The sequence below is a fragment of the Methanobrevibacter sp. genome, assembly GCF_045130115.1.
Classification (GTDB): Archaea; Methanobacteriota; Methanobacteria; order Methanobacteriales; family Methanobacteriaceae; genus Methanocatella.
The window spans coordinates 1-94,738 of the sequence record NZ_JBGUPC010000059.1 but is presented as its reverse complement, the minus strand read 5'-3'; the positions used below and the strand labels follow the sequence as shown (position 1 = coordinate 94,738).

The window sequence follows — 94,738 nt, the reverse complement described above, 5'->3', positions numbered from 1 at the left end:
AGATGACTAATCTCATTACAGTAATGTAGGTGATTAAATGGCACAAGATATTATAGATGGAATTAATCCAACTCGTATGGAATTATTATCCCTTAAAAACAGGACTAAACTGGCTGTTAAAGGTCATGGTTTGCTCAAAGAGAAAAGGGATGCTTTAATCAAAGAGTTTTTTGATATCTTGGATCGTGTCAAAGGTATTCGTGAAAACGCAGAATTAAGTCTTAAAGAAGCAAACGAAGCTTTAGTTGAAGCTCAAATTGCTATGGGTGATTTAGCAGTTAAAAAAGCTGCATTATCCGTTAAAGAATCCATTGATGTTGAAATCACATCAAGGAGCGTTATGGGTGTAGCAGTACCTGTTACCAATGTTAAAATGGAAGAAAGATCCATTATTGACAGAGGTTACGGTTTTGCAGACACAACCATACAATTAGACGAAGCTGCAAAAAAATTCGAGGAATCTCTCAAGTATTTAATCGAACTTGGTGAAGTAGAAAAAACAATTTTCTTGCTTGCTGAGGAGATTGAATCAACCAAACGTAGAGTAAATGCTTTAGAGCATATTATGATTCCAAGATTCCAAAATACTGAAAAGTATATTGATATGAGACTCCAAGAAATGGAAAGAGAAAACTTTGTAAGATTGAAAATGATTAGGTCAACAATGGAGAAAAATGAAAAAGCTGCTGCAGCGGCCGAAGCTGCTAAAAATGCAGAAGCTTAAATTTTTCTTAATACTTCTCATTTTCTTTTATTTTTTATTATTTTTTAAATTTAAGGTTAAATTTTTAATTATTTTTAAAAAGAAGTTATTTTATTGAGTTACTGTAAAAATATTTTTTACTGGAAATGGTGTAATAATGAAAAGAAATCCAATTGACCAATTTATGAAGGACCCAGACAATAAGGCCAAGTTATTTATCTGGATGACCCGTGCAATGATTATTACTACTTTTTTGATAACAATTGGGGTAATAATTTTTATTATGCATCTAGTCGGTTTCTTTTAGCTGACTTATCAACAATTTTACCGCTTAATTCTACTTTTTCATATAATTTTTCAAAATCGGCATCACTATCGATTATTGTCAATAAGGGTTCATCCTTTTCGGTGATGGATCCGATATGGGGCAGGTCATAAATGTTATCCAGGTCCATTTGATGGTATTTCATTCTTGTTGGTGAATAAATTATTTTTTTATAGGTATAACATTGTGCCTTTGGAATTTCCATGACTTCACCCTGGCATGCCATGATGTGTGCTTCCAGCATATTTATTCCAAATGATTTTTCAACACATTCGAATGTACCCTGCAGCCTTGGATTAATTTCTATAACATGCAGTCCTTTTTCATTTAGGATATAGTCCACACCGTTTGATCCGATCAGATGGAATTTATCAATCAAATCTTCACTTGTATTTTTCAGTTCTTCATTGATGCTTTCAATATCCTTTACGTCACTCATTATGGATTTGTCTGTTAAAGGCAAAATGTTTCCAACGTATATGAATGAATTGTCCTCGCCAAAGTCATTCATTGTAAGCAATCTTGAATTTGTAATGGTTTTTGTTTCATTTTCACTGGACAAGACTGATGAGCTTAGGTTGATTCCTGATACATATTCCTGCATGATGAATTCACTATCACCAAATTCAATGTCAATATCATCATTCAACAGGTTGATGTCATAACCTCCACTTCCTTTAAGCGGTTTTAAAATAAATTGAATGTCTTGATGATTTTCATTTATTTCAAATGCTTCACCTATATCACTTAGGTGAAAAGTCATAGGGGTTAAAAATTCATTTTTGATTTTTTTGTAAAATTCGAATTTGTCTTCAACACTTTCTACATCATGATTGCCCAAAATCTTTTTTCTGTCTTTTTTTGAAAAGTCACTTGGTGAGATGCCTGAAATTGGAATGATGTAGTCAACCTCATCAATATAGTCCTGTGACATTTCCAGGATTGACTTGCTGTCAAAATTGTCTTCAAAGATTCCGCAGCTTTCCCCATCGCTTTCCTTTAGAATGATCTTTTGGTTTTTGATGGTGGGAGTGTCGGATGTTGAAAAATAGCTTGTAGAATAAATATCATAATCTAGCTTTAATGCGCTGTTAAGCATACTTCTTGTATCAATTCCAATAAGCAATAGCTTTTCCATAAAATATCAGTAAAAAAAGTTTATAAAAGTAGTCCCGAGCGGAGTCGAACCGCCGTCTCCGGGTCCAAAGCCTAGAAGGATTACCACTACCCTACGGGACTATATCTGTTGTACGGTATACAACATTTAATATATATTTATTAGGTAGTATTTATACCTATCGGTTATTTGGTAATTTTTGATAAAATAAGCATTTTTCGCTCCACTTACAATTAAAACAGATTTTAGATACACTTTCTTTCGTATTGAATATTTCATCAATTTTGTCAAATAGTTCAGTGGAATCATACTCTTTTTTGATGTCCAATTTTTTCAGTACTTCCCGATCCATTGAGATGACCCTTTCGTTTTGTGTTTTATCTTCACAAATGCCATCCATCAAATTCGGACATGAAGCACAGATGTCATCAGCACAGTCGCAAAGTGAAACGGTTGTTTGAGGCAGTTTTCTTTTAGAATTAATAAAAGTCATGTTTTCAACGAAGCTTTCATCATAGCCATATCCCTGAAAACCCTTAAGACATAACAGGTGATGTCCTCTTAATCTAATATTCATTAAAATCAAAAAATAAAAAAAGAAGGTTTTATAAAAACCTTAGTCTTTTGGTAAAAATACTTTGGACACTGAAGCTGCACCTAATATTTTTACAATGTCTCCTGCAATGAATGGAACAAGACCCATCATTAAAAGGTCAACGATTCCGACAGGGGTTCCTTGCATGCTTAAGAACAATGCAAGACCTGCTAAACCAGGAATATAAATCAATGCAAAGTTTGCAATTCCAATTGTCAGAGCCATTTTTTTGAAATTACGTGCATCAGCATACTTTTCAGTAATTAATCCTATAAAGTAAGATGCGATAACGAATCCGATTAAGAATCCTCCGGTTGAACCTAAGAGTATGTCAAGTCCGCCGGTCATTCCTCCAAACCAAGGAATGAATGCAACACCTAAAACGATATAGAGGATTTGGCTTAAACATCCGTATTTTTTACCTAAGAATAAACCAGAACATAACACTGCGAAGGTTTGTGCAGTTATAGGAACTGGAGTCCATGGAAGCGGGATAATGATCTGTGCCATTATACCGGTTAAACATGCCATCATCAAGGACATGAGTAGTTTAGTAGCTACACTAGCGTCCTGGATTCTTTCGAAAACATTTTTTCTAGTGCTGTAGTAACCATCGATATTAATATTCATTTTTTACCTCCAATTTCCGATGTTTAAATTTTATAAGTATGAATTTATTCTTATTTAGTTTATAGTTATTAATTTCACGTTTTGCGGTTTTTTAACGATGTTCATAGATTTGAAAGCAACCAATTTTTTGATTCCTTTTTCAGATGCAACATCGACCAGTCTTTGTGATATTACTCCATCAAATATGACTGTATCGGCGGTTCCTTCAATATTTTTGATTTCTTCGTAAATATTTTCCACTTCAACTTCTTTTGTCATATTCAGTGCTTCATCCAGAATGGCTCCGCATCCGGTTCCTTCGAATTCTTTAAGCATGTCTTTCATTAAGGTGACTTCGTCATCCTCAACTTCAGGTTCTGGCTCTTTTACAACTTTTTGCTTTTCATTGCGGTTGTATTTTTGATTTCTTCTATTGTGTCTGTTGTTGTTTTCTTTTTTATGATTGTTGCTGTTGCCAGAATCATTTAAAATATTGGTTGTAGCTAAAAACTGTGCGGTAGGAACTTTGTCTCTGAGTGCAACAAGGACTTCGTCCTTTTCAAGATCTTCCACTTCTTTTCCTTTTGGCGCACGTGTAATGTAGTCCACTTCACCAATTTGTAAGAGTTCTTTTAATATAAGTTCTCCACCTCTGTCACCGTCAACAAATGCAGTGGTGGTTCTTTTTTTACTTAATTCACCAATGGAACGAGGTACGCTTACTCCTTCAACAGCTACAGTATTTTTGATGCCGTATTTGAGTAAGTTCAATACGTCGCTACGTCCTTCCACGACAATAATTGCATCGGATGTGTGTATGCTTGGACCAGCAGGAAGACGGTCTTCTCCGTATTCAGAGATTTCATGAACTCTCATGGCTTCTCTTACTTCTTCAATCATTCTCATGCTGGTAGGGCCAACGCTTTCAACCATCTTTTTGTAGATTTCTTTTGCACGGTTAACAACTTGTTCCCTTTTGACTGCCCTTACATCTTCAACTTTTGTTGTGTGTATCTCTGCTTCACAAGGACCTACTCTATTGATGGTTTCGAGTGATGCAGCGAGGATGGCGGTTTCAACTCTATCCAAACTGGATGGAATCACGATTTCACCTTTTGCTCTTCCACTGTTGGAGTGGATGTTAACTTGGATTCTTCCTATTCTTCCAGTTCTTTGGAGTTCTCTTAAATCTAAATCATTACTAAGTAAACCTTCAGTTTGCCCAAAGACAGCACCAACAACATCTGGTTTTTCAACGATACCGTTAGCAGTAATTTGAGCATGGATTAAATATTTTGTTGTTGTTAATTCTTCACCTTTTCCCATATTTAAGCCTCCTAAGCTTTTAATCGGGATAATTTATGTAATTGCTAAAAATTTAAATTATTTTTAGGTGAAACTTGCATAAATTACACGATAATCTTGCCTTTCGACCTTTTATACACTAAAAAAGAGCTAATACATTTTTGAGAAATTTACTATTGGGTATTACTTTTTATTTCTTAATTAATTTGGTTATTTGATTTCATAACTTCATCTTAACTTTTAATTTCCCTAATACTAAATTTTCTCCTTTTTTTGATAAATTAATAATAATTAATAATAATGAATAATGTATGTAAACTCTATGAGTATATAAATGATAAGTATTATTAAAATACTACAATTATTATTTAGGTTAAACTCATATATAAAATCTATGAAATCTATTTTAATCATGTCGAATAAATTATTATACAAGTGGTGAATTCATGTCAGTTACTCCAAAAGATTTATTGAATAAAAATAAGAATTTAAAAAAACGTGTTGATGTTAGTGAAATTGATTTAGATGGTGTTTCAATAGGCGATTTGACCTATAACGGTAAAAATTATTATGAATACATCAATTTAATGTCTCTTCTTGAAAATGTTTCTGCCTGTCAGGTTTCCGATGCATATAACGGGATATCAAAAAGGTCCGGCACAATTCAAAATATCAAACCTGTCAACAATCAAAAAGTTTTCGGATCCATATTCACTGCAGAAACTGCCTCTGACGATTGGGGAACATCTGCCCTTGCAATAGACAGTGCTAGTGAAGGGGACATACTATTTTTCAAAGTTGACTCAGAAGATAAGGCTATTTGGGGTGAGTTGGCATCAACTTGTGCTCGTGACAATGGCATCAAGGCAACTGTCATTTATGGTTCTGCAAGAGATCTGGACGCTCTTTTATATATGGATTATCCGATTTTCGCTTCTAATTTTTGTCCAAATGCAGGATCTGCTTTAGGATTGGGCACATTAAATGAAAGTATTGAAGTGGAAGGCACCACCATCCATCCTGGTGACTTTTTCATTGGTGATGAAAGCGGCATTGTAGTTATCCCTAAGGAATTGTTTGCAAAAACAATGCTTGCAACACTTGAAGTCAAGGTCAAGGAATCCAATATTATCGATGCTATTGAAAGTGGAAAAACTTTAGCTGAAATAGTCGGACTCAAATAGAAAAACATTTAAATAGAAATCAATATTTATATATAAATATATCGATAACTTTATATATAACCTATTTCTAATTATATAAATGATACAGATTTGATTTTAAGTTTGATTTTATGAAATTTTTAGGAAACAGTTTGCATATAGCAAACTCTGGAAAATTAATAGCGAGGTCCACCAAAACACCTTCACCCGGTGGAATTGTATTTGACAGCAATAAAAACAAGATTGGTAAGGTAAGTTATGTTTTTGGACCTACAAAAGAACCATATGTCTCTATTAGACTATTCAGATCAGCTGATAGGGACAAAATTGAAAAAAATTGTGGTGAAAAACTATTTGTATCAAAACCAAAATCCAAAAAACCTAGAAGAAGGAGGATGAAAGCACGACACAAAAAGTAAAAGAAGCTCCTGCAAGGGGACGCACAAGAGCCATGGATGACAAAAGAACTGATGTTTATGACGATTCAAAACAAACAGTATGTCCTGAATGTGGTTCTACAGAATTAATTGGTGACTATGAAAGAGCAGAAGTAGTATGTGCTCGCTGTGGGTTAGTCATTGATGAAAATCTTGTTGATATGGGTCCTGAATGGAGAGCATTTGACCACGAACAAAGAGACAAACGTACTAGAGTTGGAGCGCCAATCACTTACACAATTCACGATAAAGGTCTTAGTACAATGATTGACTGGAGAAACAAAGATATCTACGGTCGTGACATTCCTGCAAGAAACAGGGCTCAATGGTATAGGTTAAGGAAATGGCAAAGAAAGATCAGAATTTCCGGAGCTACTGAAAGGAATTTGGCATTTGCTTTAAGTGAACTTGATCGTGATTCCTCAAGGCTTGGACTTCCAAGAAGTGTAAGGGAAGCAGCAAGTGTTGTCTACAGAAGTGCAGTCGACAATAAATTAATCAGAGGAAGAAGTATTGAAGGTGTTGTAGCCGCTTCATTATATGCTGCATGTAGGCGTTGTAACGTACCACGTACCTTAGATGAAATCGCTGAAGTTTCTCGCGTAACCAAAAAAGAAGTTGGAAGAACATACAGGTTTTTAACCCGTGAATTGAATATCAAATTGCCGCCAACTTCTCCAGTAGATTATGTTCCAAGATTTGCATCAGAACTTGGACTTTCTGGTGAAGCACAATCCAAGGCTATTGAAATCATCGAAAAAGCAATGGAAAAAGGATTGACTTCAGGAAGAGGACCTACTGGTGTGGCAGCAGCTGCATTATATATCGCATCAGTTTTACTCGGTGAGAGGAAAACCCAAAGGGATGTGGCTGATATTGCTGGAGTTACTGAAGTGACAATCCGTAACAGGTACAAAGAATTAACTGAACAATTGGAAATGGGCGTAACTTTATAGTTAGCCAGATTAATGAAGTTTTACTTTATTAATCACTCTTTTTTTTATTTTGAGGCTTTACAATGGATAAAAAACTTTCATTCATAATAATCATTGCCGTTATTCTCATTGCTGTTGGAGGATATTTGATTTTCACAAATCCCTCAGGAGGCAGTGCTGAAAATTCAATTGAGGTTCCTTTAAAAACACAGGACTTTAAATTATTTGAAATCGATGTTCCTAATGGTACAGATTTCAAAATTAAAAATGAAGCTGATGGAATGAAATTTTATCAGAATAACGGAAGTTACTCAGGCAATTTTTCAGGAATTATCATTAACAAAGGATTGACTGAAAATTTAATTGGAGACTTCTCATTCAATCTTGCAAATTCCAGTTCAGAACAAATTTATTCATCTGAGTTTAAAAATGAGACTATCTACAAATATGTGTCTAATCATGATGATGATGTTGATGTTATTCTAATCGGTAATGATTTAAATCTTTTAAAAGAGGTTTCAGGCACTATTAAGGTTAAAGATGTTAGCAATCTTTAATTCTAATCTTACCTTTTTGTGTAAAAGAGAATCTATTCTATTTGGAATATTTTTCGATTCTATATATTAGCTCGCGCACTATTCCATCATTGTTTGTCTTTTTAACTTTAGCAAGTCTTTTTTGATATTTTGAAAGCCTTTTTAAAAAGTCATCAACTTTTTTGGCACTTAAATTTTCATGATACTCCCCGTATCCTAATTTTTGAACATAAAATCCGTTTAATGTCTGTTCAAAGTTTCCGATGGCAGGAACGGAGTAAATCGGTTTTTTCAGATGAATTGCTTCTGAAATAAAAGTGAATCCTCCATTGCAAATCACTGCCTTGGATGATGCAAGGTCATCATAAAATTCATCTTCATTGAATTCTTTATAAGTTAAATTATCATCAATTTGATTTTTATTAAATCCGTAGACGATGAATTGTTCATTTTTGAGGGCTTTTAGCCTGCGAACAAGTTTAATGCTTTCTTTGCTTGTTTGATAAACAATAACATGTTTGCCTTCTTTAGGTTCTAGTTTGAGAATATCCTCACGTATGATTGGAGGATAAATGACTGCGTTCTTTCTAGGCTTAATTCTTGGATAGAAAAAACTGGTAAGAATATGCACTTTAGGGTTAATCACATATGTCTTGATTACGCTTTTCGCTTTAAGCATTTCTGCTAAATGAGTTTTAGGGTAATCAATTTTTGTTTGTGTTATCATATGGATATTGTCTAGGCTGATTAATGGAATTCCCCTCATCTTAGCAACCATTGTAGCATATATTTCAAAATCGGTCACCATCACATCGGGCCTTAATTGTCTTGCTTTTTTGTATAGATTTTCATATCCCACCTTAATATTTGTCGGATTTCTTCTTAAGGCATCTGCAAATGTCTTTAGGTCATTTACCTTATTGTTAATGTAGACAGTATTAAATCCTCCGATTTCATAAACATTATCGAATTTTGAATTTAGGTATTCGTATGCTCTATCGCTTGAGAATATGTAAACGTCATACTTGTCCTTAATACGGTCAACAATTACTCCAGTCCTAATTGCATGGCCCATTCCTTCACCGCAAACACAATAGAATACTACCTTTTTCTCTCTTCGGCGACGTATGGATTTTATTTCTGATCTAACCTTGTGAATTTTATTGAGTGATTCGTCATATGTTTCCTTTATGTCATTTATTCTTTCAGTATTTTTTTCAATTCTTGACATCTCGGATGCGGTTATCTTTTCTTTTCCATGATCAAAATTATAGTTCAGCTCACTGGCGTCGGTTCTTTTTCCTAAAAAGTCATTAACAGTGCTTTTTCCATATTGCTTAATTAATGTGGTGAGTCCTTCTTCCTCAAGTCTTCTGGTTGAAACACCAATTTTGGCATTTCTAAGTACTCTGAAAGGCTCTTTTTTAGCTAATCTTTCAATATAATCTGTATCCTCTCCAAATGTTAGTGATTCATCAAATCCTTCACATTCGTCATGCAGCGTTTTTTTAGCAATTATTCCATAACATCCTGCCCCATGGGGCTTGATGTTTTCAACACCAATCATAAAGTAATTTGCAAATTCATGGAAAATTTTATCTTGAATCTTATTGGACATAGGGTTCATTTGACTAATTGCTATTCCAAGCTTTTCCTTTCTGAATTCATATAAAACATTTCTCAGATAATCTTCTGTGAGTTGCAAATCGGAATCCAGGAATAGTAAAATCTCACCTTTAGCAACACTGGCACCGTTGTTTCTACCTACTGCTGGAAGCCCTCCATCAACTACAATACAACCATAATCTTCTGCAATTTCTCTTGTTTTATCAGTTGAATTGGCATCAGCCACTATAACTTCATAGTCATCAAAATCCTGCTTTTTGATGCTTTCCAAGAGAATTGGCAGGTATTCCTCTTCATTATAAGTAGGTATGATAATGCTGAAAATCATATGTTTAAATTTATTTTTGAATATAATAAATTTTTGTAATTTTTTGCTTTTTTTGAATTTTAGATTGATTTTAATTGTTTTCTTGAACAAAATATTTTTCCAAGATTGATGAATTTTAACTTAAAAATCAGATTTTTTGAAAATCCGTTTTTTGTAAAATTAAATAATATTATTATTTTAATTTTAAATATTTCATTTTATTTTTTTGAATTTCATTTTCGCTGAATTTTATGGCAGTATTTTTTGTTTTCCGTTAATATTTGTTAATTACTGTATGAGAATTATTTCCTAGTAAGTCAATATTTTTTACACTTTTGTGATTTATCATGATAAGTAATATTTGTTTTATTTTTTCGGGTTTAAAATTAGTTAATTTGCTTAAAAAGCATTAATTTATTATATTTTTTAATTTGAAGCATTTACAGTTGAAATGCACCTCTCTCTGTCATGCTGTTTTTGCATCATTTTGACTTAACACCATCATTGCAACAATGGTCAGTATGAATCCGCAAAACATTAGTGGTGTTGGGGTTTCTGCATATATTAAAAATCCAAAAATAAGTGCTGCAAAGGGTTCTGCACCGGATAGAAATATTGATGATGTTCCGGAATCCATATAATTTAAGCTAATTGTGGATAATATGTACGGCAGGGCAAATGAAAATGTGGAGTGGAGAATTAGGAATATTATCGTTAGCACGGGGTCAATTGAAATAAAGTTTGATATATCTCCAAAATCACTAAATGGTATCAAAGCCAGTGAAATAAATATTATTGAATAAAACAATATTGTAAATGTATGATTTCCATTTTCAATGGACTTTTTGGAAGCCATCAGATAAATGGCCCAGAACAATCCTGCGCCTATGCCTGAAAGGATTCCAAATAATGGAATATCTCCTATATCAGTTTCCAAAACTCCAGTCATCAGTATGCATCCAAAAATAGCCAAAAACATACATATCAATTTTTTTGGGGTAATATTTTCTCCAAATAAGAAATATGCAATGATTAACACATAAATTGGAGCGATTGACAACAGCACAGCTGCCAGAGAAAGTGAAACGGTATTCATCGAATGATTATAGCATAAGTTAAGCCCTATAATGCACAATGAACATACCAAAAATAGAGGAATGTCCTTTAAATCTATTTTAAAGAGATTCCTATCGGTTGCAAGAATCGCTATCAGCAGAGGAATTATGGCTATTGAAAACCTCAGGAACAGTAATGTTGTAGGGTCAATCCCGTTTTGTGTAAGTGTTCTTACAAATATTCCGCTGGATCCAAACATTATTCCTGCAAGTATCGGTAAAATTAAATATATCTTTTTCATCGCATCATTCCAGATAAGAGTATGCATTCCATGTGACGGTATAATATTCACACGAATTGTTCAGGGGAACTTTCAAATCGTTAATCAGCTTCATTTCGTTATAACTCGGGTCAATATGATATGTGGTTTTGTTTGAAGTGGTGTCATGGTTAATGACCTCTACACTGATGTTTCCCAAATCAATGTTTTCACTTGCATTCACTATATCTACTGTGTAGTAGTCAGGTTCGGCACCTGCAAATGCAATTGTAAATCTTAAGAGTATTACTAAAATCACAAAAAAGTAGATTCCAAATCGATTGAATATATATCTTTTTTCAGAAAATCCCCTGTTTCTATAGGCTGGCTGGATTGCTTCGTTTTCTTCAAGCAAGCTTTCATCCCTTAAAACCTTTCCGACAATATAGTTTAGGTAAAAACCGTTTCTGTAAACCAGGAAAAGTCCTAAAATTCCAACATATGATGGTGTTGCAAACATTCCACCATCTATTATTCCAATAAATAAACAGCTTGAAAAGAATGCCATTAGGAAGTTTGTAAACCATGGGCGCTTTTGCATGGATAAAACGATGGTTGCAAATAATACTGGTAAAAGCAAAACCACTATAAATGCAAAACTTGGAAGGTATTGGTATAGGCCCACGCCGGTGTTTATGCCACTTTGAATAAATGGTCCCATTAACTGGGCTAGAACCGCTCCCAAAATGGACTTTAACAGGTGGGTATGCAGAATGCTTGTGGAGCTCATGCCGTTAGTCATAGAGCAGAAAACTGTGTTGAGTCCAATGCCCATTTGAATTCTAAAAATAACCTCCAACAGAATGCCTAAAGTTAATATAACTGTACCCAAAACTATTGAAATTTTCAGATATTTTGTTGTGTCAATGTTCTTTTTAATTATCTGGGATAATATTAGGAAAAGGCCTAAAAGACCAAAGAATATTATGTCTTTTCCTTTGGATGATCCCATTAGGAATAAATATGTAATCGGCCTTATAATCGGATTGAAAATATCTGTTATAAAGATAGCTCCCGCAAGCAAAATAAATATAATTCCAATTAGTATAGTTTTATTAACTTTCATTAACAATAATTTAATTATTAATACTTTATATAAGTGATGCCATGTTTCCAATAGAATATTTCATAGGATTGATATTGATAGGCATTTGTGCAGGTTTTGCATCAGGTCTTTTAGGTGTTGGTGGAGGATTTCTAATAGTTCCACTTCAATACTTTTTGCTTAAATACATTGGTGTCGAACCTGATTTGGCAATTTTAATTTCATTTGGAACCAGCCTGGCCATTATCATCCCGACATCACTTAGCGGAGCTTACAGGCATACCCGAACAATGGACAATATTATAAAACCCGGAATTCGGCTGGGCATTTTTGGGATAATTGGAGGGGCAATTGGAGGTTTTGTCGCATCAGCCTTGCCTTCAAGAGTCTTGGAAATAATCTTTGGCCTTCTATTGCTGTTCATAACAGTCAACAATATTGTCAACATTAACAAGGAGAGAGAAGATGCCAAAATACCATTTAATCTGATTACATCAGGGATCATTGGCCTTTTGGTAGGTTTCTCTTCAGGTCTTTTGGGAGTTGGCGGAGGAATATTCCTAATAGCTATCTTGACGGCGCTTTTGGGTTTTTCAATGATAGAGGCTATTGGAACATCATCTATTTTTATCAGTCTCACCGCTGTTGGGGGATTCTTGTCCTATATGGTTTCAGGTTGGGGCGTAAGCATATTCCCATATTCCATAGGCTATGTTAGCATTATTAACTTTGTTTTGATTGCTTGTTTTTCAGTTCCAATGGCGTCATTAGGGGCTAAATTTGCCCATAAGGTGCCTCAAAAGAAATTAAAGATAATATTTTCGGTATTGGTATTATACATGGCATTGAAGATGTTAGGAATTCTACCATGAGGTGGTTGTATGAGTGAAGAGCGAAAAATCGGAGAAAATTTTGATGAAAAAACTGCAGGAGATATATTCGATAAATTGAGAAATGTTGAAGGTAAACTGAAACCTAAAAAAGATGGAAAATTCAAAAACATTTCTGACTTGATGAATGAAGCGAACTATCTGAAAGGTTTAGGCAAATATGATGAGGCAATTGAATTATATAAACAGGTCATCTTTACCTTGCCGGATTCTCAAAAGGCCTATGAGGCACTAATTGACACATATCAAAAACAAGGTGATATTGACAGTGAAAAAGATATTTTAAAAAAAGCAATTAGCAATTGCAAGGATAATAAAAATTTTAAAGACAGATTAGATGAAATCAATTAGAAAAATAGGGTTAATCGTCCCATTTTTTTCATTTTCCTTCATCTGCTCATCAATTTCAAATTTGTTTAGCTAGGGCATTAAATCACTAATCTTAGTATAACATCAATGATAAATAGGATTATTGCAAAGTATATTATGAAACGTCCGTGTTTTTGGTATAGTGGTGTTTCCTTTTTGAAAAATACTAAAGCCGCTCTATATAGCAAACCAATTATTGGAGAAATTACAGCAATGATATAACCGATGATAGGTATTGCTATTGTTCCTTCATTTTCCATTTTTTCACCTTATTAATGATTATTTTTCAATTAAATTAATTCCCATTCCTGTTGCGGTTATGTGGATGCTATCTCCGCCCATTCCAATTAATCCATATTGGATATATAAATCAAGAATGCAATTTCCTCCGTCTGCCTTAACCTTATCCGCTAAAGTTAGTAGGCATTCGTCCTTTCCTTCTTTTATGTTATTTAAACGTTTTTTCTCTAGTTCATCATCTTTAAGCGGGATTTTAACTTTATTCTCTATGATGATTTCGCTTTGATAAATGCCGAGAAGTTCATGGCTTCGAGTCATATCTGTGCTTGTTATAAAGAAAAAATTCTGTGAATTCAGTCTCTCATTACTTTTGTTTTCGTCAAAAAAGAGATCATACTCAACGGGCTCTTCAGGCCTTTGAGTTTCCCATCGGATGTTGCTTTTAATTTTTTTCAACAGGACCATAATTTTTTTGCCCAGCCATGAGAAATTAGATACAATGCCGCCAATAACAACTAAAAGAATATAGTTTACAACTGTAGGAAATGCCGCTTGTAAAATCACGAAAATGGACCCAGCAGTTATTAGGTTCATTCCTAAAGTGGGATTTTTTAAAATGAAACTATAAAATGTAGTGTCGATAAAAAGGATAAATGCGCTGATGGCACCTAAATTTCTGCCAATGGTTCTGTTGGCAACTACTGTCTCCGCATATCCTGCACCCAATGGCGCAAAAATCAATCCTAAATTCCATCCAAAGATTGCAATATTAAAATATAGGAAAATTGCATAAACTATAAGCCCCGCTGCGGTACCTATAGCTATGGACAGCAATACCTTCCCAATATATTTTAAGTCTATTTCTTTGCCTATAATTTTCATATTATTCGTATTTTATAGCGGTACCATATGCTGTAACAAGGATTGTATTTCCCATGGTTCCGCCTAAGTTATCATATGAAATTTTAAGGCCGATAATAGCATTTGCACCTAAGCTTTCGGCTTTTTCGGTCATACTTTTAAATGCAATTTCACGAGCCTTTTCTAATTCCTCTTCATATTGTGTGGTTCTTCCGCCCACAACATCACGAACACCTGAAAATATGTCCTTATAAATATTGGAACCAATTAAGGATTCGCCTGTAACTAATCCCTTATATTCAATAATTTCCTTATTTTCTAAAGTATTTGATGATGTTAAAATCATGTTATCCCTATTTTACAAAGGTCAATACTGCCCAGATTATTAAAAATATTGCAATTACTACATACAAGATTAATTGGGATCTTTTTCTTTGTTTTAATCTTGCATCCCAGACTTTTTGACAATCCGGTGAGCATACGAGTTCGTTTAAAGGTATTGGGGTTCCACATATTGGGCAATGTTTATGAGGGTCTACTGCCATTTTATCATCTCCTTATATTTTGAAAAATTCTTTTGTATTCTTATTAACTTGATTTGCAAGCTCTTCTGCATCCATTCCCATGCAAAGGGCAATTGTTTTGAGGATGTGAGGTAAATATTTCGGTTCATTCCTGTTCTTTTTAGGTTTTACATCAAAGTTTTTAGGTATTAAAAATGGAGCATCTGTTTCAATCATTAATTTTTCTGGAGGAATAGCACTTACTGCTTCCTGCAGGTCTCTTCCTCTTTTCATGTCACAAATCCATCCTGTAACGCCAATGAAACAACCTAAATCGACATAGTTTTGGGCTTCCTGTTTGGTCCCTGTAAAACAATGGACAACTGATCTTTCAACCACGCTATCATGTCTTTTTAGGATATCATATAAATCTTTATGAGCCTCTCTTTCATGTAAAAATAATGGCATATCGGTTCTTTCAGCAACTTCAATTTGTGCTTCAAACCATTTTCTCTGCAAGTCCTGTGGTGAAAAGTTTCTATTATAATCAAGACCACATTCTCCAATGGCCACTACACATTCTTTCTTGGCTATTTTTTCAAGCTCGAACATTGTATGTCCATTGCAGGTTTTGGCATCATGAGGATGAACTCCTGAGGTTGAAAATAAAGTTCCAGGATAGTTAGATGCATATTCTGCAGCCATATGGCTTGAATGTACATTGGTTCCTGTAATGATGAACTGTTTCACGCCGGCTTCTTTAGCTTCCTCTATGATTTCAACACGGTCTTTTCTAAAAGATTTGTGCATTAAGTTCAAACCGATATCAATAAGATTGTCCACTGAATCACCTATTCGCTAAGTACTCTTGTACCAATTTTTTCTCCATTTACTGCCTTGATTAGGTTTTCAGGTTCAAATCCGTTGGTAATCACTGTTTCCAGGTTGGATCTTTTAATCATTTGTACGGCGGTAGTGTCAAAGAATTCATAAGTTCCTGCCTTAACGTCTTTTCCGCTTAAAAATTCAAGAAGGTCAGTTGCGGTAATTTCAGGAACTAGCTCTGCGTCATCAAATTTGTTTGGATCTTTGGTATACATTCCATCAACAGATGTTAAGTTTATGAGCTTATCTGCTTGAATGTATTCTGCAAGTATTGCTGAAACTGCATCGGTACTGTGTGCAGGTTCTGTTCCGCCCATAACAATTATTTTTCCGCTGGCTGAGAATTCCAAAGCTTCCTGGAAGTTATGAGGAACTCTTTGATAGGCTGCATCGCCGAGTGCGGAAAGCATTAATTTTGCATTGATTCTTGTCACTTCAATTCCAATATCATCGCATTGTGCCTCTCCAGCACCTAAATCACGAACAACTCCAATATATTCTCTTGCAGGTTTTCCTCCACCTACAACAACAAATAATTCATGTTCAGTTGCTAAATCTTTTAAAATAGCACCATATTCTTGGAATTTTTTACTGTCATATTCTTTGAGTAAAATTGATCCTCCAATTGCAACAACAATTTTCATATATTCACCTTATCTATTATTTATCTATTAGATGTTATTTAAATTTTAATAAGGTTGGGGGGTTTTTTTAAAGTTGTTTAAATGAATGGTAAAAAAATAATTAGAAAATATTTAAAAAAAGAAATTTGAGAGGATTAGAAATCCTCTGTAGTTAAGCCTTTGTATAAAAATCCTGCAATTATTGCACCAACAATTGGAGCTAAAAGGAATACCCAAACTTGTTGTAATGCTTGCCCACCAAGGAAAAGAGCTGGTGCTAAACTACGTGCAGGGTTAACAGAAGTACCTGTTAATGGAATGCCCATGATATGTACGAATGCAAGTGTTAAACCGATTACAATACCTGCGACAGCACTATTTTCAGCTTTTTTAGTAACTCCAAGAACTGTGAATACAAATACAAAGGTTAAAATTATTTCAACTATTATTGCTCCCACAACGTCAAGTCCAACACTTGATGCGGAGCCAAATCCGTTCTGACCAAGGCCTGTTGCTGCATATCCTCCAAGGCTTGGCGCGGAGTTTATAATTGCCACCAATAGGGCAATACCTATTATTGCACCAATACATTGGAATACAATATACATTAATAGGTCTTTAGTATCCATTCTTCCATCAATCCACATACCGATTGAAACGGCAGGGTTGATATGACATCCGGAGATGTCTCCAATAACATAAGCCATAGCTACAATAGACAAACCGAATGCAAGTGCAATGCCCAGTGTGCCTAATATGGATCCCGCTATGGCTGCGCTTCCGCAACCAAATAGAACAAGAACCATTGTTCCTATTAATTCTGCAATATACTTTTTCATAAATTTCCCTCAATTAATCTATCTCTCATGTATTAATATCTTCTTATCCTCTTAAATAATAAATATGCTAAGAAAAGCACGAATAATATTAGTATGAATGGGAATATGTGTAATAATATTGAATCGTTAACTTTATCGAAGTGATATTCGCTTTCAAAGCCCATATGTTTTGCATCAGTATGAGTTTGAGTTATCTTTGCAAAGTTGTATAACAAATCATAGTAACTGATGTGTGCCCCTTCATATTCTATGGAATCCGGCGCTCTTCCATTTTCATCCATGTATTCTCTAACTATTCCTCCCATTTTGAAATAGTCATAAATGGAATATGTGTCTTTTACCATAAATGAAACGCCCATTGGGTTTTCAGGTTCTTCAAAGGATTTTGGAATGTCAAGTCCATTTCCATTCAAATAAGAACTGGTTTGATATAGAAGTTGTGGGCCGGTATAATTGCCATATGTTCCTTTCATTTCTTTATCGTTGCTTTTTATTAATTCTTGACTTGCTTTGGCCATTACAGATGGTTTAATGATATTGTTTTTAATTAATCCATCACTTAAAGTTTTTTCATCTTTGTCATGAGTTTTAATAATGTCTACAATTTCCTGTGCTATCTGTTTGTTCATTTCTTCATCGTATCTGGATATTACACCATCTTCAACATTATTTGGGAACTCTTTAGCTGGTTGAACATAGTAGATTCCTGCATTTTTAAGGAATGTGCCCGGATCTTGCATTCCTGCTAATGTTTCATTTGAATAATTGTCGTCCCATGCTCTTCTTAAGAAATTTGTATGATTATCTAAATCATAATTGCCAATATTAACGAATACTATTTGTTTATCTGAATTTACTGTAGAACTGCCTAACTGCAGATAGTTTCCCGCATCAGATGCCGCTAAATCGACACTTACGTCACTTGTCACTTCTATTGACCGCCATCCTTCTCCTGCTGCGGGAGCCTGATTGTCAACAATAACTTGTAATTCTCCTCCACTTAATTCTTCAATATAACTCTTTAAAGAGTTTAACAGTTTTACGTCACTATCATGGTCAATAATATTGTCTGAAGTTATAAAAACGGTTTTTGCTGCACTGACGTCTTGTATAACTGGAGCCAATATTATCAAGGCCATAATTAGTATTGCTATTTGTCTTTTCATGTCTCTTTACCTTGATATTAGTTATATATTTATATTTACCTTATCAATAAAATATTTTTCCCACTAATATTCATATTGACTTTAAAATATTATTTTTCACCATAAAAACAATTTTGCACGCTTTATATAGTTAGTTTTAAATATTAAACAACTTAATAGGTATTTTGAGGATTTAAAAAGATTATCTTTTATTTTAAGGTGAATATTGATAAGATTTAATAAATTTTGATTTTAATTATGGAATTGAAATTAGCATGAAAATTTGGCATATTATTTGTTTGAAAATAATTTGTGATAGGTGGCTATTTAATAATTGACCTATGATTTAATGTTGGTTTTCAAATTCAATATTTTAAATTATTATTTTTAAGTCCAAACTGAAAAATAAAAAGTTAATTGCTAGTTAATAGCTTTTTGTTAATTAATGGTATTTGTAATCGTCCTCAAGTTAGGTGATTTAAAATGTTAAGAAATAATGGAAAGATGATTATTGGAAGAAATTTCCTGTTTTGTCTATGTGTTATTTGTTTAATGTTTACTGCATTTGGAGTGGCTGTTGAAGATTCATTTGCTGTAGATTTAAACGAAACAGATGGTGAAATTGGATTGGAATCCAATGATATAAATGAACTAGAAAATTCTCAAGAAAATAATGTTTTGGAGGTTGATTCTCAAGATTTTGAAAATGAATTGGGGGCAGTACATACTCCAAGCGGAGATAGTTATTCAAACATACAGGAGAAGGTCAATGCAGCTAGAGATGGAGACACTATTTTATTGAAGGGAAATTATCATTCAAATGGTAATGACCGAATCGTAATCGATAAGAAATTAACGATAACTGCTGACAATATGGCAACACTTGATGGAAAACATTTGTCAACTGCATTTTTTGTTAAGGAAAATGGTGCAGGTACGGTATTCAGGAATTTGAAATTCATAAACGGTGAAGGAAACATCGGATCTGCAGTAATCATACATTCAAAAAATGTCCATATAGAAAATTGTATTTTTGAAGACAATCATGCAAACCATGGAGGTGCGGTCAACGGTAGATACGATTTGGATATCGCTTCTGGCGTTATTGTTGATAACTGTCAATTTAGAAGAAATACATGTTATTATCAGGATTTGGAACAACAATCTTCAGCTGCTGCGCTTGCATTGTATAGTCGGGACACTGAAGTTAGAAATTGTATTTTTGAGGATAATTGGGTTAAATCAAAAATAGAGTCATATGGTGGAGCTATTCAGGTCGGTTTGGATGAACCAGGATCAAATGCAAAGGTGATAAATTGTATTTTTAAGAATAATAGTGCAATAAGTACTGAAAGATCTTCTCATGGGGGTGCAGGCTGTGTTAGAGATGGTACCGTTTATACAAAATGTATTTTCATAGATAACTTAGCAGATGAGGGAGGAGCATTGACATTTCATGCATCAGGTGAAATAAATAATTGTACCTTTATAGATAATTCCGCAAACATTTATGGTGGTGCACTTTCAACTGGTTGGATGTATGATTATATGGAATTAACTGTTAATAACTGTAATTTTGATGGAAATGAAGCTCCAAACGGCGGTGCTATCCAGGCAAACGGTTTGAATATTATAATTCAGGATTCAAACTTCAAAAACAATAAAGTAACTGAAAACGGAGGTGCCATTTATGTGAGAGCAGAAGACGTCAGCATTAAGAATTCCATTTTTAATTCAAATAATGCGAATGTGGATGGTGGAGCAGTTTATATTGAGGGTAAAAATACTTTAATTGAGGATTCATCATTCACCGCTAATGAGGCAATCCCTGATGTAACCAAAACTAATGACGGATTGGGAGGTGCCATTTATGTGGACAGTTCACAGGCATTAATTAAAAACAATTCATTCAAGTTCAATACCGCAAGGAACGGAAGTGCGATTTATTATGATGAATCAGGTGAAAAACTCACATTGGAAAATAACGAGTTGTTCCAGAATCAGGCGTGGGTTTATCAATTACCGATTTATGCCGAAGATATTTATTATGGCGATTGCGAACAGGTAAAAGTAGTCCTCTTCGGAGGAAATAACATCGCCGATTTTGACAATTTGGCGGTTTCCAATGCAATATATAATGCCGCTGATAATGTCAATATTGTAATTGACGGTGAATATCCATTATATGGTGCTACAAATACTGGTGAATTATATCAGGATGGCCGTGAGTATAACATCAATGTATTGCTGTCCATTCAGCATGAGGATGGAACTGTAGTTTATAATGAAAGTGGACGTACAAACTATTTGGGAGAAATTGTTGTGGATTTGGAAAATTTAAAACCTGGAAGATATTATGTTTCAGCAAAACATTTCGAGGATACCTATTACAAGCCTATTTCAAATGCAACAACTTTCCTGGTCAGTCCGAAAGTTGACAATGAAGTTAGAAAATCAGTTTCTAAAAGTGTTGCCAATTTTGAGGATGTGGTTACTTGGACTATAACTATTACAAATCATGGTCCAAATGATTCGACAGATGTTAAATTGACTGATGTTTTGCCCGAAGGTTTGATTTTGATAAACACTACTGCCAATGGCAGATATGATCGTGAAACTGGAGTGCTAACAGTCGGCAATTTGAAGGTTAATGAAACATTCACATTTAAGATGATTACAGTCATCAATAAGACTGGAAATATTGTCAATAAAGTGAATGTGACTGCCTATGAATTCGATACAGACATTGAAAATAATCATGATGAAATTAATCTTTTTGTAAGTCCTGCAAGTGATTTGGCAGTGGATAAAAGCGTTTCGAATTCCACCCCTAATTATAAGGACCAAATCACATGGACAATACAGATATCTAACAATGGTCCGGATACTGCTCATGACGTGGTCATGTTTGATGTGCTTCCTAAATCACTGATTTATGTGGATTGCGATGGAGATTATTCATCCAGTTCAGGAATTTGGAATGTTGGAACCTTGCAGAAGGGTCAAAAGGCAACTCTAAATATTCGTTGCATTGTAAATGGCACAGGTTTGATTGAAAACTTTGCATCAGTTAATTCATCTGAGTTTGATTATGATGAAACAAACAATAATGACAGTGAAAGGATACTTGTTAATCCTTCAAGCGATTTGGCTATTGTTAAAACGGTGAATGCAAGTAATGTAAACTATAATGATTTGGTAAAATGGATTTTGACAATTTCAAACAATGGTCCGGATATTGCAAAAAATGTTAGGGTTGAGGATTTGCTGCCTGAAGGCTTTTCATATGTGGATTCTGTTTTATCCAAAGGAATTTACAGTGATGATTTATTTGGCATTGAATCCATTGAAGTCGGCGAAACAGTAACAATTGAAATAGTCACACTGGTTGAAAATACTGGGAAATTTATAAATTATGCAAATGTCACCTCTGATAATCATGACCCTGATTTGACAAATAATGAGGATGAAGAGGGAATTTTTGTCAATCCTGCATCCGATTTGTCAGTTACAAAATCTGTCAGCGATTCAAATCCTAAATTTAATGACATTGTAACATGGACAGTTGAAGTTGTCAACAATGGTCCTGACGTGGCACATAATGTCATCATCAGTGATCTGCTTCCGGATTCCCTGATTTGGATTGGAGATGACAGTTTAGGAGATTATAATCCAATTACAGGAATATTGTTCATTGATGAATTGGATGTTGAGGAATCATTTGAGTTAAACATCGAATGCCGTGTCAATGCAACCGGTCTGATTCAGAATAATGTTTCCGTTAATGCCAGTGAATATGATTACAATCTGACTAACAATGTTGACAATGAAACAATTGATGTTGAAAAGGCTGCCGACGTATCCGTAATTAAATCGGTCGACAATCATTCTCCAAACTACAAGGATATGGTTAGATGGTCATTGGTCATTTCAAATAAGGGTCCTGGTAAGGCAACTGATGTCTATGTGGAAGACAGATTGCCTGAAGGACTGATTTTGATAAATTACACTGCCACTAAAGGAATCTATGACAACGGTGTTTGGGTAATGTGCTGCTTAGAGAATGGTGAATCAGAAACACTTGAAATAATCTGCAGAGTCAACAGAACAGGTAAAATTATGAATTTGGCAACAATCCATGCCAATGAATATGATTGTGATGAAAGCAACAATGCAGACAATGAAAGCATTGATGTTCCGTTGGCGGTTGATTTGCAGGTATTGATGGAAGTTAACAATAATAATCCACAATTCGGTGAGGAGGTTATCTGGAAAATTAGCGTGAAGAATAACGGTCCGGATAATGCAACAGGAGTAACTTTGGATGATATCTTGCCTAGGGGATTGGTATTTACAGGATATGAATCAAGTACTGGAATTTATGAGGATGGCATTTGGGATATTGGTTCATTGAATGTGGATGATGTGGTTTATCTTAATATAACTACAATTTCCGATGAGCTGGGTGAAATAACTAATGATGCTAAAGTAAACTCTAGGGAATATGACTGGAATATGGACAATAACTATGCAGATGACTTTATTGATGTCATGCCTATTGCAGACGTATCCATTGAAAAATTTGTTGACAATGATTATCCAAAATATGGCGAAACCGTTAAATGGAAATTAGTTGTATCAAACAATGGTCCGAATGTGGCACACAATTTGGTTGTCAGGGACATTCTCCCAAAAGGATTGCAGTTTATCAAATCAAATGCGGATTACTCAAACAACAGCTGGAGAATTGGAAGTTTGGATGTTGCGGAGATTAAATCAATTGAAATAATCTGCAGGGTTATATCAACCGGTAATTTCAACAACCGTGCTGAGGTTTGGGCGGATGAATTGGATCTTGATGAATCTAACAACCATGCACACAGGTCAATTCATGTCAATCCCGCTAGCGATTTATCAATAACCAAATCGGTTTCTAAAAAACATTACCGTGTTGGTGATGTGATTGAATATGTTATTGAAGTGTTTAACAATGGTCCTGATACTGCACAAAATGTTAAAGTAAGTGAAATATTGGATGATTTATTAAAATTAAAATCATTTAAGGTTACACAAGGTAAATTCAATAAATTTACTAATGTTTGGACAATAAACCGTCTTGGTAATGGTCAATCAGCAAAATTGGTTATTAAGGTTGTTGCAATTGGTGAAGGAATTATCAAAAACACCGTTAGAGTGACCAGCGATACATTTGACTATGATAATTCCAATAATATGGATTCTGCAATCGTCAATGTAACAGAAGAGCCTTCACATAATCAGGATAATCCTAATCTTCAGGATGATTCAAATGAGGTTTTACAAAGCAATCTTGAAATCCATCCTACTGCCAATCCGATTGTGATGTTGATGCTTTGTCTGATATTTCCACTAATATTTTGGGGAAACGGTATTTCAAAGAAAAATTAATTTAAAGTAGCAATTTTGCTACTATTTTTATTTTTTTTAAAACGATTTTTCAAAATTTTTCAAGTATCAAAATTATTAATTTCACGATTAATTATTTTATAAGTTGGTGAAAAAAACACCCAAATAATCGTCCATTTCTTTAAAATAATCAAAACCTTTATATAAAACTTCCAATAAATATTTATTTAGATATTGATGTAATTATAATTTTTTTGAAAAGTTCGTAATTAACTCAATATTTTTAATTAATCAAAAGAGGTGTAATTATGGCTGAAGAAGAAAATTTTGATGAAACTGAAGCAGTTCTCGAAGAAGATATTGATGAAAAATTACCTTTCGCTAAAGCTGAAGTTGTACGTTTGATGAAAGAAAACCTTGATGATGACAAGATGATTCGTGAAAGGGTAAAAGTGGAAATGAACATCTTCCTCGGTGAAGTGTTAAAAAACGTATGTAAACAATTGAATGAGTATCCATACACTACAATTGAATACGAAATGCTTAAAGAATCAATTTATCCATACACCAACATCGAAAGAATCAATCAAGAAAAAGAAAGAATTTTATTACATTTAGAAGCTATTAAAGCAGATTGTAATGCATTAGCTATGGATGTTCAAAGAACATTAAAATTAAAAGATGTAGCTGAAGAAGACAGCTTCGTTAATTTTTCAATAAATGATGAAGAAGATGAAGAAGAATAAACTTCTTCTTTTTAATTTTCTTCAATATGACTAAAACCTGTTTTTAAATCATGCAATTCCTCATCGGGAATTTCTAAAATTTCGACATTTTCACTGACAATATTGCTTTGTCCGAATGGATCAAGTATGATTAGTGTAGCTGTGCCGTTTCCTTTTTTAAGCTCTTGAATTTTATTTAATGTATTTTTTGCGTTTTTTTGAGATTCCTCATTATCAAACAGCATCAGAGCTTTTTTAACAGCACTTTCAAAACGGGTGAGTACACCTTCCACATTGGTTACGTATCCTTCTGATTTTGGGCCAGGTTCCACTTTCACGCCGATTTCTGGAATAATGACGGTAGCGGATTGTGATCTGACAACCCTAATGGATAAGTTATTCTTATTTATTTCAAGAACATATTTTGCAGGGTCATTCTGTTCTAATGCAATAATGTCTGAGTGTTTAAATCCGCATGATGGGCATTGGATGGTTGTTTCCATTACATTGCCAAAATGAGGTATTTCTATTTCCTTCATTATTGATTTTGCAACGCCTTCAACTCCACATGCAGGACATTTGATTATCATTTCATTAATACTTTCATCATTCATTTAACACATATCCTTTTTCGTTTAATTCTTTAACTATTTTATCTAACTTCTCTTGATTGGAAGCGCAAATCACTGTACTTCTATATTCAGATAACTTATACAATTCATTCAGGTATTCTTTTTTGCTTTTGTCTTCCTTTATATTTTTTATGAATTTGTTTGCGGATTCGATATCTGAAACAGTAACATTTCTGACTAAAGGCTCTTTGAATCCTTTAATGTCATAGGTAATTTTTTCAATGCTTCCATTATTCTGATTTATGATGATGTCTATGACATCTTCCAGCTCATCTACACTATTTATCAGGTTTACTGTGGTGCAGGATTTATTTATTACAGACAATATCCTTTCTAAGGTTTTGTCAATTGACTCTGTATTGATTATGTTGACATCATGCTCCTTGGCCTGTCTTAATAGGTGATCATGAATAATTCTATTTTCTCTAAAGAAATCTAGTTGTTTTCCTCCCCGGTGTATTTGAACGGCTCTTTTGACAAACCTTTCCTTGTGGGATTCCTCATCTGAACTCAGGACGAAAAAATAAATGTTTGCATACTCTTTAAACTGCTCAATGTCAATCAGTCCCGGAACCAGGTGAACTCCTTCAATTATGATGTCATCAAAATCGGTAATTGCCCTTTGAATGACTTTTTCCAGTGCAGGAATCACATAGGATGCATGGTCATCAAAACCCGCTGCCACCAGGTCATCATAGCTTGTGTATCTGCTTTTATTTCTAATGCTTTTATATGCATCATAGGATGAACTGTGTAGTGCTGGCGCATATTCTTTACCAATTATCCCCCTAACCACTGCTCTTATGAAATCACTTTCGATTAAATGCTTGATATTCAATGATCTTGCAAGTTCTGCTGCAATAGTGGACTTTCCAATCCCTGATGCACTTCCAATTAATATAACATAAGGCTTTCTCATGTTAGTGTTCTCCTAAAAAGTTTTTAATAATTAATATAATATATGTAATTTTCACTTAAAAAACATTATACTTTATTAATGAAAAAAATTATAATTAATAGTAATAACATTTTTTTAAAAAATTTATCAAAAATTATGATAATAAATTGAATTATTAGTTATAAGTTATAAATTATAGGTAGGGGTGAAGTTTTTGTATTCAGTAAAATCAGTAAAGGATATTCAAGATTTAAATCCATTCATTGTCGTTGGTTGTGGAGGTGGAGGAGAAAAATTCTCCAATCTCGAAGGTATTGAAACCGTGGGATATATTGATGACAATGTTAAAAAGCAAGGAAAACAGTTTTGTGGGAAAATCGTATCAGGTAGTTTGGAAGAATGTTTAAAAGGAGCTCCTGATGCAAAATCACTTGTTATAATGCTTCCAATTGGTGCTGAAGGTGCAGCATTGAAATATGCCGTTCAGGCAATTGATGCAGGATTAAATGTGATTACTTCATTTAGATCATTGTCCATTGCTGAGAATTTATCATTAAAGAGATTTGCTGATTCAAAGAACCTTGTTATCAAAGAAATAGGTCCTAGACTTGATGTTGTCGAAAAAATTGCCGGCATTGCCCCTAAAAAATCATGTGAAGTTTTACCTAAGATATCTTACACTCCTAAAGCGCCGGTTATTTTTGTTGGAGGAACATCACAGGAATGTGGAAAAAGGACAACTACCAAAATGCTTGGTATAGCAAGTAAAGAAAGAGGATTGAACCCTGCAATTATTTCCACTGATGAAATGGGATTAGAAGAACCTACTGATTTTAACTTTAGAGCAGGAAGTTTATCTGCCATGGATGTGCCATCAGCAGTATTGTCTTCCATAAAGTATGTTGAAGAAACTAAACAACCAGATATTATTTTTATTGAAGGCCAATCCAGTTTGACTGAAAATGGAAATCCTCATCCAAGAGGTTTGTCAGCAGCAATTTTAATTGGAGCTGCTCCGGATGCGGTTATTGTTGGACATAGGCCAAATCACCCGTACAGGGAACCAAAAGGAATTGAAGAGGAAATTAAAGCTATTGAAGCGGTAGAGCCAACAAAAGTTGTTGGACTATCAATCAATCTTAAGAACGCCAGTCTGGATATGTGTCCTGAATACTTTGAGGATACATACAATTTGCCTGCGGAAGATGTTTACAATAATGGGGCTTCTAAATTATTAGATGCTATATTTGAATATTTAGAGGAGTAATTTAAATGAGTTTTACAGATGATTTAAAAAGAAGTTTAGGATTTGAAGAAACAGATTCAAGTAGCAAATGGAAAGATGAGGTTTCAAACATTTTTGATTCTGTCCGTGATGCAATTAAACCTAAAGAAAATCATAATGCTCCGCAAGGACGTCCTCAACAACAATATAGGCCAACCCCTAAAGTGCCACAGGACCCTACTGCTCCTCATCCAAGACCTACTCCTGTCTATGATGATTATGATGATTTTGTGATTGTTCCGGAACAGTCCTATTATGAAATCGTTTTAATCAGGCCTAAATCAATCGATGACATTAACTATATTGTTGATCAGGTTCTTGAAGAGAAAAATCCGGTCATTGTTGATCTGTCATTTTTAGAAAGGGAAAGTTCTCCTAACTTTAAATTGGCTAGAGATAAGATTAATCAAATGAGATTAAAATACGGCGCTCAAGTGCTATTGCTTGCACGCAGCGAAGATAAGAATTTAATCATTATATCTCCTAAGAAAGTTAAAGTGCTTAATAAAGGATAAGTAGAGGAATCTCTACTTCTCAACTATTTTTTAAAAACACTACATATTTGATTAGCACATAAACCACCAAAACCGTTGCTGTCACTGTTTCAAAAATCAGAATGTCATTTAGCAGTATATTTGAACTTATTTTTCCAATTATTCCTTTTGTTGCAAGCGCACTTATCACGAATGGAAACGTGAATGCTGAAAAGCTTGGATAGAACTCTAAGTTTCTATAGCTAATGAGCTTATAGAATGAGAATATGTAGAATAGGCAGGCTATTGCATACAGGGCTAAAACAAATTCATTTGAAATGTGCTGGGCGGAATTAAGGTATCCGAAAATCAATATGCTGAACAATGCAGTGAATATGCATGTCAATGGTTTGTTAGGGTCGGGAATTTGCTTATAGATGAATTCTTTGTACATCACAAGGGGGAGGGTAGCCAGCATGCCAATAAAACCGATAATGAAGAACAGGAAGTCTATTTCATGAATTCCGTGATAGTGTGCAGTGATTGCACCCATGGTTATTCCAACATAGACTATCCAGTAGCTTGGGTAGACTGTCGAAATATCAAATTTACATATGACGAAATGATATGTAAAGTAAATAACTAGTAGAATATGGAGGGCAATTCCAATAATCCAAATGGCATATGCAATACTTGGCATAAATGGTATGATATATGTAGATAAAATCATTAAACTCATCGAAAAGGTACCTGAACTGCTGACAATGACAGGATTTTTGAAGTCCTCCCTGATGCTTTGGGGGTACAGGACGATTTTCAATATCATTAAGATTAAAATAATGGCACCTATTGTTCCGAATGCATATCTTAAATAGGGATGGATGTCCTGAAGCAGATTGCCTAGGGATAGCGTTGCAAGAATCAGTCCTGAAATTGGAATGGGGAGTTTTTTAATGATGTTCATTATATCTTAAAGAATTCTTTTGCATTTTTGCTTGAAACTTTTTCGATTTCACTTTTTTTATAGCCCTGTCTTTCAAGTTCGCGAACGGTTTTCGGAACTGAAAGAGGATCTGACGGTTTGTTGCTTATGTCGCTGTTCAACAGGAATCTGTCAAAACCGTATTCTTCTAAAATGGAAATTGCATCAAATTTATCCATCTTTTGAGGCTGCACAGTCAGACCCAACATGCAGCTGCTGTCGATAACATCGCCAATGACCTGCGGGTTTATGTGGTCAATTACGGCTTGGCTTTCATCAAGGTGTTGTGGGATAATGTCTAAAATTACTTTCAGCACTTCAGATTTGTTTTTTCTTGGTGTATGGACAATTACCTTTGATTTGGTTTCATCTGCGATATCCAACTGTCTTTTAAAGATGTCAATTTCGCTATCCGTCAAATCCTCAAGGCCTATCTCTCCAATGGCTATAATTTGTTTTGCTTCAATCCATTCGTATAAACTTTCAAAGATTGTTTCAGGATTGACATTGGAATTGGTGGGATGGATTCCCAATGCAACTTTCAAATCAAGTCCGTATTCTGAAGCCCTTTTTGTATCCAATTCAAGAATTCTGTTTAAATGGTTTAATAGTACAATGTCTTGTGGTATCTTATATGGGTAATAACTGCATGTTATTCCACAGTCGATTCCGGCCAAATACATTTCTCTAAAATCTTCTCCACTTCTTGCATCAGCATGCATGTGTGTATCTATCATTTTCATCCCTATGTGTATATTTATTTAGTTTTATTTTATTTTTCATAATTTAAAAAAATATCTAAAATTCTTTTCATTTTTAAAGTTTTTGTAAGTGTGATTTTTCATTTCTGTTCACTTAAAGAGATTTTATATTTCAGAGTAATAAAAAATAGTGTTGTAAGTAATACTTAATAGGTGATTATCTTGAGTGAAAATAAAAACTATCTGAAATACTATAATCTTGTGTCTGAAGATGTTAAATTCGCAGCAAACTCCATTATTAGATTAAGAATATTGGCCGCTCTTTTTGAAAAACCTCAAAACATGAAGGGTTTGACAGATTTAACCAAACTAAGCTACAGCTCTATTTCAAGCACTATCCATGGATTGGAACTAGAGGAATTTGTATACCGTGAATCTAACAAATATTATTTATCTAACTCTTTAAAGATGATAATGGTGCATGTTTTGGAACTTAAAGATGTTGTAAATTTATTAAACAGATTTTTTAACATGTTTGAGGGTCATGTGGTGCGTGTGATTCCAAACAAATCTGTTGTTGAATTGAACATGATTTGCAATTCCGATTTATTGGAATCTGGTGGCATTGATGCATATAAAATTTATAATTTTATAGAAGATGCTTTGATTGATGCAAATAAAGTGCGCTGCATACTGCCTTTTTATCACCTTGATTTAAACAAACAGTTAAATTGCCTTGTAAATAAGGACAAATATGTCGAAATCATAGTTTCTCATGAAATCTTTGAAATTTATGAAGAAAGATCAGAATCAAAATATCTATCTTCATTCAAAGGTAAAAACAACTTTTTGTTGATTGTCACTGATAAGATGATGATTTTAGGTTTATTTAAGGAAAATGGGCATTTTGACCAAAATAGGCTTTTGACTTCAAAAAATAGTGATGCAATAAGATGGGCAAATAATCTATTTAAAAACTTTAAAAAGAAAAATAAATGAGTTTAAACTCATTTATAATATTTTTCCAGGTAATCTTTTAAATCGGCAATTGGTATTCTTTCCTGAGCTTCGGTGTCCCTGTCCCTTACAGTAACCTGATTGTCTTCCAGGGTATCAAAATCTACTGTAACAGCAAGAGGAACTCCAATTTCATCAGCTCTTGCGTATCTTTTACCAATTGTTCCGGTAGCGTCATATTCAACAGTGAAACCTGCCATTCTTAGGGTTTCTGTTAATTCCTGAGCTATTTCACGAGGGCCTTCCTTGTTGACAAGAGGGAATATTCCCAGTTGAACCGGAGCCACTGACTTGTCAAACTTGAAGTAGTCCTTTTCTTCTGTTTCAGCAAATGAATGCAATAAAACTGAATAGGTTATACGGTCAATACCGAATGAAGGTTCGATGACGTGTGGAACTATTTTCTCTCCGGTTATTTCCTCTTCGACATCCTCGAAGATAAGCAGGTCTTCTGTAACCTCATAGACTTTATCCAGCTCCACGCTAAACTTGCCGTCTTTTTCAAGGGCTTCCTTGATTTCATCAACATCGGCTTCTTCTATTGCCTGTTTGACTTTTGGAGAATCTCCTTTAAATATTGGTCCAAATTTGGATAGGTTAGGTTTAACAACTGTTTTTTGGACTTTTTTAGGTTCATCATATTCGACGAACACGTTTAAATCGTCGTTACTGTATTGTGAGTGTGATGACAGGTCGTAATCGCCTCTGTCTGCAATTCCGATGATTTCAACCCAACCGTATTTGTCGGTTAGGACTTCAACGTCCCAGCAGTCAAGTGCATAGTGAGCCATTTCTCCTTTCAGGTGTTGTCTGAATCTTAAGACATCTTCAGGAATTCCGATTTCAGTAAGGAATTTGCGGGCTAGATATAATTGGTAAATCAGCATTTCATTGGCTACAATGCCTTTGTCCAATGCTTCTTTTGCAGTTATTTCCAAAGGCTCAAGGTCTTTTTCCTGAACTTCCTGTGAATTCAGGCGTAAAACTACGTCTTCAATCTGTGAGAATTTAGGATGTGTCTTATCTTTAGGGTTTAAAAAGATTTCTGCTTCCGCTTGTGTGAATTCTCTGAGTCTGATTACTCCTTGCCTTGGTGAAATTTCATTTCTGTATGCTTTTCCAAGCTGCACTGCGCCGAATGGCAATTTTCCTCTGAAGAATCTTTCCAGACGTTTGAATAAGATGAATATTCCTTGTGCTGTTTCAGGTCTCATGTAACCTACTTTGTCCCCTTTGGCACCAATTTCAGTTTTAAACATTAAATTGTAATTCCAGATGTTTGACAGTTTGCCTCCGCACTCAGGACAGACGATGTCATTGTCAATTACGATTTGATCAAGCTCTTCGTTTTCAAGGCTTTCCACATCTTCGCCTATTACCTCTTCAATGATGTGGTCTGCTCTGAATACTTCTCCACAACTTTCACATTTACACATTGGGTCGGTAAAGTTATCGACGTGTCCTGATGCTTTTAAAACTTCTTTAGGCATTACGGTAGGACCTTCGATTTCGTAAAATCCTTCACCTGAAACGTATTGCTTTCTCCATTTTTGCATGATGTTGTTTTTTAGGCTTGCTCCAAGAGGGCCGTAGTCAGTAAATCCTGATACTCCTGAGTATATCTCAAAAGATGGCCATAAAAATCCTCTTTTTGCACTGACATTAGACATTTTATCATGATTCATAAATATTAACTCCTATTCTTTTTTCAATTCATAATCTTGTTTAATTCTACTGCTTTCAGGGCGTGTCTGGCCCATATATTTACTATTTCTGTCAGGGTGTCCATAAGGCAATTCTGAAGGGGTGGTCATTGTTTCAAAAACAATTTGGCATACCCTTTGACCGGGATATAATGCCACTGGCATTGCACCGATGTTGGATATTTCCAAAGTGATTCTTCCCTCAAATCCTGGGTCAATAAATCCTGCGGTAACGTGCATTGTAACGCCTAATCTTCCCATACTTGAACGCCCTTCCACTCTTGCAACAAGGTCATCAGGCACTTTAACGTACTCTAATGTAGTGGCAAGGGCAAATTCATTCGGATGTATTATGAATGCTTCACCTTCAGGCACAATCATTGATTCCATATAGGATGCAATGTCCTCTTCATCTTCAGGATCGATATATGGTTGTCTAATCACTTTAAATACTTTAAATTCATCCCCCAATCTCATATCAACAGAAGATGGCTGTATCTGTTTTTCATCTTGAAGGGGTTCAAATCCAATTTTACCTTCTTTTAAATATTCCTTTATAGTCTTATCACTTAAAATTGCCATATTTTCACACAAGTAATTCAATAAATATTATTCTCTTATTTCAAGCAAATTGTCCATTCTATTGACTACATTGTCAATGGTTTCATCCGTGTAGTCGATTGTAATGGCATCGAATTTGCATGCATGTGTACAAAGGCCGCAGCCTTTGCAATTTTCTTTATCAATGGTTATCTTATTGTCTTTTAGGCTTATGGCCTGGAACATGCAAACTTCATCTAAACATTTCTTACATAATCTGCATTTGTCTTCATGGAGTGTTACCTCAACGCCATCGAGTTTTTCCAATTTATCGCTGATGTCTGAATCTAAATTAGGATACACTTTCCACAAACAGCAGCAAGGACAACAATGACAAATGGTCAGCAATCCTTTTCCAGGGCGAACATTCATCCATACGGTATCGATCTTATTTCTGCCGATAATATGACTTAAACCAGCAGCGTCGGCTTCGTCAACCTGAGCCAATGCCTCTTCGACTGTAGCAGTGCGGCCGATATTTCTTGGAATCTTTCGGGTTGTTGGTCCGAGGAAAATGCAGCCTATGTCTTGAGGATAGTCCTCACAGTTGTTTGATGTCCTGCACAGGCATGAATTCATGATGACAATATCGTCGCTGCGCTTAATTACCTCTTTTATCACGTCAGTAGGGAGAAATTCAGAACCTTCGGACTCTATTTTCTGATTGATATTGATGGTATTTGGTATAACAAGTATTTCATCGTCTTCAAACAGCATTTTATCAACGACTTTTTTGTAAATCTTTGATTTTTTGGTAATCTCTGCTATCCAAAATCTCCAATTGAATATGTATTTTAGTGTAAATATGCTAATATCTGCAAATCTAGGTCGTCTCATTGTTCACCAATCTTGTTTTTTAATCGTCTCAATATACCTTTAAGGGTATGTATTTCTCGTCCGGTAATAAATGCTCTTGAAACAATGTTGTTGAATGTTTTAAGCCCATTCCTCTTCTTATGGTCTGGAATGTCCAAGCAGTCAATCAGCTCTTCCATGTCCTTTACCAGGTATTTTTTCTCCAGTTCGCCGCTTTCGTTAAGGCCTTCGACTCCGTAATCATGCTTGTTTTTAAACAGCTCATAAAATATGATTGCTGCTGCATGGGATATGTTCATGATAGGATAAGTCGGGTCGGTTGGAATTGATACGCAAATGTCGCAATCCCCAATTTCCTTATTTGAAAGTCCGTCCCCTTCCCTTCCAAATAATATTGCTATCTTATTTGAAACATTCAGGGATTTTCCAAGCTCTTCGGGTCTTATAGGAATTCTTGATAGATTATAACTTCCTCCGGCCATTCCAGTTGAAGCGACTTTAAAATCAATTCTTCGGGACTGATAAAAGTCATCCAGACTAGGATAAATCTTTGCATTTTCAACAATGTATTTTCCATGTGTAGCCTGATAGTATGCTTCATTTGTCAATTTTGGAGGATTAATCAATACTAAATTCTTTAATCCAAAGTTTGCCATGGTTCTTGCAAGAAAACCGATGTTTCCAGGAGTTTCACACTCTACAAAAACAATATAGATATTTTCCTTAAAAAGGCTGATTTCTTCATCTTCCTTTTCTCTTATGAGCTTTGCACGTGCACTTCCTCTGGATTGGCTTCTTGATTTTGATTTTTTTGTTGAAGTTGACTCTTTTTCGGTTTTGCTTTCTTCTTTACTTTCAGGTGAAGACATTGTTGTAGTCTCAACCACTTTCTCTTCACTTACAGCAGCATCTCCTATTTTAATCAACTCCAAGTTTAATTATTCGTAAGCTTTATCTAATAATTCAAGTAAATGCATTGTTTTGACATCGTCACATCCTATGTCATCCAGACCGTCCTGCAGGTTCCTCTTACAGAATGGGCAGATTGTAACCACAGCCTCAGCGCCGGTGTCCTTAATCATTTCAGCTTTTGATCTTGACAGTTCCATTGCAATTTCAGGTTTTCCGGATTTGATTCCTCCGCCTGCACCGCAGCATTGGCAAGGATATTTCATCTCTTCAAGTTCAACGCCAGGAATCATTTCAATGATTTCCCTTGGCTGGTCTTTAATGCCCTGGCCTCTTCCAAGGTGGCATGGGTCATGGTATGTGACTTTCATGTCCAGTTCCTTCAATTTGGAGGTGTCGAGCTTATCAACCAAGAATTCGCTGATGTCCATCACATTCAATTTTGAACCGAATTCAGGGTGGTTGTTCTTCAATGTCGCTCCACAGCCTGAACAAATTGTAATGACAGTATCATAATCCTTGAAGACCTCTTTGTTTTTGTCAACAAGGTCCTGCACTATATCGGTTTGGCCGGTTCTTAAAAGGGGTGAACCGCAGCATACCTGTCCTTCAGGCACATCAATGTCGATTCCATTTTCCTTAAGAATCTTAACCAGCTTATGGCCGGTTTCAGGGAATTTGTAGTCAACCATACAACCTGTAAAGAATGCGATTTTTGAGCCGGTCTTGTTTTCGGCCTCTTCGATAAATGGGGTTTTGTCTGTTGTAACTGACCTTCCGCTTTTCATGATGTTTTCCTTGAATGCAACATGCTCCGGAAGTGGTCCTGAACCGTTTGCAACTGCAATTGCCCTCATCTTTTCGATTGCATCACCAAATGTGTTGATGTTTTTAGGGCATACTGCCAGACATTTGCCGCAGCTGGTACAATTGTACAGCCCATCATCCAATGCTTCTTTTAATCTGTCAAAGTTATCTCTAGGGTCTGCATCAAATTTTCTGATGTATCTCATGAGATAAGGTCCACCAAACTCTTCTGTTGCAATATTGACGACCGGACAGGTTGAATAGCAGGAATAGCATTCAATGCAACTTCTGACCTTTTTGGTTTCTGCTGAATCTTGTTTGGTAATGCTGTTATTCAATTCTTCGCATTTATGGTCACATTGAATAGATAATTCTAAATCTTTAACTTTAGCTTCAATACTTGACTTGTCCACAATCAGATCTTTAATAACTGGGAAATTAAGAGGTTCTATAATTGCGCCGTCCTTAATTTCTTTTTGACAGGCCAAAGCTCCGTTTCCTTTAAACAGTATTCCGCAAGATCCGCATTGCCCTGCTCTGCAGGAACTTTGAAAACTGATGTCTGCATCATATTTGTCATTAATTGCTTGCAGGGCATCCAGAACTTTCATGTGGGGTGTCTGTTCTATTTCATAGCACTCCAAATGTGGTTCTGTGTCAGTTTCTCTATTGAATCTTGAAACATAAACCTTAATCATTTTATCCCTCTAAAGCTTGTAAGCTTATAAAATATTATAATATAATATTTGTGTCTTATCGAATATATTATACTTACTATTTTTGAAGGGTCTATTTTTTGAAAATATTAAATCTCTTTTGATTTTTTCTGAAATTTTTGCAAAAGAGTTTTTAATAATTTAAATCAAATATTATTTATGTCAAACATTGATAGGTTTAAAATTGAAAACGAGGATTTGGACTTTCCATTCTACAACAACAATCCCCATGTTCCTAAATGGGGTTGGATTGTTTTGTTCTTTGCAATGATTATGGGATTAATTTTATCCATTAGTTCCAGTCTTATAGTCCTTATTTTATCATGTGCAGTGATTATTGTTCCTGTATTATACTTTTTGAAATGGGATTATACGGTAATATTTAAAAAACTTTCCGCTAGAGATGTTGCTCTTGCGATAGCTCTTTTTGTAGGATATATTGTTTATGCCCTTGCAATGGATTTTGTTTTAGGGAATTTTGGTATAGTTGGAGGAGATCTTGTTGGAAGTAATCCTACCTGGATGGATATTCCCCCATTGTTCTTCTCATTAATGGTTGAAGAGTTTCTTAAATTCATTCCGTTCATGTTCTTTTTACGGGTGGCATTTAAATTTTCGAATAATCGTAAGTTATCAGTTATTTTATCAATGGCTTTGGTAATGCTGTTCTTTGCATCTTTGCATGCATATAACTGGAACATGTTTGTTTATGCAATTTTCATACAGGGCTTTGGTTCAATATTTGAGTTTATTGGATATATAAAGACCAAAAATATTTTAGTTTCCTACATTACCCATATGGCTACAGATATTTTGGGATTTTCTGTGGCAATAATGGGATTATAATATAATTTCAATTGAAATCCTCTAAAATTGAGGATTCAACTTTATTTTTTAATTTGATTTTTGAAAATATACTTATACTTTGAAGTATTAAATTAATTATGTATTAACGATAATTTTGAGGAAATCATAATGAATTTAAAAGAATTAGTTACAGGAGAATCCGGCGAAAAACAGTTTTTGCTTGGAAATGAGGCTGCCGTTAGAGGTGTAATAGAGGCAGGCGTTTCCATTGCAGCTACCTATCCTGGAACTCCTTCATCAGAAATTGGAAATGTATTGTCAGTATTGGCTAAGGATGCCAATATTTATTTTGAGTTTTCCACCAATGAAAAAGTTGCCATGGAGGTTGCGGCCACCGCAGCGGCTTCAGGATTGAGGTCTTTCACTTTCATGAAGCATGTGGGTATGAATGTTGCGGCAGACTCATTCATGACTACAGCATACTCTGGGGTAACCGGTGGAATGGTAATTCTGTCTGCAGATGACCCTTCACTCTTTTCATCTCAAAACGAACAGGATACACGTAACTATGCAAGAATTGCTAATGTGCCTGTTTTGGAACCGTCAAACTGTCAGGAAGTAAAGGACATGGTCAAATATGCATTTGACTTATCAGAACAGTTCGGTTTGCCTGTAATAGTCAGAACCACTACCCGTGTTTCACATATGAGGGGAGTAGTCGAGTTTGGAGATGTTAATGATAACTCATCAAACAATGATAACCACTGGAAGAGAGGTCACTTCAACAAGGATCCGTCAAAATATGTTCCGGTTCCCGCATTTGCAGGAGACATGCATGTCAGATTATGGGATAAAATCAAAAAAATTGAAGGAATCTCTAATAAAAGCGAATTCAACCATGAAATCAATTTTTCCGATGAAAAAGTTTATGGATTGATTGCTTCAAGCAGTGCATATAACTATGCTCACGATATTGTAAAATTCAATGATTTGGATGTCAACATATTGAAATTAGGATTTTCATATCCTTTCCCACAGGATAGGGTTGTGGAATTCCTGGAGGATTTGGATGAAGTATTCATAGTTGAAGAGGTTGACCCGATTATTGAAAGGGATGTGCTTGCCGCAATCGGAGCCAAAAACCTTGATGTCATTGTCCATGGTAAGTTGGATGGAACTTTCCCTCTTTATCATGAGTTCAACTCAGACATCGTTGCAGAAGGATTGGACAAGGTTTTAAACTTCGATGAAAAAGGAACAGTCACTTATTCTTCAAGTCTGGAGGAACTGCAGGAAAATATCCCTTCAAGAGCTCCTGTATTATGTGCAGGATGTCCTCACAGGGCAATGTATTATGGAATAAACCTTGCAATTGAAGAGCTTGGCCTAAAACCTGAAGATGTTATTTTCGCATCAGACATTGGATGTTATACATTGGGAATCAACCCTCCATACAATGCTGCCGATTACCTGTTGTCAATGGGTTCAAGCGTAGGGGACGGTTGCGGATTTTCAGTTTCAACCGACCAGAAGGTGGCAAGCTTCATTGGAGACTCCACATTTTTCCACAGTGGTGTTTCACCTCTAATCAATGCAGTGCACAACAAGCACAATTTTGTTCTGACAGTTCTTGACAACAGGATTACTGCAATGACAGGCGGTCAACCTAACCCGGGAATTCCTGTTGACGGAATGGGTGATGAGGCTCCTGAAGTATCAATACGCAAGCTTGCATTGGCTTGCGGATGCGATTATGTGCGCGTAATAAACCCATTTAATCTCGAACAGGTTGTTAAAACTTATAAAGAGGCATTTGAAAGAAACGATACTGCTGTAATCATATCAAAAGCTCCATGTACATTAATCAAAGGATTGACCAAAAAACCACCGGTCAACTTTGTTGAAGGAAACTGCAATTACTGCGACAAATGTGTAAGCGAATTGGCCTGTCCGGCCATATCCAAAGTTGATGGTAAGATTACAATAGATAAGGCACAATGTGACGGATGTAATGTATGTATACAGGTCTGTAAGTATGGTGCTCTAGAGGCAGGTAGGTGATATTATGGATAATCATTATTGTATTTATATTTGCGGTGTAGGAGGTCAGGGAATCATCAAGACCTCAACAATCATTGGTGAAGCTGCAATGAACCAAGGTTTGGACGTTGTCATGAGTGAAATTCACGGAATGTCTCAAAGGGGAGGTTCTGTTTCAACAGAGCTGAAGATTGGAGGATACAATTCATCAATCATACCTAATCAGGCTGCTGACATGCTGCTTTCCTTTGAACCTATTGAAACAATAAGGGGACTTGACAAGGTAAACTCAGAAACTAAAATAGTTTATAATACCCATCCGATTATTCCTTCTTCAACAGACAAGGCTTATCCAAGCGTTGATGCGATAACAAAAACTCTAAATGAAAACTTTAAGCATGTGCTTCCGATTGATGGAACAAGATTGGCTATTGAAGCGGGAAGTGTTTTGTCATTGAATATGGTTCTTTTAGGAGCAGTCACTGCGGATGATAAGTTTCCACTTACAAAAGAATCAGTCATTGATGCAATGAAAAATAACTTGAAACCTAAATTCCATGAAATGAATTTAAAAGCAATTGAAAGTGGGTATCAATCCATCAAAGGTTAAATTTTAAATAGTATTTATACTAAATTATTAACTATATAAACAGTTGTGGTATTATGGCTTACAAAATTGACAATGCTATTGTAAAAAAAGATAGAAACGGTAGAATAACATTAATCGATCCAGAAAACGTTTTTAAAGATGAAGATGCATTCATTGCAATTAAAAGTGATGATTTAATCACAATCCAGCTTTTAATCAATGGAATCATGAAAAATGATTTCCAAAACTGGAGAGAATTAGGAACCATTCCAGAAAAAGAGCCATTAAAAGGTCTTTTCGTACGTTTGGGTTATTCAAAAGAAGATATATCTAACTTATTAAAAGAATTTTAGATATTCTTTCTTAACTATTTTTTTTTAAAAAAATAAGAGTAGAAAAGAAGTTAATCTTTTCTATAAATCTTTGATGTCTTCAGCATCCAGTATTTTAACGTTGCTTTCATTTAAGGCATCAACTGCTTTTTCCATATTTTCTAATCTCATAACGACAATTGCCTCGTCGGTTTTGCTACTTACAAAAGCGTAAAGGTATTCCAGATTAATTCCTTTTTCGTCAAAAACAGCCAGAGTTGAGTTTAATCCATTAGGTTCATCAGGCACTGCCAAAATGATGACTTCATTTTCTTTCACGATAAATCCGTCTTTTTCAAGAGCAGCTATTGCCTTTTCATTATCAGAAACGATTAATCTTAAAATTCCGTATTTTGTTGTATCTGCTATTGATAATGCACGAATGTTAATGTTTTCTTTTGCTAATGTGTCAATAGCTTTTTTAATTCTTCCTTCTTTGTTTTCGACAAAAATTGATACTTGTTTAACTACCATTTTATCACCTATCTAAATTCCTTTCATCAATTACACGAACAGCTTTACCTTCACTTCTTGGAAGTGATTCAGGTTCGACAATACTTACATCTACTCTAATTCCAGTTTCTGATCTGATGGATGCCTGTATCTGTTTTTCGACTCTTTCCATTTCTTTCATTTCATCTGAGAACAATTCTTTTGTAGCTTCAACTTTAACTTCCACTTCATCTAAAATATCAGGTCTTGTTACATGGATCATGTAGTTAGGGCTTGCTCCTGATACTTTAAGCAATGCCTTTTCGATTTGTGATGGGAAAACCATGACTCCTTTGATTTTAAGCATATCGTCACTTCTGCCGGTGATTCTTGTCATTCTTACGGTTGTTCTTCCACATTCACATTTATCGGCAATAAGTGAAGTGAGATCTTTTGTTCTGAATCTTAAGATAGGCATTCCAGTTTTGGTTAAGGAAGTCAATACCAATTCTCCTTTTTCACCGTAATCCAGGGTTTCACCAGTTTCTGAATTGATGATTTCAGGGTAGAAATGGTCATCTTGGATATGCATTCCGTTTTGGCAGTCACATTCCTGAGCAACGCCAGGACCCATAACTTCTGTTAGGCCGTAGATGTTGTGGGTTTTGATTCCAAGGGATCCTTCAATTCTTTTTCTCATTTCATCGGTCCACATTTCGGCCCCGTGGATTCCTGCTTTTAGATTGATGTCTTCTAATGCGATTCCTGCCTTTTCTCTTGATTCTCCAAGATACATTGCATATGAGGGGGTGCATGTCAATATGTCACTTTGGAAATCAACCATTGTGTCAAGTTGCCTTTGGGTGTTTCCAGCGGAAATAGGAATTGTAATTGCCCCCATTCTGTTTCCACCATGGTGGATACCAAATCCTCCTGTGAATAATCCGTATCCGTATGCATTTTGAATAATGTATTCCTTTTCTGCACCAGCCATTTTAAGTCCACGTGCAATGCATTCTCCCCAAATGTCCAAGTCATTTTGAGTGTATGCGGTAACTGTTGGTTTTCCGGTTGTTCCTGAAGATGCATGAACCTCTACAATTTCCTCACGAGGAACTGCAAGCAATCCTAACGGATAAGCTTCCCTTAAATCACTCTTGGTTGTAAATGGGATTTTTTCAATGTCCTTCAATGTTTTGATGTCTTCCGGTTTCAATCCGATTTCGTCGAATCGTTTCTTATAGAACTCTACATTTTCATATGCGAGCTTTACGGTCTTTTGCAGTCTTTCTAATTGAATCTTTTCTTTTTTTTCTTTTTCCATACATTCGGCTTTTTCATCCCAAAACATGATATCCCTGTTTGATTAATTTTTCTAATGTGTTTAATTATGTAACTTATTGAATATATAATTTTAGACAACTGTTTAATTTTTCGATTTTAATCTTAATTAATTTTAACGATGTTAATTAAAAATTGATTTGTACTCGTTAAATTATAAATTGGCTTCAATTTTTACTTTATTTTGTCTGCCAAGTATTTATACAAGTTTTCTATAAGTTTTACATGGTGATTAATTTGAATTCACAAATCGAAAAGGCTAAAAAAGAGTATGATGAGAAAAATTATGAAAATGCATTGGAAATATTGGACGGCATCGAAGTTGAAGGGGAGTATCAAAAGCTTATAGTCTTCATTAAAATAGCCTGTTTGATGGCATTAAGACGTTATGATGAATCTTTAAGCATCATTGATTCAAATATTGAAAAATTTCCTTATAGTGATTTTCTATGGTCCAGAAAGGTTGAATGCCATTACTTCAATGGGGATGAGGAGGAAGCAGCAAAATCCCTTGAGGAGCTTGAACGCATTGTCAATAAGGATGATAAGTATTGTCTTGTTTTTCTTGCCGAGGAGTTTGAGATGATTGGCAATCACGAAAAGGCTTTGAAATATTGTGATATGGCGCTGGATATCGATGAGGATTTTGTTGATGCGGTTCGCCAAAAGTCGATGTCTGCAAGCGCTTTAAAGGATTATGATATGATGAACGAGTGTGCAGACAGGCTTTTGGAACTTTATAAGGATGATTTTGAGAAATTGATTCCATTCACGTTAAAATTATTCTCCAGGAGATATAGGGATGCATTGGATATTGTTGAGGGAATGGATATCCTTGATAAAGTGCAGGAGGAGATGATGAAGGGGGCCATATATAATTCCATGGTTGAAGACTTAAGCATTGAAATCAGGACCTCCGCACCAATTGACATGACTGCTGATGAGGTTTTGAACCTTTTCTTCATGTATCATTATGATGGGATCCGGCATGGTGAAATCAAGGGTGCCAAGTATTTAATCACAAAGCAACAATAATGTACAAAAAAGTACATCAATGTATTTTAGTAAGCTTTATAAACATGGAACATAATAAATTAAAGTGAATATTAAGTTATTTAATATTTTTTAGAGGTAATTAATTATGGACGTAATGATTTTAACAATAGTGTTTATAATCTACATATTCGCGCTGGTTTTTGTAGGTTATTACGCATACAAAAAGACTAATTCCTCTGAAGACTTCATGATTGCTGGTAAGGATACACATCCATTCATCATGGCAATGAGTTATGGAGCTACTTTTATTTCGACAGCAGCTATTGTTGGTTTTGGAGGGGTTGCTAGTGAATATGGTATGAGTGTTTTATGGTTGGCATTCTTAAACATTATCATTGGTGTATTTATCGCATTTGTATTTTTAGGAAAGAGAACACGTAGAATGGGGCATGCTTTGGAATCCTTGACATTCCCTGAGTTTTTGGGAAAACGTTTCGACTCCAAATTCATCCATTACTTCTCAGGATTGATAATCTTCTGTGCAATGCCTTTATATGCAGCAGTTGTATTGATCGGTGCTGCAAGATTTCTGGAATCTTCATTAATGATTAATTTCAGCATAGCATTGATGATTCTATCAATCATTATCACATTCTATGTGCTGTTCGGTGGAATCCGTGGTGTAATGTATACTGACGCACTTCAGGGAACCATCATGGTAGTCGCAATGGTATTCCTTTTAGTATTTATCTACTGGCTGCTTGGAGGAGTCAGCACAGCAAACACAGCATTGACAAATATGGTTAATCTGTATCCTGCCGATGCGCTTGCAACGGGAGGTACGGGCTGGACGGCCTTCCCAGAGTTTGGAACACCGTTCTGGTGGTCACTTGTATCATCCACATTAATCGGTGTAGGTATCGGGGTTCTCGCACAGCCTTCACTGATTGTAAGGTTCATGACAGTCAAATCAGACAAAGAATTAAACAGATCCGTTTTGATTGGGGGCATATTCATTGCAATCATGCCTACAACAGCATATATCGTAGGATCACTTTCAAATGTATACTTCTATGACAAGTTTGGAAAAATCGCTGTTGATGTGGTTGGAGGAAACATCGACAAGGTCATTCCGACATTCATCACAATGGCACTTCCTGAATGGTTCGTGTACATCTTCCTTCTGTCCCTGATTGCGGCTGCAATGTCAACAATATCTTCACAACTGCACACACAGGGAACCGCATTTGGTGTGGATATATACGGTACAATAAGGGAAAAATCAAAACAGAAACTCGACCAGGTATCTATTTCAAGGGTAGGTATCCTGATAGCTATCATTCTGGCTTTGGTAATGGCATATGCACTTCCTGGAAGTGTAGTTGCACTCGGTACAAGTCTCTTCTTTGAAATCTGTGCAGCAGCATTCCTGCCTGTATTTTTAGGAGCGCTTTACTGGAGAGGAATCACAAGACCTGGAGCTATTGCTGGAATTGTTTCCGGAACATTCGTCAGTCTGTTCTGGTTAACATTCGTATTCAAAAAAACTGCAGTAGGTCTTGGAATATGTAAATTCTTATTAGGTATGGAAACATTGATTCCTGCAGCACCATGGCCTTTCATTGATGTAATGCTGATAGCGGTGCCAGTTTCTGCAATATTTACAATTGTAGTAAGTTTACTTACCAAACCTCCGGCACAGGAGGTTGTCGATAAGGCATTTGAAAACATAGGTTCAAAAGGGAGTGATGCATAATGGGAATTTTAGGAATTGAAGACCCATGGATTTGGGGAGTATACCTTGGAATTATCCTGTCCACACTTCTATGTGTTGGCTATGGTATTGTAAACTGGAACAAGGGAGATTAAATTCTCCTACCTTATCTTTTTTTATATAATTAATTACAAATTCATTAACGATGAACGCTGATGAATCTGATAAAATTTTTACCAAATCATTTTTTCTGATTTTTGGAGCGTTGCTGTTTACGGCTCTTGTGATGTATGCACTGATGTCAACGGTGACCGAATATGCAACAACTATGGGCTCCACTGCAACGATTGCGGGACTGGTTTCAGGAATATACATTTTCGGAGGACTGTGCTCAAGGATATATTCAGGTGATGCGCTTGAGAGAATCGGCTGGCGAAAAATAGCGCTTGTTTTTATGGGAATCCATTTTTTTGCATGTCTTCTGTATTTTGTAGTGGACAACATTACCCTCCTTATCATAGTCAGATTCATACACGGTATCGGTTTCGGGGCATCAGCCAATGCGATAGTGACAATAGCAACGGCAATATTGCCCAAAAGGAGATTTTCCGAAGCCTTTGGATATTTTATGCTTGGAACAACCATAGCTGTTGGTCTTGGACCATTCATCGGAGGATTCTTGTATGATTCATTCGGCTCTATGGGATGCTTTGCTGCAGCTTCAGTCTTCTCATTTTTGGCTTTGATATTCATAATTCTCATTGATGTTGATAAATATGACACAAAGGATAAAGCTTCCGGTGATAAGTCATATTCCGGAATTGAAAAGGTAATAGAGTTCGGTGCCGTGCCTGTTTCACTTTTCACGGCTCTCACAAGTCTCGGTTATGTGTCAATACTTTCATTTTACAGGCTGTATGCAGTTGAGGTGAACCTGACTGAGGTATTTTCATGGTTTTTCATCATATACTCAATCTGTCTTGTTGCCACAAGGCCGCTGGCCGGCAGAATCCAGGACAACGGAGGAGACAGGATAGTTTGTGTGGTTGGAATCATCGCACAGTCAATAGGTCTGATGCTGATTGCACTTTACCCGTCCAACATTACGGTCATAATCTGTGCAATATGTGCAGCTCTGGGATTCGGAACACTTAATTCGGCCAGTACAGCAATCATAACAAGAAAAGTATCAGAACACCGCAGATCATATGCAATATCAACATTTTTCATATTCTGTGATGCGACAATGGGCTTTGGACCTGCACTTTTGGGGTCATTCGTATCCGCAAGTACAGGATATGCTCCGGTCTATTTCATTTCATCAATAATTACCATTTTGGCATTGCCGATTTGTTTGTACTCCTTGAAATCGTAATTTAATATATAAATGGAACGTATCTTAGGATACAAATCATACGTAAGTGATTTGGATTGTTCTAATTTTTTTCATATTAGGATTATGTGACCATTTGTGAGTTTATATGGTGAAGTAAATTTTACGAAGTTAAAGCAATATTTCACGTTTAAAACAATTTTTAGGTCTTTATTAATAGATGTGTTTCAATGTCTATCTGTTCCAACATGTGAAAACATGTTGTAGACATTGAATTTCAACTTTAACTTGTTTTTTAATGAACCGGCTAATTTTTAATGATTAAATTTCAATCTATTTATCTCTTTTTTTTAAAATATGTTTTTTTAGGAATTTGATTGTGAAATAAAAGTTTAAAAAGGTCTGAATATAAGTTCATTATAGAATTTTTAGTGAATGGGTTTAAGCATAGAAAATATCGGGAATTCAGTACGGAATTACGTACTTTTTCCGATAACTTTTTTATATCTATTTTTCAAATTATTTTTCATGAAAGATTTATTTGACAATTTCACAAGAATCAAGAAAAATGACCCTGAATTTCATGAAATATTTAAAAACTTCGCATTTGATGAAGTGTATGAATACTCAACATTATCTCAAAAAGAAGCCGTTTTGGCGACATTGGCATCATTGATAGCCTGCCAGTCACCAAAGGCATTCAAAAAGATATTGCTTTCAGCGGTAAATGAATACATCACTCCCGAAGAGGTGAAGGAACTGCTCTATCAGTCCGTTCCCTATGTCGGCTTTGGCCGTGCCCATAACTTCTTTGGAGTCGTAATCAAGGTATTTGACAAAAAGGGAATTGAGATGCCTTCAGCTCCAAGGTCAAACACAACCTCTGAAAACAGACGCAAAAAAGGCCGTGAAATCCAGGACAGGTACTTTGGAGCTGAAATGATTCAGGCCATGAATGACAATGCTCCGGAAGGCCAAAAGCACTTCAACGCTTTCCTTGAAGGATACTGCTTCGGGGACTTCTACACCCGTGACGGATTGAACGACAGCGAAAGGGAACTCATCACTTTTGTGTTCATTGCAACATTAGGGGGGTGTGAAAACCAGTTAAGAGGCCATGTTCAGGGCAATTTGAGTGTAGGCAACGATAAGGAGAAATTGGTTTCAGCCATTACGGTTATTTTGCCATATATTGGCTTTCCAAGGTCATTGAATGCATTGGCTATCGTTAATGAGATTTGTCGGTAAATATTCTCTTTCATTTTTTTTTAGCGTTACATATTTTTTCATGATGCGATATGAACCTATTTACATCGATATGTAAATATTTATATATCACTTGTTATTAAAAATATTATTGCCAATCATGATAAATGAAGTGCAATTAATGATTTTTGAATAAGTTAAGGTGAAGAATAACTTACATCGAATAAAAAGGTTATTCATCTTGCTTTTAATAATTCATCTGAATTATTGCATTTAATTGTCTGGTTTGTATTATTTATATGGGAGAATAGTTATGAAATCTAATAAAATCGCAATTATTGCTATTATAGCTATTGTCATTGCAGTTGTTTCAATTGGTTCCTGTTCTGCAGGTTTGTTTGATTTTTTAGGCGGAAGCAATTCTACTGATGATAGTTTAAATGGACAAGAGGTTAACTTAGCTGCTGCAGCTAGTTTAAAAAACGCTTTTGATGAAAAGTTAATTCCAATGTTTGAACAAAAATATCCTGGTGTAAAAGTTACACCTACCTACGCTTCAAGTGGGGATTTACAAACTCAAATTGAAAACGGTTTAAAAGCAGACGTATTCATGTCCGCTTCTAATAAACAGATGAACGCTTTAATTGATGAAGATTTAGTTGACAATAATACCAATCTTCAATTCTTAGAAAACAAAGTTGTTTTAATTGTACCAAAAGACTCAAACGCTAATATCTCTTCATTTGATGATTTGAAAAATGTAAACGGTACCATTGCTATTGGTGATCCTGAATCAGTACCTGCTGGTCAATACGCTAAAGAAGCATTGAACAACACTGGCATTTGGAATGATGTTGAATCTAAATTATCTTTAGGTAAAGATGTAACTGAAGTATTAAACCAAGTAGCTCAAGGATCTGCTGACTGTGGTATTGTATACGCTACTGACGCTAAATCAACTGATGATGTTAAAGTAGTTTGCGAAGCTCCTGATGACGCTTTAAAAACTCCAGTTATTTATCCTGTAGCTTCACTTAAAAATTCAACTGATTCAAACGCTACAAAAGCATTCATGGACTTCTTGCAAACCCAAGAAGCTAAAGACGTATTCGTTGAATACGGTTTCACTCTCCACGAATAGTTAAGGGGAGATTCTAAATGGAAATCAGTGCAAGAAACCAGTTAAAGGGCAAAGTTACTGATGTTGAGCTTGGTGCTGTAATGGCAAATATTAAAATTGAAATTACAGAACCTAATGTCATCACTGCAGTCATTACAAAGGAATCTGCTGAAAAATTAGGTTTAACCGAAGGCGACGATGTATGCGCCATTATCAAATCAACTGAAGTAATTGTAGGAAAATAAAAACGAGTGGGCAAAACTCCCACTTTCACTTTTTTTTTAAAAACCGACATGAAAAATTATATATGTCTTGAAAAGACATAAGATTAACAAGAATTATAAAGGATTTGCTGACATGATGGATTGGTCTACTGTTCTCATCTCAATGAAAACTGCAAGCTTATCGATTTTCATAACCTTTTTTTTAGGCTTGTTTGCCGCTTGGGCTATCGTTAAGATGAAAAATGAACCAATTAAGATGTTTCTGGATGGAGTTTTCACACTCCCGCTTGTATTGCCGCCTACTGTAGTAGGGTTCTTTTTATTATTTATTTTTGGTGTCAGGGGTCCTATAGGTAAGTTTTTCATTGATTTTTTTGCTTTTAAGATAGCCTTTTCATGGCCTGCAACCGTTATTGCTGCGATAGTCATGTCTTTTCCATTGATGTATCGTTCCGTTCGAGGTGCATTTGAACAGGTGGATTATAACCTATTGGATGCCGGCCGTACTTTGGGTATGTCCGAATGGAAAATTTTCTGGAAAGTTTTATTTGCAAATTCATTGCCGGGAATAATTAGCGGGGGAATCCTTGCTTATGCCCGTGGTTTAGGTGAATTCGGTGCTACAGCAATGCTTGCAGGTAATATTGCCGGTCAAACCAGAACTCTTCCATTGGCAGTTTATTCTGAAGTAGCTGCAGGTAATATGGGGGAGGCCTTTAATTATGTTCTCGTCATTGTTTTCATTGCATTCATTGCAATCTTCATTATGGATTATATTTCCATAAGAAAGGAAAAACAGTGGAGATAATTGCTTATTTTTATATTTTGAGATGATAGATTATGCACAATAAATTGTTAAAAGTAGATATCCAAATGGAACTCAGCGAATTTGACCTGGACGTTAGTTTTGAATTGAAGAATAGGCGTTTAGGCATTCTTGGACCATCTGGATGTGGTAAAAGCATGACACTGAAGTCAATTGCAGGTATCGTAACACCGGATAAGGGTGTTGTGAGCTTAACCAGCGGTGAGGAAACCGTCTATTTTGATTCCGATAAAAAAATCAACCTGAAGCCTCAAAAAAGAAATGTTGGATACCTGTTTCAGAATTACGCTTTATTTCCCAATATGACTGTTGAAGAAAATATCGCCGTTGGCCTGTCCAAGGATGATGATGGCAAAACAGTTCCTGAAATGATCAGGCGTTTTCAGCTGGACGGGTTGGAAAAAAGATATCCTCGACAATTGTCCGGGGGCCAGCAGCAGAGGGTGGCCCTGGCCAGAATATCCGCCTATGGTCCTGACGTCATATTGTTGGATGAGCCGTTCAGTGCTATGGATACTTTTTTAAAGGAGCAATTGCGTATTGAACTTCTGAATTCACTGAAAGATTTTGACGGATTTTCCATTATGGTCACTCATGACCGTGATGAGGCATTCCAGTTTTGTGATGAACTTATCGTGTTGGATAAGGGAAAAATTATAGCAAAAGGAAATACCTATGATGTATTTGAAAATCCAAGGAGAGTTCAAGTTGCAAGGCTTACCGGATGTAAAAATATCTCCAGAGTTGAAATTGTGGATGATTATCACATTAAATCAATTGATTGGGGAGTTACATTTGAAACATCCGAAAAAGTTTCGTCAGACATTACTCATATTGGAATAAGGGCGCATGATTTTGTGCCTGCTGAAAAGGATGATGTTAATACATTTGACACTTTAAATTCAACCGTATTGGAAAAGCCTTTTGAATGGGAAATCACATTGGCAAATGGTTTGTGGTGGAAAGCCGATAAACTGATTGATGAGCATGATTTTGTGATTCCGGAGTACTTAAAGATAGAACCTAAGAATATTATCCTGTTGGAAGACTAGGCAATATTCTTCAATACTCCTTTTTAAATGTCTAAATTTAAATATTTAGATGTTATAACTCTTTTTTTCGTTATTATATTAAATTCACTTCGTATAATTGATGTTAAATCAAGTAAATCTATTTAAATAATGAAATTTAAAATTTTAATTAGATTTTTTGATTTTTTTCAAATTATTTTTTCAGATGTTAGGGGCAGTTTATGAGCGACAAATCATTAAAGGTCAATATCCAAAAGAAACTTAAGGAATTTAATTTGGAAGTTGATTTTGAGTTGAAAAAAGGGTGTTTGGGTATTCTTGGCCCTTCCGGCTGCGGAAAGAGCATGACATTGAAATCCGTTGCAGGCATTGTGGATCCGGATAATGGTATTGTGAGCTTGACCACAGATGAGGAGTACATCTATTTTGATTCTACAAAAAAGATTAATTTGAAGCCTCAAAAAAGGAAAGTGGGTTACCTTTTTCAAAACTATGCACTGTTTCCTAACATGACCGTTGAGGAAAACGTTGCGGCAGGCCTATCAAAGGATGATGATAAGAAAAGGGTCTCAGAAATGATAAGGCGATTCCATCTGGAGGGGCTTGAAAAAAGATACCCTCGACAGCTGTCCGGAGGCCAGCAGCAAAGGGTGGCTCTGGCACGTATTTTGGCATACGGTCCTGATGTGATATTGCTCGATGAGCCGTTCAGTGCAATGGATGCATTCCTGAAGGAACAGCTGCGTTTGGAACTTGTCAGGCTGCTTGAGGATTTTGACGGATTTTCCATTCTGGTGACCCACGACCGTGATGAGGTATTCCAGTTCTGTGATGACATTATAATACTGGACAAGGGCAAGGTCATTGCACAGGGCCCTACCCATGAGGTGTTTGAAAATCCGGGAAAGGTTCAGGTTGCAAGGCTTACAGGATGCAAGAACATCTCCAGAATCGAGATTATAGATGACTATCATGTCAAATCCCTTGATTGGGGCGTTGAATTCGAGGTTTCTGAGAAAATTTCACCTGAAATCACCCATATCGGAATAAGGGCGCATGATTTTTCAGCTGCAGGCAAAGATGACGTGAACGTATTTGGCACAAATGATTCAAGCAAGCTGGAAAAGCCTTTTGAATGGGAAATAACCCTGGCAAACGGTTTGTGGTGGAAAGTCGACAAGAAGATTCATGAGCATGATTTTATCATTCCAGAGTATTTGAAGGTTGATCCTGAAAACATAATCCTGCTTGAGGAATAAATGATTTGACTTTAAAAAATTGCTTTCACTTCGTAATATTGTTCTTATTTTGTAAAATTGCTTTCTAATCAAAGGAAAATAATTTAAATGATTAAAATCAATAGTATTTTGACCGATATTATTCAAGTAAACTATTTTGAAAGGATGTGTTAAAATGGCTAAACCGATTAGACCAACACCTGAATTAGAAGGCAAGGATGCAATTGAATTTCTTGAATGGATGGAAGAACCTCCTACTGAAAAGGATAAAGAGTTTTGGAAAGAAGTTTATTCACAACGAAGGGTCTTATTCTAGAGCATTAAATTGAGGAGTATTAAAATGGCTAAACCTATTAGTCTATCATCTGTAATTGAAGGTGAGGATGCAATTAAAATTGTTAAAAAGATGTATAAATCACCAAGTGGCGAATATAAAGAATTAGCTAAAGAAATCAGGTCTCAAAGATTTGTCCCTTTTTAAATATAATTTTATAGATTTTTTCTTTAAATCTAATTATTGCAATGGATTCGCAGTTCAATATTTAAAGCAACATTCCTGATGATTGTCAATCACGCCAATGGATTCAAGATAGGAATATATTATTGTCGGGCCGACAAACTTCATGCCTCTCTTTTTCAGGTCCTTTGAAATGTGTCTGGACAATTCGGATTCTGTTAAAAACTCGGCTTTAATGATTTCACCATCTGTAAATCCCCAGATGTATTCGTCAAAGCTTCCGAATTCATCCTGTATTTCAATGAACACCTGCGCATTGTTGATGGCTGCATTGATTTTTCCCTTATGGCGGATTATCCCTTCGTTTGAACGTAATTCTTCAACCTTTTCCTCATCATAATCGGCCACTTTCCTAACGTCAAACTCATCAAAGGCTCTTTTGAAGTTTTCACGCTTTTTAAGGATGGTGATCCATGACAGTCCTGCCTGAAAGGACTCCAAAACAAGCATTTCAAACAGTTCTATGTCATCATGTGTTGGAACTCCCCATTCCTCATCATGATATCTTATATAAACTTCATCGTTTCCTGCCCATGTGCATCTCTTATTGGTCATAAAAATACTTATTATCTGCTTGATTTAAATATATTATTATGAAAATTTCTCCCAAGCGCATTTTATACTTGGATGAGGTACGGTCCTTGGCAATTATTCTGGTGGTTTTGGGCCATCTGATTCGCCAGTTCTCCCATGATTTTGCAAGCTGGCAGATCTGTTCAGGTGTTTTTTCACTGACACGCATAGGGGTCCCATTATTCTTCACAGTAAGCGGGGCATTGCTTTTGACAAGAAAGCACGATATAAAATCGTTTTTGGAAAAGAGATTTAAGCGCGTTTTTTTGCCTTTTGCATTCTGGATAATTGTTTACGTTATTTTGGGAGTTGTAATATGGGGGTATAAGCTGTCCTTTAAGTACGTTTTTGATATAGCGTTTGGAGCTCATCAGTTATCTGATCCGTTCTGGTTCATATGGTCCCTTATTGGAATTTATTTATTGATTCCTCTTTTAAGCAGTTTTATTCGTGAATATGGTGATTTCGGTTCAAAATATCTGATTTTAATCACTGTAATTTTGTCTTTACTTTGTTCGGTAGGATTCTTCACTGACCAGCAGATCAAACAGGATTTCAGGGTAATATACAACTTTTTCTCAGTTTTAGGTTACTTCATTTTGGGTTCCTATATTCAGAATCATGAATTCAGGTATTCTAAAAATAAGATGTTTTTAATTGGAGCAGCGATGTTCATTATAGGCATTGTGGGCCATTTCATAAAGATTTATTATAAGGGACTTGGAGGATTTGGTCTGGCCGCAGTTGATTTCTTTGACATTGTTGTTGTAATGGAAACCATGGGATTATTCATTGCATTTAAATATGCAGATGTCAAAATGATTTCAGATAAAATTAAACCTCTTAAGGAGCAGACTCTTGGCAAGATTATCGTAACATTCAGTTCCTGCAGTTTCGGAATCTATTTATCTCATTATATCATTATACTGTACCTTTTCGGTCCGGGATTCATGCGCTGGTGGGGCTACAAAAATCTGTTTGTCTTCTTCCCTCTCTCTGCAGTAATACTTATTGGAATCTCCTGGGCATTGATTTTTACCATGAGCAAGGTTCCGGTTTTAAAAATAGGCAGCGGCGTAAAATGATGAATTTTTTTCGTCTTTAAACTAATTGTTGAACAAACTATTCAAATAAATTAATATGTCTGTAAGAATATAGATATTATAGAGATGGTATTATGACTAAGTTAGGTTTTGGAATGATGAGACTTCCACTTTTGGATGAAAATGACCAGACAAGCATTGATATTGAACAAGTAAATAAAATGGTAGATTCATACATGGATGCCGGATTCAACTATTTTGACACTGCATTCGTTTATCACGAAGGAGCAGGCGAACCGGCCTTCAAAAAAACCGTTGTTGACAGATATCCTCGTGATTCATTTAAAATAGCTACAAAACTTCCGTTGTTTGTTATCACAGAGGAGTCCCAACTGGAACCTCTGTTTGCACAGCAACTGGAAAACTGTGGCGTAGATTATTTTGATTATTACATGCTTCATAACGTGAGCGGATTTACTGAAACCGCCTGGAAAAATGTTGATTTATACTCTTTTATAGAAAATAAAAAGAAGGAAGGCAAAATCAAGCACATCGGATTGTCCACTCATGGAAATGCTGAATTTTTAGAGGAAATCCTATTCGAACATCCTGAACTCGAATTCGTTCTGCTTCAGATAAACTATCTTGACTGGGAAGATGAAAACATCGAAGCGAAGAAATGTCTGGAAGTCGCCAAAAAATATGACAAGCAGGTAATGATTATGGAACCTTATAAGGGCGGCTTTTTGGCCGATGTTCCTGAAGAGGCTGAAAAACTGATGAAAGATCATAATCCGGATAGGTCAGTTGTATCATGGGCAATGAGATTCGTGGCCAATCTTGATGCATGTGTTGTCCTTACTGGTGCAAGCAATCTGGAACAGCTTGAAAGCAACATCGAGGAATTCAAGAATGCGGATCCTTTGGATGATAAGGAATTGGAAATCCTTGATGAGGTTTCTGAAATCATCAACAGCAACATCACCGTTGACTGTACAAAATGCAGATACTGTGTTGAGTCATGTTCTGAGGAAATCGACATCGCAAGACTCTTTGATTTGTATAATAAGCATAAGATGCTTGAACAGGACGATTGGACACAGTTCGGAAATGCCTATCTCAACTATTCCAAGCTTGACGGCGTAGGAATAGCTTCCGATTGCATTGAATGTGAAGTATGTATAGAAGAATGTCCTCAGGCAATCAATATTCCTGAAGTTTTAAAGGATGTCGCAAAAACCTTCGAAACTGAAATCTACGGATTCGAAAATTAAGTAACTTTTAATAATATTAAACCATATATTTATAAATAGTTAGTTTATATGAGGATTTTATTATGATACCTGGCATGAACAAAAAACAGATGAAGCAGATGGAAAGACAAATGAAAAAGATGGGCATGAAAATGGAAGACCTTCCAGGAGCCCTTGAAGTCATAATCCGTTTTGAAGATAAGGAATTAGTCATCGATAATCCTAGTGTTAGTCTAATGAATGTAATGGGACAGGAAACCTATCAAATCGAAGGTAAGGCCCGTGAAGTGGAATTGGAATATGAAGTAGAGATTCCTGATGAAGATGTGGAAATGGTGGCTAACAGCGCTGGCGTCAGTGAAGATGAGGCAAGACAGGCTTTAGAAGAATGTAAAGGTGATCTTGCAGAAGCTATCATGAAATTGAATCAATAGATAACATGACTTTGATTGCACATATTTCTGATTTGCACATATCAGATTCAACCTTTGATGAGGAAATGTTCATAAAGGCTGTGGATGAAATAAACAATTTGCAGCCGGACATGATAATCTTAACCGGCGATTTGACTGAACACGGTTATTATGTGGAGTTTGAAAAGGCAACAAAATATTTGGAAATGTTTGAAACTCCATTATTTGCCGTTCCAGGAAATCATGATGCCCGTAATCTGGGTTATCAGACATTTGAAGAGTTGGTCGGTGAAAAAAGCTGGAAATTAACAATGGATGGTAATTTCACAGTAATGGGACTTGACAGCAGCTCACCTGATGAGGATAAGGGGCATGTCGGAACTCCTCAGCACATGTGGCTGGAACATCAGTTGGATGAATGTGTAATCAATGAAAATTTTTCCATTGTTGCTCTGCACCATCATGTTGTGTCCATACCTCAAACAGGTCGTGAACGTAATGTCCTATCTGATGCGGGGGATATTTTAAAGACTCTGACAACTCATGAAGTCGATTTGGTCTTGTCAGGACATAAGCATGTTCCGAATATCTGGAAAATTAATGAAACTCTCATTGTCAATGCAGGGTCTCTCTGTTCTTTAAAACTTAGGGGCAAAAATAAAAACTCATATAATGTTTATAATATCTCAGATAATGAGATTGAAATCTATTTAAATGTAGTAAATGGCGAAAAATTTTTATTTGGAAAATATCCAAGAAATAAATTATAAATTAAATTTAAATATAAGATAAAATATATACTAATAAACTGAATTGAATTTTTAGGTGATATTATGAAAGTGGTCGTAGATGCTTCTAATGTAGCTCATCATGTTAAAAATCAGAATGGACAACCTCAAATGTCCAATATTCTTGCCGCTGTTAAAGCATTGGAAGAAAGTGAAGATGAATTTGTAATTATTGCTGATGCATCACTTCGTCATGATATTGATGATAAGGAGAAGTTTGCTAAATTGCTGGAAAATGATAACGTGGAGGAAGTTCCGGCGGGAAATGATGCAGATCATTTTATATTGGATATTGCAACTCGCGAAAAAGCTAAAATCTTATCAAATGATAAATTCAGAGATTATGCTGCTGAATTCAGAAACATTGCTTCTATGAGAATACCATTCATAATCGATAATGGCAGACTCACATTTGGAAAGCCAAAAAAACCTAAAAAAGATAAGAATATTCTACAACATATTTGTGATGAAATTATCAAGGAATTGACCTTTAAAAAATGGGAAATCTACACTGGTAAGGAAGGTTTGGAAATTTCCCCATTAAATATAGCTAAACAGGCTATAATACGTATCGACAATGAAAATAACGCAGAATCTAGGTTAGAAAACATTTTCGCCAAAATACCTATGTTCAATAAGATTGTAGAAATGGTGGATGATGTTGAAATCGCCGCTCCATATGTTATTTTCGTATTGGTACATCCTAAAGATTATAAGATTGCTGTGAAAAATGCAGGTAACATTTCCGTTACTGTTGCAGATAGGTTAGGTCTTGAGAAAAAACCATTAATCGCAGTAAGAAATGATTTATTTACAAAACCTGGCACTTTTGAACTGAACATATTGCTTGCAGATGAAGTTACCGAAACTGCACCGTATAACATTCTAGTGCGTGTAAGCGAACATGATGAAGTGTTCATTAAGAGAAACTCAAGAAATATTGCAAGTACCATTGCCGGAAGGCTAGGATCTTGGAAATTCCCATTCGTATCCGTAAAACCGGATATGCTTTTGGAAAAACCTGGAGATTTTGAAATAGAGCTGGAAAAAGGAGGAGGTATGGATGGTTAGTAGCTTAACCAAGTTTTTCATCCGTCTCACCACTAAGCTCAATCCAATTGCGGTGGGAACTAAATTTTTTCCGACAAACTCATTAGAAACTGAGTATGTGGAGTTATTCAACTACACTCAAACCATTCTGTTTGAGCTTGAAAAGGCCGAAATCACATCGGACACTATTTTGGAAAACCTTATTCGGGATGTAGGTGCTGAAAACCTTCCGAAGGATTATACTTTCCATGAATTGAAGCCGGCAGAAAATAAAATTGAAGAGTATGCATTGGTAAGCAACATCATCATGGGTAGTGACCGTTATTTTTACATAGAGCTTCCGCATCCTTCCCGTTTGATTGATATTTTTGTCAAAATCATTCAGAATGAAAAGGGGGAAATTGTGGAAAAAACAGCAACAGAACTTGTTGCCAAAATGTTGAGTAAAAACGATGCTATCCGTGTAGCCATTGAATTGATTGGAATTGGTTTGTCCGAAGGAATTCAAGTTATTTCTGCCGTTGGAATGACCGGTGCCGCTTCAATTGAAAGGGCGATCCATTATACTCAAAGTGTTGGAAGCTTTCCAGGTATTGCATTCACTAAATTAGGTGGAGAATATGCATTGGTATTTGATTCACCATTCCTGCTTCAGGAATCCAGACCTGTTGACTTGGAAAATTATTTATTCATTGATTTAATTGATTCCACTAAATTCATCAATAAAAACGGAAGGAATCAACTTGTGGAGTTAATGACCGGCATTAAAAATTTCATCGAAAGGGAATGTGACGGTGAACTTGAAGGCTACCGGGAAGGCGGTGACGATTTCATTGCAAGATTCCCATCAAAGGACTTGGCAATCCGTGCAGGTCTTGATGCGGCATGGTTTGCATTGGACAATGGTGCAAAAATCAGGGCAGGTGTTGGAAGAAGCAGGCGTGAGGCAGGTGAAAGAGCCCAACTTGTGGATGATTTAGATTCATCTTCTCCATTGTCATTAGTTGTTTTCGAATTGGCTAACGGTTTATATGCTTATAATATTCCATCAGAATTCACAAGGACTCTCATTAATTTGGTGGAAAATGAAAAACCAAAATTAATTGGAGTATTTGTATTTGTATTCTTATTTGCTTATGTCATGTCAATTTTAGGGCTTGGAATGTTTAGTTTTATTGGAGTAATTTTAGCCCTTGTTTATGCAGTCATTACATAATGAATTAACACGAGAAAAACAATGAGACGAAAAAAAGACAATAAAAGAGTTTTAAGATCAGGAAACGGTCGCCAAAATAATTCCAAAAGAAAATTTGGAAGAAATAAAAATAAGTTCAATACTCGTCCAGCTAGTCCTCGAAATCCAAGGAATAGAAGGCCTAAAAAACAGAGGAAAAGCAGCGGAACTCTCATGTTCATTGTGATAATTGCATTGGTGGCATTTGTCATAGGTGCTGGAATAGGGGTTTCCCTAAGTTTTGATGATGGAAATGATGGTCAACCTCATTATGAAAATGTAACTAAAGAAATGACTAAAAATGTTAACCAGAGTGAGGTTGTTTTTGATAAGGAAGTTGACGGTATAGACTATAATGAAAATACGTCCTCTTCACAACTTAATACACAGTATCTTAAGACTTATGAAGATTAATTTTTGTGATTTTTATGAATTTTATTAAAGAACTTGATGGAGGATTTTCAGTTATTGAAAATCTTAAAGTATCAGGGGCTCGTGAAGGAAAATATGGTGTTACAATAATTGTTTCACCGAACAGCACTGCTTCAGCAGTATTCACTTCAAATAAAGTGGTTGCAGCTCCGGTCAAATACACTCAGAATGTTTTAAAAAAGGGTATAATTTCAGCTGTCTTTGTCAACAGTGGAAATGCCAATTGTTTCACTGGCCAACAAGGATTTAAAGACTGCGAAACCTTAGTTGAATTGCTATCCAAGGACTTGAAAATACCTAAAGATGAGATAGCCATTTCATCAACAGGGGTCATTGGCCGTGAAATGCCTATAGATATCATTTCCAAGGTTGCTTACGAATCTTTGTCAAAGCTCGGAAACGATCCTGAAAACTCACTTGCTGCAGCTAAGGCAATCATGACTACCGATACATTTCCGAAGGAATGTGCGTTGGAAGTCACATTGACTTCCGGTGAGACTGTAAAAATTGCAGGAATCACAAAAGGAAGCGGAATGATTGCTCCGAATATGGGTACAATGCTGTCGTTCATCGTAACCGATGCTGTAATTCCAGCAGGTGAAATCAAAAAGGCGCTCAAGGTATCAGCGGATATCAGTTTCAACATGATTGTTGTCGACGGTGATGAAAGTACCAACGATACCTGTCTTATGATGGCAAATGGTGCATCAGGTGTTGAAGTCGTGAAGGATGGTGAAATGGATTCAAACTTCCAGGAAGCATTGAATTATCTATGTATAGACCTTGCTAAAAAAATGGCCAGAGATGGTGAAGGGGCAACAAAATTCCTTGAAGCCAATGTATGTAACGCCAGAAATGATGAGGATGCAAGGCTGGCGGCAAAATCAATCATCTCTTCAAGTTTATTCAAATCCGCTGTATTTGGCGGTGACCCTAATTGGGGAAGAATTGTCTCAGCAATCGGATACTCAGGGTGTGACCTAAATCCGGATATTGTAACAATATCCATTGCAGATGACACAGATGAGGTTGATTTGGTTAAAAACGGTGAAATTTTAGCATTTGAAGACACTCCTTATCTTGAAAGAGCAGAAAAGATAATGCAGTCAAAAAACATCACTGTCAATATTGACATGGATCTGGGTGACGGTGAAGCTACTGCTTGGGGTTGTGATTTAACATATGACTATGTTAAAATTAATGCGGAATACACCACTTAAAGAAAACCTTTAAATATCTTGAAAACAAATATTTTTTTGTTATAGATTTAATTCTAATTTTGTAATGATAAAATTTAAGGAGGGGAAAATATGGCAAAAGTTAAAGGAACTAACAGAAGAACCAGACAAAAAAGAAGTTATACTAAACCTGGTAGTAAAAGAGGAAGAGGACTAAAACAAACCTGGAAAAAATAATCCTCTTATAACTTTTTTTTCTTATTTTAACTAATTTTTAATTGTTATTTACAAACTTTCACATTGACAATAATTATATACTATTTTTTAAATATTATTACTTAGGTGATAATATGATGATGCCTGAAAACGGACACAGAGCTCATGGATTCTCAAGCGCATTTTTCTTGGATTCCGATGAGATTATTCAAGAGCTAAATTTAAAAGGAAATGAGACAATTATGGATGCCGGTTGTGGTGATGGCCATAATGCAATCAAAATTCTTGAAGATTATAATCATAAGGGAACAGTTTATGCAGTTGATGTCTATGATGCTTCAATTGAGGATATGGAAAAATATAAAAGCGAAAACAATGTTGAAAACCTGATTAATATAGAAGCGGACATTACCGAAGGAATCCCTGGAGTTGATGACGAATCTGTCGATGTCGTTTTGATGGTCAATGTTTTCCATGGTTTCAAAGCGTCAAGAAGGATTGATGAAGCGATTACTGAACTTTCAAGAATAATCAAAAATGATGGAAAAATTGCAATCATGGACTATAAGGCTTGGGATGTTCCAAAAGGCCCTCCAACACCTGTGAGATCCTCACCTGAAGAGTTGGAAGAGTTATTTAATAAACATGGCCTTAAAATGACCTATTTAAATGAGGATATAGGTGAAGATATTCCTGAAGGAAAATCCCACTATTTAATCATGTTTGAAAAGGAATAACTTTTTTTAATTGGGAGTTTAAAACTCTCCTAAACTTTTTTTGAAAATTTTAAATACTATTTTTTAAAGATTATTATTAAGGTGTAAATATGGAGCATAGACATCACGGAAAATCAAGTGCAAATTTCTTAGATTCTGATGAAATATTAAATGAGTTAAATCTCAAAGGCGATGAAACTTTTTTGGATGCAGGATGCGGTGACGGTTACATTTCTAAAAAAGCCATAGAAAAATATCTTCCGGAAGGCAAGGTTTTTGCAGTTGATGCTTATGCGGAATCCATCAAAGAGTTGCAGGAATACGTTGATGAAAACGATATTGAAAATCTGATTCCTATAGAAGCGGACATTACCAAATGCATTCCGGGTGTCGATGATGAATCCGTTGATGTTGTTCTGATGTTAAATGTTTTCCATGGATTTAGGGAATCCGACCAAAAGGAAGATGTCATAAACGAATTGAAAAGGATTGTCAAATCAGACGGCAGAATTGCCATAATGGATTTTAAACCTATTGAAATGACTAAAGGTCCTCCTTTGGACATTAGGATTTCACATGTTGAGATGGAAAAAATATTTAATGATTATGGCCTTAAAAGGGATTATTTGACAGTTGATATTGGTGAAGAGAATCCCCAAGGCAAATCCCATTATTTAATCATATTTAAAAAGGAGTAAATTCACATGATTTTTGCAGCGATACTTGCAGGAGGAATAGGTTCCAGAATGGGAGGTACGGACACTCCCAAACAATTTTTGACTTTAGGCAACAAGCCTGTCATTATTCATACTATTGAAAAATTTGTAATCAATGAAAGCATTGACAAAACAATTGTTTTGATTCCAAAAAACTTTATAAATCATACTAATAATCTGATTAATGAATATATTGGTGAAAATGAAGATATAATTGTCATTGAAGGTGGTGAAACCAGAAATGACACAATTTTAAACAGTATCAAATATATTGAAGACAATTTCGGTATCGATGATGACTCAATTATCATTACCCATGACTCCGTGCGCCCATTTGTAACTCACAGAATCATCAGGGACAATATCGATGCAGCAAGAAAATATGGTGCCTGTGATACAGTCATTCCGGCTACGGATACCATTGTTGAAAGCGTCAATGGTGAAACCATTGAAAGCATCCCTGTGAGGGATTATTATTACCAAGGCCAAACGCCACAGAGCTTCAATATAAAGAAACTTTTCAACTTAATCAATAGTTTAACAGAAGCTGAAACCAATATACTGACAGATGCATGCAAAATATTCACACTTAAGGATGAAGATGTACATCTAGTTGATGGTGAAGTGACAAATATCAAGATTACATACCCTTATGACTTGAAATTAGCAAATACAATACTTGAGGATGGAAATGATTAACATTGTTTATAGGCTTAAATCTCCCAAATTTTTTGAGGAATCGATTGATGAGGTGGAACTTGACGGAGTGGTCGTAAGGCCGACCTATCTTTCAATCTGTCAGGCCGACCAAAGATACTATCAGGGTTCCAGACCTGCAGAGGTTCTTGAAGAGAAATTGCCGATGGCATTGATTCATGAAGGAATTGGTGAAGTGATATATGACAAATCCGGTGAATTTAAAGCTGGAGATAATGTTGTAATGATTCCAAACACTCCTATGGGAGAAGACGTCTGCAGAGCCAATTATTCATACAAATCCAAATTCAGAGGAAGTGGCTTTGACGGTTTTACCTCAGATCTGATAAGGCTTGATTCAAGTCGTGTAGTCAAAATTCCTGATGATTTCGATCCGAGGGTTTCAGCATTCATAGAATTAATTACTGTTGCCTATCAGGGCATTTCCAAATTTTCAGAGATTGCAACAACTCCAAAGGATTCATTGGGAGTTTGGGGTGATGGAAACCTGGGTTTCATAACTGCTCTCCTTTTAAAGGATAAGTTTCCGGAATCAAAAGTCATAGTTTTCGGAAAGCACCTGGAAAATCTGAACCTGTTTTCATTTGCTGATGAAATCTATCAGATACACAATGTTCCTGATGATTTTGCAATTGACCATGGATTTGAATGTGTAGGGTCAAGCGCATCCCAATCAGCAATCGAACAGATTATTGATTTGATTAATCCGCAGGGAACAATAAACCTCTTTGGTGTAAGCGAATATCCGATACCAATCAACACAAGAATGGTTTTGGAAAAGGGTTTGACTATACAGGGAAACAGCAGGTCTGAAAGGGAAGACTTTGTTGGAGTGGTTGAGACTCTCAAACAAAATCCTCAGCTGTTTGAATATCTGGAAAAGCTTGTTTCAAACATATGTGAAATAAATACCTTAACAGACTTGAAGGATGCATTTGATAAGGATTACATTTCAAACTTCGGTAAAACCATCCTTAAATGGAACAAATAATCAATTAAAAACTCTATTCATTATTTTTATGGATTCAACCCTGAAATAATTTCTGTCGTTTCTGTTGCACATTACCGGAAGCATTTCAACGGCATTGATGTCATCGCAGTCAAGAATCATATCGTTTTTAAGCTTGTTTTTTATGTGGTTTAAAATCAGATGGCAGATGTCGTCTTGTGAGCATGCAAGCTTAATTGTGAAATCGGCATCTGATTTCAAGGGACATTCCCTGACATTAACATTGATGTTTTTGGGGCATAGGATATAGACTGATACCTTTTTTTGATGTTTTTCATAGAGATTTTCGGCAAATTCAACATATTTTGCAAGTTCTTCTGCGTCAAAGTCTTTTAATTGGGTTTCAAAATCAATGAATTCTCCATCTTCAGTTTTAAAGATGTCACCACCAGGATGGACTCCTTCATCAAGCATTATTTCATGTTTTGGGGCAATGCATATTTTTCTTGTGTCGCTGAAGACCTCTCTGATTGTTCTGCTTTTATAATCGAATTCTGTTTTATTCATTTTTTTAACCTCTAAAATTTTTGTGTGTGTTCTATGTTAGTTTTCATCGCTTATAAATTGTTAAGTTTCAAATTAAAGCAATTTAAAGAGGTTAAATCAATTTTTAGATATAAACACAATTTTTTTGGATGGAAAAAATGATGGTTTAAAAGATTTGGTGAGGAATGGTGATGGGGGTAATTTTGGAAATGTTAATTTCCGAATTTTTCTCTTGTTCTTTTGATTTCGTATCTTGCAAATGCATAGTTGAGTATGCTGGCTATTGCCCTTCCTATACATAATCCCAACCAGATTCCGACTAAATCCATGTTTAGAATGAATACAAACACGTAAATCAATGGAACAACAAAGAGAATTTCCCTAAGTATTGTAAACATCAGGCTGTATATTCCCTTTCCGATTCCCTGATAGAAGAAGCTTGAAGGTATTCCTATTCCTGTTAAAATCAGACATGGACATACCAGCTGAAGGTATTGTGCAATTCCAGGAACCAGATTTGCAGTTTCGGGAGTGTATGCAAATATTGTAGCTAGAGGGGTTGCAAATATCACAAGTATTAATGTAATTGCAGTACCTAAAGCCAAACCGAACTTTGCACCAAACTTATGGGCTCTTGAAAGGTAGTCTCCGTTTCGGGCACCATATGCACTTCCGGATACTGCGATAACTGCTGATCCGATAGCTGTAAGGGGCATTATTGCAAAGAGGTATAACCTTTGTCCTGATGTGAATGTGGCTATTCCATAGTCTCCTCCGACCAAGGATATCACAATCAGATAGATTGACATTGCAATCGCCATAATAAGCATGTCCAGTGCAGATGGAATTCCAACCTTCAAAATGTCTCTTGCCAGTTTTGAGTTGAACTTGAAATTCTTAAGGGTAACGTCAATGTATGTGTCCTTTTTAATCAGAATCCAGTATAAAATTATTATCGCTGAAATTGCTGAGCTTACGATTGTTGCAAGTGATGCTCCGGCTGAGCCTAAACCGCATGTGTAGATGAATATCGGATCAAGGCTTGCATTTAGGATGACTGTGGCAACTACGACATACATTGCACGTTTCATGTCCCCTTCGCCACGAAGGATTCCACTGCATCCGTTTCCAAACATCAGGGCAACAAGGCCTAAAAACAATGGTGTAGCATAGGCAATAGCTTCTTTTAGTGTTTGTCCTGTTGCACCGTAGCTTTTAAGCAATGGTTCCTGTATTATGAGGAAAATGATTGTTAAAGCGATTGATGCTATCAGAAATATGAATAGTGACTGTGTTGCGGATTCGGTTGCCATTTTCTTGTTTTTTGCTCCAATGAATCTTGAAATGCTGCTTGTAGCACCGTTTCCTAGTCCGACGCTTGCTCCATTCAGGATCATGAAAATGGGTGTTACGAATCCTATTCCTGCAATTGCAGTCGGTCCGAGGCCTGCCACCCATATTCCATCAACGATATTGTATAATGCGGTTAAAATCATTGATATCATTATTGGAATAGCAAGTTTCTTAACTGCCCTTTCCGGTTCTCCCCTCATCAACTCAACATTCTTATTTGCCATATCAATCACTGTCCCTCAAAATATCTTCACTTTTTCTAGCTATGTTCCTTAACTGGTCTTTTGTTCTTTCGTCCAGTTCATCGATTCCAACATTCTTTTCCCATTCTTCCAAATCGTTTTTTAGTTGGATAGCCAGTTCTTCTCCTTTTTCTGTTGCTTTCAAAATGTATTTTCTTCTGTTGTTTTCATCAACACTTCGTTCAACATAACCCTTGTCTTCAAATTTCTTTAATGCCTTTGCTATGGTTCCTTTGCTTTGGCCAAATGTGTTTGCCAAATCGTCTTGTGATAGACCACTTCTTTTGTGTATTTCCAGTAGGTAGCGACCTTCATGAATCATGTCTATTTGATTCGGATTTTTGAGAGAGTATTTCAGTCTGTTTTTAGAAATGTGTTCAATTAATGCAATAAAAGGCATTGAATCAAATTTATTGGTATTATTTTCATCTGTCATGTTTTCAACTATCATTTTTATGTAAGATTTTTCAGTCTTCAAAATTATTTTGTGGAAGATGATATATAAATGTTTCCTCGGAAACTGTTCATCGATAAACAATAGTGAAATGCTTATAAATGATTATGTTGAAATTTTTAATTGGTGATGCAGTGGATTATGAATCAATTATTAAAGAGAAATTTCCAAATTGCAATGTTGAAGTGATTCAGCCTGACTTTTTGGAGATGGATATGCTAATTGAATATATTACCGATGATATAATAGTGTATAGGCCCCATTCCATCATGGTTTATCGGCATATGATTCGTTTTTTGATGAATGTTGGCGAAAGGGGAAAAATCTATTATCTTGAAGGCTTTTCGGATGAGGATTTAAAGTCAATCCATGCCGGCCTTTTGAAATTCACATACGGAAGGGATATCAGTATCAATCTGTTCAAAAATGCAAATCCTGACAGGGATGTCTTAGGGTTATAGCTGGAAGAATTCGTCGCAATTCTCACAATAGTAGTTATACTCGCTTTCACAGCAGTTTCCAAGTATTACCTCTCCGTTCAGTGATTCTATTGCCATTTCATCGCTTGCGCCATGAAATACTTTTTTCAGTTTTCTCTCACATTTCGGACACTTCATGTGGATTATTATATTAATTATTAATTTTAAATATTAGTGTAGGTGTTAAAATGATGATTAATCTCGGTGCCGAATTCGGCACTCATTTGGAATCCAGTGACGATGCGATAGAACTGATTGATATTTTAAATAAAATCCCTAAGGATGATTTTATAATCGATTTCAAGGAAGTAATGTTTGTTACAATGAATTTTGCACAGGCATACTACACCGCCAAGCTGGAATCCGATAAAAAAATATCCGAAATAAACTTGTCCGATGAAGTTAAAGTTGTTATGGGTGCGGCTGACGAGGCTTGCAATCCCTAATTTTTTTATTTTTTTTTTCGATTGTCTTTTTTTAATTAGTATAGTTTTTTGTTATCCTTTTACATTTAATAAGATTAGTAACAAATGTGATACTATGGAAATAGTTAAAAAGCCTGTTGAACTGATAGAGTTGTTCTACGATTTGATATTTGTATATGCAATATCACAGCTGACAGGCCTTATAAACGAACCTATTGATGGAATCATTCCTCCATATAACTTTTTTGCTTATTTGATTACCTGCTTTGTAATATTGCAGGCATGGCTATACTTCACCAATTACGTTAACCGATATGGCCGATGGGAATGGCAGGATTACCTGATAGTTGCCATTAACATGATTGCCGTAATTTTCATGGCAAATACGATTTCCCTGAATTGGGCAAAGATGTATTTTGCATTTGATGTGTCCATGCTGATAATCCTTTTGACAATAGTTCTCCTATATTCAGTCCATGCAAGACGTGAAAATTCGCTTAAGGGTGCTGCGGGCAATTCCATTACGATTCTGAGCATTGTCTGCACAATTTATATCATAGCTATTCTATGCTCAGTTTTCAATTTCACTGAGTATGTTCTTTGGATTAATGTTTTGGCGGTTCTCGCAGGAGCTTTCCTGCCGTTTTTCATAAGGGGGCGTTTCGACAAGAGCATCATTAATTTCCCCCATCTGGTTGAGAGGTTTGAACTTCTGACAATCATCACATTCGGCGAAGCTATTGTGGGCCTTACCCACTTCTTTGATGTGTCCAACTTCAATTTGGTTCCAATCCTATTGTTTTTGATAATCTTGACAATGTTTGGGTCATATGTCATTCAGATTCATCGTATGATGGATCACCATAGGGTTGAAAGGTCATTGAGATTGATGTTCAGCCATTATTTCATTGTAATCAGCATTAACCTTGTTACCGTTTCATTGGAGCTCATTCATTCAGGTGAAGTAAATCCTGCCTTTGCAAGCGGACTTATGATTGTCTCACTGATTGTATTTTATGTTTCAATCATGGTCAACAAGGAGTATTATAAGCAAAACATTAAATTAACTAAAAAAGATATATTAAAGATGATAATAGTTTTTGTGTTTGGAATAGCTATTATTCTGATATTTATTTCAAATTTATATGCTTTCCTGATTGGAAGCTTAATCATAACATTTGGCAATTTTTCAATATTGCAAATGAAGTATAAAAGGTGTTTAAGTGAGTGAACAGAAATTAGAAATATTCAATGTATTGAATTTTTTAGATAGAGGTTATGAATTGGAGACTATTTTAAATGAAGGCGAATTCGGAACTTTCTCATCAGCTGAGGAATGCATCAGCTATTTGGTTGATGAAGGCTATCTTGAAGGGGATGTGGAAGTAACAGCAGATGTGGAAATAACTGCCGAATACATTTCCAAAAAATATATTGTCTCCGAGCTTAAGGATATCCTGAGGGAAAACGGCTTGAAAGTTTCTGGCAAAAAACAGGAACTCGTAGAAAGGGTTTTGCCTTTATTGAAAGAAGCAAAGGATAAAAGCAATTTGAATGTGTCCGCCAGTGCCAACAAGTCATTTGAAAATATGGAGTTGACTGATAAGGCACATGAGTTTTTAAAGGAAAACCAGTGGATAGACCTGTACATGTTTGCTCTTGTACAGTTCAGATTTGAGGATTTCGAGACTTATGTTGGAGGATCATCCGTTGGAATGATTGAAACAGGATTGAATTTCTGTGATGAAATTATCTCAAGGGCATTGGTGAACAATCAGTTTGAAGTCTTCAGACTTGCATTGTCCGCAAAGGCTCATGTTTATGCATATGACGGCGATTATGAATCTTTCATTGACTATGATTTGCAGCATTTTATTTTAGGACTGAATCCGATTTCCCTTGATGTTCAGACTTATGCCACATATGAAATCATCAACGAAGCCAATGTGGTTAACTTAAGGAACGTTCTGATAGAACTCAAGATGGGCAGCCTAAAGAAAAGATTTGATAAGATATGGAACAAATCCCATATTAAACATGTCACTGTGCCTAAAAAGACCTGCTATAAGACCTTGCTTAAAGCCCTTGGCGGTGCAGACATTGAAGAGCTGAACTTTGAGATGAGAGAAAAATTCTTCAATAAGAAATTCGGTATCCAATGATGAAGTCCAAAGTTGCCGGAATTGCCCTTATAGTAGGTAGTTTGTACTATATTGTAGCGGAAGCTGTTTCTGCAACTTTTTTCAATGCTTCATTTTTCAATACTTATGTTTTTCATGCCATTTCTGAATTGGGGATTCCAAATCTGAATTCCCCCTTGTTTTGGCTGATGAATTCAGCTTTCATACTGGTAGGCTTAACGCTTATATTTGGATATTTCTACAGGTTAAAAGATCTTATTGTTAAAAATAAGGCCGTTAATTCTATTTTTACATTAATTACAGGTTTGGGAGTCATCATTGTAGGTTTGATTCATGGCGGAAACCCTCTGACTTCCGGATATCATACCTTGGGTGCCGTGATGGCGATTTTAGGCGGCAATATTCTATTAGTTCTGATTTCAAAATCAATGGATGATTTTGGAGCTTATCAAAAAATGACCCTCATTTTGGGAATATTGGGTTTGATTGCTTTTTGGATAATGTTTTTCATCTTGAAAAACCCTTACATGCCTGTTTTTGAGAGACTTTCAGTTTACACCCTGATTATCTGGAGTTTTCTAACCGGATGGTTTTTGGCAAAATCTTAAGCCACACTTTCCTTGATTTTTCTGTTAATTATTTTTCATGATGGCAATTGGCTTATCATTATTTTGGTTGAAATTTTAATTATTTTTCATGGTTGGGTAAAAACAGTTGCATTGATTCGTTAGATATGCATCAGGCGGTGTTTTTAAAATGAATAATGTAGTGATAAGCCCATACATTATTCGGTTTCTTCTTTTTCTTTTAGCTTTTCTTTCAGGTTTTCAATCCCAATGATCATGTTTTACCTCCAAGTTTTGGTTCTTGTAAATTTGTATATTATTCATTACATATAAATATTTAGGTATGCCTAAATTTTTAAGGAAAAGTTTAAATACTAATTCGATTAACTTAAATTAAAGGTGATATTATGACAAACCTTGACAAATCTGTTGAAGAAGAAATTTTAGCTATTGTTGAAAAATACCAAAAAGAGGACACAAAACTTTTAAACTACCTTATAACCGATGATGAGATTACATTCTTCTCTCCATTGGCAAACGGTAAGGCAATAACAGCAGAAGACTTGCAAAAAGTCGCAGACATTTTAAAAGGTTCCTTCATTGGAATGGAAATAGTAAATCAGGAATACAGATTTAAATTCAAATGCGGATTATAGGAGTTCCATCAAACTCCTAATATTTTTTTTAACAATTTTTCAAATTATTTTATTCTTTTTCCTATTTTAACTAATTATTTTGTTATTTTTTGTAATTTTAAACATTATTTTCCGTTAATAGGCACATATAAATATTCCTTGATAAAAATTAGAGTTTATTCCAAATTTTAAGCTGAACAGCAATGTTTTTTAACAGTTTATTTGAACTGTAGAAAAATTGCAATATTTGGAATATTGGAGATAGATGTTATGAAAAGGAAAATTCTAATTTGCACATTAATCCTCGTGGCATTATTCAGTGTAGCTACAACCAAAGCACTAAAAAAGTAAAAATAACAGTTAAGTAGATGATTTAATCATCTACACCTTTTTTTTTTAACGATTCAAATACTCTTGAGTTAGCTTACACTCGCTCATGCATTTAGTACAGCCAAGCCCTGCCTTATACTGGCCGATAATGTACTCTCCACAGGCTTCAATATCGATAATGTCTGAACGGTTCAGTCTGTCATTCCATTTTTGTGGGTTTATCGCATCAACAGGACAGGCATCCTGGCAGTTTGTGCAGTCATCGCATTCCGAATCAGTAATTGGTGTGCCGAACTCCAAAGGCATGTCAGTCAATATTCCTCCAAGTGCAACTGCTGAGCCGTATTCAGGGGTCACGAATAATGCAGATCTTCCAATCCATCCAAGCCCTGCTTTGGTGGCAATTGTCTTGTATGGAAGGATGCTTAGCAATTTTTCCATGTCGCATTCATTCCGTTTCATTGTGAGAGCAAATGCATCATATCCGAGATTTTTGATGTATCTCTCTCCCTTGTGGGAGATTTTTGTAAGCTTTCCTATTTCCCTGTGGAATGCCTTCCAGTACTTTTCATACTCCTCCTCTTTGACTAACTGTATGGTTTCTTTAGGAATTTTCAAAACAAGGCTTATTCCATTTGGAAAATCAATGAATTGGCTGGCCAAACCATTCACATCAGCAAAACCGACTTTGCTGGCACCTGACTTTATCAAGTATTCTTTAAGTTCACTCATCTCAGACATAATATTTCATATATTTTCAAAACATATAAATGGTAGTGTAACTAATCTTTAACTTTAACACTTATTAATAATTAAATTAAATATTAAATGTAGTGATTAGATGAAAGATATAGATGTTTTAATTGAAGCTTTACCATATATTAAAAAGTTTCATGGTGAAAAAATATTAATCAAGTATGGTGGGCATGCTATGGTGGATGATGAAGCAAAGTCCTCCACAGCTCGTGATACAGTATTACTCAAATATGTTGGAATGAAACCGTTGATTGTACACGGTGGAGGTCCTGAAATCTCAAGATCAATGGAAAAATTAGGCAAGGAATCCAAATTCATCAAGGGTTTAAGGGTGACTGATGAGGAGACCATGGAAATCATTGAAATGGTTTTGGTCGGTAAAATTTCAACCGAAATCGTATCAGAACTCATAAAACATGACGGTCAGGCAATAAGCCTGTCTGGAAAGGACTCAAGCTTGATTTTTGCTCATAAGAAGGAAGCCAAAAAGATCGATGAGGAACTTGTTGACTTGGGACTTGTCGGTGAAGTTGACTGCATAAACACCGAACTGCTTGACATGTTCCTGGACAATAATTATATTCCTGTAATATCTCCAGTCGGAATTGCAAAGGACGGAACCAGCTTAAACCTCAATGCGGATACTGCTGCCGGTGAAGTTGCAAGTGCAGTCGGTGCTGAAAAACTGATTATTTTAACCGATGTTCCAGGTGTTTTAAGGGACCCTTCCGATCCAGATTCATTAATTCAAAAAATCAGAATTTCAGAGGTTCCTGGTTTAATTGAAGAGGGAATTATTTCAGGCGGAATGATTCCAAAAATAGAGACCTGCGTACAGGCCATTGAAGATGGTGTCAAATCATGCCATATTATCGATGGACGTAAAAAACACTCATTACTTTTAGAAATCTTTACAGACGAAGGCATCGGAACCATGATTTTTAAATAATCATGGTTATTTCACTTTTTTTTTAAAAACTTATTCTCATTCTTTAAACATTTCCCGTAATTCTCTTCTGAGCAGTTTCCAGCCGTTTACTCTTGGAAGCTCATCAAGCGGGAATATTTTTCTTGGAACCTTATATCTTGACAGGTTTTCACGGGCAAAAGCAATTAATCCCTCGTCGTCTGCTTCATTTTCCCAGACAACTGCTGCAACAGGGATTTCTCCTCTGTGACAGTCATTTATGCTGAAAATGGCTATTTCCTTGACTTCAGGATATTTTATCAATACCTCTTCCACTTCTGTTGGATAGATTTTCCATCCGCTCATTACAATCATGTCCTTTTTGCGGTCTGTAATGAATAGGCGGTTGTCTTCATCGAGATATCCGATATCTCCTGTCAGGAACCATCCGTCTTCTAAAAATGATGCTTTGGTTTTTTCTTCGTTTCCCCAGTATCCTTTTGCAACAGCAGGTCCTCTAAGTGCAATCTCGCCCTGTTCATATTGTGGCAAGATTTTGGATGAATCGTCTTCATCAACGATTTTGACTTCTGAAAAGCAAACGGGATGGCCAACGCTTTCAAACCTGTCAGCTTCACGGTAATCTTCAGGTCTGATGACTGTACCGGTTCCAATCACAATTGTTTCGGATAGTCCATAGGCATTAATGATTGGTATTGCATAGGTTTCATGGAAATCCTTCCATATCTTTTTATGCAATGGTCCTCCACCTGAAACAATCTCCCTGACTGTTTTAAGCTCTTCACGTTTGTCCATTGTGGTAAGGGAATGTATTACTGGAGGCATTCCAGTCAGAACAGTGACTTTTTCTTTTTGGCATAATTCCAGATATTCATCAATGTTGAACTGTTCTATTAAAATGTAATATGCTGCAGACCTTAATGCTGAAATTGACCATGAAAGGCCAACGTGTGCCATCGGATAGATTCCCAAATAAATGTCATCCTGCTTTAAGGTCAATACGTCACATTCGTTGTGAATTGCAGTGAAATAATTTCCATGGGTAAGCATGGCTCCTTTCGGCTTGCCTGTTGTTCCTGATGTATATTGAAGCTGGCATAAGTCGTCCCAGTCGGTATTTTCAGCTTCCAAAACGTCACTGTCTTTAAATTTGGAAATGTCTTTTGGGACATATGTTTCAATATCAATCAGGTCTTTGGCATCATCATCGGTAATCATCAGCTTTGCCTTGGAGTCGCTCACGATATATTCCAGTTCATTGGCAGTAAAAATTCTGTTTCCAGGAATGGCTATTGCGCCGATTCTCCAGATTGCAAATAATGAAAATAGATACTCTTCGGAATTGTTTAAATAGATTAATACTCTGTCGCCCTTGACTATTCCTAATTCTTTTAGGTCACGTCCGATTCCAGAGATTATTGATAGGATTTCACCTGAGTTGTATTTGTTTCCGGTTGTCGGATTGTACAATACGTTCTTGTCTAGTCTTTTTGAGTTTGCGTCTAAAAAAGTAGTGATGTTTAACATTTAAATTAACTCCCTTACGATGGCTTTGGTCACGTCCATGGTTGTGGCATCTCCGCCTAAATCAGGGGTTCTAATTTTACAGTCTGCCATTACCTTTTCGACCGCATTTTTTATGTCATTTGATGTTTCCCATTCGCCCAAATAGTCCAGCATCATTGCAGCGGACAGTATCATTGAACATGGATTTGCAATGTATTTTCCTGCAATGTCAGGTGCTGATCCATGTACTGGTTCAAACAGTCCGTTGTGGTCTCCTATATTTCCGGATGGTGCAAGGCCAAGTCCTCCTACGAGTCCTGCGCTTTCATCGGATAATATGTCTCCAAAAAGGTTGCTTGAAACAATAACGTCAAAATTTTGTGGCTGTGTAACCAGATACATCGCCATAGCATCGACATAGTAATCTTCAGTTTTGATTTGCGGATAATCCTGGGCTATCTTATAGAATGATTCTTTGAAAACGCCGTCGGTCTTTTTTAGGACATTGCTTTTGTGAACGCATGTTACTTTGCTTTGTTCCCTTTTGATGCAGAGATTGAATGCAGCTTTTGAAATTCTCTCGGATGCGCTTCTGGTAATGTGTCTTTCTGCAATCATCTTTTCTTCGTCGCCGTATTCCACTTGTGAATAAAGCCCTTCGGTGTTTTCCCTAACTATTACAAAATCAATATCGTCACGAATGCAGTTTACTCCCCGGTATGATTTGATGGGGCGGATATTTGCATATACATTCAATGCTTTTCTTAAGTTAATGATTGGACTAGGCTGGCCTGGTGTTGAAGTTGATGCTCCAAACAGTACTGCATCACTTTTGTTTGCTATTTTGACAGTTTCTTCAGGCAATGTTGTTCCATTTTTATTGAAACAGTCAAAACCTGCTTCACCATAGTCAAAACTAAATTCAAGGTCTAGTTTATCGAGCAAATACTCACAGGAATCCATTACTTCCTGACCTATTCCATCTCCACTAATTATTGCAATATTATACATTATTTCACTTAAAACAATTTGTTCGTATATTAATAATATTGATGTCATATTATATAATTTTAATTTTGTTCGTATGTTATCGAAATACTTTTATACTACCCGATATATAAATGATATTAATTACATAGTAATAGTAGTTAAACGCCTTTAATTTAAAAGAGGGATTAAAATGGAAAGAAGTATCGACGAATTGATTGAATTATTAAACGATAAAGATGACTTTGTTGTTGAAGATGCTATTGGAGAGTTAGAATTAAGAGCTGATGAAGCAGTTGACCCATTAATTGATGCTTTATCCAGCAGAAAAAAACAAATCAGATTACATGCCGCTACCTTATTGGGAGCAATCAATGACCCTAAAGCAATTCCTGCTTTAATCGACACTTTAAAAGACAACAACAAATTAGTTAGAAGGGAAGCATCAACTGCACTTTCACGTATGGGCGAACCTGCTGTCGATCCTTTAATTGAAACATTAAATGATGAGGATTGGAAAGTAAGAGGAGCAGCCGCATGGGCTCTTGGAAACATCGGTGATGAAAAGGCAATTCCTGAACTTGAAAAATTGCTTGATGATGAAAGCGGATTTGTAAAACAAGGTGCACAAAGTGCCATAAACTCAATTAAGAAATAATCCTATTTCTTAACTTTTTTTCTTTTTGCATATTTCTTATTGTAATTTCAATTTTTTTTTTAGTAGCCATAATATTTTTTTAATTGATAGTCCATAATCTTAAATATGGATTTGAAAAAAATCAGTAGGTATCTAATTTACTTACTTTCCTTATTTATCATTTCATTGGGGGCTTCACTATCAATCAAGGCCAATTTGGGAACTTCTCCATTAATATGCCTTCCTTACGTTTCCAGTCTGATTGTTAAGTTGAGCGTTGGAGAGGTAATGTTTGTATTCACCATTATTTTCATTCTGATTCAGGTTGCGCTGCTTAGGGGAGGATTTGAAAAAAGGCAATATCTGCAGCTGGTTATCGGAACCATCTTTTCAGTTTTCGTAGATTTTTCCATGATGTTGGTAAATGGAATTAATCCTGTCGGATACATTAGTCAAATGATATTGCTTTTGTTCAGCTGTGTTGTGGTGGCATTTGGGGTGCTGTTGGAAATTCAAACAGAAATCGTCTATCTTCCTGCTGATGGAGTGATTGTTGCTATTTCAAAGGTCTTAAAAAAGGAGTTTTCATATGTAAAGCCATTTGTTGACTCATCAATGGTTATTTTGGCTGCTGTATTGTCCATTATATTCTTGGGTTATCTTGCAGGAGTTCGCGAGGGCACAATTATTTCGGCGGTTATCATTGGACCTATTGTTAAGGTTTTAAAGAATTATTTGGATTCATATATTGAAAGAATGATTGAATAATCTTTCGAATTTCACTTCAATACAACTGTTTTGTCAATCATTCCAATCAGAATTTTGTTGATAGGATTTTTCAGGGATAATGGATGTTCTTTTTGATACATGTCACTGAAGGGAAGCACTCTGAAACTGGACATGCACTGGTCGGTTGAGCGAAGTGCAAAATATGCCCTGTAATCTCCGTCAATAATGTTGATGATCAATCCAACGTCTTCTATCCGTTCATGACCGGCAATGCCTTCCTCTGCATATACCCTAAACTTTTTGATGTCATCAGCGGTAATCAAAACATATTCCATCATATATTCGTATTCGTCTTCATCAAGGTCATAATCATCATATTCTATAATCTCTGAACATTTCTCGTCGGGAATAGTCAGATTGGTGGCGCAGTATCCAAGAGAGATGTAAATGCCCTCATGGTCCAGTGCCTTGGAGATTATGTCGAAGTAGAGGTTGTCCAATTTCATGGATTTGTGTATGTCTCCGAAAATTTCAGGCACCATATGGGTAAGCCCGCCCTCTTCAATCACTGTACAGTAGAAGTGTTCTTCACCAAGATAACCTGCAGTTGAGGCCTTTTCGATTGTTTGCTTAATGTCAATGTCATTTGCGTCTTCCATTCTTTGAGCTATCTTCAAAACTTCTTCATCACTTATCATCCGCTGCACCTTCTTTCAGATTCTTCAGATTGCTTTTCAATATTCTGTAGATATTTTCAGCACCAATGATTTCGTCACTGCCGATATCCCAATCTGAGGGGTATAGAATAAACGGTTCTGATTGGCTTCCTCCTGCTCCGCCATGGCTTCCCACCAGTTCTTCAAAAGCGCATACCTCATCGTTTTCAGCGTCATAAAAACTGTTGACAAGAATATCCGGTGTGTATGTGAAGGATACGTTTCTTTTGATGTGCCTTACGATGTTTTCACCAAATACTTCAAGCGGATTTTCACCTTCAATTTTATCACTATCTAAATAATATGTTCCATTTTTTCCAATAGCTAAATTTCCATGTTCTGAGGACTTGACAACAATGAAACCGATGTATTCATTGTTTATGATTCCAGGAATCAGTTCAGGGAGAAACTCATTTATTTCTTCATAGGTTAATCTGTGACTCCATTGGGTCAAATAAATCATTGCAAGGTTGCCTGATGCAAGTACAATAACTTCAGAATCACCCAATTCTTCCATTTCATTTTCATCAATCAAATCGTCATTGTTTTTTGTAAATGGAATGAATGATTCTGCATAGTGGTCTTCATTGGATGACATTTTGGCAAACATCTTCATATCTTTTGGAAGTAGAGATTTGACAAAATCCTCAAAGGATTCGCCGTATCTTTGCAGGAATGTGGCTCCATTTGTCTGCCCGTGGTCTGATTGGATGACGAACTGATACTCTCTAGGAGTGTATTTTGTTGCATTAACCAGGCGTCTGATTTGCTTGTCCATTCCCTTAAGCGCAAACCATGAATCCTCGTCACGGACTCCTGAGTGATGTGCTATCTCATCATATCCCAAATATGTTGAGTATGCAACGTCAATATCTCCAACTAATATGTCCCCAACCAGTGTTGAGGTGTTTATTTCCCTCATGAACACATTTGTTGCGGCCCTTACCACAATATATATTATTCCACGTTTGACTCTAGGTTTGACATTCATAACCCTATGTTTTATCTGGGATATCATCTCTAAAATCATTTCCGCTAGGAATAATGCTATGATACGTGCAAAATTACTTGGATTTGAAAAAACAGAATACCATGCTTTGTTGTATAGTTTTCTAATGTTTAAAATTTTACTGAATGTGAAAATGACATTGTCGGTGTCTCCTGAAAATAGATTTGATCTGCTCGCACCGTTATCCACCAGCAATCCGTCACCATCAGAAATTCTTTCTTCCAGTATTTTGACTTTGCTTACCCCTGAACATTGCATCATCTGGTTGTTGTTTGGCTTTTCAATCCATCTGAATGCGGTGATGTCAGTATTGTTTCCGTGAAGTATTCCTGCCTGGCTTGCACCTGTCTGTGAGGATAAATCGGTTTCCCACTTTCTGAGGGTGTGTGTTTTATCGTCAATCATGGATTTTACGGTAGGCATCAAATCTTTGTCAATAGCTTCATTTAGCACGTCATATGCCAGTCCATCGATTTCAATGATAATTAAACCCGGATAATCTTTCACTTTCCCTTTCCGTTTATTTTTTGCATCTCTAAAGACTGACCGGTAATATGAGGAGTCATCTTCTATGGTAAGCAATGCGGACAGAACTGTTGTAACGAATGCCATGGCCAGTGGTGCCAGGATTATTGCCCAACCAGTAATTTCTATATCAAAAAGCGGTGCAAAAAACTCAAGCAGCATTCCATTCAAAATCAGTGATCCGAAACCGAATGTTAAAACTAAAAACGGCAGGAATATTTTGGTCAATAGCGGCCATAATATTGCATTGATTATACTTATAAAAATAACCAATAATGCTATGTCGTCAAAGTGAGATATTTCCACTCCCAGGCCAAAAAAACTAATCAGATACATTCCAATGATATTCCCAATGAATATTATTAAGCTTCTTTTCAGTGTCACCCTGGGAGGTGTTTCAAATTCTTCCACGTATTTCATAAAAAATCATTTCTCAAATGGTTAAATATTTCATCGGTATCTTCAGCTACTTTAAAAATATCTTCCTGTTTGTACAGGAAACCCTTTTGGCCCATTTCATCAATCATTTTGAGCATGGTGTCATAGAAATGGTTGATGTTAAATATGATGATTTCCTTATCATGTTTTTTTAGCTTTTTAAGGGTTATAATTTCAAAGAATTCATCCAGGGTTCCGATTCCTCCCGGTGAAATGATAAATGCATCGGAATGGTTCAGGAACTCCTTTTTTCGCTCATCCATCGAATCAACATAAATAAATTCTGTGCATTCTGTGCATAACGGTTCAAAATCCCCAATCCATTCTGGTGCAATCCCGATGGATTTTCCGGCATTGTCATGAACTCCTCTTGCACATGCACCCATCATTCCGGTATCTCCTCCACCGAAAACAAGAGTATGGCCTTCTTCAGCCATTTTACAGCCTAATTTATAGGCTTCATCAGTATAAGTCTTGTCTATTTTTCTGCTTCCGGATCCATAAAGGCATATGTTCATATCATCATCTCTCAGATGTCAGGGGTTTGCTCGGCAAGGCATAGGTGGCAAATCGCATTCGGATTGTCCTTCTGGTTATCTTTTACAGGACAGAAATAGTTGCCGTCAATTTCTTCAACAGACAGATTTCCTGGAAATTCGCTTCCAACAGGATGGATGGGTTCTTCTAAAATAAATGTTGTGTAAAGAGCAGTAATGACATAAATTAATGGTAATTTATCATCTTTTGCATCGGACATTCTTTCTTTTTCAAATGTTCTTTTAAGTAACGGAAAAGATTCGTTCAATGCAGTTTTATCAATTGCATCATCGGCATAATCCTCTTTTTCTTTAACTTCGTTCATGCGTATTATGAAATATTTTATATAGATTGTCAGATATTTTTCACGATATTGCTCTTGAATGTATTCTCCGTCTTTTCTTATATATGCTGTAGCCAGCATTAAATCGTTTACGGATATGATACGGGCGTATTTTTTTAGAATATCCATTATCTGTGACTTTCTGATTTCTGCATTTTCAGATAATTCTTCAAGTTCCACCAGTATGTCTTCCGGCATCATGATTTTATATATAAAATTTATAATTAATAAAAACTATTAATTACTTCAACATAATTATTAGTAATGGGGTAAGAATATGACTGAAGATTTCATGGAGATTTCAAAAGAGGACATTGAAAATGTCGAAAATGCTTTAAAGACTAATAGTGATTATAAGTTAAAAAATTCTAAATTCGATGTAAAATCCTTTGAAAAGGGAAAGGACATTATCATAATACAATATGTTGCAAACATTGAAAATGAGCTTGTTTTCAGCACATATGAGGAAAACGGCAAATATTACATAACAAACACTTTCGAACTGTTCATTGATAATATCATAAACGGCAATGTTTCACGTGATGTTTTCCAGTCTGTAAGCAGCTATTTTTATGATGTAATTGACAATCCGGATACTGATTTTACCGATGAGAAAGATGAACTGATAAGCTTTTTACTTCTTACAGAGGATTATGATGAATCTCAGCTTCAAAATGATTTGGATCCGGAAAAAATACGCATGGATTATAAAAATGATTATGATAGGATTTACTCCGACGAGTCCATGAATAGGGTTGAAAAGAGCCTGGCCCTAAAGGAGCTTGTCCACATGTCAATCTGTCAGGTCGTCAATGATATCGAGTTGTTTTTCACAAGGCCTTCCAACCTGACTCCCGAAGAGGTTGCTGAGAAAAACAAGCAGGAAGCCAAAGCGCTTGAAAATGAATTGCAGATGTCCTAAATATTTAAGTATTATTATTATAATAATTATTAATATCAATTTGCTTCGATGATTATATGATAAATATTACCCGTAATGAAGAGGTTGTCTTAAATCAAATTAAAATCTATGATATTGAGTATCCTGAAGGTGTTCCAGTCTCTATACTGCGAAAGGAACTTGGGTTTCATGAATATGACCTGGTTCACATTTTAGAGGAACTTCAGGATAAGGATTTGGTTATCTTTAAGGATAACAAGGTCAATCTCTCTGAAAGTGAAAAGGAAATAAATACGGTCAATTCCAAAAAGGATTTGGAAGAACTTGAATTGGACCAAAAGGAAAAGGATTCATATAAGTTGATTAAAGAACTGGTTGATGATAAGAATCTTGTTTCTAAATACACTTTGGAAGGTCATTTGTTATATGGGGATTTGGAAATTAGTAATTTTAGGATGTACCATATAATATTGTCTCTTCAAAACAAAGGCCTTTTAAAATCAATTAATAAGGACGACGGGGAGTATTACCTTCTTGTTGAATAATATTTTTTACATTTTTCTTAATATTGAAGTATTATTATTTTCTAATTTAATCATAATATTTATATAACTTAAAAGTAAAATATATTGATATAATTATTGAAATGATGATGTGTTTTTTATGATGAGAATAAGTATGTCACTACCTAAAAAGTTACTAGCAGATTTTGACGAAGTATTGAAGGAAAGAGGATACCAGTCTCGTTCAAAAGGAATTCGTGATGCACTTCAAGATTACATTGTAAGATATCAATGGATGAATTCCATGGAAGGGGAAAGAATTGGTATTATAACAATCATATATGATCACCACTACACAGGAGTCATGGAAAGCCTTGCAGAAATCCAACACAGTTTCAGAAACGAAATCAACACAAGCATGCACATTCACATGACTGATAAATATTGTATGGAAATTGTAGTGGTAAATGGAGATATTGCTGAAATTCGTGATTTAACCGAAAGGATAATGAGACTTAAAGGTGTTGAACACGTAAAACTCACAAGTACAGCAAACGGAGAAGATTTCAGGGAACCTGGTCACCCACATGACCATCCACACACTCACTAACTTCTCTTTTTTTTATTTTTTTTACATGAAATTTAGAACGACTCCTTATCATCATGACTTATTAAAAGATACGGATAGATTAGCCGTTTTTTATGAAGCTATTGAGCAATATGATTCGGACACAGATTTAGCATATGATTTGGGTTGCGGAAGCGGAATATTATCCTATTTTTTAAGTTCTAAGTTTGGGGAAGTAATCTCTATAGAGGCTGATTTCAAGGCATTCAAGTGTGCCAAGGAAAATTTGGCCGATTTTGGCAATGTTCAGGTCATCAATGATGATGTTCTCGAACATGATTTCACAAGAAAAGCTGATTTGATAGTTTGTGAAATGCTTGATACTGCATTAATCGATGAGGAAGAGATTCCAGTATTGAATTATGCAAAGGAATTCCTAAATGATGGAGGCAGAATCATCCCTCAGGGCATCATAAATACGGTTGAGCTTGTCAATATGCAAAGGCACCATATCCACTGGGACGAGGGTGCAAAGTATGATGCGCTTTCAGATGAGGAGATATATTCACAATTCAACTTTCTGGATGATATCAATCCTGATTTTGCAGCTGATTTTAAGTTAAGCGCCAATAAAGACGGTTTGCTAAACGGATTGAAGATTACAACCTACACCAAACTTGATGATGATATAATTGCCGGGCCTCTGCCCATGTTAAATCCTCCATTATTGATTCCATTGGATGAACGGCAAATAAAGGTAAATGACTTTATACATGTTGAGATAAAATATAGTATGGGAAAAGGGATTGAGAGTATAAAAACTAGATATGTATAGGTGAAAATGTGGGCTTTGAATCTCAATTAAACAATTTTCTTACAGATTGTGAGAAACTGATTGTACTTGGAGTAGGCAATGAGCTTAAAAGCGATGACGGTGTAGGACCATTCATCATAAAGAGGCTTAAAGAGGAAAACGTTGAAAACAGTAACCTTTTATTCATTGATGCCGGAACCGTGCCTGAAAACTTCACTGGAAAAATCAGAAAGGAAAATCCCACTCATCTGATAATTGTTGATGCATGCTTAATGGACTCAAATCCCGGAGACATGAAGATAGTGGATAAGGACGAATTTGCAAACATCGGCATTTCAACTCATTCAATGTCCCTGTCATTCTTTGTAAGGTACCTTGAAAAGGACACTGAAATCAGAATAATATTTGTTGGCATCGAACCTGAAACTATGGACTGGGGAGTAAAGCCTACAACAAAAGTTGAAAAATCCGCTAATGAATTTATAGAAACGCTAAAAGGAATTATATTATGAAACTATTGTTTATCGGTTCAAGATTATATGATGATTTAGACTGGTATGTAAAGTCTAAAGGAATAGAAAGCATTTTAACAGAATCTAATGAAGATGCAATCAACCTTGATTTGCCTGATCAGGTTTTCATCGTTCCTCGTGGAATGGATGGACCTAAACAGGTTGCATTGATGCAGAAAGTTGATGCAGTCGTTCCGTTGATTGGAATCGACCCTCCATTGATTGATGTCGCTCATATGAAAGAGGAGTTGGAATCAGAATATGAGATTCCGGTAGTTGCTGCAGGAGTCAGAGCGGTTGAATTGACTTCTGATAAGATCAAGACTAAAGAATTCTACACCGAAATAGGTGTTGTCACTCCAAATTATCAGATATTGGATAGTCCGGATGAATTGTCAATTGATTTTCCTGTTGTCTTGAAGCAGGGTAGGGGACAAGGCGGAAAGGACATCAAGGTTGCCAGATCAATTGAGGATGTTGAGGAATATTTCAGTGAATTCGACCAGGCGTTATGTGAGGAATTCATTGAAGGTGCTGAAATATCCATTGAAGTTTTGGGGTTCAATGGTGAATTTGTAGCGCTTCCACCAATATATAAAGGAGAAACCACTCTTGAAGGAACTCACCCATTGAATAAAACAAAAACAGGCCCATGCATGGTTGAAGGTTTGGACAATAACCTAGTCCAGCACACTGCCTATAAGGTGGCAAAGAATCTTGCTTCCGACGGAATATTCGAAATGGATTTCATGTATTCAAGGAAAAATGACCAGCTTTATGCAATTGAAGTGAATACAAGGCCTAACGGTACCAGATATTTAACTACTGCTACATGCGGAGTAAATTCATTATGTGAATTGGTTAATATGGCTATTGGGGAGTTTAGCTTATCCAATATTTCAGATAAACTTCAATATTACTATTCAACAGAAATCCCGATTGGAAATTATCAGGGTCCCGCACCAAATGAACCAGTAAAATCTTTTGAGGCTAATGATTTTGTTGTACATGGTCCTGAAGGTTATCAGAGAGTAACTGCAAGGGCAGGTTCCAAACAGGAACTTGAAAAATTAGTTGAAAAATTAATCTGAAAGTCTGTGTTATAAGTTATAATTAAATACTATTATCAATATATAATTAAAGTAATATTAAATATTGATATAGTGTGGTATAATGAATAATACAGATATGTTAATTCTTTTTTTAATAACATTATGTGCTACAATATTCTTTACATGGTATATTAAAAGAATATTATTAAAGGCAAGGATTGCTGACAATCCTATAGTTAGTGAACATAGACATAAAAGCGGTACTCCTACAATGGGAGGAATAGCATTTTTATTTACAATTTCCTTTATTATTTCACTATATTATCAGAATACTCCAATATTGCTCGTATCATTCATTATGCTTGCAGGGGGAATTGTAGGTCTTGTTGACGATTTAATCGGTCTAAAAGTAAAGGAAGTTCAAAAAATTGTTGTGAACATCTCAGATGAAGTAATTGCTTTGGGAAGACTTGATGTTGAACCTGGTGAGGAAGTTCGTGTTGCAACTCCAAAGGCAAAAGCGGAAGTTGATGAATTGCTAAAAGATGGAAAGGTTGAAGTTGTAGGTGAAGTTCCAATCAAAACAGAACCCGAAGAGGTTGAAAAGATCATTTGTCAAATTGTTTTGGGATTATTCCTGGGATTCACCGGTGCTGTAACAACATTGGGAGGATTTCAACTGGGAATATTTGCCATTCCTGTCGTTGTAATAGCAATTCTGGGTTGTATCAATTCAGTCAATCTCATTGATGGTATGGACGGCCTTGCGGCAGGAATCGTGGGAATCGCATCAATTTCCTGTTGTGTGTATGGTTATCTGTTTGGACCTGCAAGCATTATTCCTCCATTCTTGATTTTGGCAGGAATATGTTTAGGATTTTTAGTATTCAACAAGTATCCCGCATCCATATTCATGGGGGATACCGGATCATTTGTATTGGGTACCGGTTATGCTGCAGCGGTTCTTGTATGTGACATTCCATACTTCGGCGTTCTTGCATTGGGCGTACCGATTATTTCAGTCATTGTGAGCCTATTGCACAGGGCACATATTATTAAATTGCCTGTAGAGCCTTTACATCATACCTTGAACCATTACGGCATGTCCGAGGTAAAGATTATTTTAACATACTGGGGAGCTACAGTTTTATTATGTATTATTGGTATTCTTGCTAAGATGTACTTATTCTAATTATTTCGGTGATTTTTATGGATATTCAAGATTTGGCTGACGCAATTAATGGAAAACTTATAGGAAATGATGATTTTTTCTCAATTGATGGATTTACTGGAAAATTCACTTTTTTGCATGATGCTCACACCGGAGACATTGTCATAAGGGAATGGGTTGATCCGGTTGGTGTTGAAATGGCATTTAATCAGAACATTGCCTGTTTGATAACTCCCGAACCGAGGGACGGAGCTATTGAAACCGCAAATAGATTGAACTTTCCAATGATTATTATCGATGACATTGATGCTGCAAGTATATTTGCATTAAGGTTTTCCAAACCAGACAAATTGGAAAACATCTGTGATTTGGTAAGTGCCGTTGAGGGAAAAATCGTCGGCAATGATGAATTCTTTTCAATTGATGGATTTACTGGAAGATTTACATTTTTAAATGATGCCCATACAGGCGATATTGTCATTAGGCATTGGATTAATGCAACAGGCATTGAAATGGCATTCAATAAAAACATTGCCTGTTTGATAACACAAAATCCCAAAGATGGAGCTATTGAAGAAGCGAATAGATTGAACTTTCCATTGATAATCACAGATAAGATTGAACTTGCAAATGCATTTGCGCTTTCACATACTATACAGAACTATTCTCCGCTTTCCAAAAATGTTGTGGTTACCGGAACCAATGGTAAATCAACAACATCACACATGATTTATCACATTTTGAATAATGCGGGTTTTCATACATTGACAAATACGGACAGCGAATCAGAATTCAATACTTTAATCGATCCTATGGTTTCCAAATTGATTTCAGATGAAGTTAAAGAAAATGGGCACATCGATTATTTGGTTATTGAGGTATCTGAAGTTCAGGGATGGCTTGGAAAGCTGATGGAAAACCACGCCGCATTAATGAGTCAAGCTATTGAGCCTACAGTAGGTGTCATAACAAATATTGCAATGGACCATATAGGTCTTGTAAACTCAATCGATGATGTTTATGATGAAATCAAAGGAGTTCCAGAAGCTATTGGTAAAGGAATCACTGTTCTAAATTATGATGATGAATTGGTAAGGTCATTAGATGCCAAAAATCCGTTTTTCACATCTATGTCTCCTCTTGATAAGGAGAATGCAGTCTACTTTGACGGCGATGCAATAATTTATAAGGATAATCCTATTTTGACTGTTGATGAGCTGCCGTTTAGCGGAAATCATTTCATTCAGAATATTCTGTCAGCTATTGGGGCATGCATCTCTTTAAAAATAGACATTGATAAGATAGTTGAAGGTGTAAAAACCTATAAGGCCTTAAACAGACGATTTGCCAAGTTAAATGATGAACCCTTAATTTATGATGATTTTGCACATAATCCTGATGGGATTAAGGCTACAATCTCTGAAACTCTCAAGTTGCTTCCTGATAATCAAAAATTGCATGTAGCCTGTGCAATCAGAGGTTCCAGAGGAGTTGAAATCAACCAATTGAATGTTGATGCTTTAGTTGAATCTATGGATGATAATATAGAGTTGTATTTGTCCTCAAGCAATGATGTTGTAAATGATTTGAATTTTGTGGAAGATGAGGAAAGAGAAGTATTCTTCAATACTTTAAATGAAAACAACATAGATTATACTCATTTTATTAATCTGAAGGATTGTTTGGCGGAAGTTTATAAGAAAGCCGATAAAAAGGATATAATTTTGTTAATTGGTGCTCAGGGAATGGATCCCGCCGAGTCACTTTTAAGTGACATAATATAAATTTAAATATTATATTGATTTAATATATTAAATGTATAATTCATTCTTTTAAAAGAATATGACTACTATGAGGATATAGACATGTTTATAAAGATTAGGAGAGACACATTAATAATTTTATTATTAGCGTTTATTTTAATTCTTTGTGGTCGTTTAATCACATATGTTGCATTTGCTTCATCTGCTGACATTGATGATGGTGTTCCTATTTCAGGAGTCATTGTTAAAGGCAATGACATTGTTCCTGTAGATACTATCAGATATAATGTTATGCAAGCTGGTTTTAGGGATGGAAGTGTGATTTATGGAGATATTTTAAAAACTTCCAAAAGAGAAGTTTCCCTGCAGGATGCGATACAAACGGCTCAGGAATTTGCAACACGGTCGACAGTACCCGGTACATCTGTTGAGCCAATTACTGCAGCTGATGTGCAGGTTGATAAAAACACCGGTGTTGTTACTGTAACTGTTATAGAAGACTTTTCTTCTGTTGAAATAAATAACAAAACGATGGGGTTGGATAAATGAAGTTCAATAAGTTCCATGCGTCCATTGTTTTTTTAATCATATTTTTAATGACAATGAGCAGTGTCGCTGCTACCTGTAACATTATTGTCATTACCGATCCTTCCGGTAATGACCCAAACGGTGCAGCAGCTGGAAGTATGTCTTTTGCAGACAACATGTTCCAGTCTACATTTATCATGTCTAAAAATAATCATTTTGCAGTACTCTCAGGGGGTACTGGTAGTTCTGATACAAGGCTGGATTCTGTTATTGATGCAATTGCCAATTTAGAAAATAATGCTTCTGCAGCTTCTGCAGCATCCCTTGCTTCTCAGTTTAAAGGAGCTCGTCTGGTAGTTGGTGGTCCAAGTATTGGAGCCGCTGTTGGAGGTTCATTTAATGCTTATGTAATCACTGTTGATGATGCAAGTAATGATATTAAAGTAACACCGTATACCAGTGGTGTAGCTACATTGCAGCCTGGTCAAAAAGGAGCAATTATTCACTTGAGGAACACTGAAGGAAATCCATTATACGGTACTGCAGACACTGTTAGAAAAGAAACTGCAATGAATATTGGAAAAATGATTAGGGACGGATACCCTGCAACAACTATTCTTTCAGAGGCAATGGGTGAAGTTGCTAAAGATTCAGGTGAAAAATACGGTGGGGGTGGAGTAAACTTAGTTTCCGGCATTTCCACTGATGACATGTTCACTCCAATTGAGATGAATCAAACCGGTTACCCTATGGATGAGGAATACTCAAAGGTCTGTGATGAATGTGGATGGGCTATGGGTTATCCTAGAGCGGAATCAATTGATGCATGTCCAGTTTGTGGAGCGGGACTCAGGACCGTTTATGCATATGAGGCATTGGGTTCTGCATTGACTGTAAGTCCAAATGCGGTCAGTGTTTCAGTCTATGGAAGTGACAAGCCTGGTTTGGCATCAACCACATCAGAAATTGTTGAAGCTTCAGTTGCAAAATATGGATATGATGCATCAGCTATTGCAGGCTCAATTAACAGAGGTATTAACAACGGACTTTTAATGGGTGTGGACCATGTGGAACCTAAGGACATTAATGTTAAGCAGGGTTCAAAAGCTGTTGGTGTTTATTATAATGCACTTCCAGGTGACAGGTCAGCTCCGGCATGGGATTTGCCTATTGACGGAAACATCCTAAACGTATTGGGCAGTATTCAGACTGTTGTAGGAATTATTTTAATCCTTTTGGTCGTATTTAGATCCAGATTATTAAAATCTTTCCAGAATAGGTGATTATTGTGGCGTTAATACTGATTAGAGGCGAAAATAATTCCAAATTGCTTAGTGCAATTGCAGATATGGAACGTCATGGTAATTTGAATCTAACTACAAAACCTAAGGTTGTTGATCCAAAGTTTGCGGATTCCTTGGTTGAAGGAATCCTAAATTCAAAACTTAAAACCACATCTAATGTTGCCATTGCATTTTTTGTAAAGGAGGATACTACATTAAGTATTATGCAAGTTAAAAAAATTCATCCTCCGGCTCATGTTGTGGTTGTTAGCGATGAATATGATGCCTATTCCAAGTTGGAATATGTTTTGAACAATGCTGATGAATTCAGTGCATATCATTCCACTAAAGCTATTAATGATGGTATGATTGATTATAAAATAGATAAAAAAGAGAGGCATATCAGAAATGATAAGCTAAATAGCTATGTTAAATAGCTATTTTCTTTTAATTTTCATAATATTGCCCAGTGTTCTTTCTCCAGAGGAACTATTTACAAATTGATTTAAGTCAATATTATCTACTTTTTCAAGCAACTTGATGCCTAATGTCTTTTCAAATTTTTTTGTGAGTTTCACATCAGGAGTCATTTTGCCGGTTTCAATTCGAGTTATGACTGAAACTCTTTCGTTGATTTTTCTGCCTAAATCTTCACGGGACCAGTCCTTTGCTTCTCTGGCTTTTCTAATTTCAAGGCTAAAGTCTTCAATTAATTCTTCTGAAGGTTCTTCACTTCTAGAGTAAGGCCTATTCCTTGTACTTGCTGGTCTTTGATTTTTGTTCTTATTCTGTTTTACAAATTTTGGTTTTGGAGGTGCTTTTTGAATTTTTCCAAGTTTTGAGCACTCTTTACAAACAACCATTACTGATCCTTCAATTTTTGCTTTTATAGGATTGTTTTCTGGCACGGGTTTGCCGCAGATTTCACATTCCATTTCAATCAGTTCCTTTATTTTTTCTAAATTAATATATATTATTAATGTTATATAATGATTGTTAGTATGGAATAAAATGAATACCTTTAAATACTTTAAAGTTACTAATTGTTATTAAAGTAACATGTTGTTGAAATTTTAAACTAACTGGAGATGATTCACATGGATGATTATAATGATTTGGAAAATTCTTCAAAAGAACAGTTAATCCAAAAGGTCGATTTTCTACAAGAGGAAATTGATATTTTAAGAGAAGAAAAATCCAAAGCTAAAAGTAACTTAATGTGGAAAGTTAGGAAATTAGAAAAAGATAAAGTCTTAATAGAAAATGAAAAAATTAGGCTTGAAAGAGAAGTTAAATCTCTCAGATCAGAAGTTGATAGATTCAGATCCCCTCCGTTAGTGCTTGCTACTATTACAGAAGTATTAGATGATCATAGAATGACAGTTAAAAGCAGCACAGGACCTAGTTTTCTTGTTAATTACTCAAAATTCTTAGATGAAAAATTATTGGTGCCTGGTTCAAGGGTAGCTTTAAATCAACAGACATTCGGTATTGTTGAAGTATTGCCTTCCGAAAAAGATGCAAATGTTTCAGGAATGGAAATTGAAACCAAACCAGACATTTCTTATGACCAAATTGGTGGTTTGGAAGAGCAAATCAGAGAAGTCAAAGAAACTGTTGAACTTCCTTTAACTGAACCTGAGCTATTTGAAAGAGTTGGAATAGAACCGCCTAAAGGAATATTGTTATATGGACCTCCTGGAACCGGTAAAACCTTGCTTGCAAAAGCGGTTGCTAATGAAACTAACGCTACATTCATTAAGATTGTAGCTTCCGAGTTTGTTAAAAAATACATTGGTGAAGGGGCAAGGCTCGTTCGTGAAGTATTTGAACTCGCTAAGGAAAAAGCACCTGCCATCATATTTATAGATGAATTGGATGCGGTTGCAGCAAAAAGGCTTAAAAGTTCCACCAGTGGAGACAGGGAAGTCCAAAGAACATTGATGCAACTTTTAGCAGAACTTGATGGATTTGAGTCCAGAGGTGACATCGGTATTATCGGTGCAACTAACAGGCCAGATATTTTAGACCCTGCACTTTTACGTCCGGGTCGTTTTGATAGATTCATTGAAGTTCCTCTTCCAAATGAAGACGGCAGACGTGAAATTCTTAAGATTCACACTAAAAACATGTCATTTGAGGAAAAGGCTGATGTTGATGTATTAGCCAGTTTAACAGATGGCTTTTCCGGTGCTGATTTAAAGGCAGTATGTACCGAAGCAGGTATGTTTGCTATTCGTGCTAAACGTGATAAGATCACTGTCGATGACTTTATGAAAGCTGTAGATAAGGTCATGGATAAAAATAAAGAGGACGAAATATTTAAATCAGAAGCAGGAATGATGTTTGGATAAATTTAATTACAATAAGCCTATGATGAACCCTATGAGCTCTGATATGTGATGAATGATGGGCGAGCTGAGGCTTATTTTTTATAACTTTTTTTTCTAAAACTTTATTATAAATAAATTCTAATAGTATATTATGTTATTTAATAGAAATGATGAAAGAGCAAATGACAGAGTCATCTATAGCGCTAAACCTAACATGATTTTAGGATGCAAAAAAGCGGTATTAGGCATTGTTTTATTAATCGTTATTTTAACTGTATCCCCTATGGCAATCAGATTTATAGGGAAAATGCAGGTCTATTTAATCTCTAGAATCAACCTTTCATTAACAAGCTATACTGCCATTGCTTTTTTTGTAATCATTCTTATTACGGTTATTTATATAATCTGGCAGTTGGTCGGATGGTATTCAACTGAATATATATTAACCGAAACTAAAATTATTATCAAATCCGGTGTGATTTCCACTAAAAAGAATTACATGCCTTATGCGACAATTCAGGATATTAACACTTCTCAAAGCATTATTGGAAAAATAATTAATGTCGGATCTATTTCTGTTTTCAGTGCTTATGACAACAATCAGCTGGAGCTGAGCAATATTTCCAACCCTTCCGAAGTCGAGGAAATCATATTCTCAAGGATGGTCGGACCAAGAAATTTCCAGGCCCCTCCACAGCAAATGCCTCGCTATGCCGAAAGAAGTTATATGGATGAAAGTGAGTATTATCCTAGAAATGATGATTATTTAAGTCCTGATGACTATTTGGGCAGGAATGAGTATTATGATGAATATGAGCCTATAACTCCAATTACTCATGAAAGGAATTCACATCAAAGAAGACAATATGATTATTATCCTGAAGACTTTGAAAACATCAGCAGTCAACATCCTCGCCATACCTATGAATATGAACCGTATGACAGCGGATTTAACAGGTCCCAAAATGTACGTCAAAACAGTAATCAGAATAATGCAATGCGCGATGAGTATTCATACACTAATGATGATTATTATCAGAATAATAATCGTCAAACTTATTATGATGATGCAGTTGAGGAACATCCTCAAGATGACCATCCACATGCAGATGCTTCCTCTCAAAAAGCTATTCAGAGACATTTTGATAAATTCAAGAGATAAGGTAGTTAGATGAATTTTGATTTTGACGCTGTCATTGTTGGGGCAGGCCCTGTAGGATCCACCATTGCTTATTATCTGTGTCGCAACGGTTTGAATGTCGCAATTTTAGATAAAAAAAAGCAGATTGGATATCCTCTGCAGTGTGCTGGAATTTTAAGCGGACATATCTTTGATCTGAATGAACTTCCAGACGAGGTTGTATTGAATACTGTCAGAGGCGCTTTTCTTCACACTCAAAATCATATTCTGAATGTTAAAAAGGATGAACCCGTTGCATATGTCATTGACAGAATCGCATATGATGGATTTTTATTGAACAGGGCCATTGAAAACGGGGCTGAATTCATCAACCAAAAGGTAATCGAAGTTGATGGTGAAAATGGAATAACATTCCTTTCAAACAATCAGACAATCAAATCAAAAGTTATCATCGGCTGTGACGGATACAATTCATTGCTGTCAAAAAGCATGGGAAACAGTCAGAATAATTTTCCGGCTTCACAGATGCTTGTTAAAATTGATGAGGACAATATCAACTCATTTCGAAACTCAGGGGAAAATGTGGACGATTATGTCGACACTTATCTGTTAAACGATATCCTTCCGGGATTTTTATGGGTCATACCTCTGAAAGATGATTATTACAGGATAGGTTTATTTTCCAATCAAAACCATAAAATTCAAAATCATGTTATTAAAGACTTTCTGGACGCTAACTTCGAATATGAAATCATTGAAAAGTATAAGGGATTCATACCTATATTTGATGATAAAAACAAGCTGGTCGAAAATAGGCTATTGCTGATTGGCGATGCGGCATCCCAGGTAAAACCGACTTCAGGTGGAGGATTGCTGATTGCATTTGACGCATGCAGGATAGCCAGTAAATTTGTAATTGAAGCTGTTGGCAATGATGATATTGGCATTTTAAAAGAATACGAAAAGAAATTCAGGAAAATATACCTGAAAGAATTCAACTACCAATTCAAGGTTCAAAAAACCCTTGATTTATTGTCAGATGAGGATTTGGATTATCTCTTTTCAAAACTGAGGGAAAATGATTGCGAAAGATTGATTTCTGAATATGGAGATATGGACACTCAATCAGGACTCGTAAAAGAATTTATTAAAAGAGGTTTAATATTTAAGATTATACCTACATTTCTATTTAAAAAAGTAATAAACATATTTGGATTTAGGTGAATCTCATGGAATTATTATGTATACAGTCACAGGAACATCCGGAATTGCCACTGGCTGAGCTGAGGGCAGTTATGGAATGTGAAAATATCGATGCGAAAATAGATAGCATAACTGAAGGTTTAGTTGTTTTAAAAGATATTTCAAATGATAATTTCATGGAGTATTATCGAATTTTAACCAGAAGATTGGGATACACCCATGAAGTCCATGAGCATATTTTAAAAACTGATGTTGAAAATTTGGATGCTGATGCTTCAGATGTGGACTGGTCCAGTTTAATTGACAAAAATTTTGCCGTGCGTGTAAAACGAATTCGTTCTGAAATTGACACTGTTGGATATGAAAGAAAGTTGGGAACATTGATTCTTGAAAATTCAGAGGATATTAAAGTCAATTTATCAAATCCAAATACATTGGTCAGGGTAGTTGCATACGGTGATGAATTATATGTTGGCATTGAAAGAATAAAATTAAACAAAAAACATTTTGAAGAGAGCAAACCTCACAAAAGGCCATTTTTCTATCCTGGATCCATGAATCCAAAACTTGCAAGATGTATGGTTAACCTGTCACGAATCAAGGAAGGCGAATTATTGCTGGACCCATTTTGCGGTACCGGAGGAATATTGATTGAAGCGGGATTAATTGGATGTAAGGTAGTCGGATCAGATATATACTGGAAAATGCAAAATGGAACATCCATCAATCTGGACCATTATGGCATTACCGATTACAGGACATTTCATCTTGATGTTCGTGAACTTAAGATGTATGAGAAGGTGGCCAGTGTTGTTACAGATCCGCCCTATGGAATTTCCACATCTACAGGAGATGTTGATGGGGATGAAATTTTCAAAGAATTTTTCTATGCAATCTATGATAATATGAAGGATGATGCATACCTTTGCATGGCATCTCCTCATTATGTTGACTTAAAACCGATGGTTGATGAGGTTGGATTTGTTATTGTCGAACAATATAGAATTAAAATGCATAGAAGTTTAACAAGAATTATTTCAGTCATTCGTAAAAATATTTAATAATTTATAAGTAGCATGAATACATTTATATACTAGTTATTTTTTTCAAGGATTTATCTGCCATGAAACTTCATAATTCTTTTTTATTTTATTATTTTGTTTAATATTTTTTTTTATTTCAATTTTTCTCGATTTTTAAAATTATTTTTACAAATATCTCATAAAATTTTATTTTTATAGAAATTCGAGTTTACAATATTTATTTTAAAATTTAAAAATATTTAATCTAATATTTCATGTTTTAAAATTATTTTGCAATATTTTATAATTGAATTTGTTAATAAAATTTGTCTGTCTATTAAATGTGCTATGTGTTTTATGGCGATGACCTAAGTAACATTGTATGGAACAATTTTTACTATGATGGTTGCTTTCCGCATGTAGCTATACATTTGTGAGTACTTGAATTTTCTCAAGTATGATGTTGGTTTTGTAGTATGTGGTGAATTAGTTACAAACTAGTTTAGTGTAATACTCG

Annotated in this window: 103 protein-coding genes and 1 tRNA gene; 64 read left to right on the top strand and 40 right to left on the bottom strand. The window is 35.7% G+C overall.

From position 1 onward, the window contains the following. Positions 1–37 precede the first annotated feature (37 nt). On the top strand, positions 38–724 hold the full coding sequence (locus tag ACJMML_RS10485; protein ID WP_287412609.1) for a V-type ATP synthase subunit D: 687 nt from the start codon (positions 38–40) through the stop codon (positions 722–724). Positions 725–984: 260 nt separating this feature from the next. Here the strand turns inward: ACJMML_RS10485 and ACJMML_RS10480 are convergent, their stop codons facing one another. The 5 genes from ACJMML_RS10480 to dnaG form a co-directional block, all read right to left on the bottom strand. Continuing rightward, on the bottom strand, positions 985–2,166 hold the full coding sequence (locus ACJMML_RS10480; RefSeq protein ID WP_405307270.1) for an ATP-grasp domain-containing protein: 1,182 nt from the start codon (positions 2,164–2,166) through the stop codon (positions 985–987). 29 nt (positions 2,167–2,195) lie between these two features. Next, positions 2,196–2,267, bottom strand: a tRNA-Gln gene (locus ACJMML_RS10475). A 56-nt stretch (positions 2,268–2,323) separates the two neighbouring features. Further along, entirely contained in the window at positions 2,324–2,722 is a 399-nt protein-coding gene (locus tag ACJMML_RS10470; RefSeq protein ID WP_405307269.1) for a DUF1284 domain-containing protein, read from the bottom strand. 39 nt (positions 2,723–2,761) lie between these two features. Beyond that, positions 2,762–3,364, bottom strand: a complete 603-nt coding sequence (locus tag ACJMML_RS10465; protein WP_405307273.1) for a biotin transporter BioY — start codon at positions 3,362–3,364, stop codon at positions 2,762–2,764. Positions 3,365–3,424: 60 nt separating this feature from the next. Continuing rightward, entirely contained in the window at positions 3,425–4,675 is a 1,251-nt protein-coding gene (gene dnaG / locus ACJMML_RS10460; protein ID WP_405307268.1) for a DNA primase DnaG, read from the bottom strand. A 425-nt stretch (positions 4,676–5,100) separates the two neighbouring features. On the opposite strand from dnaG, the gene ACJMML_RS10455 reads away from it, so the two are divergent. From ACJMML_RS10455 to ACJMML_RS10440, 4 genes are all read left to right on the top strand, one after another. Then, entirely contained in the window at positions 5,101–5,838 is a 738-nt protein-coding gene (locus ACJMML_RS10455) for an RraA family protein (RefSeq protein ID WP_405307267.1), read from the top strand. A 110-nt stretch (positions 5,839–5,948) separates the two neighbouring features. After that, entirely contained in the window at positions 5,949–6,236 is a 288-nt protein-coding gene (locus tag ACJMML_RS10450) for a Gar1/Naf1 family protein (RefSeq protein ID WP_405307266.1), read from the top strand. A 32-nt stretch (positions 6,237–6,268) separates the two neighbouring features. Further along, the gene (locus ACJMML_RS10445) at positions 6,269–7,210 is read left to right on the top strand and encodes a transcription initiation factor IIB (RefSeq protein ID WP_303738885.1); all 942 of its coding nucleotides are present in this window, start codon (positions 6,269–6,271) and stop codon (positions 7,208–7,210) included. Positions 7,211–7,272: 62 nt separating this feature from the next. Next, positions 7,273–7,746: a hypothetical protein gene (locus ACJMML_RS10440; protein ID WP_405307265.1), complete on the top strand. Its 474-nt coding sequence runs from the start codon at positions 7,273–7,275 to the stop codon at positions 7,744–7,746. Between the two features lie 37 nt (positions 7,747–7,783). Here the strand turns inward: ACJMML_RS10440 and ACJMML_RS10435 are convergent, their stop codons facing one another. The 3 genes from ACJMML_RS10435 to ACJMML_RS10425 form a co-directional block, all read right to left on the bottom strand. Then, a complete protein-coding gene (locus ACJMML_RS10435; RefSeq protein WP_405307263.1) occupies positions 7,784–9,679 on the bottom strand; it encodes an MJ1255/VC2487 family glycosyltransferase in 1,896 nt (631 codons plus the stop codon). 445 nt (positions 9,680–10,124) lie between these two features. Next, a complete protein-coding gene (locus tag ACJMML_RS10430) occupies positions 10,125–11,015 on the bottom strand; it encodes a DMT family transporter (RefSeq protein ID WP_405307261.1) in 891 nt (296 codons plus the stop codon). A gap of 4 nt (positions 11,016–11,019) precedes the next feature. Next, positions 11,020–12,099 (bottom strand): hypothetical protein, encoded by a 1,080-nt coding sequence (locus ACJMML_RS10425; protein WP_405307260.1) that lies wholly within the window; start codon positions 12,097–12,099, stop codon positions 11,020–11,022. 41 nt (positions 12,100–12,140) lie between these two features. On the opposite strand from ACJMML_RS10425, the gene ACJMML_RS10420 reads away from it, so the two are divergent. Together ACJMML_RS10420 and ACJMML_RS10415 are read left to right on the top strand one after the other, a co-directional pair. Further along, on the top strand, positions 12,141–12,950 hold the full coding sequence (locus ACJMML_RS10420) for a sulfite exporter TauE/SafE family protein (RefSeq protein ID WP_405307258.1): 810 nt from the start codon (positions 12,141–12,143) through the stop codon (positions 12,948–12,950). Positions 12,951–12,959: 9 nt separating this feature from the next. Continuing rightward, entirely contained in the window at positions 12,960–13,319 is a 360-nt protein-coding gene (locus ACJMML_RS10415) for a tetratricopeptide repeat protein (protein ID WP_405307257.1), read from the top strand. 77 nt (positions 13,320–13,396) lie between these two features. Here ACJMML_RS10415 and ACJMML_RS10410 read toward each other — a convergent pair whose 3' ends face one another. From ACJMML_RS10410 to ACJMML_RS10375, 8 genes are all read right to left on the bottom strand, one after another. Beyond that, on the bottom strand, positions 13,397–13,597 hold the full coding sequence (locus ACJMML_RS10410; protein WP_405307254.1) for a hypothetical protein: 201 nt from the start codon (positions 13,595–13,597) through the stop codon (positions 13,397–13,399). Between the two features lie 19 nt (positions 13,598–13,616). Then, a complete protein-coding gene (locus ACJMML_RS10405; RefSeq protein WP_405307253.1) occupies positions 13,617–14,459 on the bottom strand; it encodes a hypothetical protein in 843 nt (280 codons plus the stop codon). Position 14,460: 1 nt separating this feature from the next. After that, the gene (locus ACJMML_RS10400) at positions 14,461–14,784 is read right to left on the bottom strand and encodes a YbjQ family protein (RefSeq protein WP_405307251.1); all 324 of its coding nucleotides are present in this window, start codon (positions 14,782–14,784) and stop codon (positions 14,461–14,463) included. 7 nt (positions 14,785–14,791) lie between these two features. Continuing rightward, positions 14,792–14,983, bottom strand: coding sequence for a DUF2116 family Zn-ribbon domain-containing protein (locus tag ACJMML_RS10395; RefSeq protein ID WP_405307250.1), 192 nt, complete (start codon positions 14,981–14,983; stop codon positions 14,792–14,794). A gap of 12 nt (positions 14,984–14,995) precedes the next feature. After that, positions 14,996–15,784, bottom strand: coding sequence for a TatD family hydrolase (locus ACJMML_RS10390; RefSeq protein ID WP_405307249.1), 789 nt, complete (start codon positions 15,782–15,784; stop codon positions 14,996–14,998). A gap of 8 nt (positions 15,785–15,792) precedes the next feature. Beyond that, a complete protein-coding gene (pyrH, locus tag ACJMML_RS10385) occupies positions 15,793–16,470 on the bottom strand; it encodes a UMP kinase (RefSeq protein ID WP_405307247.1) in 678 nt (225 codons plus the stop codon). A gap of 134 nt (positions 16,471–16,604) precedes the next feature. Then, positions 16,605–17,288 (bottom strand): MIP family channel protein, encoded by a 684-nt coding sequence (locus ACJMML_RS10380; RefSeq protein WP_405307246.1) that lies wholly within the window; start codon positions 17,286–17,288, stop codon positions 16,605–16,607. 32 nt (positions 17,289–17,320) lie between these two features. Further along, positions 17,321–18,454, bottom strand: coding sequence for an adhesin (locus ACJMML_RS10375; RefSeq protein ID WP_405307244.1), 1,134 nt, complete (start codon positions 18,452–18,454; stop codon positions 17,321–17,323). A gap of 462 nt (positions 18,455–18,916) precedes the next feature. Here ACJMML_RS10375 and ACJMML_RS10370 point away from each other — a divergent pair, with 462 nt between their 5' ends. Further along, complete coding sequence (locus ACJMML_RS10370; protein ID WP_405307242.1) at positions 18,917–23,860, top strand: hypothetical protein; 4,944 nt, start codon at positions 18,917–18,919, stop codon at positions 23,858–23,860. A gap of 266 nt (positions 23,861–24,126) precedes the next feature. Next, complete coding sequence (locus ACJMML_RS10365; protein WP_405307241.1) at positions 24,127–24,564, top strand: hypothetical protein; 438 nt, start codon at positions 24,127–24,129, stop codon at positions 24,562–24,564. A gap of 11 nt (positions 24,565–24,575) precedes the next feature. Here ACJMML_RS10365 and ACJMML_RS10360 read toward each other — a convergent pair whose 3' ends face one another. Both ACJMML_RS10360 and ACJMML_RS10355 read right to left on the bottom strand, forming a co-directional pair. Continuing rightward, positions 24,576–25,157: a ZPR1 zinc finger domain-containing protein gene (locus tag ACJMML_RS10360; protein ID WP_405307240.1), complete on the bottom strand. Its 582-nt coding sequence runs from the start codon at positions 25,155–25,157 to the stop codon at positions 24,576–24,578. Then, positions 25,150–26,094, bottom strand: coding sequence for a 3H domain-containing protein (locus ACJMML_RS10355; RefSeq protein ID WP_405307239.1), 945 nt, complete (start codon positions 26,092–26,094; stop codon positions 25,150–25,152). The genes ACJMML_RS10360 and ACJMML_RS10355 overlap by 8 nt, the downstream gene beginning before the upstream one ends. A gap of 193 nt (positions 26,095–26,287) precedes the next feature. On the opposite strand from ACJMML_RS10355, the gene ACJMML_RS10350 reads away from it, so the two are divergent. After that, entirely contained in the window at positions 26,288–27,340 is a 1,053-nt protein-coding gene (locus ACJMML_RS10350) for a DUF1611 domain-containing protein (RefSeq protein WP_405307238.1), read from the top strand. Positions 27,341–27,345: 5 nt separating this feature from the next. Next, a complete protein-coding gene (gene sepF, locus ACJMML_RS10345; RefSeq protein ID WP_405307237.1) occupies positions 27,346–27,873 on the top strand; it encodes a cell division protein SepF in 528 nt (175 codons plus the stop codon). A 19-nt stretch (positions 27,874–27,892) separates the two neighbouring features. On the opposite strand, the gene ACJMML_RS10340 is transcribed toward sepF, so the two are convergent. Next, complete coding sequence (locus tag ACJMML_RS10340; protein WP_405307236.1) at positions 27,893–28,795, bottom strand: TDT family transporter; 903 nt, start codon at positions 28,793–28,795, stop codon at positions 27,893–27,895. Further along, positions 28,795–29,550 carry a TatD family hydrolase gene (locus ACJMML_RS10335; RefSeq protein ID WP_405307235.1) on the bottom strand — a complete coding sequence of 252 codons (756 nt, stop codon included), beginning with the start codon at positions 29,548–29,550 and terminating at the stop codon, positions 28,795–28,797. Before ACJMML_RS10335 ends, ACJMML_RS10340 begins: the two co-directional genes overlap by 1 nt. A gap of 186 nt (positions 29,551–29,736) precedes the next feature. On the opposite strand from ACJMML_RS10335, the gene ACJMML_RS10330 reads away from it, so the two are divergent. Continuing rightward, positions 29,737–30,513, top strand: a complete 777-nt coding sequence (locus ACJMML_RS10330; protein ID WP_405307234.1) for a helix-turn-helix transcriptional regulator — start codon at positions 29,737–29,739, stop codon at positions 30,511–30,513. An 8-nt stretch (positions 30,514–30,521) separates the two neighbouring features. On the opposite strand, the gene glyS is transcribed toward ACJMML_RS10330, so the two are convergent. The 5 genes from glyS to tfrB are packed head-to-tail and all read right to left on the bottom strand — an operon-like array spanning position 30,522 to position 36,064. Next, positions 30,522–32,216, bottom strand: a complete 1,695-nt coding sequence (gene glyS / locus ACJMML_RS10325) for a glycine--tRNA ligase (protein WP_405307233.1) — start codon at positions 32,214–32,216, stop codon at positions 30,522–30,524. Positions 32,217–32,228: 12 nt separating this feature from the next. Beyond that, complete coding sequence (gene dcd / locus ACJMML_RS10320; protein ID WP_405307232.1) at positions 32,229–32,816, bottom strand: dCTP deaminase; 588 nt, start codon at positions 32,814–32,816, stop codon at positions 32,229–32,231. Between the two features lie 27 nt (positions 32,817–32,843). Further along, positions 32,844–33,671, bottom strand: coding sequence for a DUF362 domain-containing protein (locus ACJMML_RS10315; RefSeq protein WP_405307231.1), 828 nt, complete (start codon positions 33,669–33,671; stop codon positions 32,844–32,846). Further along, the gene (locus ACJMML_RS10310) at positions 33,668–34,576 is read right to left on the bottom strand and encodes a TrmJ/YjtD family RNA methyltransferase (RefSeq protein ID WP_405307230.1); all 909 of its coding nucleotides are present in this window, start codon (positions 34,574–34,576) and stop codon (positions 33,668–33,670) included. The genes ACJMML_RS10315 and ACJMML_RS10310 overlap by 4 nt, the downstream gene beginning before the upstream one ends. Positions 34,577–34,588: 12 nt before the next feature. Beyond that, positions 34,589–36,064, bottom strand: a complete 1,476-nt coding sequence (gene tfrB / locus ACJMML_RS10305) for a fumarate reductase (CoM/CoB) subunit TfrB (protein ID WP_405307228.1) — start codon at positions 36,062–36,064, stop codon at positions 34,589–34,591. Positions 36,065–36,241: 177 nt separating this feature from the next. Between tfrB and ACJMML_RS10300 the strand changes: the two genes are divergently transcribed. From ACJMML_RS10300 to ACJMML_RS10285, 4 genes are all read left to right on the top strand, one after another. Further along, positions 36,242–36,928, top strand: coding sequence for a type II CAAX prenyl endopeptidase Rce1 family protein (locus ACJMML_RS10300; RefSeq protein ID WP_405307226.1), 687 nt, complete (start codon positions 36,242–36,244; stop codon positions 36,926–36,928). 129 nt (positions 36,929–37,057) lie between these two features. Continuing rightward, the gene (iorA, locus tag ACJMML_RS10295; protein ID WP_405307224.1) at positions 37,058–38,950 is read left to right on the top strand and encodes an indolepyruvate ferredoxin oxidoreductase subunit alpha; all 1,893 of its coding nucleotides are present in this window, start codon (positions 37,058–37,060) and stop codon (positions 38,948–38,950) included. 4 nt (positions 38,951–38,954) lie between these two features. Then, positions 38,955–39,539 carry an indolepyruvate oxidoreductase subunit beta gene (locus tag ACJMML_RS10290; protein ID WP_405307222.1) on the top strand — a complete coding sequence of 195 codons (585 nt, stop codon included), beginning with the start codon at positions 38,955–38,957 and terminating at the stop codon, positions 39,537–39,539. 53 nt (positions 39,540–39,592) lie between these two features. Then, on the top strand, positions 39,593–39,871 hold the full coding sequence (locus ACJMML_RS10285) for a hypothetical protein (protein WP_405307221.1): 279 nt from the start codon (positions 39,593–39,595) through the stop codon (positions 39,869–39,871). Positions 39,872–39,931: 60 nt separating this feature from the next. Here ACJMML_RS10285 and ACJMML_RS10280 read toward each other — a convergent pair whose 3' ends face one another. Together ACJMML_RS10280 and ACJMML_RS10275 are read right to left on the bottom strand one after the other, a co-directional pair. Further along, on the bottom strand, positions 39,932–40,363 hold the full coding sequence (locus ACJMML_RS10280; protein WP_405307220.1) for an amino acid-binding protein: 432 nt from the start codon (positions 40,361–40,363) through the stop codon (positions 39,932–39,934). 4 nt (positions 40,364–40,367) lie between these two features. Then, positions 40,368–41,672 (bottom strand): phenylacetate--CoA ligase family protein, encoded by a 1,305-nt coding sequence (locus ACJMML_RS10275; protein WP_405307219.1) that lies wholly within the window; start codon positions 41,670–41,672, stop codon positions 40,368–40,370. Positions 41,673–41,899: 227 nt separating this feature from the next. Here ACJMML_RS10275 and ACJMML_RS10270 point away from each other — a divergent pair, with 227 nt between their 5' ends. The 12 genes from ACJMML_RS10270 to ACJMML_RS10215 all read left to right on the top strand — a co-directional run bounded on the left by ACJMML_RS10270 (position 41,900) and on the right by ACJMML_RS10215 (position 51,831). Further along, the gene (locus ACJMML_RS10270; RefSeq protein WP_405307218.1) at positions 41,900–42,697 is read left to right on the top strand and encodes a tetratricopeptide repeat protein; all 798 of its coding nucleotides are present in this window, start codon (positions 41,900–41,902) and stop codon (positions 42,695–42,697) included. A 106-nt stretch (positions 42,698–42,803) separates the two neighbouring features. Next, on the top strand, positions 42,804–44,414 hold the full coding sequence (locus ACJMML_RS10265) for a sodium:solute symporter (protein WP_405307217.1): 1,611 nt from the start codon (positions 42,804–42,806) through the stop codon (positions 44,412–44,414). Continuing rightward, entirely contained in the window at positions 44,414–44,527 is a 114-nt protein-coding gene (locus tag ACJMML_RS10260) for a symporter small accessory protein (protein ID WP_330024877.1), read from the top strand. Before ACJMML_RS10265 ends, ACJMML_RS10260 begins: the two co-directional genes overlap by 1 nt. A 50-nt stretch (positions 44,528–44,577) precedes the next feature. Beyond that, positions 44,578–45,747, top strand: a complete 1,170-nt coding sequence (locus ACJMML_RS10255) for an MFS transporter (RefSeq protein WP_405307216.1) — start codon at positions 44,578–44,580, stop codon at positions 45,745–45,747. Between the two features lie 486 nt (positions 45,748–46,233). Next, the gene (locus ACJMML_RS10250; protein ID WP_405307214.1) at positions 46,234–46,953 is read left to right on the top strand and encodes a carboxymuconolactone decarboxylase family protein; all 720 of its coding nucleotides are present in this window, start codon (positions 46,234–46,236) and stop codon (positions 46,951–46,953) included. 271 nt (positions 46,954–47,224) lie between these two features. Next, positions 47,225–48,052 (top strand): molybdate ABC transporter substrate-binding protein, encoded by an 828-nt coding sequence (modA, locus tag ACJMML_RS10245; RefSeq protein ID WP_405307213.1) that lies wholly within the window; start codon positions 47,225–47,227, stop codon positions 48,050–48,052. Between the two features lie 17 nt (positions 48,053–48,069). Next, positions 48,070–48,276 carry a molybdopterin-binding protein gene (locus ACJMML_RS10240; protein ID WP_303739025.1) on the top strand — a complete coding sequence of 69 codons (207 nt, stop codon included), beginning with the start codon at positions 48,070–48,072 and terminating at the stop codon, positions 48,274–48,276. A 112-nt stretch (positions 48,277–48,388) separates the two neighbouring features. Further along, positions 48,389–49,063 (top strand): molybdate ABC transporter permease subunit, encoded by a 675-nt coding sequence (gene modB, locus ACJMML_RS10235; RefSeq protein ID WP_405307272.1) that lies wholly within the window; start codon positions 48,389–48,391, stop codon positions 49,061–49,063. A 32-nt stretch (positions 49,064–49,095) separates the two neighbouring features. Next, positions 49,096–50,133, top strand: a complete 1,038-nt coding sequence (locus ACJMML_RS10230) for a sulfate/molybdate ABC transporter ATP-binding protein (RefSeq protein ID WP_405307212.1) — start codon at positions 49,096–49,098, stop codon at positions 50,131–50,133. A 200-nt stretch (positions 50,134–50,333) separates the two neighbouring features. After that, a complete protein-coding gene (locus tag ACJMML_RS10225; protein WP_405307211.1) occupies positions 50,334–51,371 on the top strand; it encodes a sulfate/molybdate ABC transporter ATP-binding protein in 1,038 nt (345 codons plus the stop codon). Between the two features lie 154 nt (positions 51,372–51,525). Then, entirely contained in the window at positions 51,526–51,666 is a 141-nt protein-coding gene (locus ACJMML_RS10220; RefSeq protein ID WP_405307210.1) for a hypothetical protein, read from the top strand. A 24-nt stretch (positions 51,667–51,690) separates the two neighbouring features. Continuing rightward, positions 51,691–51,831 (top strand): hypothetical protein, encoded by a 141-nt coding sequence (locus ACJMML_RS10215; RefSeq protein ID WP_405307209.1) that lies wholly within the window; start codon positions 51,691–51,693, stop codon positions 51,829–51,831. Positions 51,832–51,885: 54 nt separating this feature from the next. Here ACJMML_RS10215 and ACJMML_RS10210 read toward each other — a convergent pair whose 3' ends face one another. Then, positions 51,886–52,422: a DNA-3-methyladenine glycosylase I gene (locus ACJMML_RS10210; RefSeq protein WP_405307208.1), complete on the bottom strand. Its 537-nt coding sequence runs from the start codon at positions 52,420–52,422 to the stop codon at positions 51,886–51,888. 38 nt (positions 52,423–52,460) lie between these two features. Between ACJMML_RS10210 and ACJMML_RS10205 the strand changes: the two genes are divergently transcribed. The 12 genes from ACJMML_RS10205 to ACJMML_RS10150 all read left to right on the top strand — a co-directional run bounded on the left by ACJMML_RS10205 (position 52,461) and on the right by ACJMML_RS10150 (position 63,187). After that, positions 52,461–53,525, top strand: coding sequence for an acyltransferase (locus ACJMML_RS10205; RefSeq protein ID WP_405307207.1), 1,065 nt, complete (start codon positions 52,461–52,463; stop codon positions 53,523–53,525). Between the two features lie 92 nt (positions 53,526–53,617). Continuing rightward, positions 53,618–54,757, top strand: coding sequence for an aldo/keto reductase (locus ACJMML_RS10200; protein WP_405307206.1), 1,140 nt, complete (start codon positions 53,618–53,620; stop codon positions 54,755–54,757). A 62-nt stretch (positions 54,758–54,819) separates the two neighbouring features. Further along, positions 54,820–55,170, top strand: a complete 351-nt coding sequence (locus tag ACJMML_RS10195; RefSeq protein ID WP_296782886.1) for a nascent polypeptide-associated complex protein — start codon at positions 54,820–54,822, stop codon at positions 55,168–55,170. A gap of 5 nt (positions 55,171–55,175) precedes the next feature. Beyond that, complete coding sequence (locus ACJMML_RS10190) at positions 55,176–55,919, top strand: metallophosphoesterase family protein (RefSeq protein ID WP_405307205.1); 744 nt, start codon at positions 55,176–55,178, stop codon at positions 55,917–55,919. Between the two features lie 63 nt (positions 55,920–55,982). Further along, a complete protein-coding gene (locus ACJMML_RS10185; protein WP_405307204.1) occupies positions 55,983–57,008 on the top strand; it encodes an NYN domain-containing protein in 1,026 nt (341 codons plus the stop codon). Further along, entirely contained in the window at positions 57,001–58,203 is a 1,203-nt protein-coding gene (locus ACJMML_RS10180) for a hypothetical protein (protein ID WP_405307203.1), read from the top strand. The genes ACJMML_RS10185 and ACJMML_RS10180 overlap by 8 nt, the downstream gene beginning before the upstream one ends. Positions 58,204–58,224: 21 nt before the next feature. Further along, positions 58,225–58,635, top strand: a complete 411-nt coding sequence (locus ACJMML_RS10175; RefSeq protein WP_405307202.1) for a hypothetical protein — start codon at positions 58,225–58,227, stop codon at positions 58,633–58,635. Between the two features lie 14 nt (positions 58,636–58,649). Beyond that, positions 58,650–59,873, top strand: coding sequence for a bifunctional ornithine acetyltransferase/N-acetylglutamate synthase (gene argJ, locus ACJMML_RS10170; protein WP_405307201.1), 1,224 nt, complete (start codon positions 58,650–58,652; stop codon positions 59,871–59,873). A 308-nt stretch (positions 59,874–60,181) separates the two neighbouring features. Then, a complete protein-coding gene (locus ACJMML_RS10165; protein WP_405307200.1) occupies positions 60,182–60,784 on the top strand; it encodes a class I SAM-dependent methyltransferase in 603 nt (200 codons plus the stop codon). An 89-nt stretch (positions 60,785–60,873) separates the two neighbouring features. Next, positions 60,874–61,461 carry a class I SAM-dependent methyltransferase gene (locus ACJMML_RS10160; protein ID WP_405307199.1) on the top strand — a complete coding sequence of 196 codons (588 nt, stop codon included), beginning with the start codon at positions 60,874–60,876 and terminating at the stop codon, positions 61,459–61,461. 6 nt (positions 61,462–61,467) lie between these two features. Continuing rightward, a complete protein-coding gene (locus ACJMML_RS10155; protein ID WP_405307198.1) occupies positions 61,468–62,178 on the top strand; it encodes a 2-C-methyl-D-erythritol 4-phosphate cytidylyltransferase in 711 nt (236 codons plus the stop codon). After that, positions 62,165–63,187 (top strand): alcohol dehydrogenase catalytic domain-containing protein, encoded by a 1,023-nt coding sequence (locus tag ACJMML_RS10150; RefSeq protein ID WP_405307197.1) that lies wholly within the window; start codon positions 62,165–62,167, stop codon positions 63,185–63,187. The genes ACJMML_RS10155 and ACJMML_RS10150 overlap by 14 nt, the downstream gene beginning before the upstream one ends. Here ACJMML_RS10150 and ACJMML_RS10145 read toward each other — a convergent pair whose 3' ends face one another. The 3 genes from ACJMML_RS10145 to ACJMML_RS10135 form a co-directional block, all read right to left on the bottom strand. Continuing rightward, entirely contained in the window at positions 63,188–63,712 is a 525-nt protein-coding gene (locus ACJMML_RS10145; protein ID WP_405307196.1) for a hypothetical protein, read from the bottom strand. Positions 63,713–63,903: 191 nt separating this feature from the next. Then, positions 63,904–65,268: an MATE family efflux transporter gene (locus tag ACJMML_RS10140; protein ID WP_405307195.1), complete on the bottom strand. Its 1,365-nt coding sequence runs from the start codon at positions 65,266–65,268 to the stop codon at positions 63,904–63,906. A gap of 1 nt (position 65,269) precedes the next feature. Next, the gene (locus tag ACJMML_RS10135) at positions 65,270–65,722 is read right to left on the bottom strand and encodes a MarR family winged helix-turn-helix transcriptional regulator (protein WP_405307194.1); all 453 of its coding nucleotides are present in this window, start codon (positions 65,720–65,722) and stop codon (positions 65,270–65,272) included. Positions 65,723–65,847: 125 nt separating this feature from the next. On the opposite strand from ACJMML_RS10135, the gene ACJMML_RS10130 reads away from it, so the two are divergent. Beyond that, positions 65,848–66,201: a hypothetical protein gene (locus ACJMML_RS10130; protein ID WP_405307193.1), complete on the top strand. Its 354-nt coding sequence runs from the start codon at positions 65,848–65,850 to the stop codon at positions 66,199–66,201. On the opposite strand, the gene ACJMML_RS10125 is transcribed toward ACJMML_RS10130, so the two are convergent. Beyond that, a complete protein-coding gene (locus ACJMML_RS10125) occupies positions 66,196–66,357 on the bottom strand; it encodes a hypothetical protein (protein ID WP_292887116.1) in 162 nt (53 codons plus the stop codon). The two genes, ACJMML_RS10130 and ACJMML_RS10125, sit on opposite strands and share 6 nt — an antisense overlap. A gap of 50 nt (positions 66,358–66,407) precedes the next feature. Between ACJMML_RS10125 and ACJMML_RS10120 the strand changes: the two genes are divergently transcribed. The 5 genes from ACJMML_RS10120 (at position 66,408) to ACJMML_RS10100 (ending at position 70,007) form a co-directional block, all read left to right on the top strand. Beyond that, entirely contained in the window at positions 66,408–66,665 is a 258-nt protein-coding gene (locus ACJMML_RS10120; protein WP_296782857.1) for a hypothetical protein, read from the top strand. Positions 66,666–66,759: 94 nt separating this feature from the next. Then, positions 66,760–67,875, top strand: a complete 1,116-nt coding sequence (locus ACJMML_RS10115) for a low temperature requirement protein A (RefSeq protein WP_405307192.1) — start codon at positions 66,760–66,762, stop codon at positions 67,873–67,875. After that, positions 67,868–68,806, top strand: a complete 939-nt coding sequence (locus tag ACJMML_RS10110; protein ID WP_405307191.1) for an SAP domain-containing protein — start codon at positions 67,868–67,870, stop codon at positions 68,804–68,806. The genes ACJMML_RS10115 and ACJMML_RS10110 overlap by 8 nt, the downstream gene beginning before the upstream one ends. Further along, positions 68,806–69,393, top strand: a complete 588-nt coding sequence (locus ACJMML_RS10105; RefSeq protein ID WP_405307189.1) for a DUF998 domain-containing protein — start codon at positions 68,806–68,808, stop codon at positions 69,391–69,393. Before ACJMML_RS10110 ends, ACJMML_RS10105 begins: the two co-directional genes overlap by 1 nt. Before the next feature lie 365 nt (positions 69,394–69,758). Next, complete coding sequence (locus tag ACJMML_RS10100; RefSeq protein WP_296782851.1) at positions 69,759–70,007, top strand: hypothetical protein; 249 nt, start codon at positions 69,759–69,761, stop codon at positions 70,005–70,007. A gap of 375 nt (positions 70,008–70,382) precedes the next feature. On the opposite strand, the gene ACJMML_RS10095 is transcribed toward ACJMML_RS10100, so the two are convergent. Then, positions 70,383–71,057: a hypothetical protein gene (locus tag ACJMML_RS10095; RefSeq protein ID WP_405307187.1), complete on the bottom strand. Its 675-nt coding sequence runs from the start codon at positions 71,055–71,057 to the stop codon at positions 70,383–70,385. 100 nt (positions 71,058–71,157) lie between these two features. On the opposite strand from ACJMML_RS10095, the gene argB reads away from it, so the two are divergent. Continuing rightward, a complete protein-coding gene (argB, locus tag ACJMML_RS10090) occupies positions 71,158–72,021 on the top strand; it encodes an acetylglutamate kinase (RefSeq protein WP_405307186.1) in 864 nt (287 codons plus the stop codon). A 36-nt stretch (positions 72,022–72,057) separates the two neighbouring features. On the opposite strand, the gene ACJMML_RS10085 is transcribed toward argB, so the two are convergent. Beyond that, positions 72,058–73,527 (bottom strand): class I adenylate-forming enzyme family protein, encoded by a 1,470-nt coding sequence (locus tag ACJMML_RS10085; RefSeq protein WP_405307185.1) that lies wholly within the window; start codon positions 73,525–73,527, stop codon positions 72,058–72,060. Continuing rightward, the gene (aksF, locus tag ACJMML_RS10080; RefSeq protein WP_405307271.1) at positions 73,528–74,517 is read right to left on the bottom strand and encodes a homoisocitrate dehydrogenase; all 990 of its coding nucleotides are present in this window, start codon (positions 74,515–74,517) and stop codon (positions 73,528–73,530) included. Between the two features lie 169 nt (positions 74,518–74,686). Here aksF and ACJMML_RS10075 point away from each other — a divergent pair, with 169 nt between their 5' ends. Both ACJMML_RS10075 and ACJMML_RS10070 read left to right on the top strand, forming a co-directional pair. After that, the gene (locus ACJMML_RS10075; RefSeq protein ID WP_405307184.1) at positions 74,687–75,151 is read left to right on the top strand and encodes a HEAT repeat domain-containing protein; all 465 of its coding nucleotides are present in this window, start codon (positions 74,687–74,689) and stop codon (positions 75,149–75,151) included. 105 nt (positions 75,152–75,256) lie between these two features. Further along, complete coding sequence (locus ACJMML_RS10070) at positions 75,257–75,898, top strand: YitT family protein (RefSeq protein WP_405307183.1); 642 nt, start codon at positions 75,257–75,259, stop codon at positions 75,896–75,898. 11 nt (positions 75,899–75,909) lie between these two features. Here ACJMML_RS10070 and ACJMML_RS10065 read toward each other — a convergent pair whose 3' ends face one another. The 4 genes from ACJMML_RS10065 to ACJMML_RS10050 are packed head-to-tail and all read right to left on the bottom strand — an operon-like array spanning position 75,910 to position 79,628. Then, positions 75,910–76,557: a hypothetical protein gene (locus ACJMML_RS10065; protein ID WP_405307182.1), complete on the bottom strand. Its 648-nt coding sequence runs from the start codon at positions 76,555–76,557 to the stop codon at positions 75,910–75,912. Beyond that, on the bottom strand, positions 76,547–78,529 hold the full coding sequence (locus ACJMML_RS10060; protein ID WP_405307181.1) for a phage holin family protein: 1,983 nt from the start codon (positions 78,527–78,529) through the stop codon (positions 76,547–76,549). Before ACJMML_RS10060 ends, ACJMML_RS10065 begins: the two co-directional genes overlap by 11 nt. Beyond that, positions 78,526–79,065: a TIGR00730 family Rossman fold protein gene (locus tag ACJMML_RS10055; RefSeq protein ID WP_405307180.1), complete on the bottom strand. Its 540-nt coding sequence runs from the start codon at positions 79,063–79,065 to the stop codon at positions 78,526–78,528. The genes ACJMML_RS10060 and ACJMML_RS10055 overlap by 4 nt, the downstream gene beginning before the upstream one ends. A gap of 11 nt (positions 79,066–79,076) precedes the next feature. Further along, entirely contained in the window at positions 79,077–79,628 is a 552-nt protein-coding gene (locus tag ACJMML_RS10050; RefSeq protein ID WP_405307179.1) for a DUF2115 domain-containing protein, read from the bottom strand. A 76-nt stretch (positions 79,629–79,704) separates the two neighbouring features. Between ACJMML_RS10050 and ACJMML_RS10045 the strand changes: the two genes are divergently transcribed. From ACJMML_RS10045 to ACJMML_RS09995, 11 genes are all read left to right on the top strand, one after another. Further along, a complete protein-coding gene (locus tag ACJMML_RS10045; RefSeq protein ID WP_405307178.1) occupies positions 79,705–80,349 on the top strand; it encodes a hypothetical protein in 645 nt (214 codons plus the stop codon). A gap of 56 nt (positions 80,350–80,405) precedes the next feature. Continuing rightward, positions 80,406–80,873, top strand: a complete 468-nt coding sequence (locus tag ACJMML_RS10040; RefSeq protein WP_405307177.1) for a hypothetical protein — start codon at positions 80,406–80,408, stop codon at positions 80,871–80,873. A gap of 118 nt (positions 80,874–80,991) precedes the next feature. Next, positions 80,992–81,441, top strand: coding sequence for a nickel-responsive transcriptional regulator NikR (nikR, locus tag ACJMML_RS10035; RefSeq protein WP_405307176.1), 450 nt, complete (start codon positions 80,992–80,994; stop codon positions 81,439–81,441). 25 nt (positions 81,442–81,466) lie between these two features. After that, positions 81,467–82,234 (top strand): methyltransferase domain-containing protein, encoded by a 768-nt coding sequence (locus tag ACJMML_RS10030; protein WP_405307175.1) that lies wholly within the window; start codon positions 81,467–81,469, stop codon positions 82,232–82,234. Between the two features lie 8 nt (positions 82,235–82,242). Continuing rightward, entirely contained in the window at positions 82,243–82,725 is a 483-nt protein-coding gene (gene hycI / locus ACJMML_RS10025; protein ID WP_405307174.1) for a hydrogenase maturation peptidase HycI, read from the top strand. After that, positions 82,722–83,816: an acetyl-CoA carboxylase biotin carboxylase subunit family protein gene (locus ACJMML_RS10020; protein WP_405307173.1), complete on the top strand. Its 1,095-nt coding sequence runs from the start codon at positions 82,722–82,724 to the stop codon at positions 83,814–83,816. The genes hycI and ACJMML_RS10020 overlap by 4 nt, the downstream gene beginning before the upstream one ends. Before the next feature lie 82 nt (positions 83,817–83,898). After that, positions 83,899–84,969, top strand: a complete 1,071-nt coding sequence (locus ACJMML_RS10015; protein WP_405307172.1) for a glycosyltransferase family 4 protein — start codon at positions 83,899–83,901, stop codon at positions 84,967–84,969. A gap of 17 nt (positions 84,970–84,986) precedes the next feature. Next, positions 84,987–86,732 (top strand): Mur ligase family protein, encoded by a 1,746-nt coding sequence (locus tag ACJMML_RS10010; protein ID WP_405307171.1) that lies wholly within the window; start codon positions 84,987–84,989, stop codon positions 86,730–86,732. An 81-nt stretch (positions 86,733–86,813) separates the two neighbouring features. Further along, complete coding sequence (locus tag ACJMML_RS10005) at positions 86,814–87,260, top strand: hypothetical protein (RefSeq protein WP_405307170.1); 447 nt, start codon at positions 86,814–86,816, stop codon at positions 87,258–87,260. Continuing rightward, positions 87,257–88,522, top strand: a complete 1,266-nt coding sequence (locus ACJMML_RS10000) for a hypothetical protein (protein WP_405307169.1) — start codon at positions 87,257–87,259, stop codon at positions 88,520–88,522. Before ACJMML_RS10005 ends, ACJMML_RS10000 begins: the two co-directional genes overlap by 4 nt. Positions 88,523–88,527: 5 nt before the next feature. Beyond that, a complete protein-coding gene (locus ACJMML_RS09995; RefSeq protein ID WP_405307168.1) occupies positions 88,528–88,959 on the top strand; it encodes a DUF356 domain-containing protein in 432 nt (143 codons plus the stop codon). Here the strand turns inward: ACJMML_RS09995 and ACJMML_RS09990 are convergent, their stop codons facing one another. Then, on the bottom strand, positions 88,960–89,457 hold the full coding sequence (locus tag ACJMML_RS09990) for a multiprotein bridging factor aMBF1 (RefSeq protein WP_405307167.1): 498 nt from the start codon (positions 89,455–89,457) through the stop codon (positions 88,960–88,962). Between the two features lie 153 nt (positions 89,458–89,610). Here ACJMML_RS09990 and ACJMML_RS09985 point away from each other — a divergent pair, with 153 nt between their 5' ends. From ACJMML_RS09985 to ACJMML_RS09970, 4 genes are all read left to right on the top strand, one after another. Continuing rightward, positions 89,611–90,876 carry a proteasome-activating nucleotidase gene (locus ACJMML_RS09985; protein WP_405307166.1) on the top strand — a complete coding sequence of 422 codons (1,266 nt, stop codon included), beginning with the start codon at positions 89,611–89,613 and terminating at the stop codon, positions 90,874–90,876. 130 nt (positions 90,877–91,006) lie between these two features. Further along, a complete protein-coding gene (locus ACJMML_RS09980) occupies positions 91,007–92,017 on the top strand; it encodes a PH domain-containing protein (protein WP_405307165.1) in 1,011 nt (336 codons plus the stop codon). 9 nt (positions 92,018–92,026) lie between these two features. Then, a complete protein-coding gene (locus ACJMML_RS09975) occupies positions 92,027–93,220 on the top strand; it encodes a geranylgeranyl reductase family protein (RefSeq protein ID WP_405307164.1) in 1,194 nt (397 codons plus the stop codon). A gap of 5 nt (positions 93,221–93,225) precedes the next feature. Then, the gene (locus tag ACJMML_RS09970; RefSeq protein ID WP_405307163.1) at positions 93,226–94,260 is read left to right on the top strand and encodes a TIGR01177 family methyltransferase; all 1,035 of its coding nucleotides are present in this window, start codon (positions 93,226–93,228) and stop codon (positions 94,258–94,260) included. Positions 94,261–94,738 lie beyond the last annotated feature (478 nt).

Excerpts from the sequence above, each read along its gene's own strand:
- ACJMML_RS10215 (WP_405307209.1), top strand. The coding sequence starts at position 51,691 with ATGGCTAAACCTATTAGTCTATCATCTGTAATTGAAGGTGAGGATGCA.
- ACJMML_RS10380 (WP_405307246.1), bottom strand. The coding sequence starts at position 17,288 with ATGAAAAAGTATATTGCAGAATTAATAGGAACAATGGTTCTTGTTCTA.
- ACJMML_RS10140 (WP_405307195.1), bottom strand. The coding sequence starts at position 65,268 with ATGGCAAATAAGAATGTTGAGTTGATGAGGGGAGAACCGGAAAGGGCA.
- ACJMML_RS10055 (WP_405307180.1), bottom strand. The coding sequence starts at position 79,065 with ATGAACATATGCCTTTATGGATCCGGAAGCAGAAAAATAGACAAGACT.
- ACJMML_RS09970 (WP_405307163.1), top strand. The coding sequence starts at position 93,226 with ATGGAATTATTATGTATACAGTCACAGGAACATCCGGAATTGCCACTG.
- ACJMML_RS10010 (WP_405307171.1), top strand. The coding sequence starts at position 84,987 with ATGGATATTCAAGATTTGGCTGACGCAATTAATGGAAAACTTATAGGA.
- ACJMML_RS10440 (WP_405307265.1), top strand. The coding sequence starts at position 7,273 with ATGGATAAAAAACTTTCATTCATAATAATCATTGCCGTTATTCTCATT.
- ACJMML_RS10075 (WP_405307184.1), top strand. The coding sequence starts at position 74,687 with ATGGAAAGAAGTATCGACGAATTGATTGAATTATTAAACGATAAAGAT.
- ACJMML_RS10420 (WP_405307258.1), top strand. The coding sequence starts at position 12,141 with ATGTTTCCAATAGAATATTTCATAGGATTGATATTGATAGGCATTTGT.
- ACJMML_RS10300 (WP_405307226.1), top strand. The coding sequence starts at position 36,242 with ATGTCAAACATTGATAGGTTTAAAATTGAAAACGAGGATTTGGACTTT.
- ACJMML_RS10480 (WP_405307270.1), bottom strand. The coding sequence starts at position 2,166 with ATGGAAAAGCTATTGCTTATTGGAATTGATACAAGAAGTATGCTTAAC.
- ACJMML_RS10150 (WP_405307197.1), top strand. The coding sequence starts at position 62,165 with ATGGAAATGATTAACATTGTTTATAGGCTTAAATCTCCCAAATTTTTT.
- ACJMML_RS10050 (WP_405307179.1), bottom strand. The coding sequence starts at position 79,628 with ATGATGCCGGAAGACATACTGGTGGAACTTGAAGAATTATCTGAAAAT.
- ACJMML_RS10115 (WP_405307192.1), top strand. The coding sequence starts at position 66,760 with ATGGAAATAGTTAAAAAGCCTGTTGAACTGATAGAGTTGTTCTACGAT.
- ACJMML_RS10210 (WP_405307208.1), bottom strand. The coding sequence starts at position 52,422 with ATGACCAATAAGAGATGCACATGGGCAGGAAACGATGAAGTTTATATA.
- ACJMML_RS10070 (WP_405307183.1), top strand. The coding sequence starts at position 75,257 with ATGGATTTGAAAAAAATCAGTAGGTATCTAATTTACTTACTTTCCTTA.
- dnaG (WP_405307268.1), bottom strand. The coding sequence starts at position 4,675 with ATGGGAAAAGGTGAAGAATTAACAACAACAAAATATTTAATCCATGCT.
- ACJMML_RS10005 (WP_405307170.1), top strand. The coding sequence starts at position 86,814 with ATGTTTATAAAGATTAGGAGAGACACATTAATAATTTTATTATTAGCG.
- ACJMML_RS10275 (WP_405307219.1), bottom strand. The coding sequence starts at position 41,672 with ATGTTTTGGGATGAAAAAGCCGAATGTATGGAAAAAGAAAAAAAAGAA.
- ACJMML_RS10125 (WP_292887116.1), bottom strand. The coding sequence starts at position 66,357 with ATGAAGTGTCCGAAATGTGAGAGAAAACTGAAAAAAGTATTTCATGGC.
- dcd (WP_405307232.1), bottom strand. The coding sequence starts at position 32,816 with ATGGCAATTTTAAGTGATAAGACTATAAAGGAATATTTAAAAGAAGGT.
- ACJMML_RS10205 (WP_405307207.1), top strand. The coding sequence starts at position 52,461 with ATGAAAATTTCTCCCAAGCGCATTTTATACTTGGATGAGGTACGGTCC.
- ACJMML_RS10230 (WP_405307212.1), top strand. The coding sequence starts at position 49,096 with ATGCACAATAAATTGTTAAAAGTAGATATCCAAATGGAACTCAGCGAA.
- ACJMML_RS10450 (WP_405307266.1), top strand. The coding sequence starts at position 5,949 with ATGAAATTTTTAGGAAACAGTTTGCATATAGCAAACTCTGGAAAATTA.
- ACJMML_RS10250 (WP_405307214.1), top strand. The coding sequence starts at position 46,234 with ATGAAAGATTTATTTGACAATTTCACAAGAATCAAGAAAAATGACCCT.
- ACJMML_RS10260 (WP_330024877.1), top strand. The coding sequence starts at position 44,414 with ATGGGAATTTTAGGAATTGAAGACCCATGGATTTGGGGAGTATACCTT.
- ACJMML_RS10290 (WP_405307222.1), top strand. The coding sequence starts at position 38,955 with ATGGATAATCATTATTGTATTTATATTTGCGGTGTAGGAGGTCAGGGA.
- ACJMML_RS10355 (WP_405307239.1), bottom strand. The coding sequence starts at position 26,094 with ATGAGAAAGCCTTATGTTATATTAATTGGAAGTGCATCAGGGATTGGA.
- ACJMML_RS09985 (WP_405307166.1), top strand. The coding sequence starts at position 89,611 with ATGATTCACATGGATGATTATAATGATTTGGAAAATTCTTCAAAAGAA.
- glyS (WP_405307233.1), bottom strand. The coding sequence starts at position 32,216 with ATGAATCATGATAAAATGTCTAATGTCAGTGCAAAAAGAGGATTTTTA.
- pyrH (WP_405307247.1), bottom strand. The coding sequence starts at position 16,470 with ATGAAAATTGTTGTTGCAATTGGAGGATCAATTTTACTCAAAGAATAT.
- ACJMML_RS10430 (WP_405307261.1), bottom strand. The coding sequence starts at position 11,015 with ATGAAAAAGATATATTTAATTTTACCGATACTTGCAGGAATAATGTTT.
- ACJMML_RS09980 (WP_405307165.1), top strand. The coding sequence starts at position 91,007 with ATGTTATTTAATAGAAATGATGAAAGAGCAAATGACAGAGTCATCTAT.
- ACJMML_RS10285 (WP_405307221.1), top strand. The coding sequence starts at position 39,593 with ATGGCTTACAAAATTGACAATGCTATTGTAAAAAAAGATAGAAACGGT.
- ACJMML_RS10120 (WP_296782857.1), top strand. The coding sequence starts at position 66,408 with ATGATGATTAATCTCGGTGCCGAATTCGGCACTCATTTGGAATCCAGT.
- ACJMML_RS10280 (WP_405307220.1), bottom strand. The coding sequence starts at position 40,363 with ATGGTAGTTAAACAAGTATCAATTTTTGTCGAAAACAAAGAAGGAAGA.
- ACJMML_RS10375 (WP_405307244.1), bottom strand. The coding sequence starts at position 18,454 with ATGAAAAGACAAATAGCAATACTAATTATGGCCTTGATAATATTGGCT.
- ACJMML_RS10255 (WP_405307216.1), top strand. The coding sequence starts at position 44,578 with ATGAACGCTGATGAATCTGATAAAATTTTTACCAAATCATTTTTTCTG.
- ACJMML_RS10405 (WP_405307253.1), bottom strand. The coding sequence starts at position 14,459 with ATGAAAATTATAGGCAAAGAAATAGACTTAAAATATATTGGGAAGGTA.
- nikR (WP_405307176.1), top strand. The coding sequence starts at position 80,992 with ATGATGAGAATAAGTATGTCACTACCTAAAAAGTTACTAGCAGATTTT.
- ACJMML_RS10200 (WP_405307206.1), top strand. The coding sequence starts at position 53,618 with ATGACTAAGTTAGGTTTTGGAATGATGAGACTTCCACTTTTGGATGAA.
- ACJMML_RS10040 (WP_405307177.1), top strand. The coding sequence starts at position 80,406 with ATGATAAATATTACCCGTAATGAAGAGGTTGTCTTAAATCAAATTAAA.
- ACJMML_RS10045 (WP_405307178.1), top strand. The coding sequence starts at position 79,705 with ATGACTGAAGATTTCATGGAGATTTCAAAAGAGGACATTGAAAATGTC.
- ACJMML_RS10015 (WP_405307172.1), top strand. The coding sequence starts at position 83,899 with ATGAATAATACAGATATGTTAATTCTTTTTTTAATAACATTATGTGCT.
- ACJMML_RS10130 (WP_405307193.1), top strand. The coding sequence starts at position 65,848 with ATGTTGAAATTTTTAATTGGTGATGCAGTGGATTATGAATCAATTATT.
- ACJMML_RS10425 (WP_405307260.1), bottom strand. The coding sequence starts at position 12,099 with ATGAAAGTTAATAAAACTATACTAATTGGAATTATATTTATTTTGCTT.
- ACJMML_RS10100 (WP_296782851.1), top strand. The coding sequence starts at position 69,759 with ATGACAAACCTTGACAAATCTGTTGAAGAAGAAATTTTAGCTATTGTT.
- aksF (WP_405307271.1), bottom strand. The coding sequence starts at position 74,517 with ATGTATAATATTGCAATAATTAGTGGAGATGGAATAGGTCAGGAAGTA.
- ACJMML_RS10400 (WP_405307251.1), bottom strand. The coding sequence starts at position 14,784 with ATGATTTTAACATCATCAAATACTTTAGAAAATAAGGAAATTATTGAA.
- ACJMML_RS10155 (WP_405307198.1), top strand. The coding sequence starts at position 61,468 with ATGATTTTTGCAGCGATACTTGCAGGAGGAATAGGTTCCAGAATGGGA.
- iorA (WP_405307224.1), top strand. The coding sequence starts at position 37,058 with ATGAATTTAAAAGAATTAGTTACAGGAGAATCCGGCGAAAAACAGTTT.
- ACJMML_RS10135 (WP_405307194.1), bottom strand. The coding sequence starts at position 65,722 with ATGACAGATGAAAATAATACCAATAAATTTGATTCAATGCCTTTTATT.
- ACJMML_RS10160 (WP_405307199.1), top strand. The coding sequence starts at position 60,874 with ATGGAGCATAGACATCACGGAAAATCAAGTGCAAATTTCTTAGATTCT.
- ACJMML_RS10220 (WP_405307210.1), top strand. The coding sequence starts at position 51,526 with ATGGCTAAACCGATTAGACCAACACCTGAATTAGAAGGCAAGGATGCA.
- ACJMML_RS10195 (WP_296782886.1), top strand. The coding sequence starts at position 54,820 with ATGATACCTGGCATGAACAAAAAACAGATGAAGCAGATGGAAAGACAA.
- ACJMML_RS10455 (WP_405307267.1), top strand. The coding sequence starts at position 5,101 with ATGTCAGTTACTCCAAAAGATTTATTGAATAAAAATAAGAATTTAAAA.
- ACJMML_RS10445 (WP_303738885.1), top strand. The coding sequence starts at position 6,269 with ATGGATGACAAAAGAACTGATGTTTATGACGATTCAAAACAAACAGTA.
- ACJMML_RS10225 (WP_405307211.1), top strand. The coding sequence starts at position 50,334 with ATGAGCGACAAATCATTAAAGGTCAATATCCAAAAGAAACTTAAGGAA.
- ACJMML_RS09990 (WP_405307167.1), bottom strand. The coding sequence starts at position 89,457 with ATGGAATGTGAAATCTGCGGCAAACCCGTGCCAGAAAACAATCCTATA.
- ACJMML_RS10485 (WP_287412609.1), top strand. The coding sequence starts at position 38 with ATGGCACAAGATATTATAGATGGAATTAATCCAACTCGTATGGAATTA.
- ACJMML_RS10060 (WP_405307181.1), bottom strand. The coding sequence starts at position 78,529 with ATGAAATACGTGGAAGAATTTGAAACACCTCCCAGGGTGACACTGAAA.
- ACJMML_RS10020 (WP_405307173.1), top strand. The coding sequence starts at position 82,722 with ATGAAACTATTGTTTATCGGTTCAAGATTATATGATGATTTAGACTGG.
- ACJMML_RS10000 (WP_405307169.1), top strand. The coding sequence starts at position 87,257 with ATGAAGTTCAATAAGTTCCATGCGTCCATTGTTTTTTTAATCATATTT.
- ACJMML_RS10365 (WP_405307241.1), top strand. The coding sequence starts at position 24,127 with ATGGCTGAAGAAGAAAATTTTGATGAAACTGAAGCAGTTCTCGAAGAA.
- modA (WP_405307213.1), top strand. The coding sequence starts at position 47,225 with ATGAAATCTAATAAAATCGCAATTATTGCTATTATAGCTATTGTCATT.
- ACJMML_RS10340 (WP_405307236.1), bottom strand. The coding sequence starts at position 28,795 with ATGAACATCATTAAAAAACTCCCCATTCCAATTTCAGGACTGATTCTT.
- ACJMML_RS09975 (WP_405307164.1), top strand. The coding sequence starts at position 92,027 with ATGAATTTTGATTTTGACGCTGTCATTGTTGGGGCAGGCCCTGTAGGA.
- sepF (WP_405307237.1), top strand. The coding sequence starts at position 27,346 with ATGAGTTTTACAGATGATTTAAAAAGAAGTTTAGGATTTGAAGAAACA.
- ACJMML_RS10240 (WP_303739025.1), top strand. The coding sequence starts at position 48,070 with ATGGAAATCAGTGCAAGAAACCAGTTAAAGGGCAAAGTTACTGATGTT.
- ACJMML_RS10415 (WP_405307257.1), top strand. The coding sequence starts at position 12,960 with ATGAGTGAAGAGCGAAAAATCGGAGAAAATTTTGATGAAAAAACTGCA.
- ACJMML_RS10165 (WP_405307200.1), top strand. The coding sequence starts at position 60,182 with ATGATGATGCCTGAAAACGGACACAGAGCTCATGGATTCTCAAGCGCA.
- ACJMML_RS10370 (WP_405307242.1), top strand. The coding sequence starts at position 18,917 with ATGTTAAGAAATAATGGAAAGATGATTATTGGAAGAAATTTCCTGTTT.
- ACJMML_RS10435 (WP_405307263.1), bottom strand. The coding sequence starts at position 9,679 with ATGATTTTCAGCATTATCATACCTACTTATAATGAAGAGGAATACCTG.
- ACJMML_RS10265 (WP_405307217.1), top strand. The coding sequence starts at position 42,804 with ATGGACGTAATGATTTTAACAATAGTGTTTATAATCTACATATTCGCG.
- ACJMML_RS10105 (WP_405307189.1), top strand. The coding sequence starts at position 68,806 with ATGAAGTCCAAAGTTGCCGGAATTGCCCTTATAGTAGGTAGTTTGTAC.
- ACJMML_RS10180 (WP_405307203.1), top strand. The coding sequence starts at position 57,001 with ATGGTTAGTAGCTTAACCAAGTTTTTCATCCGTCTCACCACTAAGCTC.
- ACJMML_RS10395 (WP_405307250.1), bottom strand. The coding sequence starts at position 14,983 with ATGGCAGTAGACCCTCATAAACATTGCCCAATATGTGGAACCCCAATA.
- ACJMML_RS10360 (WP_405307240.1), bottom strand. The coding sequence starts at position 25,157 with ATGAATGATGAAAGTATTAATGAAATGATAATCAAATGTCCTGCATGT.
- ACJMML_RS10095 (WP_405307187.1), bottom strand. The coding sequence starts at position 71,057 with ATGTCTGAGATGAGTGAACTTAAAGAATACTTGATAAAGTCAGGTGCC.
- ACJMML_RS10185 (WP_405307204.1), top strand. The coding sequence starts at position 55,983 with ATGAAAGTGGTCGTAGATGCTTCTAATGTAGCTCATCATGTTAAAAAT.
- argB (WP_405307186.1), top strand. The coding sequence starts at position 71,158 with ATGAAAGATATAGATGTTTTAATTGAAGCTTTACCATATATTAAAAAG.
- ACJMML_RS10410 (WP_405307254.1), bottom strand. The coding sequence starts at position 13,597 with ATGGAAAATGAAGGAACAATAGCAATACCTATCATCGGTTATATCATT.
- ACJMML_RS10175 (WP_405307202.1), top strand. The coding sequence starts at position 58,225 with ATGAGACGAAAAAAAGACAATAAAAGAGTTTTAAGATCAGGAAACGGT.
- ACJMML_RS10030 (WP_405307175.1), top strand. The coding sequence starts at position 81,467 with ATGAAATTTAGAACGACTCCTTATCATCATGACTTATTAAAAGATACG.
- ACJMML_RS10335 (WP_405307235.1), bottom strand. The coding sequence starts at position 29,550 with ATGATAGATACACACATGCATGCTGATGCAAGAAGTGGAGAAGATTTT.
- ACJMML_RS10470 (WP_405307269.1), bottom strand. The coding sequence starts at position 2,722 with ATGAATATTAGATTAAGAGGACATCACCTGTTATGTCTTAAGGGTTTT.
- ACJMML_RS10065 (WP_405307182.1), bottom strand. The coding sequence starts at position 76,557 with ATGATAAGTGATGAAGAAGTTTTGAAGATAGCTCAAAGAATGGAAGAC.
- ACJMML_RS10085 (WP_405307185.1), bottom strand. The coding sequence starts at position 73,527 with ATGTTAAACATCACTACTTTTTTAGACGCAAACTCAAAAAGACTAGAC.
- tfrB (WP_405307228.1), bottom strand. The coding sequence starts at position 36,064 with ATGATTAAGGTTTATGTTTCAAGATTCAATAGAGAAACTGACACAGAA.
- modB (WP_405307272.1), top strand. The coding sequence starts at position 48,389 with ATGATGGATTGGTCTACTGTTCTCATCTCAATGAAAACTGCAAGCTTA.
- ACJMML_RS10145 (WP_405307196.1), bottom strand. The coding sequence starts at position 63,712 with ATGAATAAAACAGAATTCGATTATAAAAGCAGAACAATCAGAGAGGTC.
- argJ (WP_405307201.1), top strand. The coding sequence starts at position 58,650 with ATGAATTTTATTAAAGAACTTGATGGAGGATTTTCAGTTATTGAAAAT.
- ACJMML_RS10190 (WP_405307205.1), top strand. The coding sequence starts at position 55,176 with ATGACTTTGATTGCACATATTTCTGATTTGCACATATCAGATTCAACC.
- ACJMML_RS10315 (WP_405307231.1), bottom strand. The coding sequence starts at position 33,671 with ATGAGACGACCTAGATTTGCAGATATTAGCATATTTACACTAAAATAC.